The sequence below is a fragment of the Nocardioides scoriae genome (genome assembly GCF_900104965.1).
Classification (GTDB): Bacteria; Actinomycetota; Actinomycetes; order Propionibacteriales; family Nocardioidaceae; genus Marmoricola; species Marmoricola scoriae.
In genome coordinates this window covers 3,347,678-3,458,963 of sequence record NZ_LT629757.1, presented here as the reverse complement: position 1 = coordinate 3,458,963, position 111,286 = coordinate 3,347,678, and the positions used below count along the sequence as shown (strand labels likewise).

Sequence of the window (111,286 nt, the reverse complement as noted above, 5' to 3'; positions counted from 1 at the left end):
GCCGCGGCCTGCGCGTCGTACGCCGCGTCGAGGTCGGCACGCCACGCGTGCAGCACCGGCGAGAGCCGCAGCGACCGCAGCCCGTTGACCAGGATGGCCGTGTGGCGGGTGATGAGCACGGTGCTGTCGGCGAGGCGGTTCTGCGCTTCCCCGAGCCCACGGCTGGCCCGGCCGTAGGCGTACGCGATCGCGATGCCGAAGACGGCGCTCACGGCGGCGGCCGGCACCGAGACCACGAAGGCCGCGACGAACACCACCGCGGCGGACGCCAGCGACGCGACGCTGCGGACGTAGGTGACGGTGGCCGTGGCGACCTGCGGTGACTCCGCGAGCAGGGCGCTCTGGAGCTCGTGCCCGGGCTGGTCGACGAAGTCCTGCCAGTCCGACCCCAGCACCGCGCCCGACAGCCGGTGGCGCAGCTGCCTCTCCAGGTGGATCTGGGTCGAGGCCAGGGCACGCTCGCCCGCGGCCCGGACGACCGCCGAGAGGGCCAGCGACGCACCGATGCCGGCCGCGACCAGCACCAGGCCCGTGTCCGTCATCGAGGTGCGGGTCGCGGCGAAGCCGAGGATCGCCAGTCCGAGCGCCTCCGCGACCGCCGCCCCCACGGTGAGCGCACCGCCCTGCCACAACCGGCGACGCTCGAGCTGCACGAACGGCCGGTAGGCCCTCCTCCACGGGGGGACGCGGGGGCCGGCCACGTCAGGCCCTCCCCTGCAGCTGCGGGACCTGGGCGTCACCGGTGGCGGCCCCGGGAGGCGACTCGGCCGGAGCCCGACGACCTGCGACCCCGGCGGCGATGGCGACCAGGCACGGGATCAGCCCGAACTCGGGTGAGAACAGGCGGACCGGGTTCTCGAAGCTGAAGGTGAGGAGCACGCCGAACACGAGGGCCACCCAGACGTCGGTCCCCCTCGCCCCGGTGCGGGAGCGGACCAGCAGCACCATCGCGCCGCACACGAGCAGCACACCGAGCAGGCCGGTCTCGGTGGCGGTCTGCAGGACCTGGTTGTGGGCGTAGAACCCGGCGCTGTCGACCGGCCCGACCACCGGGAACACGCCGGACCCGAGGGCCGGGGAGCGGGCGATCAGCGCGAAGGCGTCGTCCCAGGTGACCTCCCGGCCGTTGACGACCGCCGACCTCGCCAGACCGCTCAGCGGGAGCGCGACGGCCAGTCCCACCGCAGCCGTCCCGGCGACCGAGCGCCACGCCCCGCTGGCGTGCCGGAACACGGCCATCGCCACGACACCCAGGAGCAGGACGACCGCGCCCCGCGACCCGCTCAGGTAGACCAGGTAGGCGCTGCCCGCCGCGAGCGCCCAGCAGACCAGGGGGCGCTCCCGCCGGGTCCACAGCGCCAGGACCAGCACGCAGGCGAACACCTGACCGGTCACGTTGGGCTGGGGCAGCGTGCCCTGGAACCGCGGGCCGGCGAGGAACCCGCCGCTCCACGCGTCGGTGAACGCCCACGCCGACCCGGCGTGGAGCACGTACAGGTTGCCGACGACCAGCACGGCGCCCAGCGAGAGCAGCACGACGTCGGCGTGACGGGTGGTGATCCCCGTGGCGAGGAGGGCGACGGCGACGAAGCACGCAGCCGCGGCCGCGAAGGCGAGCCACGTCGAGGACGCGACGGAGTCCGTGACGACCACCGTGACCACGACCGTGAGGCCCGCCCAGGCCAGCAGCAGGAGCGCTGCCGGGGTGGTGGCGGCGCGCAGGAACAGGGCGTACGCGGCGGCCAGCAGCCCGCCGGCCAGCACGAGGACCATCAGGCGGTCGCCGTACACGGGGGCGAGCAGCTGGCCCACCACGGGGACGCCGAGGAAGGGCGAGGCGCCGGTCGGTCGGCGCTCCACGGCCCCGACGAGCACCTGCAGCAGGAGCAGACCGAGCATGATCCACCAGGTGAGGGGGCCGTCGGCGCTCGCGAAGGACCGGAAGAACCGGCGGGACGGAGCGCTCACCAGGACGAGGCCGACCACGGCGAGCACGGCCAGTACGGGCAGCAGGGACCACGCGAGCCGCGCCAGGCTGAGGCCCAGGTCCACCACGAACTCCCATGCTCGTCCCGCTCGGCGCCCGCCACCGGTCCCGGTCGTGCACCGAGCGGCACGGCGGTGGCCTGGCCATCCAGATCGCCACCGGAGTCTAGGTCACCGCCACCGGTGGGGAGGGGGACACGACCGGGGTCGCGCGGTCCCGTGGGTCCCACGCCACGCCGCCGCGCCGTGAGAGGTTGGGCCCGCGCGAGGGCGTCCCACCGGCGCCCCTGCGCTCCTCGGGCACGACGGGAGGACCGGTGGACTCGATCACGTTCCGGCCCTCCGGCCGGTCGGGCAACCAGCTGCAGCTGTGGGCGTGCGCGCGGACGCTGTCGCTGCGCTACGGCTGGGACTACCTGCACGTGCCGGTGGACCACTTCCCCATGGACTACTCCCGGGTGCGCACCCGGCTCGGCGACCTGGGGGCCGCGGCGTCCGGGCGCTACCGACGCCTCGCGGGGCACGACTGGGACACCAGCTTCAACGTCACGGGCCACCTGGCACCGGAGACGGGCACGCACCGCAGCCGCTACCGCGTCCTGGACTGGTCGGGCGTGTTCACCCGGGTCGACGAGTTCCGGGACCAGCTGCTCACCGAGCTCCTGGGGTCCGAGCGCGACCGGCCCGCCCGGGTCGACGGGGTCGGGGTGCACGTGCGTCAGGACGACGCGGGGTACCCCCTGCCCCTCGACTTCTACGACGCTGCGCTCGACCGGTTGCTCCCCGCCGGGGACCACCGGCCCCTCACCGTCTTCACCGACGGCGACGTGGACGCACTCGTCGCGCACTTCGGGCGACGCTTCCCCGGCCGCGACGTGCGGCCGGCCCGAGGAACGGTCCGCCAGGACCTGCTGCACCTGGCCGCCCACGACCAGGTCGTGATGTCGTTCTCGTGGTTCAGCTACTGGGCGGCCTTCCTGTCCGAGGCCGACCGCGTGCTGTGCCCCGCCGACTTCTGCTACTACCCGCGATGGGAGCCGGTCTGAGGTAGAGCAGGGCCGCTCCCACGAGTGGGAGCGGCCCTGCGACGGTGCTGGTGGTCGGGTCAGACGCTGACCGCGACCTCCGCGATCGAGCCACGGCGGGCCGTCACCGAGGTGTCGACCGGGTCGACCTTGGGCGCGAGCGTGCGCAGCGTCCAGTCGCCGGGACCGGCGAAGAAGCGGAAGTGCCCGGTCGCCGAGGTCGGGACCTCGGCGGTGAACTCACCGGTGCGGTCCAGCAGGCGCACGTAGGCGTTGCCGACCGGGTCGGAGCCCTTGGTGACCTGGCCCTGGATGATGGCCTCCTTGGCCACGTCGATGCCGTCGAGGGACAGACCGCCCTCGGTCGCGCCGCACATCAGGCGTCACCGGGCTCGTCGCCGAGCGCGATCGGGACGCCCACGAGGGAGCCGTACTCGGTCCACGAGCCGTCGTAGTTCTTGACGCTCGAGTGGCCGAGCAGCTCCTTGAGCACGAACCAGGTCAGCGAGGAGCGCTCGCCGATGCGGCACAGGGCGATGGTGTCCTTCGAGTCGTCGATCCCGACCTCGGCGTAGATCGCCTTGAGGTCCTCGTCGGACTTGAAGGTGCCGTCGTCGTTGCAGTTCTTGCTCCACGGCACGTTGAGCGACGTCGGGACGTGGCCGGCGCGCTGGGCCTGCTCCTGCGGGAGGTGGGCCGGGGCGAGGAGGCGGCCGGCGTACTCGTCGGGGCTGCGGACGTCGATGAGGTTCTGGACGCCGATGGCGGCCACCGCGTCGTCGCGGAAGGCGCGGATCGAGGTGTCCTGGTCCTGCGCGGTGTAGGAGGTCTTCTCGCGGGTGGGGACCTCGTCGGTGAGCTCACGGCTGTCGAGCTCCCACTTCTTGCGGCCGCCGTCCATCAGCTTGACGTCCTGGTGGCCGTAGAGCTTGAAGTACCAGTAGGCGTAGGCGGCGAACCAGTTGTTGTTGCCGCCGTAGAGCACGACGGTGCTGTCGTTGGCGACACCGCGGCTCGAGAGCAGCGCCTCGAACTGCTCCTTGTTGACGAAGTCGCGACGGACCTGGTCCTGCAGGTCGGTCGTCCAGTCGAGCTTGATCGCGTTGCGGATGTGGCCCTTGTCGTAGGCCGTGGTGTCCTCGTCGACCTCGACCAGCACGACCTGCGGGTCGTCGAGGTGCTCCTCGACCCACTCGGCGGTGACCAGTGCGTTCTCGCGGCTCATGTCTGCCTCTTCTTCCTAGGGGGTTCTTCTTAGACGTTCGTGTGGACGGGGGTGGCGCCGGGTCCGGCGGTGCTGCGACCGGTGGCCCGACGGACCAGCAGGTAGAGCTCGCAGCCCAGGCAGAAGCCGAAGACCGCGTTGAGCAGGGCGGCGACCAGGGCGAACCCGGTCGCGACGATCCCGAGCAGGGGGGCGCCCAGCGCGTAGCCGACCAGGCCCACGAGCGCGAAGGCGAGACCGACCGTCTGCGCGAAGCGCGGCGGCTGCGGGTCCTCCAGGTGGTCCGGGGCCGAGAGCCGCGGCCGCACCAGGGTGCGGAACAGCCAGGCGGCCGGCGTGCGCTGCACGCCGAGCAGGGCTCCCACCGCGAAGAGCGCGCCCTGGACCGCCAGCAGCACGACCGCCACGGCAGCAGGCGCCGTGACCAGGCTCAGCGCCAGCACGAGGCTGGTGAGGGCCGCGTTGAACTGCGGACCACGCGGGTCGATCTGGCTCATGGCTCTCCTGGGGTGTGCCGGGGGGACGTCCTGGGGCGCGCGACGGCGCGGACACGAGCTGCGGCTCGGGCACTGACCTGGACGACTCAGGTCGGGTCAGGGCGCGACGGGGTGCAGCAGCTCAGGACGGTCGACACAGCGACGAGCGGACGCGGCAGTGGTCGACTGCGCGTCGGCGGGTCAGCAGTGTGGTGGGCACGAGGACGAGACTAGGCAACGCGGAGTCGCGACCGCCTCTTGCGTCCCAGGATGTGGACTCCATGCTCATATGCTGGACACCTCAGACCGAGACGGCCGCGTCGAGGGCCGACAGGACCTGCTGCCTGCTGGGCGCCCCAGAGGCGCGGGTGACCTCGCGACCGGCGCGGTCGAGCACGATCGTGGTGGGCGTGCGCAGGACGCCCAGGCGTCGTACGACGTCCAGGTGCTCCTCGGCGTCGACCTCGACGTGGGCGACGCCGGGCGTCACGGCCACGACCTCGCCCAGGGTCCGGCGGGTGGCCCGACAGGGAGCGCAGAACGCCGAGCTGAACTGCAGCAGGGTCGCCCGCTGGCCCAGCTCGGACACCCACGGGGTGCCCTCGAGCAGCGACGGCTCCGCCGGCTCCGGCGGGACCGCCGTCCCCTGCGACCCCGACGGCGCGGCGTCGGGTGCCGCGCGACCGTCGCGCGTGGCGGGCACGGCGCGCGCGCCCCGGAAGCGGCCGTCGGTCAGCGCGCGGTAGCCACCGAAGGCCAGCGCGACCACGACGGCCACCACGAGGACCCAGGTTCCTGTGCTCATGGAGTGCTCAACGACCGCGTGGGTCGAGGCATTCCGGCCCCCGCTAGGACCGGGGGACCAGCCGCACGATGTCGTCCCGCACCTCGAAGGCGTAGCCGTTGTCCGCCGCGACCTCACGCAGGGCGTCGATGGCGGGATACCCCTCGGCCGACCCGAACTCCCGGGCGTCGTCGACGAGCACGACGTGCCCCAGGCCCGCCCCGGTGGCCTCGCGCACCTCGTCGACGACGGGGTGGCCGCCTCGTCCGCCCGTGCCCTCGCCGGAGAAGTGCGCGTCGAGCCAGAACAGGGCCGGCCGGTCGAGCTCCGCGACCACGCGTCCGAGCAGCCGCGCGCTGTCGCCGAGGTGGAGGCGGGCGTTGCCCTGGCCTCGACACCGGGCCACGGCTGCCCGGTGGAGGGACTCGTCGATCTCGATCGAGTGGATCTCGTCGAAGTCGCGCCGCAGGGCGCGCACCGTGTCCGCCTTGTAGGTGCCGGTCTCGACCAGCACCCGCAGGCCGTGCCGTCGTGCGTGCTCGAGCAGCACCTGCCGCTTGGCCGCCGACGGGGCCGGCACCGGACGGCCGGACCGCTCCCAGCGACGGCGCTGCCACGTCGCGTAGGCGGGTTCGAGCGCGTCGTACGCACCCACACGACGAGCCAGGTCCCCGAGGTCCACGGGGCGAGGCTAGCGCTACCCGGAGCAGCGCGGCAGTGTCAGCCGCCGGCGAAGGGCGGCAGGAACTCGACGGTCGCGCCGGGCGGCACCAGCACCTCAGCGGGGTCGTCGGTGGTGACGGGGCGGTCGCCCACCATGACCGAGCAGCAGGACAGGACGTCACTGAAGCGACGGCTGTCGTGGTTGCGCCGCGCCTGGGTCAGGAGGTCGGACAACGTTGTCGGACCGGCCACGTCCACGACGTCCGCGTCGGTGCCCGCAGCGTGCCGCGCCGCTGCCCAGTAGCGGAGCGTGACCCGCCCCGCGGTGGACTGGTGGTCCTCGGCAACGGTCACAGTGGGTATCCTGGCCTCTCTGTCGGGATGGTCACATCAGCGTAGATGGCGGCCCAGCTTGCCCGGGATCACTCGGGAACTCACCCAGGAGGTGCCGTGGGCACCGTGCTGCTGCTGACCAAGGCCCTGCAGCCCTCCGCCGAGGTCCTGCCGGGACTGGCGCTGCTGAGCCACCAGGTCAAGATCCTCCCCGCCGAGGGGAGCGCGCTGCTCGAGGCCCCCGACCACGACCTGCTCCTGGTCGACGGCCGTCGCGAGCTGGCCCAGGCCCGCGACCTGTGCCGCCTGATCCGCACGACCGGTTCCGACCAGCCCGTGCTGCTCATCGTGACCGAGGGCGGGCTCGCCGTCGTGGCCCACGACTGGGGCATGGACGACGTGGTCCTCGACAGCGCCGGACCCGCCGAGATCGACGCCCGCATCCGGCTCGGGATCGCCCGGCTCGCGGCCCGCTCCGACGACGGCGACAACGACTCCCACGTCATCCGGTCCGGCGAGGTGGTCGTCGACGAGGCGACCTACACCGCGAAGCTCGGCGGGCGCGTGCTCGACCTGACCTTCAAGGAGTTCGAGCTGCTGAAGTACCTAGTGCAGCACCCCGGCCGCGTCTTCACCCGCGACCAGCTGCTGCAGGAGGTGTGGGGCTACGACTACTTCGGCGGCACCCGCACCGTCGACGTCCACGTGCGACGCCTGCGCGCCAAGCTCGGCACCGACCACGAGGCCCTCATCGGGACCGTGCGCAACGTCGGCTACCGCTTCGTGCTGCCGCCCCGCGAGCCCGCGCGTGACCTGCAGGACTCTCCCTCGCGCTGACGCCCTCGTTAGGGTGCGGCCATGGTGGACATCGAGCACGTCGACGCGGCCCGGTTCGACTGGCTCTCCGAGGACGGTCCGGCCGCCGGCGTGCGTCGCGTGGCCCGCGCCGCCACCGCCCACGACGGCTCCACCACGCTCAACGAGCAGGCGCTGCTGCAGCTGAAGAACCGCGGCCTGCGCGACGCCGAGCTGCTGCTGGCCCACCACGACGGCGAGGTCGTCGGCTTCGCCCTGCGCCACAGCGAGCACTTCCTCGACCTCGCCGTCCACCCGGGCTCCCGTCGCCACGGCGTCGGCCTGGCCCTGGCCAGCGCGGCGCTGCCCGAGGGTCGCCGCGTCGAGGCCTGGTCGCACGCCGACCACCCCGCCGCGGAGCGGCTGGCGCTGCACTTCGGCCTCCCCCGCGAGCGCGAGCTGCGGGTGATGCGGCGGCCGCTGCACGACCTGCCGGCGTACGCCGTGCCCGACGGCGTCGTGGTCCGCGGGTTCCGCCCCGAGGACGAGCCGGCGCTGCTGGAGGTCAACCGGACCGCCTTCGCCCACCACCCCGAGCAGGGCCACATGAGCCACGAGGACTTCCTCGAGCGCACCGGCGAGTCGTGGTTCGACCCCGCCGGCCTGCTGGTCGCGGTGCCCGCCGACGACGCCACCGGCCTGCCGCCGCTGCTCGGCTTCCACTGGACCAAGGAGCACCGCGACGAGGACCCGGCGTACGGCGAGGTCTACGTCGTCGCGGTCAACCCCAAGGCTGCCGGTCGCGGCCTCGGCACCGTGCTGACCGCCGCCGGGCTCGAGCACCTGGCGTCAAGAGGCCTCGGCTCGGTGGTGCTCTACGTCGACGGCGACAACGCCCCGGCGATCGCCGTCTACACCAACCAGGGGTTCACCACCGACCGCGTCGAGGTGCAGTACCGCGGGGTCGTCGCGATCGGCTGAGGCCCGAAGGACGGGTCGCGGTGGCGGCTGCCCTCAGGAGCTCGCCGCGTCCTGCTCCCGGGTGAAGGTGTAGTTGCGACCCTCCACCCGGCGGCAGACGTAGCCCGCCGCTCGCAGGCGACGGAGCCGACCCCAGGTCCGGTGGGGCGCCTCGGGCGCGTCGAGCTCCACGCACAGCACGCGCGGCAGGGGCCCGTGGGCCAGCAGGTCCTCGAGCACCGGCACCTCGGCCCCCTCGATGTCGAGCTTCAGCAGGTCGAGGCGCACGTGGCCCCGGTCGGCCATGACCGACCGGACGGTCCGGCACTCCGCCTCGAAGGACACGGCGGTGCGCTGCATGTTGGTCGCCGAGTGCGAGACGTGGGTGGGGTCGGCGGGGGCGTGGAACCCCAGCGTGGTGTCGCTGCCCCACAGCCCGATGGGCAGCAGGTGGAAGCGCGGCTCGGTGATCGTGGCGACGTGCTCGATCGCCCGTGGCGTGGGGTCGATGGCCCACACCTCGCACCCGAAGCGGTCCACGAGGGCGAGGTCGAAGGTCACGTCCTCCCCCACGCCGGCGAGGTAGCAGGTCGAGTCGCGACCGATCAGGTCGGCAGGCACCCACCAACCGCCGTACTCGCTGCCCAGGCGCACCAGGTCGCCCCGCGGGGTGGTCCGCGTCGACCACCGCACGACCGACCGGCTGGCCTTGACCCCTGCTCGCCGCAGCAGGGCGGCCGCTGTGCTCATGGAGCCAGACCCTAGCCGCGACCGGGCGACCTCAGGCGTGGACGAGGGGCCTCGCCGCGAGGCTCTCGCCGGCTGCGTGACGGGCGCGCTCGAGCACGACGGCCATCCGGGTCGCGAGGGCGTCGAGCGCCTGCGCCTGCCGCAGGTCCAGCTCGCGGGGGCGCACGTCGAAGACGCAGAGGGTCCCGAGGACGACACCGGTGGGGTCCACGATCGGGTGCGAGCCGTAGAACCGGACGCGGGCGCGACGGCCGTCGACGTAGGGGTTGCGCGCCCACCGCTCGTCGAGGGAGGCGTCCGGCACGTGCACGCGGCGCCCCTGGTCGACGACCGCGCCGCACAGCGCGTCGCGACGGGCGATCAGGTTGGTCTCGGCCCCCACGCCGGCGACCGTGTGCTGGGTGGTGGAGGTCATCAGGCCGACGATCACGACCGGCACCTCGGCCACGTGGGCCGCCTCCTCCGCCAGCCGCTGCAGCGAGGAGGTGCGACGGGCGGCGGCGACGTACGACGCGACCAGGGCGTCGCGCTGCGCACGGTCGGTCCCACCCCACGACGTGGTCGGGCTCGGCTCCACTCTCGTCACTGCAGCACCCCCCTCGACGGACAGGCCGCCGGACCTGGCCGGCGGAGTACCGCGAGGCTAGGGCCGCGACCGGCGTTCCGGAAAGGAGCTCGCGACAAAATGGTCAATTAGTACTACTCGGACACCCCTCGGGCGGGGTCAGCGCAGTGCGGCGCCGAGGCGCTCCCCGATCTCGCGCACGTACGCCGGGCACTCGTGGCCGACGCCGACGAAGTGCACGAACCCGTGGACCATCGAGGCGTAGCGGGTGAGGTCGACCTCGACGCCCTGCTTCTCCAGCAGCTCGGCGTACGCCTCTCCCTCGTCGCGCAGCGGGTCGAACCCGGCGGTGACGACCTGCGCCGGCGCCAGCCCCTCGGGGAAGTCGACGCGGCGCAGCGCCGAGGCGTCGGGGTGGTGGGGGTCGGGGTCGGGGCCGAAGAAGTTCTCGCGCGCGCCGTCGAGGAACGCCTGGGTGAGCACCAGCCCCTCGGGACCGAAGAGCTCGCGACTGCGGCTGACCTCGACCCAGTCGGTGCCGGGGTAGATCAGCAGCTGCAGCTTCATCGGCAGCCCCTGCTCGGCGGCGTGCACGGCGGTCGAGGCGGCGAGGGCGCCGCCGGCCGAGTCACCGGCCACGGCGAGCCGCGCGGTGTCGGCGCCGACCTCCTCGGCGTGCTCGACCAGCCAGCGGTACGCCGCCTTGCAGTCGTCGCTCGCGGCGGGGAAGCGGTCCTCGGGGGTGCGGCGGTACTCCACCGACAGCACCTGCACGCCCCCGCTCTCGGCCAGCACCCGGCAGGCCGCGTCGTGGGTGTCGAGGTCGCCGTACATCCAGCCGCCGCCGTGCAGGAACAGCACCGTCGGCGACGCGGCCTCCCCCACGCATGCCGTGGGCGTGTAGAGCCGGGCACGCACCGGTCCGGTGGCCCCCTGCACCCTCAGGTCGCGGTACGCCGCCACCGGCGGCCGACCGCCGACCATCAGCGTCAGCCGGCGGTAGCTCTCACGCGCCTCCTCGAGGGGCAGCGTCGACATGTCCGGGATCCGCCCCAGCTTCTGCACGGCCAGCATCAGCTGCAGCTCGGGGGCCAGCTCGAGGCCGTCGAGGCGGCGGGGACGTCCCCGCAGCCGGCGCTGCACGGCGGGCGGCAGCCCCATCACGGTGCGGAGGAGGAGCTGCTCGGCGCGGAATCGGAGGTCGGTCACAGCGGCAAACTACGACACCCGTCGTTCACCTGGCGGTGGAAGGATGGGGTGCATGTCCACCGACAGCCTCCACCCCGCCACCGGCACCGACGCCGCCGAGGGCCCCCAGGACCCCAACCTGCGGGTCGTGCCCGCCGACAGCTTCGACGTGGACCCTCCGTACGTCCCCGACGAGGTGGGCTTCGACCCCAGCGAGTTCGAGGACCGGTTCCTCGACCGCGAGCTGTCCTGGCTGCGGTTCAACCAGCGCGTCCTGGAGCTGTCGGAGGACCCCGAGCTGCCGCTGCTGGAGCGCGCCCGCTTCCTGGCCATCGTGGCCAGCAACCTCGACGAGTTCTTCATGGTCCGCGTGGCCGGCCTCAAGCGCCGCATCGCCGCGGGCGTGGCCGTCAAGGCCGCCTCGGGCCTGATGCCGCGCGAGGTGCTCGACCAGATCTGGCAGGTCACCGGGCAGCTGGCCGTGCGCCACGCCTCGTGCTTCCGCGACCAGATCGTGCCGGCGCTCGCCGAGCAGGGCATCGAGCTGGTCCGCTGGGACGACCTCGACCGCGACGAGCAGCGCCACTGCAAGAGGCTGTTCAAGGACCGCGTCTTCCCCGTGCTGACGCCGCTGGCCGTCGACCCGGCGCACCCGTTCCCCTACATCTCCGGCCTCTCGCTGAACCTGGCCGTGCTGGTGCGCAACCCCAAGACCGACAAGGAGCACTTCGCGCGGGTCAAGGTGCCGCCGATCTTCAGCCGCTTCGTGCCGCTGGGCAACCAGCGCTTCGTGCCGCTCGAGGACGTCATCGCCGAGCACCTCAAGCGGCTCTTCCCCGGCATGGAGATCCTGGCCGTCAACACCTTCCGGGTCACGCGCAACGAGGACCTCGAGGTCGAGGAGGACGACGCCGAGAACCTCCTCAAGGCGCTCGAGAAGGAGCTGCTGCGCCGCCGCTTCGGCCCGCCCGTGCGCCTCGAGGTCGAGGAGAACATCGACCAGCACGTGCTCGACCTGCTCATCAGCGAGCTCGGCGTCAGCGAGGCCGAGGTCTTCCGGCTCCCCGGCCCGCTGGACCTGCGCGGCCTGCACGGCATCGCCGACCTCGACCGCGAGGACCTGAAGTACCCCAACTTCCTGCCCGCCACCCACGCCCTGCTGGCGCCCGTCGAGTCGGCCTCCCCGGTCGACGTCTTCAAGGCGCTGCAGCGCTCCGACGTGCTGCTGCACCACCCCTACGACTCGTTCTCCACCTCGGTGCAGCGCTTCATCGAGCAGGCCGCCGCCGACCCGCAGGTGCTCGCGATCAAGCAGACGCTCTACCGCACCTCCGGCGACTCCCCGATCATCGACGCCCTCGTCGACGCCGCCGAGTCGGGCAAGCAGGTGCTGGTGATCGTCGAGATCAAGGCCCGCTTCGACGAGTCGGCCAACATCCGCTGGGCCCGCAAGCTCGAGCACGCCGGCTGCCACGTCGTCTACGGCCTGGTCGGCCTCAAGACCCACTGCAAGCTGGCCATGGTGGTGCGCGACGAGCCCGAGGGGATCCGCCGCTACACCCACATCGGCACGGGCAACTACAACCCGAAGACCGCCCGGATGTACGAGGACTTCGGCCTCCTCACCACCGACGAGACCATCGGCGAGGACGTCGCCCACCTGTTCAACAACCTGTCCGGCTACAGCCGCAACGCGTCGTACGCCGAGCTCATGGTGGCCCCCGACTCGGTCCGCAGCGGCCTGGTCGAGCTCATCGAGACCGAGACCGAGCACCACCGCGCCGGCCGCCCGGCCCGGATCCGCATCAAGGCCAACTCGATCGTCGACGAGGCCGTCATCGACGCGCTCTACGTCGCCTCCCGCGCGGGCGTCCCCGTCGAGCTGCTGATCCGCGGGATCTGCGCCGTGCGCCCCGGCGTCCCCGGCCTCTCGGAGACCATCCGGGTCCGCTCGATCCTCGGCCGCTACCTCGAGCACAGCCGGATCATGTGGTTCGAGAACGGCGGCGAGCCCACGACGTACATCGGCTCCGCCGACCTGATGCACCGCAACCTCGACCGCCGCGTCGAGGTGCTCGTGCGGCTCCCCTCGTCGAAGGAGGTCGAGGAGGTCACCGCCCTGCTCGACCTCGCCTTCGACGACCACACCGCCGGCTGGGAGCTCGGCCCCGACGGTGAGTGGACCAAGGTCACCTCCCCCGACGACCAGCCGCTCCGCAACCTCCAGGAGCACCTCATCTCCCTGCACCGGAAGAAGCGCCGGGCGGCGAAGGGGTAGGGGCAGCGGGGGCCGCTGATTACCCGGACGTCCGGGTAATCAGCTACTGGACGTCTGTTGCAACAGCGGTGAAGTAGCTGGAAAGGACGTCCAGTGGGGCATCGCAGTGGTGGGCTGCCCGCGCATCCGGACGTCCCCCCAAGACGGCCGCCCGCACCTCGTGGCCCAGCGGCGGCCGTCGCGTCCGGCGCACGACGCGCGTCCGCGTCGGCCGCCGCCGCTGCGCCCATCCGACAAACCGGGCGCGCTGGTCGGCCAAAACTGCCCGTCTGTGCCCGTTCTGCACCTTTCAGAGGGCAGTTTCCCCGGCCGACCGGGGAAACTGCCCGCCCCTCAGCACGTCGCGAACAACACCGGCCCGTCGTAGAGCGCGGACAGCACGAAGGCGTCGTCCCGCTTGGGGGCGAGGTCGAGGAGCACGTCGGAGCCGACGGCGGTGGAGCGGGTGAGGTCGAAGTCGTCGGAGAAGCGGCCGCTGCGGCCGACGGCCTCGCCGACGGCGAGGCGGGCGCGGGGGCGGAGGTTCGCGCGGGCCTGGTCGGAGCTCTCAAAGTGGGACACGACGTGCAGGGTGCGGTCGGCGGTCATGCCCATGGCGAAGCCGGCGAGCGGGGTGACGCCGCCGGCCTGGCGCACGAGGTCGTCGGCCTGGGCCTGGTCGTCGTCGTCGGCCTGCGACATCGCGAGGTCCTCGCAGGCGAAGTCACCCGGCCAGACCAGGGCGTTGTCGACCGTGCCGAGCCGCCCGGCGAGGTCGTCGACGCCTGCCTTCGCCGTGAGCCCGTCGGCGTCGCCCGAGGCGACCGCGACCGAGGACGCGAGGTACTCCTCGGTGTCGCTGGTGACCACCAGGCCCTGGCCGGGCAGCAGGGCGACGTACTGCAGCTCCGGGGTCAGCGTCGGGTCCAGCCGCGAGACCAGGTCGATGCCGCCCACCCACACGCCGCCGTCGGTCCTCCGCTTCGCGGGGGCGTCGTACCCGGCCGAGCGCAGGTTGTCGGCCAGCACGTCGTAGTCGGTGCCGTCCGGTGGTGCCAGCACCATCACCGCGCCGTCGCGCGACTGGGCGTAGGCCTCCCACCGAGCCGTCGCCGGCCCGAAGCCGTAGAGCTGCTGCAGCGCGCCGGCCGCCTCGTCGACGCTGGAGGCGGCGCTGAGGTCGGCGTCGTACGCCTTCGCCGCGAACGCCTCGACCGCGTCTCGGGACGGGGTGTCGCCCAGGTCGGCCCCCAGCGTGCGACGCACGCCGGACCAGTCGGTGAACGCGACCCGCACGGAGGACGCCGGCACGACGGCCAGCGCCTGCTCCAGCGAGGTGCGGTGGGCCCGCTGCCACGCGAGGGTCCCGACCACGACGGCCCCGGCGACCAGGGCCAGCACCAGCACGCCGACGAGCAGGGTGCGACGACCGGGGCGGGGGGCGTCGGGCACGCGGCGAGGGTAGCGCCGGGGCGTGTGAGGATGGCGCCATGGCCTCGCCGTCACGCCCCGAAGCGGTCGGTCCCGACGTCGTCGCCGCGGGCGCCGTCGTGGTCCGCAAGTCCCCCGGCACACCCCCCGGCACGACCGCCGGCACCTCCCCCGGGTCGTCCGGGTCACCGGGCAAGAAGGACGGCACCGGGCGCGAGGTGCTCCTGGTCCACCGCCCCAAGTACGACGACTGGTCCTTCCCCAAGGGCAAGCAGGACCCCGGCGAGCACGTCACCCGCACGGCGGTCCGCGAGGTCCTCGAGGAGACCGGCGTCGAGATCCGGCTCGGCCGCCCCCTCCTGCCCCAGCTGTACGCCGTGTCCGGCGGCCGCGCGAAGAAGGTCCACTACTGGGTCGGCCACGTGGTCGGCGACGACGACGTGTCGGCGTACGCCCCCAACGACGAGGTCGACCAGCTCGGCTGGTTCTCGCTGGACGCGGCAGCCGAGCGGCTCACCTACCTCGACGACCTCTACCTGCTCGACCAGCTGCGCGAGCACGTCCGGCCGACGTCGGCGCTGGTCGTGGTGCGCCACGCCAAGGCGCTCAAGCGCCGCAAGTGGGACGGCGACGACCAGCGTCGCCCCCTGATCCACGCCGGGGACCACCAGGCGGTGGAGCTGGGGCCGGTGCTGGCGGCGTACGGCGTGGTCCGGGTGCTGACCTCGGCGGCCACCCGGTGCGTCGAGACCGTCAGGCCGTACGCCGAGGAGCACGTCCTCGTCGTCGAGCACCTCGCCGAGCTGACCGAGGAGGGCTTCGACCGGCGCTCCGCGGCCCGGGTCCTCGACGAGCTGATGACCTCGCCCGTCCCCAGCGTGCTGTGCAGCCACCGACCCGTCCTGCCCGAGCTGTTCGAGCTGCTCGGGGTGGAGGAGGAGCCGCTGTCGCCCTCGGAGCTGGTGGTCTGCCACCACCGCCGCGGACGTCTCGTCTCGGCCGAGCGGCACCTGCCCTCGGCGATTCGGCCACTCGCCCCACAAATAGGACAAACGACGCGCTGACCTGCAGCGTTCACGTGATCTGCGTCATGCGAGAGGGCGTCCGACGCGTGTCGTGCGGGCACCGTTCACCCTCCGTTCACCTGCGTCGAGGTGCTGAGTCACCTGCTCTCCCTACGTTCTGCTCGTCCACCCACGTGAACCTCCAGGAGAAGCTGTGAAGCGCTCTGCCCTCCGTCGTGTCGTCGCCCCCGGCGTCGCGGCCCTCACCCTCACCATGGCCATGTCGGCCTGCGGCGCCGCGAACGAGACCGGCTCCAGCAGCGACAGCGGCTCTGGCTCCTCCAGCGACAGCGGCTCGCTGTCCGGCCAGCTGGCCGGCGCCGGCGCGTCCTCGCAGGAGAAGGCCCAGGAGGCGTGGTCCACCGCGTTCCAGGGCAACAACCCCGACGTGACGATCACCTACGACCCCGCCGGTTCCGGTGACGGTCGCACCCAGTTCATCGCCGGCGGCGTGGACTACGCCGGGTCGGACGCCTACCTCACCGACGACGAGGGCGAGCTGACCAAGGCCAAGGAGCGCTGCGGCACGGACGCCATCGAGATCCCGGCGTACGTCTCCCCGATCGCGGTCATCTACAACCTCGACGGCGTCGACGACCTGCAGCTCGACGCGAAGACCACCGCCGAGATCTTCTCCGGCAAGATCACCACGTGGGACGACCCGGCCATCGCGGACCAGAACCCCGACGCCGACCTCCCCAGCAGCAACATCACCGCCGTGCACCGCTCGGACGACTCGGGCACCACCGAGAACTTCACCGACTGGATGAACCAGGCAGGCGACGGCGCCTGGTCGGCCGACGCCGACGGCACCTGGCCCCTCAAGGGCGGCGAGGCGGCCGAGGGCACCTCGGGCGTCGTCTCCGCGGTCACCAACGGCAAGGGCACCATCGGCTACGCCGACGAGAGCCAGGCCGGTGACCTCGGCATCGCGAAGATCAAGGTCGGCGAGGACTACGTCGAGGCCAGCCCCGAGGCTGCCGCCAAGACCGTCGAGGAGTCCGAGCCCGTCTCGGGTCGCCCCGACGTCGACATGGCCATCGAGGTCAACCGCACCTCGACGACCGCGGGCACCTACCCCGTCATCCTGGTGTCCTACCTGATCGCGTGCCAGACCTACGACGACGCGGCCAAGGCCGACGCCGTCAAGGCCTACCTGTCCTACATCGTGTCCGAGGAGGGCCAGCAGGCTGCCGCCGACAACGCCGGCTCCGCTCCCCTCTCGTCCACGGTCGCCGACCAGGCCACGGGCATCGTCGAGAAGATCTCCGCGAAGAACTGATCGGTAACACGCACGATGGCGTGCGGGGGGTGAAGAACTCCCCGCACGCCGTCTGCACGAACAGCCTGATCCACCCTCCCGGCCATCCAGAGGACCACTCGTGACCACGACGCCCGTCGCAGAGCGCACCACCAGCACCCCACGACGCCAGGGCGACCGCATCTTCTCGGGGCTCTCGCGCGGTGCCGGCCTGTTCATCCTCGTCGCCCTCCTGGGCGTCTTCGTCTTCCTCGCCATCGAGGGCATCCCCGGCCTCACCCAGCCGGCCTCCTTCTACGCGCCCAACGCGACCACCTTCCTGGGGTACGTCGGCCCGCTGCTGTTCGGCACGATCCTCGCCGCGGTCATCGCGGTCGTGGTCGCCGCGCCGCTGGCCTTCGGCATCGCCCTGGTGATCAGCCACTACGCGCCGAAGTCGATCGCGGTGCCCGCGGCGTACGTCATCGACCTGCTGGCCGCCGTCCCCAGCGTGGTCTTCGGCCTGTGGGGCATCAACGTGCTCGCGCTCAAGCTGGCGCCGATCTACGGCTGGCTGGCCGAGCACGCGAGCTGGATCCCCTTCTTCGCCGGACCCGCGTCGGTCACCGGCCGCACCATCCTCACCGCCGGCATCGTGCTGGCGATCATGATCCTGCCGATCATCACCGCGATCTCGCGCGAGATCTTCGCCCAGACCCCGCGGCTGCACCAGGAGGCCGCCCTGGCCCTGGGCGCCACCCGCTGGGAGATGATCCGGCTGACGGTCTTCCCCTACGCCCGCTCCGGCATGGTCTCCGCGACCATGCTCGGCCTGGGCCGCGCGCTCGGCGAGACCATGGCCGTGGCGATGGTGCTCTCGGTCGGCGGCGGGGTCACCTTCAACCTGATCTCGTCGTCCAACCCGGCGAGCATCGCCTCCAACATCGCGTCGAACTACAAGGAGGGCACGCCCGGCAAGGTCGCGGTCCTCATCGCCACCGGCCTGGTGCTGTTCCTCGTGACGTTCCTGGTCAACTTCGGCGCCCGCTGGCTGGTGGGTCGCTCCGAGCGGAAGATGAACCGATGAGCGCCACCGTCACCCCCTCGGCCCCCACCCCGGTCAAGGCGCCCGACCTCAAGCGGCCCCGGCTGCCCCGGTGGGCCCCGCTGCTGGTCGCCGCCGGCGCGCTGGCGCTGGGCGCGCTGCTGGGCCTCGCGCTCGGCTGGGGCCCGGTCCCGATGGTGCTCGTCGCCGGGGTGGCGTACGTCGTGCTGCTGCCGCTGTGGTCCCTCGTCGTGGAGAACCGCCGCGCGGCGGTCGACCGGCTGATGACCTCGCTGGTCTGGTCGGCCTTCGCGATCGCGCTGGTCCCGCTCGTCTCGCTCATCTACACCGTCATCGTCAAGGGCGCCCCGCAGGTCTCGGGCACCTTCTTGACCTACTCGATGTTCCGCACCAGCCTCGACCAGCCGGTCGGCATCTACCACGCGCTCATGGGCACGGTCATCATCACCCTGGGCGCCGCGGTCATCTCGGTCCCGATCGGCATCTTCGCCGCGATCTACATCGTCGAGTACGGCGGCAAGGGCAAGCTCGCCCGTGCCATCACCTTCCTCGTCGACGTGATGACCGGCATCCCCTCGATCGTGGCCGGCCTGTTCGCCTTCGCGCTGTGGATCCTGCTCTTCGGTCCGGCCGCCCGCGCCGGCTTCGGCGGCTCGATCGCGCTGTCGCTGCTGATGATCCCGATCGTGGTCCGGGCCACCGAGGAGATGCTCCGGCTGGTGCCCAACGACCTGCGCGAGGCGTCGTACGCCCTGGGGGTGCCGAAGTGGCGCACCATCGCCAAGGTGGTGCTCCCGACCGCCCTGGGTGGCATCGTCACGGGCGTGACCCTCTCGATCGCCCGCGTCGTCGGCGAGACCGCGCCGCTGCTGCTGATCGCGGGGCTCACGACCCGGACCAACCTCAACCCGTTCGACGGCCGCATGACGACCCTGCCGGTGCTGATCTTCACGCAGAACGCCAACCCCGGCATCCCGCCGGCCGGCGGCGGCGACCCGCCCGGCGTGCTCGTCGCGTGGGGCGGCGCGTTCGTGCTGATCGTGATCGTGATGGTGCTCAACCTGGCGGCTCGCCTCATCGGCAAGTACTTCGCTCCCAAGACCGGCCACTGAGCCGGCCGACAAGGAAGACTGACAACCATGGCCAAGAGCATCGACGTCTCTGACCTCGACATCTACTACGGCGACTTCCTCGCGGTCGAGGGGGTGACCATCACCATCCCCGCCCGCTCGGTGACGGCCCTCATCGGGCCCTCGGGCTGCGGCAAGTCGACCTTCCTGCGCTCGCTCAACCGGATGCACGAGGCCATCCCCGGCGCCCACGTCGACGGCAAGATCGTCGTCGACGGCCAGTCCCTCTACGACCCCTCGGTCGACCCGGTGGAGGTGCGCCGGATGATCGGGATGGTCTTCCAGCGGCCCAACCCGTTCCCCACGATGTCGATCTACGACAACGTCCTCGCCGGCCTGCGGCTGAACAACAAGAAGCTCAAGAAGGCCGCCGCCGACGACGTCGTCGAGAAGTCGCTCAAGGGCGCCAACCTGTGGAACGAGGTCAAGGACCGCCTCGGCAAGCCCGGCATGGGCCTCTCCGGCGGTCAGCAGCAGCGACTGTGCATCGCCCGCGCCATCGCGGTCGAGCCCCAGGTCCTGCTCATGGACGAGCCCTGCTCGGCCCTCGACCCGATCTCGACCTCGGCCATCGAGGACCTCATCCACGAGCTCAAGACCGAGTACACGATCGTCATCGTCACCCACAACATGCAGCAGGCCGCCCGCGTCTCCGAGGACACGGCGTTCTTCAACATCGCCGGCGCCGGCAAGCCCGGCAAGCTGATCGAGATGAACCCCACCAAGAAGATCTTCAGCGTCCCCGACGAGCAGGCCACCGAGGCCTACATCTCCGGCCGCTTCGGCTGAGGGGTCCGGGGGTGCTCCGGCTCCGCGACGCCGGGTAGTCCGAGACGTTCGACAGGTCGGATCGGACATCTCGCCTGCCGAACGTCTCGGAGTACGCCGCCCCCGCGCGCGCCCGCCCCACCGCTCCCCCGCAGCCTGTGGACGGACGTTCGCGCCGACGGTCGCCGGGCGCCATCCTCGCCGCGTGGACGAGGACGACCTGGCTGACGCCCGGCGGCGCGCGGTGCGACCGGTGCGCCGCGACCCGACGGGCCGCCTCGGCCCCACCCGCGGCACGACCGCGGGCCCGTCGTGGCGGCGTACGAGCCGAGGGCTGTACGTGCCCGCCTCCGTGGACGCTGCGCCTCCCGAGCAGCGCATCGTCGAGGCTGCCGCCGTCCTCCCGGAGATCGGCGGGGTGACGGGGTGGGCCGGACTGCGCTGGGCGGGCGGTGCCTGGTTCTCCGGGCGGGACGCCTCCGGCTCGCCGGCCGAGGTCGAGCTCGCGACCTGCTACGAGGACGTGCGGTCGCAGCCGGGCTTCGTCGTCCGGCAGGAACGGCTCCCGCCCGCGGAGCTCGTCGACCACGACGGCCTCCGCATGACGCTGCCGGTGCGCTCGCTGTTCTTCTGCCTGCGCCACGCCCGCACCCTCGCCGAGGCCGTCACGATGGCCGACCTGGCGGCGTTCTCGGACCTCGTCTCGACGGCCGAGGCGTGGGAGTACGCCCTCGCCCACCCCGGCTGGACCGGCGTCCCCCAGGCCCGGGCGGCGCTGCTGCTCTCGGACGAGAACTCCTGGTCGCCGCCCGAGACGAGCCTGCGGCTGCTCTGGACACTCGGGGCGGGGCTCCTCGGGCCACTGACCAACTGCCCGGTCTTCGACCTCCACGGACGCCACATCGGCACGCCCGACGTCCTCGACCCGGAGTCGGGGACCGCCGGGGAGTACGACGGCAAGCTGCACCTGCACGGACGCCAGCGCGCCCAGGACGAGCGCCGCGCCGACCGGTTCCGCGACCACGGCCTGGAGCCGGTCGTCGTCACCGCCGCCGACCTGGCCCAGCCCGACCTCGTCGTACGCCGGATCCTCGCGGCCCGGAGCCGTGCCCTCGCCCGCGGGTCGTCGGCACGGTCGTGGACGGTCGAGGCTCCGTCGTGGTGGCGCCCGACCCGGACGGTCGAGCAGCGCCGGCGGCTGGTCCTCGAGGGCGGCGGCCACCTCCTCCGGCACCGCCGTCGTGCGGCCTGACCGACGGCGGGCGGGTCCCTGGGGGGCCTCCAGCCTCGAGGGAGGCGGGTAGTCCGAGACGTTCGGCAGGTCGAGACCGACACATCGGCTGTCGAACGTCTCGGACTACCCGGCACCCGGCATCCGCCACCCGGCACCCGGCACCCGCCATCCACACCCGAGCACCCGACCCCCACCCGGCCGCTCAGGGCAGCTGGAAGGCGTACCGGAGCAGCAGGTAGACCAGCGCGGCGACGGAGCCGGCGGCGGGGAAGGTGAGGACCCAGGCGGTGAGGATGGAGCGGGCGACACCCCAGCGCACGGCGGACAGGCGCTTGGTGGCGCCCACGCCCATGACCGCGCTGGTGATGGTGTGGGTGGTGGAGATCGGGGCCTCGAAGACGTACGCCGTGGTGTAGAGCACGCTGGCCGAGATCGACTCGGCGGCGAAGCCCTGGGGCGGGTCGAGGTGGATGATGCGGCGGCCGAGGGTGCGCATGATGCGCCAGCCGCCGGAGTAGGTGCCGAGCGAGATGGCGCTGGCGGCGGCGATGATGACCCAGACCGGGAGCGGGTCACCGGCCGAGACGTACCCGCCGGCCAGCAGGGCCAGGAAGATGACGCCCATCGTCTTCTGGGCGTCCTGGAGGCCGTGGCCCAGGGCCATCGCGGCGGCCGAGATGGTCTGGGCGAGCCGGAAGCCGGAGCCGACCTTGCGCGGGGAGGCGTTCCGGAAGACCCACATGATCAGCAGCATGAAGGCGAAGCCGAGGGAGAAGGCCACCAGCGGCGAGAGCACCATCGGGATGACGACCTTGTCGACCACCGTCGCCCAGTTGACGAACACCCCGGCCGTCAGCGCCGAGCCCACCAGGCCGCCGATGAGGGCGTGGGAGGAGGACGAGGGCAGGCCGAAGTACCAGGTCACGAGGTTCCAGGTGATCGCGCCGACCAGGCCCGCCATCACGATGACCAGCCCGTGGCTGCCGGTGCCGGGCCGGATCACGTCGCTGACGGTGGTGGCGACCTTCTGGCCCAGGAAGGCGCCCACGAAGTTCATGATCGCGGCCATCACCAGGGCGACCCGCGGGGTCAGCGCCCGCGTCGAGACCGAGGTCGCGATCGCGTTCGCGGCGTCGTGGAAGCCGTTGGTGTAGTCGAAGACCAGCGCGACCAGGACGACCGCGACGATGATCGCGAGCTCCACGCTCAGGACTCCTTGGCGTGGATCTGCTCCACCGTGTGGGCGACCTTCTCGAAGGCGTCGACGGCGCTCTCGAGGGCCTCGACGATGTCCTTGAGCTTGAGCACCTCGAGGGCGTCGTACGCCCCGCCGAACAGCAGCGCGAGGATCCGCCGGAAGCTCTGGTCGCCGGCGTTCTCGAGGCGGTTGATCTCGATCCAGTACTCCTCGAGGCCCTTCATCGAGCGCAGCTTGGGCATCGTCTCCGCCGTCAGCTCGGCGCAGCGCTGCAGCACCTCGACCTGCTCGGCGATCTCCGCCGGCAGCGTGCCGACCTCGTAGAGGACGGTCAGGTCGACCGCCTCCTCCATGAAGTCCATGACGTCGTCGAGGCCCGAGGCGAGGGCGTAGATGTCCTCGCGGTCGAAGGGCGTCACGAAGGTGTTGTTGACCCGCGACGCGATCTCGTGGGTGGTCTCGTCGGCGCGATGCTCCGCGTCGCGCATCCGCGAGGCGATCTCCGAGCGGTCGGCGCCCTCCGCGAGCATCTCGGCGAGGATGTCGGCTCCCTGGACCAGGTGGCCGGCCGCCGTCTGGAACAGGACGTAGAACTCGTTGTCGACTGGCTTGAAGCGCAGCGCCACTGGTGAACTCCAGGTGAGCGGGATCAGAACGCACACATGCTAGGCGGTGTCGGCTCCGTCGCTGCAACTCGGTGGCTTGAAGTACCCCCAGGGGGTATGTAGGGTGGTCGCATGTCCGAGCACCCCGGCTACCACGACCACAGGGACGACTACCTCAAGCGACTGCGCCGCATCGAGGGCCAGGTCCGTGGCCTGCAGCGCATGGTGACCGACGACGTCTACTGCATCGACATCCTCACCCAGGTCTCGGCCGTCAAGAGCGCCCTGCAGAGCGTCTCCGTCGGTCTGGTCCAGGACCACCTCGGCCACTGCGTCCAGGACGCCGTGACCGGGGCGGCCGAGGGCGACGAGGCAGGTCGGGCCCGGGCCGAGGCCAAGGTCGCCGAGGCCAGCGCCGCCATCACCCGGCTCCTCAAGAGCTGAACCCACCCACCACCACCACGAGAGGCACCCCCATGAGCACGACGTACGACGTCAGCGGCATGACCTGCGGCCACTGCGCCCAGGCCGTCACCACCGAGGTCTCGGGCATCACCGGCGTCACCGGCGTCCAGGTCGACGTCGAGACCGGCAAGGTCACCGTCGAGGGCGAGGGCTTCACCGACGCCCAGGTCGCCGAGGCGGTCGACGAGGCCGGCTACGCGCTGGCCTGATCCACCCCCACCACCAGGAGCACCCCATGACCCTCACCCCGGCGTACGACGCCCCGCGCAGCGACCAGCCCGACAGCGAGCAGCAGTCGGTCGACCTGCTCGTGGGCGGGATGACCTGCGCCTCGTGCGTGGGCCGGGTGGAGAAGAAGCTCAACCGGCTCGACGGGGTGACGGCGACGGTCAACCTCGCCACGGCCTCGGCGCACGTCGAGTTCGACCCGGCCCTGGCCGACACCGACCTGCTGGTGGCCACCGTCGAGCGCACCGGCTACAGCGCCTCGCTGCCCGGCCCCGACGACGACCCCGCGGCCGAGGAGGACGCCCACGCCCGGGTGCTGCTCCGCCGGCTGCTCGTGGCGGCCCCGCTGACCCTGGTCGTCGTGGTGCTGGCGATGGCGCCGGGCGGGCCCCGGTTGCCGTGGGTGCAGCTGCTGCTCGCCCTGCCCGTCGTGGCGTACGCCGGCTGGCCGTTCCACCGCGCGGCCGCTGTCAACGCCCGTCACCTGGCCTCCACGATGGACACGCTGGTCTCGATCGGCACGCTCACCGCCACGGCGTGGTCGGTGGTGGAGCTGCTGCGGGGCGAGCGGCACCTCTACCTCGAGGTGGCCGCCACCGTGACCACCTTCCTGCTGCTCGGCCGGTGGCTCGAGGCCCGGGCCAAGTCGCGGGCCGGGTCGGCGCTGCACGCGCTCCTCGAGCTCGGCGCCACCCGTGCGGTGCTCCTGGAGGAGGACCCGTCGGGGAGCAGCGGCGAGCGCGAGGTCGACGTCGCGGTGCTGCGCCCCGGCATGCGGGTGCTGGTCCGGCCCGGCGCCCAGGTGCCGACCGACGGCCGCGTCAGCGAGGGCCGCAGCGCGGTCGACGAGTCGATGGTGACCGGCGAGAGCCTGCCCGTGGAGAAGACGGTCGGCGACGAGGTCGTCGGAGGCACCCTCAACACCGAGGGCCGGCTGGTCGTCGAGGTGACCCGGATCGGGCGCGACACCCTGCTGGCCCGCATCCGCCAGTCGGTGGTCGACGCCCAGACCGGCAAGGCCCCGATCCAGCGGCTCGCCGACCGCGTCTCGGCGGTCTTCGTGCCCGTCGTGCTGGCCGTGGCGGTCGTGACCGCCGCCGCCTGGCTGCTGGCCGGCCAGGGCGCCGACGCCGCGGTCACCGCCGCCGTCGCCGTGCTGGTGATCGCGTGCCCGTGCGCGCTCGGCCTGGCCACGCCCACCGCGATCCTGGTCGGCACGGGCCGCGCGGCCCAGCTCGGCGTGGTGATCCGCAGCGCCGAGACCCTGGAGCGGTCGCGCACGGTCACCACCGTGGTCCTCGACAAGACCGGCACCCTGACCACGGGCCGGATGCAGGTCCACGCCGCGGTGGGCGATCCCGAGGCGCTGGTCCTGGCCGCCGCGCTGGAGCGGCTCAGCGAGCACCCCGTCGCGCGCGCCGTCGTGGAGCACGTCACCGCGACCACGCCCGAGCTGCCGCGGGCGACCGACTTCACCAACCGCCCCGGGCTGGGCGTGCACGGCACCGTGGCCGGCCACGAGGTCCGGGTCGGCGCCGCCCCCGAGCCCGCGACGCTGCCGGGCGAGCTCGCCGAGGCCGTCACCACCGCCCGCACCCAGGGCCGCACCACGATCCTCGTCACCGTCGACGACCAGCCGGCTGCCGTGCTCGCGGTCGGCGACACCGTCAAGCCGGAGAGCCGCGAGGCCGTCGAGGCGATGCACCGGCTCGGGCTGCGCACCGTGCTGCTCACGGGCGACCACGAGACCGCGGCCCGTCACGTGGCGGCCGAGCTCGGCATCCAGACCGTCGTGGCCGGCGTGCGCCCCGAGGACAAGCTGGGCGAGGTCGAGCGGCTGCAGCAGGCCGGCGAGACCGTCGCGATGGTCGGCGACGGGGTCAACGACGCGGCGGCGCTGGTGCAGGCCGACCTCGGCATCGCCATCGGTACCGGCACCGACGCGGCCATCGAGGCGGGCGACCTGACGCTGGTCAGCGGCGACCCCCGCCTGGTGGTCACCTCGCTGCTGCTCTCCCGCGCCACCCTGCGCACGATCCGGCAGAACCTGTTCTGGGCGTTCGCCTACAACGTGGTCGGGATCCCGGTGGCGGCGGCGGGCCTGCTCAACCCGATGGTCGCCGGGGCGGCCATGGCGGCCTCGAGCGTGTGCGTGGTGGGCAACTCGCTGCGGCTCCGGCGCTTCGCGCCTGCCGGCGGCCGCGGCGGGCGGGGAGCTCGCTAGCTCCCGGCCGACTCGCGGCGCGGCCTCGGCACGACGCCGAGGACCTGGTCGATCTCGTGGGGACTGAGCTGCTGCTCGGACTGGTTGGCGGCCACGATCAGGTTGGCCGTCAGCTCGACCTCGGCCAGCAGCTCGTCGTCCTCGAGCCGGACGTCGTACGGATCCATCGGACGTTCCCCCTACATATCCCCCGGAGGTGATTCTCTACCCGATCGGTGTGGGCGAGAAACAAACCTTCGGTATGTGTCCGAGATGCCCGTCGGACATCTCCCCGGACAGCACGAAGGGCCCCGACCTTGCGGTCGGAGCCCTTCGCTGCGTCAGTCGATCAGACCGCGCGGACGTTCTCCGCCTGGGGACCCTTGGGGCCCTGCGTGACGTCGAACTCGACCTTCTGGTTCTCGTCGAGGGACTTGTAGCCCTGCGACTGGATCGCGGAGTAGTGGACGAACACGTCGTCACCACCGTTCTCCTGAGCGATGAAGCCGAAACCCTTTTCGGCGTTGAACCACTTGACGGTGCCCTGAGCCATGCTGGTGTTCTCCTGTTACTGAGGCCTGAGACCGCCACTTCAGCGGCCTCTGCAAGGTGCGGGTGATACGCCGTCCCACCTCGCAAGCCTTGTAGCAAAGAGAAGAAACGCCGTTGGATCACAAACTCCAACGAGCGTTGTCGTAACCGCTGGAACTTGCACCCTGCACTCACGACAGTAGCAACTCCACCGAGGGCTTGTCGCATGGGTCCGCCACCGGGGCGTCGCGAGCCCCCGCCACGACCCCGCCAGGACCCTGCCGTGAGCCCGGCGCGAGCCTGCCGGGGCGCCCGGCGCGGCCCGCCGGCAGGACGCAGGTCACACGTCCGGGACCGAGGGTGACCGGCTCGCGGTCACCCGGTCGACCCGGCGGCGGCGGTGCGCGATGCTCTCCTCGGCGGCCCCGTGCCCGGCGGCCGCCAGGGCCGTCACCGCGCGCGGTGACCGAGTGGGAGGAACCCGATGACCGACACCGAGGACCGCACGGGATCCGGGGGCGCCTCGGGGGTCAGGCGGCTGCTCGGCCGGTGGCGCCGCGACGAGGGCCACCCCCCGACCCACGCCGCCGACAAGCACCACCCCGCGCCCGGCGCGCCCGGGGCGTCCGGGGCGTCCGGCACGGCCGGCGACGCGGCCACGCCGACCGAGGAGCGCTGGGTCTTCCACCGCGCCGAGGACGGGCTCGGCCACACCGGGTGGCTCTACCACTACGCCGACGGCACCTTCGCGACCGAGGACGGCACCGTCTACGAGTACGACGACCCGGCCCCCGCGCCCTCCCCTGCACCCCACCCCGAGCCCGCTGCTGCCGAGCCGAAGCCCGAGCCGGAGCCCGAGCCGGAGCCCGAGCCGGAGCCCGAGCCGGAGCCCGAGCCCGAGCCCGAGCCGGAGCCCGAGCCCGAGCCCGAGCCGGAGCCGGAGCCCGAGCCCGAGCCGGAGCCGGAGCCGGAGCCCGAGCCGGAGCCGGAGCCCACGCCGGAACCGGAGCCGGAGCCCGAACCGGCCGCGAAGCACGAACCCGAGCCCACCCCACCCCCGACCCCGGAGCGCGACGCCAGCCCGGTGCCGGCGTTCGTGCAGTGGACGCCGAACCAGCTGACGCCGTACGTCCTGGGCGCCCTGCTGCTCGTGGGCGGGGTGGCGTCGGTGTTCGCGGCCATCCACGCGATCGAGGTGCAGACCTCCGCGAGCGTGCTGCTGCTGGTGCTGTGCGTGGCCGTGCTGGCGGCGGCGTCGTGGCTGCTGCAGCGCTCCGACGGCACCGTGGTGACCGTGCGGGACGGCGTCGTCGAGCTCGAGGGCCGCGGCGGGACCGAGCGCTACGACCTGGGCTCCGACGACGTGCGCGCCGAGGTCGACCAGGGCGGCTCCCGCGGCTGGCAGGCCCGGCTGCACGAGGGCGACCGGTCCAGCGTGGTGCGCCGCCACCACGTCGACCCGAAGCTCTTCACCCGGATCGTCGAGCACCACCAGGGCGGCCGCTCGGCCTCCTAGCCCGCCTCGCCCCCTGACGCGTCACCACCCCCAGGACCCCGGTCTAGTCGGCCGGGGTCCTGCCACGTCCGGACGCTGACATGACCTTTACGTGACTGTCAGGTCATCGTTACCCTCACGTCAAGGTGAGGTTGCTCGGAGCGCACCGACCTCCCGGACCACGAGCAGGACCGCGACGACACCGGGAGCGCCACGACATGACCGCCACGGCCCGGACCAGCCCGCCGGACCCCGCCGCGCGCCCGACGCTGGCGTCGACCTTCGACCCGCGCGCCAACAGCCTGGCGGTGCTGCGGCTGCTCCTGGCCACGACGGTGGCGCTCGTCCACGCGACCGAGCTGGCGCGCGGCTGGCGCCCGGAGATCGCCTCCACCGAGATCGGAGCGGTCGCGGTCGACGGCTTCTTCGTGGTGAGCGGCTTCCTGGTGACCGCGAGCTTCGTGCGCCTGGGGTCCCTGCGCCGCTACGCCTGGCACCGGGCGCTGCGGATCCTGCCCGCCTTCTACGTGTGCCTGGTGCTCACGACCTTCGTCCTCGCACCGGCGATCTCGGCGCTCCAGGGAGCAGGACCGCTCGCGGTCTACCGCGGCGAGGGCTCCGCGCTGGACTACCTGGTCCACAACGCGGGGCTGATGATCCGCCAGTTCACGATCGACACCCTGCCGCCCACCACCCCGGGCGGCGGCAACGTCAACGGCGCGCTGTGGACGCTGTTCTACGAGGCGCTCTGCTACGGCCTGGTCGCCGTGCTCGGCCTGCTCGCCGTGCTGCGCCGGCGGCGGTGGCTCGTCCTGGCGGCGCTCGCGGTCCTGCAGGCGGCCCTGCTCGCCCAGGAGCTGGGCCTCTTTACCCTGCCCGTGGAGAACCTGCCCCGCCTCGTCTTCGTCTTCCTGCTCGGAGCGGCCGCCCACCTCTGGGCCGACCGCATCCGGATCAGCCGGCCGCTGCTCCTGCTCGCGCTCGCGACGTTCGTGGCGAGCGTGCTGCTGCTCGAGGACTACCGGGCCGTAGGCGGGGTCGCCTTCGGCTACGTCGTGGTCCACGCGGTGGTGCGGCTGCCGCTGCGCCAGGAGCCGGCGTACGACCTGTCCTACGGCACCTACATCTTCCACTGGCCGCTCAGCGTGCTCGCCCTGTCGGCCGGGGTCGGGGTGCTGCCGCTGCCGCTCGTGCTCCTGGTCTGCCTCGGCACGACCGGGGTGGCGGCGCTGCTGTCGTGGCGACTCGTCGAGGCGCCGGCACTGCGCCTGAAGTCGGCGACCTGGGTCACCCGGCCGCTGCCCGGGCGCGAGCGCCAGCGCGCCTGAGGCCCCGATCGGGAGGGCTCGACGGCCGAGATCCCACCCCCGCGGGCGCGGCGGCCCGGGTCCGCGTCGGGTTAGGGTGCGCGGATGAGCTCGCCGGACGCCGCCTCGTCCCCCGACGTCGCGTCGGCGGACCGCGACGAGCCGACCCTCAAGGTCGGCGAGGTCGCCGAGCGGGTCCGGCTCTCGCACCGCACCGTGCGCTACTACGACGACGAGGGCCTGCTGACGGCCGCCCGCAGCGCCGGCAACTACCGGCTCTACGCCGAGCGCGACGTGGAGCGGCTGCTCCTCATCCGCGTCCTCAAGCCGCTGGGCTACACGCTCGAGGAGATGCGCGAGCTGCTCCACCTCGTCGCCAGCCTCGAGGACCCCGACCACCGGCCCACCGACCGGGAGCGCGAGGAGCTCGAGACCTTCACCGTGGACGTCAAGCGCCGCCGCGACCGCCTGGCCGAGCAGCTCGCCGCCGCCGACGACTTCTACGCCTCGCTCGAGGGTCGCCTCGGCTGATTGGCCCCGGGCCGGCCGCCAGCAGCTCCAGGCGCCGGCGGCTCTCGGCCGACAGGTCCGGCCGGCTGCTCGCGTAGTAGTCGAGCCCGGCCAGCGCCGGCGCCAGCACCCACCCCGCGGCGCGCGACCAGGTCGGCGCGTCGTACCCCACCCCGAGGCGGTACGCCGCCCGCGCCCGCGCCCCGGGCAGCGTCCAGGCCGGCGCCAGGTCGGCCGCCGGGTCGCCCACTCCGAGACCTCCCCAGTCGATGACGGCGGCGAGCCGGCCGTCGCGGACCAGCAGGTTGCCGGCCTGCAGGTCGCCGTGGAGCCACACCGGCGCGGCCTCCCATGCGGGAGCCGTGACCGCGCGCTCCCACACCTCGCGCAGGGCGGTGACGTCGAGGCCCGGAAGCGGCCCCGCCAGCCGGGCGCGCACCTCGGCGTCGAGGACCCCGAGCGGCCCTCCCCGCTCGCCCGGACCGCGCGCCGGTCCGTCGGCCGGCGCGATCCGCTGGAGCGCGACCACGAGCTCGGCGAGGTCGCGGCCCAGCAGGTCGTCGTCGTCGTGCGCCGTCGGGACGACCCCCTCGATCCACGGCACCACCGACCACGGGTGGGCGTACCCCTCCCCCGGCGCGCCCAGCGCCACCGGCGCCGGGACCTCGCAGCCCCGGTCCCCCGGCAGCCGCTCGCGCAGCCCCTGCCCGAGCACCGGCAGCCAGCGGGCGTCGCGCGCCGCCTGGCCGGCCGCCCACCCGATGACGGGCAGCCGCACCAGCAGGTCGTGGCCGAGTCGGTAGAGGTCGTGGTCGGTCCCCGCCTCGACCACCGGCTCGACCGGCAGGTCGGCCCAGCGGGGGTGCTGGGCGGCCAGCAGGCGCCGCACGAGGTCGACCGAGGTGTCGACCTGGTCGGGGTGCATCCGTCGGCGCGTCATCGCGAGCATCCTGGTGGGCGGCCCCCCGGGTCTCAACCGGTTTCCCGCGCCCGGCCGTGCGGGGAGGGATCCGCCCCTGCGGCATGATGGCCCCCGTCCCGGGCCGGCGCCGGCCCGGCGCACACGGGCCTCTAGCTCAACTGGCAGAGCAGCGGACTTTTAATCCGCGGGTTGTGGGTTCGATCCCCACGGGGCCCACCCGGGCACTGGTGAGCAGGTCGGGTAGTCGGGGTAGTCGGGGTAGTCGGGTAGTCCGCGACGTTCGGCAGCTCGTCGGGGCCTCCTGGCCTGCCGAACGTCTCGGACTACCGACTCTCGGCGGCGCCATCCACCGTCGGCTCGGTGGCGGCCAGGAGGCGCTCGCCGGTGGCGCGGGCGCAGTGGAGGAGCTCGGGCCCGCCGAGGATGCGGTACGCCGCGGGCAGGACCACCAGCTGCTCGGCGTACCACCACGGGTTGGAGGTGCTGCCGACCAGCCGGGTGGTGTGCTCGTCGACGGCCTCGAGCCGGCCGAGGCCGGGGCGCAGCCGGCGGGCGACGGTCTCGAGCGGGGCGTCCACGACCACCTCCGCGGCGTACTCCCAGCCGGAGGCGAGGTGCTGCTCCAGCAGGGCGACGGGGTCGAGTTCGGGCGGCGGCACGAAGCTGCCCTCACGCGGCTCGACGGCCTCGATCCGGTCGACGCGGTAGGCACGGACGGCGTCGCGGGAGGGCGAGCGGCACAGCAGGTACCACCGCGCGTGGCGCACCACGACCGCCCACGGCTCGACCTCGGCGGTCCAGCGGTTGCCGGCCTCGGAGCAGTAGTCCAGCGCGACCACCCGGCGCTGCGCGGCCGCGGCCACCAGGGCCGCCGCGGTCGCCGGGTCGGGGCGGGCGGCCGCGCGGTCGGGGGCGGCCGAGGCGCCGCGGCGCAGCACGTCGGCCTGCGCGGCGACCGGCTGCGGCAGCGCCCGCAGCAGCTTGCCGAGCGCGCTGCCGACCGGGTCGGTGGGGTCGTCGGGGTCGTGGTGGCCGTCGAGCACCGCCATCACCAGCCCCAGCGCCTCGGCCGGGTCGAACAGCAGCGGCGGCAGGCGTACGCCGCGTCCCAGGCGGTAGCCGCCGTACGGCCCGCGCGCGGACTCGACCGGCACCCCGGCCTCGCGCAGCACCGCGACGTAGCGCCGCGCCGCCCGCTCCGACACCTCGAGCCCCGCCGCGAGCCGGGAGGCCGAGATCCCCGGCTGCTCCTGGAGCAGGGCCAGGCACCGCAGCGCCCGGGCCGTCGGGTTGGTGTCGTCCACCCGCCCAGGATCGCAGCAGATCCGGACGCGATCCGTCCGCAACCGGTCTTACGGTGCGGTCATGACCACCTCCCACGACACCAGCACCGACTCCCCCGAGCCTGCCGAGAGCGCCACCAGCGCCGCCCTCGCCTCCGTCGAACCACCCCTGGCCGGCACCGAGGTCGAGCACCTCGTCGCCTCCCTGGAGCGGCTGCGCGCGACCTTCCGCTGGAAGGCCGGGGGCCTCGACGCCGACGGCCTGGCGCTGCGGATCGGGGCCTCGTCGCTGACGCTGGGCAACCTGCTCAAGCACCTCGCACTGGTCGAGGACGTCAGCTTCGCCTGGAAGCTCGCGGGCCGCTCGCCGGGCACCGGTCCGGGCGAGGCGTGGGCCGAGGCCGACTTCGAGGCGGGCGACTGGGAGTTCACCTCGGCCGCGCAGGACACGCCCGAGCAGCTCTACGCCCTGTGGGACGGCGCCGTGCGCCGCTCCCGCGAGCGCTTGCGGGACGCGCTGGCCCAGGGCGGGCTCGACCTGCCCACCCACCAGCAGGACGGGGACGGCCACCACCCGAGCCTGCGGCGGCTGCTGTTCGACCTGCTCGAGGAGTACGGCCGCCACACCGGCCACGCCGACCTGCTCCGCGAGGCGGTCGACGGCGTGGTCGGCGAGGACCCGCCGCAGGGCTGAGCGGCCTCAGCCGAGCACGCGGACCCGCACCTGGTCGGTCGGGTAGCGGACGTCGGCGGCGTAGTAGCGGTGGAACCGGCGGGTCAGCGCGGCCAGGTCACCCGGCGCCATCTTGATGCAGCCGGCGGAGCGGTAGTCGTTCCACCGCGGCACCTCCCAGCGGCAGCGCTGGTCACCGGGGAGGTCGGCGCACTGGCCGTTGTCCACGGTCTGCTCGGAGTGGATGAAGAGCATCTCGCGCAGGGTGCCGTCGCGGCACGGCTTGGCGGCCAGCTCGAAGACCCGGCCGTCGATGTAGGTGCCGTCGCGGCGGTCGTGCTGCACGAACGAGTAGACGCCGTTCGGCAGCCAGCCCTCGCCCTTGGCGCAGGAGTCCTTGGCCCGGGGACCGGTGCCCGAGCCCGCCCGCCAGGCGGCCTCCTCGGTCAGCTTCCACGGCGACCCGGCACCCGACCGCTTCCAGGAGCGCCACACCACGCGCGAGCGGAACGGGCTGCCGTCGACGTTCTTCTCGAACCGGATGGTCGCCTTGCGGCGCAGCACGGGGGCCGCCCGCAGCAGCTGTCCGGACACGACGGGCACGCCGTGCGGCGCGGCCGCGGCGACTCCGGTCGTGGACGGCGCGGTCGCGCCCGACGGGGAGGGGACGGCGACGCCGGTGCCGGCGAGCACGAGGGCGGCCAGGAGCACCACGGTGCGCCGGGCCGCTCGGGGGAAGGAGCTCATCGGGGCAGTCAAGCCCAGGTGGGCGCCTCGCCGCGGGTGCTGCCCCGGCGCGGCGCGGACCGGTGTGTCGGCCGAGCCGTCAGCTGGCGCGACCCCGGGCGCCGGCGTCGGTGAGCCGGGACTCCTCCTCGGCCTGGGCCTCGAGCTGGGCGCGACGGTCCTCGGCCGCGAAGGTGCCGGGCTCGCTGACCAGCTCGGTGGCGCCCTTGGGCAGCCGGCTCAGCGCCGTGCGGGCGAAGATCTGCTGCTCGGTCGCCGTGCGCTGGGAGCGGTCGTTGGACAGGAAGGTCACCGTCCAGTGGATCAGCGCGGTGAACTGGTTCTTGAACCCGGTCAGGTAGATCAGGTGCACGCCCAGCCACATCAGCCACGCGAGCAGCCCGCTCAGCTTGACCTTGCCGATGAGCGCGACGGCGTCGAAGCGCGAGATGGTCGCCATCGAGCCCTTGTCGAAGTACTTGAAGGGCTCCTGGGCGGGCTTGTCCTCGAGCCGGCCCTTGATCTCCTTGGCGGCGTACTTCGCCCCCTGGATGGCCACCTGCGCCACGCCCGGGAGGTTGTTGAGGGCGATCATGTCGCCGACCACGAACACCTCCGGGTGCCCGGGCAGGGTCAGGTCGGGGTTGACGCCGATCCGGCCGGCGCGGTCGAGCGAGGCGCCCGACTGCTCCGCGAGCATCGCGCCCAGGGGGCTGGCCTGCACGCCCGCGGCCCAGATCTTGGTGACGGCCTCGATGCGGCGGCGCTCGCCGCTCTTGTCCTGCACCTCGAGGCCGCGCTCGTCGACGTCGGTCACCATCGCGCCGAGCTGGACCTCGACGCCGAGGTCCTCGAGCGCCTTCTTGCTCTTGGCGCCGAGGTGGGCACCGAAGGGCGGCAGCACCTGCGAGGCGGCGTCGAGGAGGATGACGCGGGCCTCCTTGGTGTTGATGGCCCGGAAGTCGCGCTTGAGGGTCTTGCGGGACAGCTCGGCGATCTGGCCGGCCATCTCGACGCCCGTGGGCCCGGCGCCGACGACCACGAAGGTCAGCAGGTGGTCGACGGGTTCGCCCTTGGAGGCCATGTTCTCGGCCAGCTCGAAGGCACCGAAGATGCGGCCGCGCAGCTCGAGCGCGTCGTCGACGCTCTTCATGCCGGGCGCGAACTCCGCGAAGTGGTCGTTGCCGAAGTAGGACTGCCCCGCACCGGCGGCGACCAGCAGGGTGTCGTACGACGTGACGGTGCGCCGCCCCAGCACCTGGTGGGTGACGGTGCGCGCCTCGAGGTCGACGTCGACGACCTCGCCGAGCAGCACGGTGGCGTTGTCCTGCTTGGCCAGGACCTCGCGGGTCGCGGGGGCGATCTCGCCCTCGGAGAGGATGCCGGTGGCCACCTGGTAGAGCAGCGGCTGGAACAGGTGGTGGGTGGTCTTCGCGATCATCGTGACGTCGACGTCGGCGCGCTTGAGCGCCTTGGTGCCGAAGAGCCCGCCGAAGCCGGAGCCGATGACGACGACCTGGTGCCGATCGGTGTTGCGCTTGTTCACGTCAGCCATAACTCTCATGTTCCCCGTTGTCGTCCCGGGGTGCCAATCCTGCGCGGTTGTCTCCGTCACAGGCCGGCCCACCCCCGCTGGGTCCCTCGGGCACGATGGCGGGGTGACCCACTACGACCTCGCCGTGATCGGCACGGGATCCGGCAACTCCATCGTCGACGAGCGGTTCGCCGGGCGGCGCGTGGCCATCTTCGAGGAGAACCGCTTCGGCGGCACCTGCCTCAACGTCGGGTGCATCCCGACCAAGATGTTCGTCTACCCCGCCGACGTCGCCCGGTCGGCCCGCGAGAGCGACCACCTCGGCCTCGACACGTCGTACGCCGGGGCGCGCTGGCCCGAGATCCGCGACCGGGTCTTCGGCCGGGTCGACGCCATCGAGCGCGGGGGCCGCGACTACCGCAAGGGCCTCGACGGGGTGGACGTCTTCGAGTCGCACGTGAGCTTCGTCGACGACCACACGCTGGTCACCTCGACCGAGGACGGCGGGACCGGCGAGCAGGTGACGGCCGACCAGGTCGTGATCGCCGCGGGCAGCCGGGTGCTGGTCGCCGACATCCCCGGCCTCGAGGACGTCCCCTTCCACACCAGCGACACCGTGATGCGGCTCGAGGAGCTGCCCCGGCGGATGGTGGTCGTGGGCGGCGGCTACGTCGCGGCGGAGTTCGCCCACGTCTTCAGCTCGCTCGGCACCCACGTCACCCAGGTGCAGCGCGGGCCCCGGCTGCTGATGGCCCACGACCAGGACGTGTCCCGCGCCTTCACCGAGGCCGCGACCCGGCAGTGGGACGTGCGCCTCGACGCCACCACCACGGGCGTCGCCCGGCGCGGCGACGGCGTCGTCGTCACCCTCTCCGACGGCACCGAGGTCGCCGCCGACGTGCTGCTCGTGGCCACCGGCCGGGTGCCCAACGCCGACCGGCTCGGGCTGGAGCACACGGGCATCGAGGTGCGCGACGGGATCGTCGTGGTCGACGAGCACCAGCGCACCACCGTCGAGGGCGTCTGGGCCCTCGGTGACGTCAGCAACACCCACCAGCTCAAGCACGTCGCCAACCACGAGGCGCGGATCGTGCAGCACAACCTGCTGCACCCCGACGACCTGCGCGCCAACACCCTCGGACCGGTGCCGAGCGCGGTCTTCACCCACCCGCAGATCGCCAGCGTCGGGCTGCGCGAGGAGGACGCCGTCGACCAGGGCCTCGCGCACCGCGTGGTGCGCCAGGACTACGGCGACGTCGCCTACGGCTGGGCCATGGACAGCCAGCCCGGCGAGGCCTTCCTCAAGCTCGTGGTCTCGGCCGACGGGCAGACCATCCTCGGGGCCCACGCCCTCGGTGCCCAGGCGAGCATCCTGCTCCAGCCGCTGGTGCAGGCGATGAGCCTGGGGCTGTCCCCCGAGCAGGTCGCGCGGGGGCAGTACTGGATCCACCCGTCGCTCGCCGAGGTGGTCGAGAACGCGCTGCTGGGCGTCGTGTCGTGATTCGAGACGCGGCGGTCCGACTTCCCCTACTCTGAGGCAATCGTGCAGGGAGCCGCGGTTCCACGTGCGTGTCGTGTCCGCACACAGGAGCGAGGACGGGTTGCCGCTGACCAAGCGTTCCCTGGTGCTTCCCGCGAGCCCGCCGTCGGTCAAGCTGGCGCGCTCGTGGGTCTCGCGCGTGCTCACCGAGATCGGTCGTCACGACCTCGTGGACTCCGCGGCGCTGGGGGTCTCCGAGCTGGTCACCAACGCCCTCATCCACTCCCAGCCGCCGCTGTCGATCCGCATCCGCGGGACCGTCGACCACCCCCGCATCGAGGTGGTCGACTCCTCCCCCGTGCCGCCCCAGCGCGCGCCCATCGCGCCGGACCCCGAGGACGTCGACGACTTCAACGTGACCACCTTCGGGCGCGGGCTCGACCTGGTCGCCATGATGTCGGCGCGGTGGGGCTCCGACCTCGCCCACGACGGCCGCGGCAAGTCGGTCTGGTTCGAGCCCGGCGGCCCCGACCGCGAGGACCAGCCCAGCGGCGAGATCTTCGCCTTCGACCCCGACCTCGAGCAGGACCCCGGCCTCGACGAGGTGGAGCGCATCGGCATCCGGCTGCTCGGCGTGCCCCCGCGGCTGTTCGAGATGATGCGCCGCTTCCACTTCGAGACCCGGCGCGAGCTGCGGCTGCTGGCGATGACCGCGCCCGAGGACTACCCGATCGCCTCCGAGATCACCGAGGTCTTCACCCAGGCCGACCGCGAGCGCCGCGCGGCGCTCGGGGTCGAGGCGCTCGACCGCGCCATCGAGGACCGGCTCACCAGCATCGACCTCGAGTACGTCGTGCCGGCCACGGCCCCGACCACGATGGCGCGCGTCCGCGACCTGCTGCAGGAGGTCTACCGGGCCTTCTCCCAGGAGCACCTGCTGGCGCTGCGCCCGCCCGAGGTCATCGTGCGGCTCCAGGACTGGTACTTCACCGAGTTCGAGCGGCAGGGCGACGAGGAGGCCCCCACCCGCTGGGACGGCCCCACCACCATGCCGCCTGCGTGAGCGTCACCGCAGGCGCGCGCCCCGCCCCCTCCCCGCGCCCGCCCCTCGCCGGCCTGGTCGCAGCCTCGGCCGGTGGCGCGATCGGGGCCCTGGCCCGGTGGCTGCTGACCCTGGCCGCGCCCACCCCGACCGGCCACTTCCCGACCACCGTGCTGCTGGTCAACGTCGTGGGCGCCGGTCTGCTGGCCGCCGTGCCGCTCGTCCCGGCCGCCCGACACCGACCCTGGGTCGCGGTCTTCCTCGGCACCGGCGTGCTCGGTGGCTTCACCACGATGTCGACCGCCTCGACCGACACGCTGGTGCTCCTCGACGGCGGTCACCCGGGCCTCGCCGCGGCGTACTGCCTCGGGACGCTGGGCGGCGCGCTGCTCGCGGTGCTCGCGGTGCGCCGCCTGGTCACGGCGGCCGACGACGCCCGGGCGCGCGACGAGGGCGGCGACCCGTGACGCCCGCGCTCGCGCTGCTGGTCGCGCTGGGCGCCGCCGTCGGCGCCCCCGTCAGGTACGCCGTCGGCCACCGCCTCGACCGCGACCTGCCCCACCGGCTGCCGTGGGGCACCCTGCTGGTCAACCTGGTCGGCTCGCTGGTCCTCGGCACCCTCGTCGGGGCGGCCGTCGACGGCCACGCGATGGCGCTGCTGGGCGTCGGGTTCTGCGGCGGGCTGACCACCTACTCGTCGTTCGCGGTCCAGGCGGTGGCGGCCGGGGGCCGTCGCGGGGCGGCGTACGCCGTGCTGTCGGTGGGGGGCTGCCTGCTCTGCGCGACCCTGGGGCTCAGCCTCGTCCGCGCCCTGTCCTAGCGTGGTCCCCGTGCCCGCGACCCAGCCCGACCTCGTCCTGCGCCGGACCCGGCTGGTGCCGATCGGGCCGGGCGCCGCCGCCCCGTCCGGTCCCGTCGACGTCCGCCTCTCCGGGGGCCGCGTGGCCGAGGTCGGCGAGCACCTGGACCGCCCCCGGGGCACCGAGGAGCTCGACGCCGACGGCCGCTGGCTGACCCCCGGCCTGTGGGACCAGCACGTCCACCTGGGCCAGTGGGCGCTCGCCTCCCAGCGGCTCGACCTGACCCTGACCCGGTCGCGCCAGCAGGTGCTCGACCAGGTCACCCAGCACCTCCACGACATCGACGAGCTGCCGATCGTCGGGTGGGGCCACCGGCCCGCGACCTGGAGCGAGCCGCCGACGACCGAGGTCCTCGACGAGCTGGCCGGCGACCGGCCGGTCGTGCTGATCGCCGGCGACGGCCACCACGCCTGGCTCAACCGGGCCGCGATGCGGGCGCTGTCGCTGCCCGAGCGCGAGGGCATGGTGAGCGAGAGCGAGTGGTTCGCGACGTACCCCCGCCTGGTCGACCTCGTCGGCACCGACGGCACCGCGCCCGAGGCCTACGTGCACGTGATGCACGAGGCGGCCAAGCGCGGCGTCACCGGCCTGGTCGACCTGGAGTTCGACCAGGCGTTCAGCGCCTGGCCCGGGCGCGTCTCGAGCGGCGCGGGGCTGCTGCGGGTGCGGGTGGGGGCCTACGTCGACACGCTCGACGAGTTCGCCGCCGCCGGCATGCGCACCGGCCAGCTGCTGCCCGACTGCGGTGACCTGGTGACGATGGGGCCGCTGAAGATCATCTCCGACGGGTCGCTCAACACCCGCACGGCCTGGTGCTGCTCGGCGTACGCCGGGGGCGGTCACGGGGCCGCCAACATCTCGGCCGAGGGCCTGCGCGCCGCGCTCGACCACGCGCGTCGCAGCGAGCTCGAGGTCGCGGTCCACGCCATCGGCGACGCGGCGGTCGGTCAGGCGCTGGACGCCTTCGCCGCGACCGGCGTCCGCGGCTCGGTCGAGCACGCCCAGCTGGTCCGCCGCGAGGACTCGCGCCGGATGGCGGCGCTCGGCGTGCGCGCCAGCGTGCAGCCCGCCCACCTGCTCGACGACCGCGCGCTCACCGAGGTGCTGTGGCCCGACCGCACCGAGCGCTGCTTCGCGCTGCGCTGGTTCGTCGACGACGGCGTGGAGGTCGTGCTCGGCAGCGACGCCCCCGTGGCCCCGCTCGACCCGTGGCTGGCGATCGCGGCCGCGGTGCACCGCGGCGCCGGCGACGACGACCCCTGGCACCCCGAGCAGTCGCTCACCGCGGCCGAGGCGCTGGCGGCCAGCACCGACGGCCGCGGCACGGTCGCGGTCGGCGACCTCGCCGACCTCGCCCTGCTCGACACCGACCCGCTGCCCAGCGGCACCCCGCGGGACCAGGCTGCGCAGCTGACCGGCATCCGCTCCGACGCCACCTGGGTCGCGGGCCGGCTGGTGCACGGCTCGCTCTAGCCGGCCGTGCCCGCCTCGGGGGCCGCGTCGTCGTCGGTCGCCCGGCCCGCGACGTCGAGGGTGCCGAGCGCCACCGTCAGCTCGAGCACCGCGCGCGGGTCGTCGAGCCGCTCCCCGTAGGCCTCGCGCAGCTGCGACATCCGGTAGCGCACGGTCTGGGGGTGGACGAACAGGTCGGCGGCCACGGCGTCGCGGCGGCCGTGGTGCAGCAGCCACGAGCGCAGCGTCTCGACGAGCTTCTCGGTGCTGCTGGCGCCCCGGTCGGCGAGCGGCGCCAGGGCCTGCGCGCGCAGGTCGGCCAGGGCGTCGGGGTCGGCCCCCAGCACCAGCTCGGTCAGGTGGGCCTCGGTGTCGGGGCCGAGCTCCAGCGCGCGCACGCGCAGCGCCCGCTCCAGCGAGGCGCGCACGGCGGTGGTCGGGCGCGCCGGGCCCACCACGGCCGCCCGGTGCTCGAGCGCCCGCAGCAGCGAGGTGCGGCGGTGGCCGTGCACGTCGGGCACCAGCAGCGCCGCCAGGTCGCTCTCGCCGCCCGCGGACAGCGGCTCGCCCGAGTGGACCGTCTCGGCGGGCAGCGACGGCAGCACCGCCCGGACCTGCGACTCGGGCACCAGCACCACCGTCAGCGTCTCGGGCCACGGCCAGTCGGCCTGGGCGGCGGTCGCCGCCACCACCTCGTCGTCGGCGCCGGAGAGCAGCTGGGCGGCGAGCCGCTCCAGGAGCCGCTGCCGCACCCGACCGGTGGTCTCGAGCTCGTCGTTGTGGCCCGCCACGCTCGCCGCCGACAGCTCGTCGATGTAGGCGAAGACCAGCTCGGCGAAGCGCCCCACGGTCTCGGCGTCGACGCCCGAGCGGACCGCCGCCGTCGACAGCTCGCGCCACGAGACCCGCGCCCCGATCCGGTAGGCCTGCAGCAGCGCGTCGACCGAGCGGCCGCTGCGGGCCTCGCCCCGGCCGAGCTGGTAGGCCCCGTCGACCGCCGTGGCCGTCGGCGACTGCTCCGCGCCGCGCGAGCGCTCGGCCAGCGAGAGGAAGCCGCCCAGCGCGAGCTCGACCGCGGTGCTGATGGTCTGCCCCATCGACCCGGTGAGAGCATCGGAGTAGCTCGGCACCTCCTCCGTGATCGCGGCGATGGTGCGCTCCGCGACGTCGGGCAGCGTCCTGCGCAGCTCGGTGACGGTGCGCTTGCCGAGGTGCAACGAGGCTTTTCGGGCCATCTTTTGTTCCTCACGAACAAGACAGGGCCTGGGATTCACGCCCGCTGGTCATGACTTTAGCCCCCCGATGGCGAACAGTAGAAGCATGGCCACCACGACCTCCTCCCCTCGACCCACCGGGTCGGCACGCGGGACCAGCCGTGACTGGACGCGCACGCTGCGACGTGGCGCGCTCCGCGTCGCCGAGCTGGCAGCGACCCCGCTGGTGCCCGACGACTACCTCGACGTCTTCAACCCGCTGCGCGCGGGCGCGGCCCTGCGCGGCCGGGTCGAGGAGGTCCACCCCGAGACCGCCGACGCCGCCACCATCGTCATCAGGCCCGGCGCCGACTGGGCCGGCCACGTGCCGGGCCAGTACGTCCGCATCGGCATCGACGTCGACGGCGTCCGCCAGTGGCGCGCCTACTCCCTGACCCACGGCCCCCGCGCCGACGGCCGCATCTCGATCACCGTCAAGGCGGTGCCGGACGGCAAGGTCAGCCACCACCTCGTCCACCGCGCCCCCGTCGGCGCGCTGGTCCACCTCGAGCAGGCCACCGGCGACTTCGTGCTGCCGACCGAGGGCGGCAAGCTGCTGTTCGTCACCGCCGGCTCGGGCATCACCCCGGTCATCGGGATGCTGCGCAACCTCTTCCCCGTGACCGACTCCGGCGCCCTGGAGCTCGAGCGCAGCGCGGCGTACGACATCACGGTCGTGCACGTCGCGCCGACCGAGCCCGACTCGATCTTCCTCGACCAGCTGCGCGTGCTCGACCGCGCCGGCCTGATCCACCTCGTGGCCCGCTACGACGACGAGCACGGCGTCCTCGACGTGGGCGACCTGGCCACGCTGGTCCCCGACCTCGACGCCCGCACCACGCTGGCCTGCGGCCCCGCCGGCCTGCTGGCCGCGCTCGAGGAGCACCACACCGCCCGCGGGCTCGAGCTGCTCACCGAGCAGTTCCGCGCCACCACGCTGGTCACCGGCGAGGGCGGCACCGTCGACTTCACCGAGAGCGGCATCTCGCTCGAGGCCAGCGGCGACCGCCCGATCCTGGACCAGGCCGAGGAGGCCGGGGTGCTGATGCCCAGCGGCTGCCGCATGGGCGTCTGCTTCGGGTGCGTGCTCCCGCTGCGCGAAGGGGTCGTCCGCGACCTGCGCAGCGGCGACATCACCTCCGCCGTCGAGGGCGACGGCGTCAACATCCAGACCTGCATCTCCGCCGCCGCCGGCCCCTGCCGCATCGGCCACTGAGCTCACCGACCACCTGCCCGATCCACGCTCGACCTGATCACCCGACACGAAGGAGATCACCATGACCGTCCTGCAGAAGCAGACCGAGAACCCCATCGCCCACCTCACCGCCGAGGACATCGAGCAGATCGGGCGCGAGCTCGACGCCATCCGCGCCGAGGTCGTCGCCCAGCGCGGCGAGAGCGACGCGGCGTACATCCGCAAGGTGATCGACGTGCAGCGCAAGCTCGAGCTCGGCTCGCGCGCCGTGCTGCTCTTCTCGCTGTTCCCGCCGGCCTGGGTCGCGGGCACCGCCGGCCTCACCGTGGCGAAGATCCTCGAGAACATGGAGATCGGCCACAACGTCATGCACGGCCAGTGGGACTGGATGCGCGACCCGAAGATCCACTCGACCACCTGGGAGTGGGACAACGCCTCCCCGGCCGAGCAGTGGAAGCACTCCCACAACGAGCTGCACCACACCTACACGAACGTCGTCGGCAAGGACAACGACCTCGGCTACGGCATCATGCGCGTCGACGAGGACCAGCGCTGGCACCCCTTCTACCTCGCGCAGCCGCTGTGGAACTTCATCAACGCCTGCTTCTTCGAGTACGGCATCGCGGCCTACGACCTCGAGCTCGGCAAGAACATCAAGAAGAAGCGCACCAAGAGCCCCGAGTTCAAGGCCAAGCTGAAGCAGACCCTCGGCAAGATCAAGAAGCAGGCCACCAAGGACTACGTGGTGCACCCGCTGCTGTCGGGCCCCTCGGCGCTCAACACGCTGGCCGCCAACTTCGTGGCGAACCTGGGCCGCAACCTGTGGACCCACTCGGTCATCATGTGCGGCCACTTCCCCGAGGGCGTGTCCACCTTCGAGAAGAAGTCGATCGAGGGCGAGACCAAGGGCGAGTGGTACGTCCGCCAGATGCTCGGCTCGGCCAACATCACCGGCTCGCGCGCCATGCACATCGCCACCGGCAACCTGAGCTACCAGATCGAGCACCACCTCTTCCCCGACCTCCCCAGCAACCGCTACCAGGAGATCGCCCCCAAGGTGGAGGCGCTGTTCGAGCGCTACGGCCTGACCTACACGACCGGCTCGCTGCCCAAGCAGGTCGCCTCCGCGTGGCACAAGGTCATCCGGCTCTCGCTGCCCAACGACTTCATGGCCCGCAAGGTCAACCCCACCCCCATTGCCCCCCGCCGCGAGGCCGAGGAGCGCGTGGCCGCCTGACCGCCCCGCACGTCGTACGCCGTGCCGACGCCCCACTGGTGCTCCAGCGGGGCGTCGGTGCGTCCGGGGGGGTGCGGTGGCTCCTCCGACCGTTGGGGGGATAGTCCGAGACGTTCGGCAGCACGATTCGGGCACAACGGGTGCCGAACGTCTCGGACTATCCCGCTCGGTCGGCCCCACGGTCGGTCCCCACGGGTACGCCGCACGACCGACCGCCACCACCCGGCTCCTACCGTGAGCACATGGAGATCGGCGAGCAGGAGTTCGAGGGGCTGGTGTCCGAGGCGCTCGACGGGGTGCCGGCGGAGCTGGCCGCGCTGATGGACAACGTCGTGGTGCTGGTGGAGGACGAGCCGCCGGCCGAGGAGCCGGACCTGCTGGGGCTCTACGAGGGCATCCCGCTGACCCAGCGCGACTCGGCGTACACCTTCGCCCAGCCCGACCGGATCCTCGTCTTCCGGGGGCCGCTGACGCGGATGTGCGAGACGCCCGAGGAGCTGGTCGAGGAGGTCCGGATCACGGTCGTGCACGAGATCGCGCACCACTTCGGCATCGGCGACCACGCGCTCCACGACCTCGGCTACGCCTGAGCGGCACCTCGCCGGGGCGTCCCCTAGACTGCTGCGCGTCGTCCTCCGGGGCGGCGGGCCCCCATCGTCTAGTGGCCCAGGACCCCGCCCTTTCACGGCGGTAGCACGGGTTCGAATCCCGTTGGGGGTGCCGATTTCAGAGTCGGAGCAGGTGTGAGTTAGAGTTCCGTCGCTTCGCAAAACACCGCGAAGCCCCAGCACGACCAGCACCACACGCAGCACCATCGAGGCCCCGTAGCGCAGTTGGTTAGCGCGCCGCCCTGTCACGGCGGAGGCCGCGGGTTCGAGTCCCGTCGGGGTCGCCACCACGAGGGCGAGGTCACCATGACCTCGCCCTCGTCGCACGTCCGGGGTCGGACGGCACGCCCGTGTGACGTACGCCGCCCGGGCCGCCCGGGGGTGTGCTCCGCGCTCGTCGGGTACAGGTCGGCCATGGCAGTCGTCGAACGTCTCGTCCAGTCCCCCTCCGACACGATCTGGGAGGTCCTCGGCGACGGCTGGCTCTACCCCGTCTGGGTCGTCGGCGCCTCGCGGATGCGCGAGGTCGACGACTCCTGGCCCGCGGTGGGTGCCGAGCTGCACCACTCCGTCGGCGCCTGGCCCGCGCTGCTCGACGACACCACCCAGGTGCTCGAGTGCGAGCCGGGCACGCACCTGCTGCTCACCGCGAGGGGGTGGCCCATGGGGGAGGCGCGGGTCGACATCCGGCTCGCCCCCGAGGGCACCGCGACCCGGGTGAGGCTGGAGGAGGACGCCGTGTCGGGGCCGGGCGCGCTGGTGCCCCGTCCGCTGCGCTCGCCGGGCATCGCCTGGCGCAACACCGAGACCCTGCGGCGGCTGGCCTTCCTCGCCGAGCGACGCCGATGAGCGGCACCGGTCCGCTGCACGGCGTCGGGGAGAGCGTCGACGCGGTCGTCGTCGGCGCCGGACCCAACGGCCTGGTCGCGGCCAACCTGCTCGTCGACGCCGGCTGGTCGGTCGTCGTGCTCGAGGCCCAGGACACGCTCGGCGGTGCGGTGCGAAGCGACCGCGAGCTGCACCCCGACTACGTCCAGGACACCTTCTCGGCGTTCTACCCCCTGGCTGCGGCTTCCGGGGCGATCCGCTCGCTCCACCTCGAGGACCACGGGCTCGCGTGGTCCCACGCCCCGGCGGTCCTCGGCCACGCGTTCGCCGACGGCGGCTGGGCGCTGCAGGACCGCGACCGCGAGCTCACCGCCCGCTGGATGGAGGACGAGCAGCCCGGCGACGGCGAGGCCTGGCTGCGGCTGTGCGAGCAGTGGGACCGCGTCGGCGGCTCGGTCGTGGACGCGCTGCTGAGCCCGTTCCCCCCGGTGCGCGCCGGCCTGCGCGGGCTGACCCAGCTGCCGTCGGCCGGCCCCGGCCTGGTGGCCGACCTGCTGCGCTCGGTGATCGGCCTGGGCGACCACCGCTTCCGCGGGCGGGCGCCGAAGGTCCTGCTCGCCGGCAACGCCGGGCACGCCGACCTGCCGCTCGACGGCATCGGCTCGGGCGTCTTCGCGCTGATGCTCACCATGACCGGCCAGCAGCACGGCTTCCCGGTGCCGGTCGGCGGCGCGGGCGAGCTGACGCAGGCGCTCGCGCGGCGCTTCGAGGCGGCCGGCGGCGAGATCCGCCTGGGCACCCCCGTCGTCGGCCTGGACCTCCGCGACGGCCGGGTGCGCACCGTGCGCACCGCCGGCGGCCCGACGTACGACGCCCGCCGCGCGGTCGTGGCCTCCGTCGTCGCCACCGAGCTGTACGGCGACCTCGTCCAGCAGGGCGACCTGCCCGCCCGGGTGCGGTGGGGCATGAAGCGGTTCCGCCTCGACCCGAGCACCGTCAAGGTCGACTGGGCGCTCTCGGGGCCGGTGCCGTGGGCCAGCCGTCCCGCCAAGGCCCCGGGGACCGTGCACGTCGCCGACGACCGCGACCAGCTCGTCGAGGCCACCGCTCAGGTCGCCGCCGGGATGGTCCCCGACAAGCCCTTCCTGCTGACCGGCCAGATGACCACCAGCGACCCCACCCGCTCGCCCGCGGGCACGGAGTCGCTGTGGGCCTACACCCACGTGCCGCAGCCGGCCGAGCACCGCGGTGACGTCGCGGGCGAGCTCACCGGCCGCTGGGACCACGACGACCTCGAGCGGTTCGGCGACCGGGTGCAGCAGCGCCTGGAGCGGCTCGCGCCGGGCTTCGGCAGCCGCGTCGTGGCCCGCCGCGTGCTCGGCCCCCACCAGCTGGAGGAGCGCGACGCCAACCTGGTCGGTGGCGCCATCAACGGCGGCACCTCTCGGATCGGCCAGGAGCTGGTGCTGCGCCCGGTGCCGGGACTGGGCCGGGCCGAGAGCGGCGTGCCCGGCCTCTACCTCGCCTCCGCGTCGGCCCACCCGGGCGGGGGCGTCCACGGCGCGCCCGGCGCCAACGCCGCCAGGGCGGCGCTGGCGCACCACCGGGTGCGGCGCGCGGTGCCCTGGATCAGCTGAAGACCATGCCGCCGTCGACCAGCACGGACTGCCCGGTCATGTAGTCGGAGTCGGGGCCGGCGAGGAAGCTGACCAGCTTGGCCACGTCCTCGCCGGTCGAGACCCGGCCGAGCGCGATCCCGGCCGCCATCGCCTGCATCGACTCGCCCTTGCCGACGTGGTTGATCTCGCCGAGGTCGTGGTCGATCTCCTCCCACATCGTGGTGTCCACGATGCCGGGGCAGTAGGCGTTGACCGTGATGCCGTGCGAGGCCCACTCCTGGGCGGCGCTCTGGGTCAGCGACCGGACGGCGAACTTGGAGGAGCAGTAGACCCCGAGCAGCGCGAAGCCCTTGTGGGCCGCGATCGAGGCGGCGCCGATGATCTTGCCGCCGCCGCCCTGCGCGATCATCTGGCGGGCGGCCTCGGTGTAGCAGAGGAAGACGCCGCGGCCGTTCACCGCGTGCACCGCGTCGTACTCCTCGGGCGTCACGTCGAGCAGCGCCTTGGTCTGCGCGATGCCGGCGTTGGCGACCATGACGTCGAGCGAGCCGAGCTCGGCCACGGTGTCGGCCACCAGGGCCCGCACCGACCCGGGGTCGGAGACGTCGCCGGTCAGCGCCACCACCCGCGTGGCAGCCCCGTCGGCCAGCTCCCGGGCGGTGGTCTCCAGCTCGTCGCGCATCGACGGCAGGTCCGAGACGGCGACGTCGTGGCCGTCGGCGACCAGGCGCGTGGCGATGGCCTTCCCGATCCCGCGGGCGGCTCCGGTGACGTGGGCGACGGTCATGGGGTCCTCCGAGGGACGGCGACGGGTGGGTGTCGCGCCACCGTAGGAGCGCCCCGCCCGCAGCCCCAGGGTTGCAGCGCGTTGCACGGCCGGTTTCAGTGCGCCCGAGGCGTCCGGTACAGTTTCGCCTCGGTTCCCCCGGGAGCCTGGTGAGGGCAGGTAGCTCAGTTGGTACGAGCGTCCGCCTGAAAAGTGGAAGGTCGGCGGTTCGACCCCGCCCCTGCCCACCACCACAGAGCCGCAAGCCAGCCTCGTGCCGGCTTGCGGCTCTGCCGTTCCCGGTCGGTCCGGGGGCCGCCACGCGGGATAGACCACGTCCGTCGCTGCCGTCGCGGGGGTTGAGCCCACGCGCCGGCAGGAGAAGAGTCGGGTGGGCCATGACCGCCGAGGCGGCGTCACGGCTCCGGGTGCCGGACGGCGCCTCCCCACCGGAGGACCCGCCATGCTCGAGCACGCCACCGTCACCGCCAACATCCCCGCCGCCGACCTCGCCCGGGCCCGCGGCTTCTGGGCCGACAAGCTCGGCCTCACCCCCGTCCAGGAGATCGAGGGCGTGGTGCTCCTCTACCGCACGGGCGGCGGCTCGGTGTTCACCGTCTACCAGACCGAGCACGCCGGCACCTCGGGCCCGACCGTCGCGCAGCTCCACGTCGCCGACGTGGCGGGGACGGCCCGCGAGCTCCGCGACCGCGGCGTGGTGTTCGAGCACTACGACGACATGCCCGGCGTCACCTGGGACGGCGACGTCGCCTCGAGCGAGGGCCTCGGTCAGGCGGCCTGGTTCAAGGACAGCGAGCAGAACGTGCTCTGCCTCGACAGCGGCTTCCCCGCCGAGGTGCTCGGCGGGTGAGGGCTCCGGTCCGTCCGGCGACGCGGCCGACCGGGAGGGGCGCTCAGGGCGTGCGGACGAGGAGCGCGTCGTGCTCGATGACGCGCAGCGTGGGCCGGTCGAAGGAGACGGGGTAGAGCCCGGCCAGCGCCCAGCCCGCGGCGGCGTACTCCGCGAGGTGCTCGTCCATCGGCGGCACGCCGTCGTAGATCGGCAGGCAGGCCACCTCCGAGAGCAGCGCCACGACCGGGCCACCGGCCGCCACCAGGCGACCGGCGCCGCGGAACGCCGCGAGGTCGAAGCCCTGCGTGTCCAGCTTGAGCAGCACCCGGGTCGCGTCGCCGCCGACGGTCTCCCACGCCCCGTCGAGACGGCGCACGTCGACGGTCTCCTCGCGCGTCCGCGTCATCGCGTCCTTCCAGGCCCGCCCGAACTCCGAGCTCTCCCGCAGCGAGCCCAGCTCGGACTCCTCGTCGACCGCGTGCAGCACGGCCGACCCGTCGGCCTCGCCCAGGGCCCACCCGTGGACCTGCCAGGCGGGGTCGGCCGCGGACACCTGCTCCAGCTCGGCCCGGGGCGCCGGGGCGGGCTCGAAGGACACGATGCGCCCGGCGTACCCGCTGGTGCGCAGGCCGGTCCCGAACTGCCCGCGGTTGGCCCCGACGTCGAGCACCAGGTCGACCCCGAGCGCCTCGATCAGCCAGTGCAGGTGGGCGTCGCGGGCCTGCTCGCACAGGCGCCTCTGGTGCACGAGGGGATCCGTCACGCCCCGACCCAACCACGCGGTGGGCGGGCTCGCGACCGACCTCACGGCTCGACCACGAACCCGACCAGGTCGTCGGGGTCGGTGTCGACGACCGCGAGGTGGTGGACCCGCGCGCTGGGCGACCCGCGTCGCAGCCAGGCGAGCATCGACTCCACCGCCTCCTCCTCGCCCTCCACCAAGGCGTGCACGGTGCCGTCGCTGCGGTTGCGCACCCAGCCGGCGACCCCGAGCCGGTCGGCCTCGCGGGCGGCGTACGCGCGGAACGCGACGCCCTGGACCTTGCCGGTCACCAGCACCTCGACGGCTCGCATGCCCCCAGGATGCCCGACCCGCGTGAGGACCCCTCGGCCACACTGGCGCGGTGCCGGAGCTTCCCGAGGTCGAGTCCGCCCGCCAGGTCATCGAGGCCTCCGGGCTGGGCCGACGCATCGTCGAGGTGGACGACCACGACACCTACGAGTGCCGCCCGCACCGTCCCGGCGAGATCCGCGCGGCCCTGCTCGACCGCCACCTCACCGCAGCCCACCGCCGCGGCAAGCTGATGTGGTGCGAGACCTCCGCGCCCGCGTCGGCCGTCGCCTCGCGCGGCGGTCCCGGCCCCCTGCTCGGGCTGCACCTGGGCATGAGCGGCCGGATCCTGGTGGAGGAGCCCGACGAGGACGGCTCGCGCGAGGGCGGTGACGCCCCGGGGCCCTCCGGGGCGACGCGTCCTCGCAAGGAGGAGTGGTACCGCTTCACGCTCACCTTCGACGACGGCGGCCGGCTGCGGCTCCTCGACAAGCGCCGGCTCGGCCGGGTGCGGCTCGACCCCGACCTCGACGCCCTGGGGCCCGACGCCGGCGAGATCGGCCGCGAGGAGTTCCGCGCCCGGGTCGGACGGGGCACCGCCCCGCTCAAGGCCCGGCTGCTCGACCAGGCGACGCTCGCCGGCGTCGGCAACCTGCTCGCCGACGAGGTCCTCTGGCAGGCGCGGCTCTCGCCGCTGCGCCCCGTCGGCGAGCTGGGCACCGACGAGCTCGACGCGCTGCGGCGGGCGCTGCGCCAGGGCATCCGCTCGGCCATCCGCCAGGGCGGGGTGCACACCGGCGAGGTCGTCCCCCACCGGGGACGCGGCCGGCACTGCCCCCGGTGCGGTGCGGAGATGACCCGGGCCACGGTCGGGAGCCGCACCACGTGGTGGTGCCCGGCCGAGCAGCACTGACCCGGCGGTCGCCGGCCGTCCACCGGTCGTGGTCCGGACACGTCGCCGAAACACGACTTCGCTACACAGGGGCCGGCACCGGGCGTGAGGTCGGGCCCTTGGGGTACGAACCCCATCAGGACGACACGCACTTCCCAAACCTTGACATTTGCCCGTTTTGCTGCAAAGCGGACTCGTCGCTCGCCATCATGAGGAGCACACCCCACCCCCGTCCGAGGCAGGTCCCCCCGCACCACGCACCGATCCCCCGAGGAGGCGACATGAACGGCACCGGTCACGACCACGGCAGCGAGCCGCACGCGCCGGCCCTCCCCGCCACCCGGGTCGGCGAGCACCGCAACGTCTTCGTGCTCTCCGGGGGGGCCGCCCGCGGGGCCGTCCAGGTGGGCATGCTCGAGGTCCTGCTCGACGCCGGCATCGTGCCCCACGCGCTGGTGGGGACCTCGGTCGGCGCCCTCAACGCGGCCTTCATGGGCGTGCGCCCCGACCGGGCCCGGGTGCGCGAGCTGCGCGGCAAGTGGCTGCAGATGACGACCCGCGACATCTTCCCGGGCGGCACCCTGACCCGGGTCGGCCACCTGGTGCGGCAGCGGCCCTACCTGTTCTCGTCGGCCGCCCTGGCCCGGCTGATCGACGACTGGAAGCCCGTCGACCGCCTCGAGGACCTGCCCACCCCGGTGCGCGTGGTGACGACCCCGCTGGCCGGCGACTCCGCCGTCTACCACCGCCACGGCGACCTGGCCCGGCTGCTGCTCGCCTCGGCGGCCGTGCCCGCCGTCTTCGCCCCGGTCGACCTGCCCGCCGGCTGCGGCCACCCCGGCCTCCACGTCGACGGCGGCGTCGCCGACAACGTTCCGATCCGGGGCGCGGCCGACCTCGCCCCGACGCGCGTCTTCGTCCTCGACGCCAGCCTGCCGCCCCGGCTCCCGCGCGGCCGCACCCCCATCGACGTGCTCGTGGCCTCGCTGGGCGTCGCGATGCGCTCGGCCCCCGCTCCGGACCTCGGCCCCGGCGTCACCGTCCACCGGATGACCACCCCCGACCTCGGCATCCGGATGACCGACTTCACCCACACCCGCCAGCACATGGACGACGGCCGCGCGGCCGCCGAGCAGGTGCTCGAGGACCTGCGCGAGATGGAGCTCTCGAGCGCGCTGGCCGCCGAGCTGGCCGCCCAGGACGCGGCGGCCCAGGAGCAGGCGAGCCGGGAGCAGGCAGCCCGGGACGACGTCGCCCCGGCCGAGGTGCCCTCCGGCACGCTGCACCATCGCCGGGTGCTGCGGCTGTGGGACCGCCGCTCCCGGGTGGCCTGAGCGTCCGCGGCCCGCCTCCCCCCTTCTCAGGCTCGGCACAGGCACTTCACGGGGCGCCTTCACGGCTGCGACCTACGCTCGGAGCATGGCCGTCGCACCCCCCACCCAGTCCGTCTCCGTGGTCCTCAACGCCGGGTCGCGACGCGGGGTCCAGGCCGTCGCCGACGTGCGCCGCCTGCTCGACGCCGCCGGGCTGGGCCACGCCCGGGTGCACGCCGCACCCGCGGGCGGTGGCCTGCTGGCCGCCCTCGACGGGGCGCTGGCCGAGGCCCCGGACCTGCTGGTCGTCGGGGGCGGCGACGGCAGCCTCTCGGCCGCGGCCGGGATGGTCGCCGGCACCGGGACCGTCCTGGGGGTGCTCCCGCTCGGGACCGCCAACGACTTCGCCCGCACCCTGACCATCCCCACCGACCTGGCCGAGGCCACCCGCACGCTGGCGGTCGGCAAGGTCGTCGACGTCGACCTCGGCCGGGCGCGCGCCTACGGCCCCGGCACGGCGTCGGTCTGCCGGTCCTTCCTCAACGTCGCCTCGACCGGCCTGTCGATCGGCGTCACCGAGCGGCTGCGCCCGGTGCTCAAGCGCCGCCTCGGCCCGCTGGCCTACCCGGTGGCCACGCTCTCGGCGTACCGCCACCACGAGCCGTTCTCGGCACGCCTGGAGTTCCCCGACGGCGACCACGAGACGCTCGAGCTCGAGGACCTGCTGCAGCTGGCGGTGGGCAACGGGCGCCACTACGGCGGCGGCAACGCGGTGTCGCCCACCGCCTCGCTCGACGACCACCGGCTCGACGTCTACGCCATCCGCCGCGGCCGGCTGCGCGACCACGTCTCGATCGCGCGGTTCCTCAAGGACGGCAGCTTCGTCGAGCACGACCAGGTCGACCACCTGCTCACCCGCCGCGTGCGCGTGCACACCGACGCGCCCCGGCCGTTCAACCTCGACGGCGAGCTGGCGCTGGCCACCCCCGTCGACTTCCGCGTCGAGCGCAACGCGCTGCGGGTCGTCGTGCCGCGGGCGGCGACCGCGGCGGCGTACGACGGTCCGGGGCTGGTCGCCGGGGACGCGCCCGCCGCCTGACGCGGGCCCCGGCGACGGGCGTCCCCGCACTACGGTGAGATCGCCGGAACCGGATGGCCCCGCGCGGACTCTCACCTGGTGCAGGCACCGAGCGCCAGGAGGGCCCATGAACCGCACCACCGTCGTCGCCGTCGCGGCGGCCGCAGTCGTGGGCACCGTCGGCGGCTCCCTGGCCGCGACCGTGCGCGGTGACGCCCCGGCCTCCGCCCCGGCCGCAGCACGCAGCGCCGGGTCCACCCCGGACAGCACCCGGTCCGCGGCCCCCGGGTCGCTGCTCTACCTCACCGACGGCGTCATCCACGACGGAGGCACGACGGTCCCCTTCGACCGCCCCGGCGTGCCCGACCAGCTGGCACGCACCGCCAACGGGTGGGTGGTCTCGATGCGGGCCGACCCACCGGCGCGCGGCGCCGGGTCGCTGTGGGTCGTGCTGCGCAGCGGCACCTCCTACCGACTGGGTCAGATGCCGCGCTGGGACCTCGACACCGCCGCCGAGCGCGTCGTGGGGTACGACGTGCAGGCCGACCACCTCTCGGTCTGGGACGTGTCCAACGGCGACGTCACGGCGGGCCTGGCCCAGCCGGACACCTCGCTGCCGCCCACGCCGCAGTTCGTCGGCCCCGACGTGCTGGTGCAGGAGGACGTCGACGGCCAGCCCGCGACCAGCCTCTGGACGCCGGGCGAGAGCCGCAGCCGGCTCGTGGGCGTGGGCATGGCGGACCTGGTAGCCAGCCCCGACGGGCAGTGGCTGGTGGGGTCGGTCGGCCCCGACGGGTCCGCCTCGGCCGAGGGCGGCAACAGCTGCCTGCAGGTGCTGCCGACCCCGCGCCAGCGCGAGGTCGCGGAGAGCGACGACGAGACCTCGTGGTGGCGCACCTGCGACTGGCGCACCGCCCAGCAGCGCGGCGCCTTCAGCCCCGACAGCAGCCGGGTGCTGGCGATCCCGAGCGACAGCGACGGCTACGGGCCCGGCGAGGTGGCGGTCTTCGAGACCGAGTCGCGGCGCCGGATGGTCGCGTCGTTCCTGCTGCCGCAGTTCACCGTCCGCATCGACTGGGCCGACGCGGACCACCTCTACCTCACCGGCACGGCGACCGCCGATCCCGAGTCGAGCCGCTGGTGGGTCAAGCGCTGCGACCTCGCGGGTGAGTGCGAGGACGTGGTCACCTCCACCTCCCGGGTGGTGGTGGGGTCGGGCAGCTGAGCGATCCGCGGGGGGTGCTCAGCTGCCCGACCGGGGCTCAGCGACGGTAGGTCGTCTGCGCCTGCGGGTTCAGCACGCTCATCCGCACCTTGCGGGCCGAGTCGGTGCGCTTGTCACGCAGCTCGAGCACGTCGAGGCCCTTCTGGATGTCGTTGGAGTAGATGAACCCGTTGTAGTAGTACGCCGACCACGAGCCGCCCAGCTGCAGCTCGCGGCTCGACAGCGGACCACGGTCGAACCAGCCGATCTCCTTGGGCTTGGAGGAGGTGGTGAAGTCGTAGACCGAGATGCCGCCCTGGTACCACGCCTGGACCATCACGTCCTTGCCCTTGACGGGGATCAGCGAGCCGTTGTGGGCCACGCAGTTCTCGGTGTCGGACTGGGTGCGCGGCATCTTGTAGTAGCTCTTGAACTGCAGCTTGCCGGCGACGATGTCGTAGATGCCGTTGGCTCCCTTGGTGCTGCCCACCCGCGGGTTGCACGTGGCTGCGCCGCCGCCCCCGAGCTCGTCGGTGAACACGACCTTGGTGCCGCGGTCGTTGAAGGTCGCGGAGTGCCAGAACGCGAAGTTCTCGGTGTCCTGGACCCGCTCGGTCACCACGGGGTTCTCGCGGTCGCTGATGTCGATCAGCACGCCGTCGCCCATGCAGGCGCCGGCCGCGACGTCCTTGCGGGGGTACGTCGTGATGTCGTGGCAGCCGGTCGTGGCGCTGTTGCGCACCCCGTCGCCGCGGACGCCGCCGGCGTAGCCGCCGTCGGGGAACAGCACCGGCTCGTTGACCACGGCCGCGTCGCGCGGGGCCGAGGCCGGGATCTTGACGACGCTGATCTTGTCGTGCGCCGGCTGGCAGTCGGGGAAGTCCGCGCTCGGGGAGTACGACGAGACGTAGACGTAGACGTCCTTGCCGTCCTTGCTGGGGGCCAGCGAGTTGGTGTGCGAGCCGCAGTCGGTCTCGATGGCCTTGACGTACTGCGGGTTGCGCGGGTTGCTGATGTCGAAGATGCGCAGGCCCTCCCACGCGGTCTTCTCGCTCGCCGGCGTCGGGGTGCTGTCGCTGCACGAGCTGCTGCTGCGGCTCGAGTCGACGCTGAAGACCAGGATGTCGCCCGAGACCGAGACGTCGCCCTGGCCGCCGGGGCAGACGTACTGCGTGACCGCCTTGGGCTTGCGCGGCTTGCTGATGTCGTAGACCGTGAAGCCGTAGTAGTTGCCGGCGAAGGCGTACCTGCCCTTGAACGCCAGGTCGCTGTTGTAGGCGCCCGACTCCGCGAAGGCGCCCTGCTTGGGCACGTTGGCCAGCAGCTTCATGTTCTTGCTGGACGCCCGCTGGCCGGCCTCGAGGGCGGCGGCCGACGGCCGGCCCTGGCGGAAGTCCTCGCCCGGCAGGCAGGCGAGCGCGAAGTTGTCGCCGGCCCTCGCGAGCTTCTTCTTCTCGGCCGCCGTGTCGCAGCGGGGGTCGGAGGTGGACTCGCTCGCCTCGCCCTGCGAGGCCACGACCGGCCCGGCGGTGGCCAGGAGACCGAGGCTGGCGAGCGAGGCGGTGACGAGCGCCGCGCGGCGCAGCGGCGTGTGCGCACGCCGTCGTTGGAGGTGCATTCCCGAGACCTTTCGTGACGACCCGGCGGGTTCTCCGCCGGTGTCACCCCCGTCGTACCGTGTGGTGAACTGAGGTGTAAAGGGCGGGACGCACCCCTACCGCTGGGATCGTTCCGGTTTCGTTACCGACGCGAAGGGACCGACCGTGGCTGTCTCGGGGACCACCACCGGCCGACGGGTGCCGACCGCACGCACGCGCGGCGCGTGGCTGCTGGCCGGCGCCGTGCTGCTCACGGGGTGCGCCGGCACCGACGACGAGGCGGGGACTGCGGGCAGGGCGGCGAGCGCTCCGGCCTCCGCGTCGCCCTCGCCCCGGACCTCGGGGGGCGAGGAGGGCCCCCGCGTGGTGCAGGGCGGGGAGCCCGGCGAGGACGCCACCTTGCTGCCGGAGGGCGAGGACGTCGTCGAGCGCGAGTGGAGCCACGACGACGAGATGTTCATGCAGATGATGGTCCCGCACCACGGCCAGGCGCTGGAGATGACCGAGCTCGCCGCCCGCCGCGCCCAGGACCCGCGCGTGCGTCGTCTGGCCGGGCGCATCGAGGCCTCCCAGGGCCCCGAGATCTCGATGATGGCCGCCTGGCTGGCCGAGCGCGGCCTCCCGGTGCCGAGCGCTGCCGACGCGTCGGCGGCCGACCACGGCTCGCACGGCCACCTGGAGATGCAGGGCATGCTGACCCGCCCGCAGCTCGACGCGCTCGCCGAGGCCCGGGGCGCACGCTTCGACCGGCTCTTCCTCACCTCGATGATCGGCCACCACGAGGGCGCGGTCGCGATGGCCCAGGAGACCGCGCTCGGCGGCACCGACGCCCGCGTCGGCGAGCTGCGCGACGACGTCAGCGCCAGCCAGACCGTCGAGATCGGCCGCATGCAGGACCTGCTCGCCGACCTCTGAGGGGTGGGGCCCGGGGATCGGCCGGGAATCGGCCGGCGCTAGGTCGGCTCGGCGGCGGCCAGCAGAGGCCGCAGCGCCGTGCGGGCGTGGTGGATGCGCGACTTGACGGTCCCGAGCGGCAGGTCGAGGACCCGGGCGATCTCGGCGTAGTCGAGCTCGTGCACGTCGCGCAGCACCACCGGCTCGACGAGCTCGGGGCGGGTGCGCCCGAGGGTCTCGAGGGCCTCGAGGAGGTCGAGCCGGCTGCCGGCGATCACGCTGGTGGTGCGCGGGTCGGGCCGCTCGGGCAGCTGGTCGACGGCGTGCTCGGCGCTGCGCCGCTTCAGGGTGCGGTACGTCGAGCGGGCGCTGTTGCCGGCGACCGTGTGCAGCCAGGTGCTGAAGCGGCTGCGGCCCTCGAACCCGGTGATGTGGCGGGCCACGGCGAGCAGCGCGTCCTGGGTCGCCTCCTCGGCGTCCTGGGGGTGCACCAGCATCCGGCCGACCAGGCGGCGCACGCCCGGCTGGACCGCGACGAGCAGGTCCTCCAGGGCCACGGCGTCACCGCCCGCGGCACGGCGGGCGAGCTCCTCCAGCTCCTCGCGGTCGGGCGTGGTGCTCACCGTGGACCTCCGGGTGCTCCCCCGGGTGGTGCTCCGGGTGGTGGGGACGGGTTCGTGCACACTACCGACATGTCACTCCCGCAGCGGCTCGGTCGGCTGCGCCAGGTCGAGCGCCTCGGGGCGGGCGGCTTCGCCACCGTGTGGCGCTACCACGACGAGGAGCTCGACTCCGACGTCGCGGTCAAGGCGCTGGCCGACAACTGGGCCCAGCGGCTCGACGTCCGCGAGCGGTTCCTGGAGGAGGCGCGGATCCTGCGCCGGGCCGACGCCGACCACGTGGTCCGGGTCCACGACAGCGGCGAGACGGAGTCCGGCACGCCGTACTTCGTGATGACGTACGCCGACCGCGGCACCGTCGCGGACCTGCTCGCCCGCCCCGAGCGGCCCGACGTCGCGCACTGCCTCGACCTGGTCCGACAGGCGGGGTTGGGGCTCGCGGTGCTGCACGGCCAGGGGATCCTGCACCGCGACGTGAAGCCGCAGAACCTGCTGCTGCGCTCGCGTCCCGACGGCGGCACGGAGCTGCTGGTGGCCGACCTCGGGGTGGCCAAGGCGACCGCGCACGCGTCGGGGCTGACCCAGGTCGTGGGCACACCGGCCTACATCGCGCCGGAGCAGGCCCGTGGGGGCCGCCTGGACGAGCGGGCCGACGTGCACGCGCTGGGCGCGGTGACCTACGTGCTGCTGACCGGCCGGCTGGTGCGCGAGGACGGCCTGGCCGGGCTCGTCGACCCGCAGCTGCCGCCCGCGCCGTCGACGGTCGCGGACGTGCCGGCCCACCTGGACGCGCCCGTGCTGCGGGCGCTCGCGGTCGACCCCGACGACCGGTGGCCCGACGTGACCAGCTTCACCGCGGCACTGCTGGCCCCACCGGGGTCGGACGTCCCCGCACGGCGCCAGGTGGACGCCCAGGTGGACGCCGGGGGCGCCACGCGTCGGCGGGTGGTGCTCGTGCTCGCCCTGGTGGCGCTGGTGCTCACCTTCGTCGCGTCGTACGCCGTGACGACGCTGGTGCGCTGAGCCCGCGGTCGACCCGCGGGGACGCACGAAGACCCTCCGCTGAGCAGGCAGAGGGTCCAGGTGCGTCAGCCGACCTCCCGTGCCACTGGGCATGGCGCGGGGCGGTCGGGGTGGTGCTGGCGCGCGCCCATGGGCGCGCGGTGGATCAGTCCCGGGCGCTGCGCTGGGTGGGCAGTGCGCCGCCGCCACCGAGGAGCTCGCGCACCTCGGACTCGCGGTAGCGGCGGTGGCCGCCCAGCGTGCGGATGGCGGACAGCCGGCCGGCCTTGGCCCAGCGCGTGACCGTCTTCGGGTCCACGCGGAACATGGCGGCCACCTCAGCGGGCGTGAGGAGGGATTCGGTCTCAGTCGGTCGCGTTACCACGGCGCTCCCCTTTTCTTGCGGTCTCAGAGCTCCTTGCTCTGGATGGGAGTCTGCCACCGAGGCCGATGACCCGAAACCTGAAATGTCCGGATTCTCAGAAGCGGTGGAAAAACGGCCATCAGCGTCTAGACCAGCACAGGCCCACCCTTGCCTGAGCAGTGAATCCGTGCAATCAGCCCACGCTGGGCCAAATCCCCCCAAAGCCTACGTGCTGCAGGCGTAACCCACACAGCCGGCCACCACGCGTCCGACCCCCCGCCCGGGGCAGCCGACAGCATCCGGACCGGTCGCAGGACGACGTGCGACGACCCGCCGTCATCCGCTGACGAGCGCGCGTCGGCACCTCGGGGAGGCTGACCACCGGGGTGGTCAGGGACCCCCGCCGAGGTGGGTCAGTCGCGCTGGGAGGGGCCGCTGTAGTCGGCCCACTTGTCGTACTCGTCGGGCTCCTCGACTCGCTCGGTGCGGTCGACCGGGGCCGACTCACCACCGTGGAGCTCCTGAGCCAGCGATGCGAAGTCCGTCTCGTGAGTGCGGTACTTCAGATCGCGAGCAACCTTGGTCTGCTTCGCCTTTGCACGGCCGCGCCCCATGGGTGGCCCCCTCGCACGTTTGGCCGGCGCTCATCGGCTGCCGGTCGGAGTCAACTGTTCGTGGCACAACCCTAGCCGCCCGCCGGTCATTCCCGCACGTCGGCCCGCAAACTCGCCGGGAGGGGGCGGCGAGGCGTCGCGAAGGGCCAGGTCAGGGACCCCTCAGCGGTGGTCGCCGCGCAGCGTCACCCGGCCGCCCGAGCCGGCCGACACCTCGTCGACGGTGCCGACGACCCACGCGTCGACCTGGTGGCCGGCGAGCAGCGAGATCGCCCGGTCGGCGTCCTCCGGGGCGGTCAGGGAGACCATCCCCACGCCGCAGTTGAGGGTGCGCTCGAGGTCCTCGCGGGCCACCCCGCCGGTGCGGGCGACCAGGTCGAAGACCGGCGGCAGCGACCAGGTGGTGCGGTCCAGCGTGGCGCCGAGCTCGACCGGCATCACCCGCTCGAGGTTGGCGGCCAGCCCACCGCCGGTGATGTGGGACATCGCGTGGGTCTCGGTCTCGCGGGCCAGGTCGAGGCAGGCCTTGGCGTAGATCCGGGTCGGCTCGAGCAGCTCCTCGCCGAGGGTGCGGCCGAGGTCGTCGACGTGCTCCTCGAGGCGGCGACCGCCCTGCTCGAGCAGGACGTGGCGCACCAGGGAGTAGCCGTTGGAGTGCAGCCCGCTGGAGGCCATCGCGATGACCGCGTCACCGGGCCGGACCCGGCCGGGCCCGAGCAGCTGGCCGGCCTCGACCACGCCGGTCGTGGAGCCGGCGACGTCGTACTCGTCGGGGCCGAGCAGCCCGGGGTGCTCCGCCGTCTCGCCGCCGATGAGGGCGCAGCCCGCGGCCACGCAGGCCTCGGCGATGCCCTTGACGATGGCGGCGATGCGCTCGGGCACCACCCGGCCGGTGGCGATGTAGTCGGTGAGGAACAGCGGCTCGGCGCCGCAGACGACGAGGTCGTCGACGAGCATGCCGACGAGGTCGAACCCGATGGTGTCGTGCTTGTCGAGCGCCTGGGCGATGGCGACCTTGGTGCCGACGCCGTCGGCCGAGCTGGCCAGCAGCGGCCGCTCGAAGGCCTTGAGGGCGCTGGCGTCGAAGAGCCCGGCGAAGCCGCCGATGCCACCGATCATCTCGGGGCGGCGGGCCTGCTCGATCCAGACCTTCATCAGCTCGACGGCGCGGTCACCGGCCTCGATGGACACGCCGGCGGACTCGTACGTCGTGCCGACCTGGGTCGGGGTCACGGGGGTGCTCATGGGCGCTCCAGGGCGTCGTGGGCGCCGCCGCCGGCCAGCGAGGCGGTGAGCCCGTCGGCGTCGAGCAACGGGGCCATCTCCAGCAGGTGCTTGCCGAGGTGCTCGGGCTCGGGCAGCTTGACCGGGTAGACCCCGTCGAAGCAGGCGCGGCACAGGTCGTCGGCCGGCACGGTGGTGGCCTCGATGAGCTGGTCGAGGGCGATGTAGCCCAGCGAGTCGGCGCCGATCGAGGAGCAGATCTCGTCGCTGGACAGGCCGTTGGCGATCAGCTCGGCGCGGGTGGCGAAGTCGATGCCGTAGAAGCACGGCCACTTCACCGGCGGGCTGGCGATCCGCACGTGGACCTCGCGGGCACCGGCCTCGCGGAGCATCCGGACCAGGGCGCGCTGGGTGTTGCCGCGCACGATCGAGTCGTCGACCACGACCAGGCGCTTGCCCTCGATGACGTCGCGCAGCGGGTTGAGCTTGAGGCGGATGCCGAGCTGGCGGATGGTCTGGCTGGGCTGGATGAAGGTGCGACCGACGTAGGAGTTCTTCACCAGGCCGGTGCCGTAGGGGATGCCGCTCTCCTCGGCGTACCCGATGGCCGCGGGGGTGCCGGACTCCGGCACGGGGATCACCAGGTCGGCGTCGGTCGGGAAGTCGCGGGCCAGCCGGCGGCCGATCTCGACGCGCACGCTGTGGATGCGCTGGCCGGAGATGAGGGTGTCGGGGCGGGCGAGGTAGACGAACTCGAACAGGCAGCCCTTGGGGGCGGCCTCGGCGAAGCGACGGGTGCGCAGGCCCTGCTCGTCGACGGCGACCATCTCGCCCGGCTCGATCTCGCGGATGTACGACGCCCCGACGATGTCGAGCGCCGCGGTCTCGCTGGCCACGACCCAGCCGCGCTCGAGGCGACCGAGGACCAGCGGGCGGATGCCCTGGGGGTCGCGGGCGGCGTACAGGGTGCCCTCGTCCATCCACACGAAGGAGTAGGCGCCCTTGAGCTTGGGGAGCAGCTCGGCGGCCCGCTCCTCGAGGCTGGTGTCGGGGTGGTGGGCCAGCAGCGCGGTCACCAGCGAGGTGTCGTTGGTGCTGGTCTCGAGGCGGCGCGAGCCGATCTCGAGCTCGCCGCGGTCGCCGGGCAGCTCGGAGACCAGCTGCTGGAGCTCGCGGGTGTTGGTCAGGTTGCCGTTGTGGGCCAGCGCGATGGAGCCGTCCTCGGTGGGGCGGAAGGTCGGCTGTGCGTTGTGCCAGGTGCTGGCGCCGGTCGTGGAGTAGCGCGAGTGGCCGACCGCGAGATGCCCCTTGAGGGCCTCGAGCGTGGACTCGTCGAAGACCTGGGAGACCAGGCCCATGTCCTTGTAGACCAGGATCTGGCGGCTGTTGCTCACCGCGATGCCGGCCGACTCCTGGCCGCGGTGCTGCAGCGCGTAGAGACCGAAATAGGTCAGCTTGGCGACGTCCTCCCCCGGGGCCCACACGCCGAAGACGCCGCACGCGTCCTGCGGTCCGCGGTCCTGGGGGTCGAGGTCGTGAGTCAGGCGGCCGTCACCAGGACGGCTGGGATTGCTGGCCACGTGGCCGAGTGTACGGGCTCGGCCGGGGGTGCTCGCACCCCGCGCGTCAGCGCGGGCGGGGCCAGAGGGGCTCGCACGCCGCGATGGCCCGCTCCAGCGTGGCGGGGTCGGCGGCGACGACCAGGCCCGAGCCCCGGGAGCGCGCGGTGTACGGCGTGCCGTCGCGGTGGGCGACGGCGCCGCCGGCCTCGGTGACCATGAGGGTGCCGGGCAGGTGGTCCCACGGGTTGGTGTGGCCGTAGAGCAGGTAGTCGGCCTCGCCCTCGAGCAGCCGGGGGTAGTCGACCCCGCAGCACACCCACGAACCGCGCAACGGCGGCAGGCCGAGCGGGTCGCGACCGCGGCGCGACCAGATCGAGGTGGCTCCCTGCGGCTGGTCGCCGGCGGGGGCGCGGTGGACCGGCTCGCCGTTGCGGCGCACGCCGGCGCCGCGCTCGGCCACCCAGGCCTGCCGGTGCTCGGGCTGCCAGATCCAGCCGCGGACCGTCTCGCCGTCGACCACCTCGGAGAGCATCACCGCGTGGTCGGGCGAGCCGTGCACGAAGTTCTTGGTGCCGTCCACGGGGTCGACCGTGAACCCGTGGTCGGCGGACCGGAAGCGCTCGATGAGGTCCGGGTCGCCGGCGTACGCCTCCTCGCCCAGGACGACGGCGTCGGGGTAGGCCTCCAGGAGCGCCCGCGTGAGCAGCTCCTCGGCCTCGCGGTCGGCCACGGTGACGAGGTCGCCGGGTCGCTTCTCGTCGATGTCGGACTCCGAGAGGGAGCGGAACCGGGGGGTGACCACCTCGGCGGCCACCTGCTGCACGAGCTCGAGGACGGCATCGGTGGTCAGCGGCACCTCGTCAGGCTATCGGCCCGGGCCGCGGGCACCGGCCGCGACCGGGAGGGAGAAGGTGAACCTGGCCCCCTCGCCCTCGGTGCTCTCCACCCAGACCCGGCCGCCGTGCTGCTGCACGATCGCGCGGGTGATGGTGAGGCCGAGCCCGGTCCCGCCCCGGTCCGTGGCGTCGCCGCCGGTCGCCTGGTGGAAGCGCTCGAAGACGTGCTCGAGCTGGTCGGCGGGCAGGCCCGGCCCCTGGTCGCGCACGCTCACCAGCACCACGTCGGGTGTGGTCTCGACCTCGACGCCCACCACGCCGTCGGGGGGCGAGAACTTCACGGCGTTGCCCACCAGGTTGACCAGCGCCTGCTCGATCCGGTCCGCGTCGCCCCAGACCTCGACGTCGGCGACCGGGCCGAGCTCGATGCGCGCCTGCGCGCCCGTCGCGAGCGGCTCCAGCGCGGTGACGGTCTGGCGCAGCACCTCGCCCAGCGAGATCCGGGAGCGCTGCATCCGGAACTCGCCCGTGGCGAGCTTCTCGGCGTCGATGATGTCGTCGACCAGCCGGCTCAGCCGCTCCACGCCGCGGCTGGCGTTGGCGACCAGCGTGTGGCCCTCGGGGCTCAGCGCGCCCGCGTCGCCGTCGACGAACATCTCGAGCACCCCCCTCACCGAGGTCAGCGGGGTCCGCAGCTCGTGGCTGACCGAGGAGACGAACTGGCGCTTGACCTGCTCGACGGCCAGCCGCGCCGAGACGTCGCGGAAGGCGATGACCACGCCGGGCTCGTCGGACCCCGAGGCGACGTCGAAGGCGTGCGGCGAGGCGTGCAGCTCGACGGGCACCACGGCCCCGTCGCCGCGGCGGAGCTCGGCGTCGACGCCGACGACCTCGACCCCGCGGAGCGCCTCGTCGAAGGGGCAGGCCGCCCCGTGCACGGTGCACAGCGCGTCGCAGGCCTCGCGACCGACCAGCTCCGAGGACGTCCGGCCGAGCAGGCTGCGGGCCGAGGCGTTGGCGAAGGTGATGCGGCCCTGTGCGTCGGTGCTGACGATGCCGTCGCCGACGGTGTCGAGGATGGTGGCGTAGCGCTCGGTCCAGTCGCGCAGGTCGGCGGTGCGGTCGGCCACCTCGTGCTGCAGCCGCCAGTGGAAGCGGCGGGCGTCGGCGCTCACCACGAGGTGGCGCACCACCACGGCCAGCGCGGTGACGGCGGCGAGCACCCGCTGCGGCCAGTGCTCGAGCCCGGTGAGCACGGCCGTGACGGCCGCGACCACGACCACCACCTCGGGGGCGGCCAGCACCACGCGGGAGACCCGCGAGCCGAGCTGCACGCTCTCGGGCCGGCGGCCGACGACGCGGTGCGCCGACAGCGCCAGCAACGTCGTCCCGACCCCGACCGCCCACGAGATCCAGGCCGGTGCCACGAGGGCGTCCGGGGTCAGGGTGTACGCCGCCGCGCCGACCAGCCAGGCGGCGAAGGAGGCCGAGAGCAGGGCCAGCTCGGGGCGGGGCGGGTAGACGTGGCGCCGGCTGAGCTCGTAGGCCAGCCCGACCATGGCCAGCGTGGCCGCCGGGTAGGCGAGCGCGAAGACGCGGACCAGTCCCGTGGAGCCCTCGACGGCCTGCCCGACCAGCGACACCGAGCCCAGCAGCCCCAGGCCGGCGACCAGGACGACGACGTCGAGCCAGGCCCGGGCCGCCTCCCCCCGGCTGAAGCGCGGCCGCGGGAGCACCAGCAGCGTGGCCAGGACCAGCAGCATCGCGGCGCCCTGCAGCGGGTAGATGAACGCGTTGATCCCGCGCCCGGGCAGTCCCACGGACACCACGGTGACCAGGTTGCCGGCGCCCCACAGGCCCGCCGCCCCGGCGAGCATCCACCAGCCGGCCGACCAGCGCGCCCGGGTCACCCGGCCGGCCCGGGCGCAGAGCACGGCCGCCGGGACGCAGAGCGCGACCCCGACCAGCTGGGCCACCACGGCGACCGCGAGGGTGTCGGGGGCGAGCAGGGCCAGGGCGCCGACGAGCACGAACCCCGTCGCGACCACGAGCGCCGTGCGACGTCCGGCCCGGTCCGGGGCCAGCAGCAGGAGCTGCTGCGCGCTGGGTCCACCCGCTCGCACCGCGGCCACCTCCCCCTGCGGACCCGTGCCTCCGGACGTCACGGGCGCCGCGCGGTCACCCTAGTCCGCGGACCGGCCCGGGTCAGCCGTCGGCGAGCAGGTCGAGCAGCAGCGTCTCGGCCAGGCAGACCCGCTCGAACTCGGCGAGGTGCAGGCCCTCGTTGGCGCCGTGGGCCCGGGTGTCGGGGTCCTCGACGCCGGTGACGAGCACGCTGGCGTCGGGGAAGGTGCGCAGGAACTCCGCGATGAACGGGATCGACCCGCCGACGCCCATGTCGATCGGCTCGGTGCCGTCCCAGGCCTCGGTGAAGGCGCGGCGGGCGGCGTCGTACGCCGGTCCGGTGGCGTCGATGCTGGTGGCCTCGCCGGTGTCGACGACGTCGACGCTCAGCTCCGCGCCCCACGCGACGTGCTCCTCGAGGTGGCGCCGCAGGCAGGCCAGGGCGTTGGCGGTGGTGTCGCCGGGGGCGATCCGCAGCGAGAGCTTGGCCCGGGCCACGGCCGTGAGGGTGTTGCTCGCGCCGTCGACCTGCGGGGCGTCGAGCCCGGTGACCGTCAGGGCGGGCTTGGTCCACAGCCGCTCCACGGCGGTGCCGGTGCCGATGAGGTCGACGCCGGGCGCGATGCCCGACTCCGCACGCAGGCGGTCCTCCGGGTAGTCGACGTCGGCGGCCGGACCCGCGTGCAGGCCCGCGACCGTCACGTCGCCGGCGTCGTCGTGCAGCGTCGCGACCAGCCGCGCCAGGGTCATCAGCGCGTCGGGCACCAGGCCGCCCCACATGCCGGAGTGGACGGCGTGGGTCAGGGTGCGCACGGTGACGTCGACGCGGACCAGGCCGCGCAGGCTGGTCGTCAGCGCGGGCACGCCGATGTCCCAGTTGCTGCTGTCGGCGATCACGATGACGTCGGCGCGCAGGAACTCGGCGTGCTGCTCGAGCAGGGCCGGGAGGGTGTCGCTGCCGACCTCCTCCTCGCCCTCGACGAACATCGTCACGCCGACCCCGAGGTCGTCGCCCAGCGCCCGGACGGCGGCGAGGTGGGCGGCGATGCCGGCCTTGTCGTCGGCTGCGCCACGGGCGTGCAGGCGGCCGTCGCGCTCGGTGGGCTCGAAGGGCGGGGAGTCCCACTCGGCGTGGTCGTTCTCGGGCTGCACGTCGTGGTGGGCGTAGAGCAGCACCGTCGGGCGACCCTCCGGCGCCGGCTTGCGCGCCAGCACGGCGGGTGCGCCGCCGTCCTCGCGGGCGCTCACCACCGCGACGTCCTCGAAGGCCTCGGCGCGGAACAGCTCGGCCACCGCCTCGGCGCTGCGCCGCACCTCCGCCGCGCGGGCCGGGTCGGCGCTGACCGACTCGATCCGGACCAGGTCCTCGAGGTCCTGGCGCACGCGGGGCAGCTCGGCGGTGACGCGGGTCCTCAGCTCGTCGACGTCCATGCGCCGAGCCTAGGAGGTCGTCGGTGCGTCCCCGAGCGGGAGGTGGGGCGAGAGGTCCGCCCGCTCCCCCGACGCCCGGACCCGGCCCTCGGCCATGGCCTGCGACCACGCCAGCCGACCGGTGGCCAGGTCGATCCAGGTCGTGGCGTCGAGCTCGACGACGGCCGGCGGGGTGCCGCGGGTGTGGCGCACGCCCGGGATCACCTGCGCCGCGGCGTACGGCGGGACGCGGACCTCGACCGAGGCGCCCGGCGCCCGCTCCGAGAGCACCGCCAGGAAGTGCTTGACCAGCAGCTTCAGCTCCGCGCGCGAGCGGTCGTCGTGGGCGAGGGCGGCCGCGACGGCGGCGGGGTCGGCTGGCTGGAGTCGGGCGGGCACCGCGCCACGCTAGCCCGCGGCACCCGCGGGTCGCGCCCGGCCAGGTGGTCCCGCCTAGGGTCGGCAGGTGAGAGTTCTCGTGACCGGAGCGACCGGCTACATCGGATCCCGACTCGTCCCCGAGCTGGTGGCTCGCGGACACGACGTGGTGGCCGCCGTGCGCCGCGACGGCGCGGCCGACCCCTATCCCTGGGCTGACGACGTCACCACCCGGCACTTCGACATCACCGACCCCGAGCTCGTCCGGAGCGCGGTCGAGGGCGTGGACGCCGTGGTCTACCTCGTGCACTCGATGGAGTCCGAGGACTTCGTCAGCAAGGACCGCGAGGCCGCGGAGACCACCGCGCGGGCCTGCGCGGACGCCGGCGTCTCCCGCCTCGTCTACCTCTCGGGCCTGGTGCCCGACGAGGACGAGCTCTCCGACCACCTGCGCTCGCGCCTGGAGGTGGAGCAGGTCTTCCTCGACGGCCCGGTGCCGGCGACGGTGCTGCGCGCCGCCATGGTGGTGGGGTCGGGCTCGACCTCGTTCGAGATCGTGCGCCGGCTCACCCGACGGGTCCCGATCGCCCCGATCCCGGCCTGGATGCGCAGCAGCCTGCAGCCCGTCGCCGTCGAGGACGTGGTGCGGCTGGTCGGCGGGGCCCTGGAGGGCGAGCCGCGCAACCGCCACTACGACCTCGGGGGCAGCGACGTCGTCACCTACCCCGAGCTGCTGCACGTCGTCGCCGGGCTGATGGACCTCCGGCGGCCCCAGGTGGTGCTGCCGTGGGCGCCCAAGGGCCTCGCCGGCCGCATCGTGGCGCTGGTGACCCGGATGGACCGTCCGACGGTGGTCTCGCTGGTCGACAGCCTCAGCTACGACATGGTCTGCCACGACGACGACGTCTGGCGCGACCTGGCCCGGCCGGGCCACCGGCCGATGGGCCTGCGGGAGGCGTTCGCCCGCTCCCTCGACGACGTGGGCCAGCAGGGCACCCGCGCGCGGGACGACGTTCAGGCCGGCGCGGACACCGACCCGGCCTGAGCCAGCCGCCGGGCCGCGTCGCGGTCCGAGGCCGGCGGCGCCGCCGCCGGCAGCGTGAAGCGGAAGGTCGACCCGGCCCCGAGCACGCTGGTGAGCCAGATCTTGCCCCCGTGGCGCTGCACGATCGACTTGGTGATGGTCAGGCCGAGGCCGGTGCCGCCGAGGTCGCGGCTCTCCGGCACGTGCACCTGGTGGAAGCGGTCGAAAACCCGGTCGAGGTCCTCCTCCGGGATGCCGCGTCCCTCGTCGCGCACGGTCACCATCACCTCGGCGCCGCGGGTCTCGGCGCTGACGTGCACGGCGGCGCCGGGCGGGGTGAACTTCACCGCGTTGCCGACCAGGTTGACCAGCGCCTGCACCACCCGGTCGGCGTCGCACAGGGCGTCGCCCGCGACCTCGCCGACCTCGATGCGCACACCGTGCTGCTCGGCCAGGGGACGCATCGTGGCGACGGTGCTGCGCAGCAGCGGCTCCAGCGGCTCGGGCCGGGCGACCACGTCGAACTCGCCCGTCGAGAGCCGCTCCACGTCGATGATGTCGTCGACCAGGCGACCCAGCCGCTGCGCGCCGCGCTCGCCCATGCTGACCAGCTCCAGGGCCGGGGGCGGGAGCGCACCGGCGTCGCCGTCGGCCAGCATCTCCAGCGATCCGCGGATCGCCGACAGCGGCGTGCGGAGCTCGTGGCTCACGGCGCTGATGAAGTGACGCTTCATCTCCTCGACCAGGGCCCGCTCGGCCACGTCGCGGAAGCAGACGACCGCGCCCTGGCCGCCGTCGCCCACCAGCGGGGTGGCGGTGATCTCGACGGGCAGCAGCGCGCCGTCGGCGCGGCGGTAGACGGTCTCGGTCCGGGGCAGCGCGCGACCCTGCCCCAGCACGGCGTCGAGCAGGCAGTCGTCGTGGTCCTCGGCGCAGACGCGCTCGCAGGCCGGGCGGCCGAGCAGCACGGTCGAGCGCCAGCCGAGGAGTCGCTCCGCGGCCGCGTTGACGAAGGTGATGCGCCCGGCGCCGTCGACGCCGAAGATGCCCTCCACCACGGAGCCGAGGATCTGCTGGTGACGGTCGGCGAGCTCCTGGAGCTCACCGGTCCGCGCGGCGACCCGCTCCTCGAGCGTGGAGCGCAGCTCGTGGCCGTCGACGGCGAGCAGCACCTGGCGCACGACCGCGAGGCCGGCGCCGAGGCCGACCAGGGTCCACTCGTGCCAGGTCTCGGGCTGGCGGACCAGGGCGACCAGGCCGGCGACCAGGACGACGATCTCCGGCAGCGGGGCCAGCACCCGGGACGCGGCGTGCCGCGCCATGGCGCCACCGGTCGCGTCGGTGTCCCGGTCGCGCAGCGCGCAGAGGGCGGCGAGGGCCAGCAGCAGCGGCGCGACGACGTACCCCACGCCCACCGGGGTGACGAAGTAGTCGGCCCGCGCGACGGTGACCCGGGCGAAGGCCAGGTCGGTCACCGTCCAGACCAGGAAGGCGGCGGCGAGCAGCAGCAGGTCCGCCCGCGGCGGGCCGTGGCGACGACGGCCCAGGGTGAGGGCGAGGCTGACCACCACGAGGTCGGTCACCGGGTAGAGGACCGCGACGACGTCGCCGCCCCCGGGCGAGGACGGCAGCAGGTCGCGCAGCACCAGGGCATCGGCCACCAGGACGCCGGCGGTGGCCAGGACGAGCGCGTCGAGCGCCAGCCGGACGCGGGCACCGCGCTCCCAGCGACCCACCGGGACGACCAGGACGCCGACCACGCAGGGCAGCGCGCCGAGGAGGTAGAGCACCCGGGCGGCGTCGCCCAGCCCGGCGCCGGCGACCCACTGCTGGTCCACGCTCCAGAGCAGGTCGGCGAGCAGCCAGGTCAAGGCGGTGGCCGCGAAGCAGGACCAGGTCAGCGCCGTGCGGCCCGAGGTCCCCCGGGCCGCCGCCAGGCAGGCCACCACGGCGACCAGGCTGGCGAGGTTGCCCAGGTGGTCGACCGCCCGGAGCCCGGCGGGGCCGGCCGGCACCAGCGCCAGGGCCAGCACGGTCAGGCCCGCGGCCAGCACGGCCACCCGGCGGGTCAGCTGGGCGGCTCGCGGGCACCGGCGCACGGTCCCCGGGTCGTGGTCCGGACCCCCACGGGGGACGGTCGGCCTCGCTGACGACATCGCGCGCCTCCGTGACCTCGTGAGCTCGTGGCCGGGCGTTCCGGCTGGCCACAGAATCTCACAAAAGGGACAACACGGCGCGGTTTTCGGGGCGTCCCGGACCTCTCGCGTGCCGGGTGACCTAGGAGCCGAACGTCTCCTTCAGGTAGTCCGCCACGGGCGTGCCGAGGGACTTGTCGCCCTTCACCGCGATGTCGCTGGCGCCCTGGGGCACCAGGCTGGAGACGACCTCGCCGCCCTTGCAGGCACCGTCGAGCAGCACCACGCCCGACGCCTCACCGGCGCCGGTGAAGGTGAGGGCGATGTCCTGCTTGCTGTCCTGGATGCAGATGGACTTGGTCTTCGCGTCGAAGATCCCGACCGAGACGCCGGCGGGGAACTTCGCCTGGCGGTTGAAGTCCTTGGCCGACGTGGCGTTCTGCACCGTGCCCTGCTGGTCGAACAGGGTCGTGATGAGGGTGCGGTAGCGCAGGCCGGCCGCCGACCCGGAGGCCTCGGCCGAGGGCGAGGCGGAGGCCGACGGGGACGCGGACCCGCTGGGCGACGCCGACGCCGAGGCGCTGGTCGACTCGCTGGCCGAGCTGGACGCGTCGCCGGAGGCCGAGCCGTCGCCGCCACCGCAGGCGGTGAGGGTCAGGGCCAGTGCGGCGGCGGGCAGGAGGGCTGCGGTGCGGAGGGCGGGACGGGGTGCGGGGCGCTTCACAGGACTGCTCCAGACGGTCGGGGAACGACGGGTCGCGCCCCAGCCTGTCAGGCCAGGGCCAGCGGGAGGGTGGCCACCCACGCGCGGTGCAGCTCGTCGAGGGGCACGTCGAGCCCGTCGGCCAGCGCCAGCGACGCGCCCCCGGTCTCCCCGAGCGTGGTCACCGGGACGCCGTGGTCGGCGGCCAGCTGCACCAGCCGGTCCTCGTCGCCCGCGGCGACGGTGACGACCACCCGCGCGGTCGACTCGCTGAACAGCGCCACGAACGGGTCGGCGTGGACCCCGTCGAGCGCGACGGTCGCACCGACGTGGTGGCGCAGGCCCGACTCGACGAGCGTCTGGGCCAGCCCGCCGTCGGAGACGTCGTGGGCCGAGGTGAGCAGGCCGACGGACGCGACCAGCAGCTCGCTCAGCGACCGCTCCGCGGCCAGGTCGACGCGCGGCGGCAGGCCGCCGAGGTGGTCGTGGACGACCGAGGCCCACTCCGAGCCCGACAGCTCCTCGCGGGTCTCGCCCAGCAGGAGCACTCGCTCGCCGGCCCGCTGGAAGCCCGTGGGTGTGCGCCGGGTGACGTCCTCGATGACCCCGAGCACCGCCACCACGGGAGTGGGCAGGATCGCGGTCTCGCCGGTCTGGTTGTAGAGGCTGACGTTGCCGCCGGTCACGGGGACGCCCAGCTCGAGGCAGGCGTCCTTCAGACCGCGGCAGGCCTCGGCGAACTGCCACATCACGGCCGGGTCCTCGGGCGACCCGAAGTTGAGGCAGTCGGAGATCGCGACCGGCACGGCACCGCCCGTCGAGACGTTGCGGTAGCTCTCGGCGAGCGCCAGCTGGGCACCGGCGTACGGGTCGAGGCGGGTGTAGCGGCCGTTGGCGTCGGTCGAGATCGCGACCCCGAGGTTGGTCTCGTCGTCGACCCGGACCATGCCGCTGTCGCTGGGCTGCGCCAGGACGGTGTTGCCCTGGACGTAGCGGTCGTACTGGTCGGTGATCCACGACTTGTCGCACAGGTTGGGGCTGGCCACCAGGCGCAGCAGCGTCTCGCGCAGCTCGTCGGGCGTGCCGGGGCGGGGCAGCGCCTCCGCGGTGTCGGCCTGGAGGGCGTCCTGGGAGTCGGGCCGGGCGAACGGGCGGTGGTACGTCGGTCCGTCGTGGGCCACCGAGCGCGGCGGCACGTCGACGACCCGCTCGCCGTGCCAGTCGATCTGCAGCCGGGTGCCGTCGGTGACCTCGCCGACGACCGTGGCCTCGACGTCCCACCGGGCGCAGATCTCCAGGAAGCGCTCGACGTCGGCGGGCTCGACGACCGCCATCATCCGCTCCTGGCTCTCGCTCATGAGGATCTCCTCCGGGGCCAGCGAGGAGTCGCGCAGCGGGACCCGGTCGAGCTCGACGTGCATGCCGCCGTCGCCGGCGCTGGCGAGCTCGCTCCACGCGCAGGACAGCCCGGCGCCGCCGAGGTCCTGGATGCCGGCGACCACGCCGGCGTGGAAGAGCTCGAGGGTGCACTCGATGAGCAGCTTCTCCTGGAACGGGTCGCCCACCTGGACGCTGGGCCGCTTGGCCGGGCCGGTGCTCTCGAAGGTCTCGCTGGCCAGGACGCTGACGCCGCCGATGCCGTCGCCGCCGGTGCGGGCGCCGTACAGCACCACCTGGTTGCCGGCGCCGCTCGCCTTGGCGAGGTGGAGGTCCTCGTGGCGCAGCACGCCGACGCACAGCGCGTTGACCAGCGGGTTGCCCAGGTAGGTGGCGTCGAAGACGGCCTCGCCGCCGATGTTGGGCAGGCCCAGGCAGTTGCCGTAGCCACCCACGCCCGCGACGATCCCCGGCAGCACCCGGTGGGTGTCGGGCTCGTGCAGCGGGCCGAAGCGCAGCGGGTCCATCACGGCGACCGGCCGGGCGCCCATGGCGAGGATGTCGCGCACGATGCCGCCGACGCCGGTGGCCGCACCCTGGTAGGGCTCGACGTAGGACGGGTGGTTGTGGCTCTCGACCTTGAAGGTCACGGCGTAGCCCTGGCCGATGTCGATGACGCCGGCGTTCTCGCCGATGCCGGCGAGCATCGCGCCGGCGCGGGTCTCCTGCGGGATCTCGGAGAATTGCTGGAGGTGCACCTTGGAGGACTTGTAGGAGCAGTGCTCGCTCCACATCACGCTGTACATCGCCAGCTCCGAGCTCGTCGGCCGGCGGCCCAGGATCTCGCGGATGCGGGCGTACTCGTCGGGCTTGAGCCCGAGCTCGGCCCACGGCTGCTCCCGCTGCGGGTCCCCGGACGCCACCGCCACGGTGTCGAGGCCGGTCACGGTCGGGCTGCTGGAGGGCTGGCTGGACTGGGGCTCGGTCGTCTCGGGCACGGGGTCAATCTACCGGCGCCCGGACCCCCTCCCGCCCACGCCCGGCGACAGCAGGACTCCCCGACCAGGACCTCCGGCCCTTCGAGACACGACTCCGTCGCTCCTCGGGGACCGAGCGGGAGCGGCCGGGGCGGTCAGGCGGCGGGTGGGGGCTGGTCGGGCGGGGGCTGGGCCTCGGCGAGGCGCTCGTGGAGGCGGTCGCGGACCTGCTCCGGGGACATCTGGGCCCGCTGGCGCTGGTCGCGCGCGATGATGGCGCCCGTCGCGGCCACCCCACCGACGCCGGCCACGCCGAGCACCTTCCACCACGACAGCTTCACGAGAGGACCTCCTGCGATGACCGGCCAGAACGCCCTCAGTCTGGACGACGCGGTCGACCTCACCCGCACCGGCGACCTGTGGCTCTTCCGGGGACGGTCGCCGGCGGACCAGGCGATCCGGGTGCTGACCAACGCACCGGTCAACCACGTGGGCATGGCGGTGGTGCTCGACGACATGCCGCCGCTGATGTGGCACGCCGAGCTCGGCAAGGGGCTGCGCGACGTCTGGACGAACAGCCACCACCGGGGCGTGCAGCTGCACGACCTGCGGGAGGCGGTGGCGCGGTGGTGCGGGCGCTACGAGCAGCGGGCGTGGCTGCGCCAGCTCGACGCCCCGGTCACGCGGCAGCAGGAGGACGCCGTGCTGGCGACGATCGCGCAGCTCGACGGCACGCCGTTCCCGGCCACGGCGGCGCTGGCGGCGCGGTGGGCGCGGGGCCGGTTCCACCACGACGCCGGGGTCGAGACGACGTACTGCGCGGAGGTGGTGGCCCGCACCTACACCGCCATGGGGCTGCTCGACCCCGACCGGCCGACGAACTACTACGACCCGGGCAACTTCTGGTCGGGCGACGGGCTGGAGCTGCTCGACGGCGCGCGGCTGGGCGAGGAGATCGCGGTGTCCCCGCCCGTCTGAGGCCCTCGAATTACAAGATTGTCATTACAAAGACTCATGTGGCGGCTGTGAAGAGTGGGGTTAGGGTGACGGCCAAATCCCACGATTTCGGAGTATTCACATGCGCTTCTCTGCCCGGAGGCTGCTCGCCCCCCTGGCCGCCGGGCTGCTGACCGCCGGGCTCCTCGGCGGCGTCCCCGCGACGTCGTACGCCGCGACCAACCCGGTGACGCCCGGCACCTTCACCGGCCTCGGCTTCGACCAGTGCGAGGCGCCCTCCGGGTCGGCGATGCGCACCTGGATGGACCGCTCGCCCTTCCGCGCGGCGGGCATCTACATCTCCGGGGCCTCGCGGGCCTGCCAGCGCCAGGCGAACCTCACCGCCACGTGGGTCAGCGACCAGCTCGCCGACGGCTGGCACCTGATGCCGATCACCCTCGGCCCGCAGGCGTCGTGCTCGAGCCGCTACCCGCGCTACGGCCGCACCATCGACCCGACCATCGACGCCACCACCACCAACGGGTACGCCGCCGCGCGCGCCCAGGGGGCCGCCGAGGCCCGCAGCGCCGTGGCCCGCGCGACCGCGCTGGGCATCGTCCGGGGCAGCACGATCTTCTACGACCTCGAGGCCTTCGACACCTCCCGGTCGCAGGCCTGCACCTCCTCGGCGCTGTGGTTCCTCGACGCCTGGACAGACGAGCTGCACCGGCTGCGCTACGCGTCCGGCTTCTACTCCAGCGCCGCGTCGGGCATCAAGCTGATCGACGACCAGCGGGTGAAGGTGGGCAACCCGATCTCCATGCCCGACCAGATCTGGATCGCCGACTGGGACGGCAGGGCGAACACCTCCTCGACGTACGTCCGCAGCGACGGGTGGCAGTCGGGCGGCCGCGCCAAGCAGTTCCAGGGCGGGCACGACGAGACCTGGGGCGGCGTGCGGATCAACATCGACCGCAACTACCTCTCGCTGCGCACGCCCGTCCTGCCCGCGGTCCCCACGCCCACGCCCACCCCGACACCGGTTCCCGCACCGGCCCCGACCCCGGCTCCCGCCCCCGCGACCGGCAACCCGGCGTACACCGGCAGCAACCTGAGCGACCCGCGGTGCTCGCCCTCGACCATCAACCAGCCGACCTACCGCCGCACCGGGTCGATCCGCACCGCGGGCCTGGTGCCGCTGCAGTGCCTGCTCAAGCAGCAGCGCCTCTACCCGTACGCCGTGACGGGGTCGTGGAACCCGGCCACCGAGAAGGCCCTCGCCGCGTTCCAGAAGCGCGCCGGCCACCCGGTCCGCACCTACGCCACCCGCAACGACTGGATCAGCCTGGTCGTCACCGGCAACGGCCGCACCACCCTGCGGGCCGGCACCAGCGGGTCCGACGTGACCCGGGTGCAGCGTGCCCTGAACGCCGCCACCGACGCGCAGCTGAGCGTCACCGGTCGCTGGAACAGCGCCACGGCCGACGCGGTCGGCGACTATCAGCGCGGCGTCAGCCTGAAGGCGACCGAGGTCGTGGGCCGCCTCACCTGGGGCGCGCTCGAGAAGGGCCGGTTCTAGTCCTCAGCGCACCAGCGCGGCGGTCAGCACACTGGTGAAGAACGGCAGGCCGTCGGTGCCGGGTCCGCACAGCGCCTCGACGGCGTGCTCGGGGTGCGGCATCAGGCCCACGACGTTGCCCGCCTCGTTGGTGACGCCGGCGATCGAGCGCTGCGAGCCGTTGGGGTTCTCCCCGACGTAGCGCGCGACGACGCGGCCCTCATCCTCGAGCTGGTCCAGGGTGCGCTCGTCGGCGACGAAGGAGCCCTCGCCGTTCTTGAGCACGATCGTCACCTCCTGGCCGTCCTCGTAGTCGCTGGTCCAGGCGGTGCGGGCGTTCTCGACCACGATGCGCTGGTCGAGGCAGCCGAACTTGCGGTGGTCGTTGCGGATCAGCGCACCCGGCAGCAGGTGGGACTCGCACAGGATCTGGAAGCCGTTGCAGATGCCGAGCACCGGCATGCCGCCCCGGGCCGCGTCCACGAGCTCGGTCATGACCGGCGCGAACCGGGCGATGGCCCCGGCGCGCAGGTAGTCGCCGTAGGAGAACCCGCCCGGCAGCACCACGGCGTCGACGCCGCGCAGGTCGTGGTCGCCGTGCCACAGCGTGACCGGCTCGGCGCCCGCGATCCGCAGGGCGCGACGGGCGTCGACGTCGTCGAGCGAGCCCGGGAAGGTGACGACCCCGACCCTCACGAGACGACCCGCACGGCGTAGTCCTCGATCACCGGGTTCGACAGCAGCAGCTCGGCCATCTGGTGGACCTCGGCGAGGACCTCCTCGGTGGCCTCGCCCTCCACCTCGAGCTCGAAGCGCTTGCCCTGGCGGACGTCGACCACGCCGGAGAAGCCGAGGCGCGGCAGGGCTCCCTGCACGGCCTTGCCCTGGGGGTCGAGGATCTCGGGCTTGGGCATGACGTCGACGACGACTCGGGCCACGGGGCGGTCCTTTGCGGTGGGTGGTGCGGGACGGACGCGCAGGAGTCTATCGGCGTGCGCGGGCGACCAGCGGCCGGAGCACCAGCGCGAGGGCCGCGAGACCGCCGCCGCCGATGAGCCACCACAGCACCTCGCGGCGCGCCGGGTCCAGCGGGTCCGTCGTGGCCCGCATCGGACGGGCGCCGGTCGGGCGGCTGGCCACGGCCTGCGCCTGGTCGGCGTCGGGCGCGGCCGGCCCGGCACGACGCTCGTCCAGGGTGGTGCTGAGCGCCTCGAAGGGCCGGATCAGCCCCCAGCCCTGGTCGTCGTCGCGCTGCCCCGCCACGGGCCGCTCGGCCGTCGAGGTGATCCGGTAGGCGATCTGCTCGGCCGACTCCTTCGGATAGCGCTCGCGGAGCTGGGCGGCCAGCCCGGCGACGTACGGCGCGGCCCAGCTCGTCAGCGGCGTCTCGCCGGTGAGGCAGTCGCCGTTGCCGTGGAAGGTGACCAGCACCGCCGCCCCGGGGGCGGAGACGTCGACCGACTCCCCGTGCACGGAGTAGTCGTCGACGACGCCCTCGGCGTTGGTCGCCGCGACGCCGATCACGCCGCGGCCGGCGGCCGGGTAGCGCTTCTCGGTCGTGTCCTGGCCGGTGGTGTCGCCCGACGAGGCCACGACCACCACGTCGCGGCGCTGGGCCAGCGCCAGCGCCGACTCGATCTCGGGCACCGCGGTGTTGGTCGTGGGCGCGCTGAGCGAGACGTTGATGACGTCGGCGCCGTTCTCCACCGCCCAGCGGATGCCCTGCGCGATGCTGCTGCCGCTCAGCACGAGGTCGCCGGGCTGGGCCTCCTCGGCGGTGCGGCTGAAGACGCGGACCGGCAGGATCCTGGCCTCGGGCGCGACGCCGATCATCCCCGAGCCCTGCAGGCCGCGGGCGGCGATGATGCCCGCGACGGCCGTGCCGTGGCCGGTGACGTCGGTGCGGCCGGCGGTGGTGTCGCCGGGCACGAACGACGTGCCGTCGAGGACCACCCCGTCGGGGAAGTGGGCGTTGTCGGTGTTCACGCCGGAGTCGACGACCGCGACCGTGACGCCGCGGCCCTTGGCCAGGGTCCACGCCTGGGGCACCCCGAGCTGGACCAGGGTGGGCGAGACGTCGGGGTAGTACTGCGTGGTGCCGACCTGGCACTGCGCGGCAGCGGCAGGGGTGGCGGTGGCGAGGACCGCCGCCGGGGCGGCGACCAGGAGCGCGGCCACGGCGGCCGCGGCGCGCCGGGAGCCGGGGCGGGTCACGACTCGTCCGCGGCGACCGGCTGCTTCGACGCAGCGCTGTCGCTCAGCTGCGGGCCGGGCGAGAACAGGTCCATCCACGCGGCGGGCACGGGCCGCGGCGTGTAGTCGGAGTAGCCGAGCAGGCCCAGGCCGGTGCCGTCGGACTTGCTGCCCACGGCGTACTTCGTGCCGGTGCCGTCGACGAGGAAGACCGGGCCGACGTCGAGGATGCCGCCGGTGGTGGCCCGCACGACCGCGCCACCGCGCAGGGCGACCTCGCGGGTCAGGCCGCTGCTCGTGGGCTGGGCGGAGTCGTCGGCGACGGTCGCCAGCTGGACGACGGGCGCCTCGCCGTCGGCGGTGTCCATCCGCACGCACGGAGAGGTGGGCTGCTCGTACGCCGTGACGGCGTCCGCGGGCCAGTCGCGCGGGTAGCCGAGCGCGCCCTGGGCGGTGTCGAGCTGCTGGATCTCGGTCAGCGTCTTCTCGACCGGCTGGCGCTCGGAGCGGTAGACCAGGTCGGCGAACTCCGAGGTGTCGAGCAGCCGCCCGTCGGCGCTCAGCACGAAGTGGCGACCGTCGACGTCCACCGGCGTGCCGGCCTCGTCGAGCCCGGGGATCCCCGTGCGGACCGGCTTGCCGATGCCCGGCAGCACGTCGGTGCTCAGCCGCTCGCCCTCGGGGACGAGGTCCAGCCACAGGCCCGAGACCTCGACCGGCTCGACCCCGTCGAGGCCGAGGGCGCGGAGCACGTTCTGCCCGGCCCGGTCGCCCGCGACCGGGTAGCGGTGGTCGCCCGCGACCAGGTAGCGCTTGCCGTCGGCCTGCACGAGCAGGGCGGCGTCGGTGGCCGGCGTGGAGACGGGCTCGGAGGCGAGGGTGGCCTTGATGTCGCCGGCGCTGTTGGTGCAGGCGGTCCAGCCCTGCTCGACGAGGCTGCCCTTGCTGGGCAGCACCTCGGGCGCGCCGGCGATCCCGATGGTCGGGCCCGGCTTCTTGCCCGCGATGACGTCGTCGGCGATGGAGACCGGCTTGGTCCCCTCCTCGAGGAGCAGCCGCGCCGAGGTGATGTTGATGATCGGGTAGAGCGTGCCCTGGAAGGCGTAGAAGCGCGAGCCGCTGTCCTTGCCGATGACCAGGCCCGCCTGGTCCCAGTCCTTGGGCGGCGGCTTCTGGAGGAAGCCGCTCACCGCGGCGCCGGCCACGATCATCAGGGCCAGGACGATGCCGCCGATGATGGTGCGGCCGTAGCGCACGGGCTCGACCTCGCGACCGCCCGGGGCACCGCTGACGAAGGCGGTGACGAGGCGTCGTCGGTTGTAGCCGTGTGCCTCCACGAGGTCACGCTTGCTGGACACGGAGCTCCCGCCCTCCCCTCGGTGCTGGTCGTGCTGCCGGTGCTGCTCGGTGGTGCCGGGACCTGGGTCCCGGCACCACCGGGTGGTGCTGGGTCAGGCGCTCACGAGGCGGTGACGACCGCCGCGACGCCGGGGCCGGGACACGTACGCGCCAGCGGCCAGCAGGCCGAGACCGAGGACCAGCAGGCCCTGGGCGTCGGCCGGGGCGCCCGTGTCGGGCAGCCCGTCCGTCGAGGACGTGGTGGTCGCCGCGGCCGGGGCCGACTGGCAGATCACGGTGTCGGCGCAGGCCGAGACCGGGGCTGCCGCCTCGCCGCCGGGGACGGTGCCCTCGGGGGTCGCCGACACGGTGCCGAGGCCGCCGCCGGAGCTCGGGGAGCCGGTCGTGCCGCCCCCGGTCGAGCCGCCACCCGTCGAGCCGCCACCCGTGCCGCCACCGGTCGAACCGCCACCGGTGCCACCGCCCGTGCCGCCGCCGCCCGTGCCGCCGCCGGTGCCGCCGCCGCCCGTGCCACCGCCGCCGGTGCCACCGCCCGTGCCACCGCCGCCGGTGCCACCGCCGTTGTCGGGGGCCTGGCCGCAGCCGTCCTGGGTCGGGCCGTTGTAGTCGACGCCGCTCGTGCAGGGCACGACCGTGGGAGGCGTCGGGTCCGTGCCGCCCCCGTTGTCGGGGGCCTCGCCGCAGCCGTCCTGGTCCGCGCCGTTGTAGTCGACCCCGTCGGTGCAGGGCTCGACCACGTCGGGGCAGTTGGTCGCGTTGGGGTTGTCGCAGGGCAGCGGCTGGCAGCCGTCGATGCCCGGCTCCTTGTCGACGCCGAGGTCGAGGATGGTGCAGGGGTCGTCGAGGCCACCACCGCCGCCACCGCCGCCACCGCCCGGGTCACCCGGGTCGCCCGGGGTGTCGGCGGGCGGGTCGGCGACCGGGTCGGCGAGCGTCGACACCTGGTCGACGGCGTCGCCCTCGGCCGCGAGCGCCGGGACCGCGAAGGCCCCGGCCACCAGGCCGAGGACCATCAGCGTGACGGCGACGCCCTGGCGGACGCGGTGGGCGGCCGCGCGGGGCGGCCGGACGGCCGCCTGCGGCCGTCCCCTGGTCAGTGGCTTCATCTCGAGATCTCCCCCAGATCATGTGGTGCGTGCGGATCCAAAACGTGACAGAGCGTAGGGACGGGTCGCGGGCCCGTCGAGCGAGCCGCCCTCGATGTGGGACGGCGGCCCGGGCGGGTCACGAGGTGACCGCCGCGACGACGCCCACGGCGACGACCGCGAGCGGCACCATGGCCACGAGCGCGGTCAGCTCGGCGACGTCGCCGAGCCGGCCCCAGCGCACGGAGGCGGGGCGGGGCACCAGCGTGGTGACCAGCAGCACGACGGCCGTCACGGCGAGCACCACGGCCAGCACCGGGAGCCACTCGCGCTGGAGCAGCACGATGCCGACGCACAGCGAGGCGAAGCTGGCGACCGCGCAGCCGAGGCCGGTCACGACCTCGGGACCGACGCGGTACTGGCGGGTGCGGAGCAGCAGCACCAGGCACGCGCACACGGCGACCAGGGCGCCGGTGAGGCCGAGGGAGACCGCCATGGGAGCGACCAGGACGAGCAGCAGGCCGACCGTCGCGGTGACCGCGAGCAGGACCTCGTGGCCGATGCGCGCGTCGCGGCGCACCGCCCCGGCGTCCACGGGTGCGGCCTCGGCGGTGAGCTGGGCGTGGTCCTGCGCCTGGGGGACCCGGGTCGTGGTGGCCGAGAGCGCCACCCACGGCAGCGCGCTGCCGGCGAGCACGACCACGACGAGCAGCACGGTGTGCACCGCCTGCGGGTCGAGCGAGGTGGCGGCGACGATGCCGTTGGCGACCCCGAGGCCCGCGCCGACGGCCGCGGCGGGCACCAGCGCCGCGCGGTGCTCGGCGAGGCCGAAGACGGCCACGAGCCCGACGGCGAGGGCACCACCCGCGCCGATCGCCGCGGGGAGCCCGAGGACGGCACCAGCGGGGGCGGCGGTGACGCCGGCGACCGCCGCGAACACGACACCGGCCCACGAGAGCGTCACGGCCGTCTCGTGCTCGGCGCGGGTGCGCGAGAGCACCACCCCGGCGACCACGAGGACCAGGGCCGAGACCCCGGCGGCCGCACCGGCGACGACGTCGGGACGCTGCAGCCCGAGCGCGAGCGCGCCCAGCGCCAGGACCAGCCCGGCGGCTGCCAGCGCCGTGCGGCGTCCGGTCGCCGGGTCCCACGCCGCCAGGTCGGACTCGACCGCGTCGGCCATGGCCTCGACGACGTCGTCGTAGACCCGGGGCGAGGGCTGGTCGACACCGGCGGCCAGGGTCAGCACGGACCCGGGGTCGACGCCCTGGGCCACCAGCCCGAGGTCGCCGTCGAGGCGTCGCCCGTCGGAGGCGACCAGCGTGTAGCCGGCGTACACCGTCTCGGCGTCGAGGAGGTTGAGGGTGCGGGCGAGCTCGGGCACGAGCTCGGCCACCGGGAGCTGGCCCGGGAGGGCGAGGTCGTGGCGACGGTCGCCGACGACGACGGTGACGCGCAGCAGGCCACCGGCCTCGCTGCCTGCTTCGGGCGCAGCGACCTGCGTCATGGAGCTCCCCCGGATCGGTGTGGACCAGCGGGACGGCGAGCCGGCGGCTGGTGCAGGACGTGTCGACGATATCGGTACAAACGTGCTCGCTCGCCCGGAAGGCGGAAACTCCCGCAACCCGTGACGGAGACCCGCCGTCGTCGGCGGCGGGCCCCCTCGGTGGGCCTACTGGAGCACGTCGGGCGCGACGTCGTCGTCGTCGAGCCAGTCCTCGGCCATCACCATCGCCTGGCGCTGGTCGGGCTTCTCGTCACGACCCCGCTGGGCGCCGCGCGCGCCCTGACCGGACTGCCCGGTGGAGCCCGGCGTGGCGCCGCGCCCGCCACCGGCGGCCGCCTTCTGGCCGGCCGCGCTCCCGGACGAGCCCCGGGCCGAGCTGCCGGACGCCCCGGACGCCCCGGGCCGCCCCGACGCGCTGCTACCCGGCGCGGCCTTCGCGGCACCGCCGGAGGAGCCCGTCGACGTGCTGCGGCCCCCGGCCTGCATCCCGGACCCGCCGGGACGACCGCCGCCGGTGGCGGAGCGACCCGTCGCCCCGCCGGAGCGGGCCGCCTGGCCGGACTGGCCGCCCGTCGTGGCACCGCGGGCGGTCGTGCCGCGCGCTGCCGTGCCGCTCTGGGCGGCACCGGACTGTCCCGCCGCCCCGGAGCTGCGGCCCCCGAGCACGCCCTGGGCGGGGCTGCCGGCCCGACCGCCGATCGCGCCGGCGCGTCCCGCCGCGGCGCTCCCGGCCGCCCGGCCCGACGCCGGGGCCGTGGAGGCCTTGGCTGCGGCGGCCCCACCGGCCGTGCCGGCCCGGGCCGCGCCCGCACCGGCGCTGCCGACCTTGCCGAGCAGTCCCTTGCCCCCGCCGAGGATGGCAGCCGCGCCGCCGGCGCCCATGGCCGTCCCGGTGCCGCCGCCGAGGGCCCCGCTGCCGCCGAGGACCGAGCCGCTGGCGCCACCGGACGCCCCGCTGCTGCCGGCACCTCCCTCGGGCACCGACCCGCTCAGCACGCCGTCGGCGGTCGCGCCGGTGTCGCCGGTGCCGTCGGTGCTGCCCGAGGTGCCGCCGGAGGTGCCGCCCGGGTGGCGGATCGTGCCGCCGAGGACCGGCCCGCGCCCGCCGATGGCCACCGCCCCGACGGAGCCGGCGAAGGTGCCCGACGTGCTGGTCGAGTAGCCGCCGTTGCTGCTCGAGGAGGGGCTCGAGTAGGAGCCGCCACCGTTGCCGGAGTACCCCTGGCTCCTCGGCCCCGTCTCACCGCCGGTGACGCCGGAGTCGAAGGGCGCCGCCTCCTTCATCTGCCCCTGCGCCTGGTCGAAACCGCGGTTCATCTGCTGGAGGTACTCCCCCGCCTGGCGCTCGCGCTCGGCCTGGCCGGCGTCGCGGGCGGCGTCGGCGTGCTCGACCTGGCGGGGCGTGGCCCCGTCGCCGAGCGCGGCGCTGCCGGCCGGGGGCTCGGGCAGGGCGTTGTAGTGGGTGCGGGCGTCGCTGACCGCCTCGGCGGCGGTCCGGTAGGACTGCGCGCCCTCATCGAGCCGCGCCGCCTGGCTGTCGACGTGGGCGGCGAGCGCCTCGAAGGCGGCCGTGGCGGCCTCGCCGTCCTCTCCGGAGGGCCAGGCGTCCTTGAGCTGGGCCTGCTTGGCGCGCAGCCGCTCCGACACCGTGCGGAGGTCGGTCGCGGCCTGCTCCCAGGCCGTGGCCTGCCGGCGCATCGCGCCGGGCTCGGCCTCGAGCGCCTTCTTCAGCGCGGCTTCGTTGGGTCCCATGTCAGCTCCCCCTCGGTGCTGTGCGGTCGTACGTCGTGCCGGTCGGGCCGGTCGGGCCGGTGGTCGTCATGCGCTGCCTCCCGCTGAGCGGCGTCGCAGCAGCAGGGCGCCGCCGCCGAGTGCCGCGAGCACGACGACGCCGAGGCCCACGGCCCACACGGGGACCGACGATCCGTCGTCGGCGGTCGAGACGGGCTCCTGGTCGGCGGCCGCACCGGCGTCCGCGGCGGTCCCGTCGCCGGAGTCCTCGCCCGCCTGGTCGCCCGACTGGTCGCCCGACTGGTCGCCCGGGGCCTCGTAGCTGCTGGCGGGGTAGGCCTCGGCGGCCTCGCTCGGCGTCTTGAGCAGCGGGTTCTCGTCGGGGTAGCCCGTCGGGTCGACCTCGAGGGTGCCCTTGAGGCTGAGGATGCCGTAGCCGGAGCGCTTGTCGAAGACGAGCCCGCCGGTGTCGTTGCGCCCGGTGTGGTGGATGACGGCCTGGATCAGCTGGTTGCCCGTGGCCTCGGGCCAGCGCGACTTGAGCACCGCGAAGGCGCCGGCCGTGATCGCGGTCGCTCCCGAGGTGCCGGTGCGGGTCGCGCCCGACGTCCATCCCCGGCCCTCGGGGAAGCCGCCGATCTGGGTCTCCACGCCCGGAGCGGCGACGGTGAGGTACTGGTCGGCGAAGTCGGCGGACTCGGGGTTCTGGCTCCACACGCGGGCGCTCGAGTCGGCGGCGGCCACGGCGACCACGCCCGGCATCGCCGCGGGGTTCTCGAAGGAGACCTCCCCCCGCTTCTCGCCCTCGCCCACGGCTCCGCTGGCCGCGACCACGACGGCGCCGGCGTCCCAGGCCCTCCTGATCGAGTCCTCGAGCCCGCCGCCGGTGCCGATGGACATGCTGATGACGTCGGCGCCCCACGCGACGGCCTTGTCGACCTGCTTGGCGATGAGGACGGCGTCGCACTCGACCAGCGACTGGTCGGGGTCGGTGTCGAAGGAGAAGAAGCGCAGCTGGGCGTCGGGGGCGACGCCGACGACGCCGGTGCCCCCGGCGGCGTTGCCCGTGCCCTGGCCCACGATGGCGGTCGTCATCGCGGTGCCGTGGTCGGCGACGTCGCCGCTCAGGTAGGGAGTGGCGGCCCCGCGGCACCCGGTGCCCTTGCTGATCTGCGCACCGCGCAGGTCGGGCACCTCGGGGTCGAGGTAGCCGTCGATCACGGCGACCTTGACGCCCTTGCCCGTAGCCACGTCGTGCACGTCGTCGAGGGACATCGCGTCGTACCACCACACGCCGGGCATGGAGGTGCGCGCCTCGGCGCGGGGCGTCGCGGCGACGCCGGGCGTGCTGGCGGCAGCCGCCCCCGACCCGACAAGCAGCAGCGCGCCCACGGTCGCGGCGGCGGCGTGCGCGGCGCGGGAGCGCCTCATCCGCTGTACGCGCCGTCGGGCGTGTCGTCCCCGGTCGGTGCGGCGGGTGCGGACGGGGTCTCGGGAGCGCCGGCGCCCGAGTCGGTGGTCGCACCACCGGCGTCCTGCTCGACCTCGACGTCGAGCGCCTCGTTGTCCTGGCGCTCCTCGTCGTAGGCCTGCTCGGCCTGGTAGCTGTCGTCGCCGGAGGCGGGGTACTGCTCGTTGACCTGGGCCATCGCGGCGGCGGCGGCCTGCTCGTCGGCCTGGCGGGCCTCCATCGCGGTCAGCGTGTCGGCGTTGGACTCGTCGACGGCGCGGTGGCTGGCGGCGTTGGCGGCCAGCGTCTCGCCGAACTGCTCGAGGTCGGCAACGACGCCGTTGATGGTCTCGACGAACACCTGGTGGGCGGCCTGCTGCTGGGCGTGGAACTCCAGGCCCGGCGGGATGCCGGCGAAGGCGTCGGCGCCGAGCGTCGCGTTGGCGAAGGTGGTGGCACCCTGCTCGGCATCGGTGCGGATGTAGCCCCGCGTCTGCTGCGCGATGGCCTCGATCTCCTCGATGAGGACGTTGATCTCGCCGCTCATGCCCCTGCTCCTGACGTCACGTGCTGCTGGCTCATCGCGCCCGGCCCCCTGGTCTGCGTGTCTGGAACTCACCGGGTGGGCCGGGCGACGTGCGCCCGACCCACCCAGGTGGTGCTGCTGCTGCGGCTCAGCCCCAGCGAGAGGCGTTGGCGCTCTCGGTGGACTGGTAGTCGCTGTTGGACTGCGTGACCGCGTTGCCGATGTCGGCCAGCAGCTGCTTCATGTCGGCCATGCCGGAGTCCCACTTGGCCTTGGCGGCCTGGTAGGACTCGGACGCCGCGCCGGTCCAGTCGGCGCGCAGCGGCGCCAGCTCGGACTCGAGGGTGTCGAGACGACCCTCGATCTGGTTGGCGGACCCCATGATGTCGGCGGCGGCCGTGTCGAGGCCGCCGAAGTTGACCTTGAGCTCTCCTGCGTTCATGTCTCTGCTCCTGTGATCGTGTCTGGGTCAGCCGAGACGGCCGGACAGGTTGCTGAAGGTGGACGACTGCTGCTCGTCGCTGGCGTTGTACGTCTGCTCCGACGACTTCAGGTTGGCCTCGAACTCGTCGAGCGCCGAGGTGATCTTGCGGGCGCTCTCGTCCCAGCGCTGCATCGTCTGCTGGAAGGCGGACGACCCTGATCCACGCCACTGGGCGCCGATCCCCGACAGCTTGCCGCGCAGGGCGGTGAGCTGCTGGTCGAGGTCGCCCTTGGCCGAGGCCACCATCTGGGCCCCGCGGTTGAGCGACTGATCCTGCTTGGTTACCTCGCCGGCCATGTCAGCCAGCCCCCTTTCGTTCGTCCCTCCGGGTTTCCGAGCCCTTCCCGGCCCCGAATGCTGCGCACCCCCCGATGGAGCACGGTGGGACGGATCACAGCGAAGATATCCCCCAGCGGTGGTGGTCAAACCGGATTCAGGCAATCAGTCTCACCGTTGGCGGACATCCGACTTGTCCGGATACGCCCGGCCGTCGAGCGCGGCCGGGCGGGGTCAGCCGACGCTGGTGCGGACCAGGTCGAACAGCCCGCACGCGAGCGGCACCAGGGCCACCACGAGCACGCCCGTCGTGGTCTCCAGGACCTCGCCGACGCGGGCCCACCAGACCGAGCGCCAGCCGCCTCCGAGCCGCACGGCGGAGACCACGACCAGCGGGGCGACCAGGACCGCGGCCGCGAAGGAGTACCACAGCGCGTCGTGCCCGAGCCGGCCGGCGACCGCGGTCCCGGTGAGCGCGACCAGCCACAGCGCGGTCACCCCGAGCAGCGTCCGCAGCACGGGCGAGCGGAAGCTGCGCGAGACCAGCGCCAGGGACGAGGCGCCCAGGACGACCAGCGCGAACCCGCCCCAGCGGGCCCAGGTCGTGGGATCGCCCCCGAGGCCCAGGACGACGAACAGACCGGTGACCGAGGCCGTCACGGCGCTCACGACCACGCCGGTGCCGACGGTGCGCTGGCTGCGACGGGCGACCTCGTGCACGAGGCGGGGCCGCACCTGGTGCCGGCGGCGACCGCCGCGCGGCTGCTCGCGCGCCGACCACGCGGTGACGGCCAGCCGGTCGAGGTCGAGCAGCACGTCGTCGTCCACGTCGACGGCGAAGGCGGGCAGCACCCGGGTGGCGACCACCGCGGCGGCGAACCCCACCGCGGCGAGCGCGAGCGGGCTGGCGCCGAGCAGCAGCCACGCCACGGCGAGGACGCACACGAGGCCCCCGGTGACCAGCCACATCCGGGCGAGGTGCTCGTCGGCACCCTCCAGGCCGGTGCGGGCGAGGGCCGCGACGACCAGGGCCGCCAGGCCGCCGACCGCGAGGGCGAGCAGCAGGCCGCCGGCGTCGGGGGACGCCGCGAGCGTGAAGCCGGCGGCACCGGCCAGACCGGGGCCGGCCAGGAAGGACCAGTCGTCCCCGGCGGTCGGGGCGGCGTCGGGCTCCTCGCCGTCGGGTCGGGGCGCCGCGACGAGCAGCGCGCCGAGCAGCAGCACGGCCGCCGCGACGGGGCGCACCCACACGGGCGCGTCGTCGGCGAAGGACAGCCCGGCCCCCACGGCGGCGGCGGCGAAGCCGGCAACGCCCGCGAGGACCAGCAGGGCGGCGGCGGCCCGGCCCGTGACCCGGCCCGTGACCCGGCGCGGGCCGCGGGCGGCCGCGGCAGCCGGCTCCGACGGGTCGGCGGTGCGTCCGGTCGCGGCGACGACCACGAGGTCGCCCTGCTCGAGCACCTGCTCCAGCGTGGCGTCCGGCGGCAGCGCCCGACCACCGGCGCGGGCGAGCGCGGGGGCGGCGGACAGGCCGACGAGGTCGGCGTACTCCCGGGCGAGGCTGGCGACGTCGAGGCCCATCGGGACGGCGAGGTCGACCCGGCCCGAGGCGCCCAGCACCGTCAGGCGGAGCGCGGTCTCGGCGCCGTGGGTGGGCCGCACGGAGGCCGGCGAGGGCTCGTCGGTCCCCGGCCCTGCCTGCTGCGTCGTCGTCATCGCGCCCCCCCCGTGGCCGAGTCCTCTGGTGGTCCTGGGATCCCCGTCCCGGCGCGGTGGCGCGTGTCCGCCAGAGGGGTTCCCACCATGGTCGTTCTGGCCCGTCACGCCGGAGAGGGCCCCTATCATCATGCCGCACGGGGGCCGTCACGTACGTCGAACGACGTCACCCCCGCTCGCACCACTTCTCGACGCGGAGGGCAGCTGTGACCGCCACCTTGGGCTCCGACCGCACGCTCGACGTGCCCCAGATGCCCCAGGGGCAGCTGCACCTCGAGCCCCCGCCGGAGCTCGAGCCCCACGAGGGCGCGAGCGGCGCGCTCATGATGGCGCTGCCGATGCTCGGCAGCGTCGGCGCGATCGTGTTCGTGGCCGCCGGCCAGGGCGGGCCGACCCGCTACATCGCGGCGGCGATGTTCCTCGTCGCCACGCTGGGCTTCGTCTTCGTCCAGGTCGACCGGCAGCGCAAGCAGCGCAGCTCCAAGGTCGCGGGAGGACGCCGGGAGTACCTGCGCTACCTCGCCGGCGTCCGCGCCCAGGTCCGCGAGGCGGCCGACCAGCAGCGGCGCAGCCTCGCCTGGCGCTTCCCCGAGCCCACCGCCCTGCCGGCCCTGGCCGAGGAGCGGTCGCGGCTGTGGGAGCGCGGCAAGGACGACGAGGAGTTCCTCCAGGTCCGCTTCGGCGTGACCTCGCAGGCGCTGGCGCTGGAGCTGGTGGCCCCGGAGTCGGCCCCGATCGACCAGCTCGACCCCGTCTCGGCCTCCGCCCTGCACCGGCTGATCGCGGTCCACCGGGTGCAGCCCGACCTGCCCGCCGCGCTGCGGCTCGGCGCCTTCAGCCGGGTCGAGCTGACGGGCGAGGCCGAGCAGTCGCGGGCCCTGGCCCGGGCCCTGGTGACCTCGGCGACCGCCGCCCACGCGCCGCAGGACCTGCTCGTGGCCGTGCTGGCCTCGCAGGACAACCTCGCCGCCTGGGACTGGGTCAAGTGGCTGCCCCACGCCCACAGCCCCGAGCAGAACGACGCACTCGGCCGCAGCCGGATGGTGAGCGACTCCCTCGAGGACGTCTTCTCGATGCTCCCGCCCGAGCTGCGCGACCGGCCCCGCTTCACCGGCGAGGGCCAGGAGGCGCGTCCGCACCTGCTGCTCGTGGTGGACGGCGGCGCGCTGCCCCCCGGCAACAGCCTGCTGCCCGAGGAGGGCCTGGAGGGGATCACCGTCCTCGACCTGCCCGCCTCGTGGGGCGACCTGGAGGACCCCAGCCGGCTGCGCCTGCACCTCGAGCCCGCGGCCCTGCCCGACGGTCGCGTGCCGCTGACGGCGCTGCGGCTGCGCGAGGCGCCGACGAAGGCCGCCGGCGACCAGATGGCCCTGGCCACCGCCGAGGCGTTCGCCCGCCGCCTGGCGCCCCTGGAGATGCAGGACGGCCCGGTGCGGGAGGACCCCAGCGCCGCCACCCCCGAGCTGCTCGACCTGCTCGGCCTGGGCGACGTGCACGACCTCGACCTCACCAAGGCCTGGAGCAAGCGCCCCGCCCGCGACCGGCTCCGGGTGCCCATCGGCACCGGCGAGGCCGGCTCGCCGATCCACCTCGACATCAAGGAGTCCGCCCAGCAGGGCATGGGCCCGCACGGCCTGGTCATCGGCGCCACCGGCTCGGGCAAGTCGGAGTTCCTGCGCACCCTGGTGCTCGGCCTGCTCGCCACCCACTCCAGCGAGACGCTCAACATGGTGCTCGTCGACTTCAAGGGCGGCGCGACCTTCGCCGGTCTCGCGGACGCGCCCCACGTGTCCGCGGTGATCACCAACCTCGAGGGCGAGCTCACCCTGGTCGACCGCATGCAGGACGCGCTGTCGGGCGAGATGGTCCGGCGCCAGGAGCTGCTCCGCGCGGCCGGCAACTACGCCTCGGTCCGCGACTACGAGAAGGCCCGCGCCGAGGGCGCCGACCTCGAGCCGCTGCCCAGCCTGTTCATCTGCGTCGACGAGTTCTCCGAGATGCTCTCGGCCAAGCCCGACTTCATCGAGCTCTTCGTCGCCATCGGCCGCCTCGGCCGCTCGCTCGGCCTGCACCTGCTGCTCGCCTCGCAGCGCCTGGAGGAGGGCCGCCTGCGCGGCCTCGAGAGCCACCTGTCCTACCGCGTCGGCCTGCGGACCTTCTCGGGCGCCGAGTCGCGGGCCGTCCTCGGCGTGCCGGACGCCTACGAGCTGCCGCCCGTGCCGGGCCTGGGCTACCTCAAGCCCGACCAGTCCACGCTGCTGCGCTTCAAGGCGTCGTACGTCTCCGGACCACCGCCCCGCCGCAGCCGTCGCGGGCGCGCCGCCGGCAGCACGACCACCACGATCCTGCCCTTCACCACCGCCCACGTGCTGCCCCCGCGGGTCGACTCCGACGAGCACCAGGAGGTCGCGCCCGTCGCCGCGGCTCCCGCCGACTCGCGCTCGGTCCTCGACATCGCCGTCGACCTGATGGTCGGCCAGGGCCCCGAGGCCCACCAGGTCTGGCTGCCCCCGCTGGAGCTGCCCGACAGCCTCGACCAGCTGATGGGCGACCTGGCCGAGACCCCCGAGCACGGCCTGCACTCCCCCGGGTGGCGCTCGCGCGGCGGCCTGGTCGTCCCCCTCGGCATCGTCGACCGGCCGCGCGAGCAGCGCCGCGACGTCCTCGAGGCCGACCTGTCGGGCGCTGGTGGCCACGTCGCCGTCGTCGGCGGACCCCGGTCGGGCAAGAGCACGCTGCTGCGCACCATCGTGGCCAGCGTCGCGCTGACCACGACCCCCCAGGAGTCGCAGTTCTACGTCCTCGACTTCGGCGGCGGCACCTTCGCGCCCATGGTCGCCTCGCCCCACGTCGCCGGCGTGGCCACGCGCTCGGAGCCCGACGTCGTGCGCCGCACCTTCGCCGAGGTCACCGGCATCGTCGACCGGCGCGAGAAGTACTTCCGCAGCCAGGGCATCGACTCCATCGAGACCTACCGCCAGCGCCGCGCGGCCGGCACCGCCGACGACGGCTACGGCGACGTCTTCCTCGTCGTCGACGGCTGGGGCACGCTGCGCTCGGACTTCGACGACCTCGAGATGCAGATCCAGGTGCTGGCCCAGCGCGGCCTCACCTTCGGCCTGCACGTGATCACCGCCGCCAGCCGGTGGGCCGACTACCGCGCAGCGATCCGCGACCTGTTCGGCAACCGCTTCGAGCTGCGGCTCGGCGACCCGCTCGACTCCGAGATCGACCGCAAGGTCGCCCAGCTGGTGCCGTCGGGTCGTCCCGGTCGCGGCATCGTGCAGCGGTGGGGCAGCAAGCTGCACTTCCTCGCGGCGCTGCCCCGGGTCGACGACAGCTCCGACCCGCGCACGGTCGGCCAGGGCGTCGAGGACTTCGTCGAGCGCAGCCGCAAGGCGTGGACCGGCCCGCAGGGCCCCAAGCTCCGGCTGCTGCCCGAGCGCGTGGACCTCACCGACGTGCTGGCCCAGGCCGAGCGTCGCCACGGGCTGACCGACGGGCTGGTCTACCTCGCGATCGACGAGCGCGACCTCGCGCCGGTCGGCCTCGACGTCGACCGCGAGCCCCACCTGCTGGTCTTCGGCGACTCCCGCTCGGGCAAGAGCGCGCTGCTGCGCACCTACCTGCGGGAGGTCATGCGCACGCGCACGACGGCCCAGGCCCAGGTGTTCACCGTCGACTACCGGCGCTCGCTGCTCGGCGAGGTGCCCGAGGACTACCAGGTCGAGTACCTCACCAACGCCTCGCAGGCGGACCCGGTGATCAAGGAGCTCGCGGCGTACCTGCAGACCCGGCTCCCGGGCGGCGACGTCACGCCGCAGCAGCTGCGCGACCGCTCCTGGTGGACCGGCGCGGAGGTGTTCGTCGTGGTCGACGACTACGACCTCGTCGTCACCGGCTCCAGCTCGCCGCTGGCCCCGCTCGTGCCGCTGCTCGGCCAGGCCCGCGACGTCGGCCTGCACCTGGTGGTAGCGCGGCGCTCCGGTGGCGCGGCCCGGGCGATGTACGAGCCCGTCATCCAGTCGCTGCGCGAGCTCGCCATGCCGGGCCTGCTGCTCTCGGGCGACCCGCAGGAGGGCCAGCTCGTCGGCACCACCAAGCCGCGCAAGTCCGTGGCCGGCCGTGGCCAGCTCGTCACCCGCGACCGCGGGGTCGACGTGGTGCAGGTGGCCTGGCGCGACCCGGAGCTCTGAGCCCCGGGCCGGTCCGGTGGGGTCGGGCCGGGCCTGGTCCGGTGCCTACTGCCTACTGCCTACTGCCGGGGGCCGCGCAGGGCGACCAGGCCCAGCGCCACCCCGAAGCCCGCGACGACCGGGCCGATCAGCGACCACAGCCGCACGCCCGACATGAAGCTGCCCTGCACGTAGCCCAGGCCCTGGAGCGTCCACAGCAGCCCGACCAGGACCATCAGGCCGGACAGCGTCATCAGCACGACGCGCCTCACGGGTGGTGCCTCTCGGAGAGGATCCGACCGGCCGTGGCGAGGTCGGCCCGCACGGCGGGCAGGCCGACCGTGGTGGCGGCGACGCCGATCGCCGACCAGGCCCCGCGGCCGTGGACGGAGAACTCCGCGTGGACACGGCAGCCGGAGCCGTGCGGCTCGAAGCGCAGCGTCAGGTCGGCGGCGATGCCGCGCCAGGTGCCGGTCTCGGACCACTCCGTGGCGGGGGCGTACGCCGTGGTGCGCATCGCCGCGACCAGCCCGACGGCCGTGTGGTCGAGCCACCGCTGGCCGTCGTGGGCCGGGCCGGGGTCGAGCACCTCGACGCGGCGCAGCGAGGACTGCCACTCCGGCCGGTGGGTCGGGTCGCTGAGGTAGTCGAAGGCCACCTCGGCGGGGACGTCGTAGAGCAGCGTGGTGGAGCGTCGCATCAGAACCGCTCCCCCGTCAGGCGCTCGTAGGCCTCGACGTAGCGCGAGCGGGTGCGCTCGACCACCTCGTCGGGCAGCGGCGGCGGGGGCTGGCCGGTGCTGCGGTCCCAGCCGCTCTCGCCGGTGAGCCAGTTGCGCACGACCTGCTTGTCGAAGGAGCTCTGCACGCGGCCGGGCTCCCAGTCGTCGGCGGGCCAGTAGCGGCTGGAGTCGGGGGTGAGCACCTCGTCGCCCAGCACGATGGTGCCGACCTCGCCGCGCGACGCGTCGCGGCGCGTGCCGAACTCGAGCTTGGTGTCGGCCAGCAGGATGCCGCGCTCGCGGGCGACCTGCTCGGCCCGGGCGTAGACGGCCAGGGTCAGGTCGCGCAGCTCGGCGGCGGGCCCGGCGCCGATGTCGCCGGCGACCGCCTCGAAGGAGACGTTCTCGTCGTGGTCGCCGAGCGCCGCCTTGGTCGCGGGCGTGAAGATCGGTTCGGGGAGCCGGCTCGCCTCGGTCAGGCCGCCGGGCAGGCGTACGCCGCACACCTCGCCCGTCGCTTGGTAGTCGAGCAGGCCCGAGCCGGTCAGGTAGCCGCGGGCCACGCACTCGACGGGGTACATCGCGAGCTCCTCGCACACGACGGCCCGGCCGCGCACGGGCTCGGGGACCTCGGTGGAGACGACGTGGTGCGGCACCAGGTCGGCCAGCTGGTCGAACCACCACAGCGACATCCGGGTGAGGATCTCGCCCTTGTCGGGGATGGGGGTGTCGAGCACGTAGTCGTAGGCCGAGATCCGGTCGCTGGCCACCATCAGCAGCCGACCGTCGTCGAGGCGGTAGAGGTCGCGGACCTTGCCGGAGTGGAGGTGCGCGGCACCCGCGATCACGGGGGCGGGCGGGATGTTGTGCACGCGCGCAGCCTACGGGGAGGCCGGATCCGGCCGTCCCGACCCCGGACGCGACGAAGGGACGCACCGGGTGTCCGGTGCGTCCCTAAGTCGGTCTCGGGCGTTCGTGACTCGGGTCAGAGGATCGCCTTGAGGATCGCCTTGTTGGGGGCCTTGGGAGCGGCGTCCGCTGCGCCACCGGCGGCCGGCACGGCCGACACGGCGATCGCGACGGTGACGGCGAGAAGCGCTCCACGGATCCCGCGGCTCTTCATGTTCATGGTGGTGTCCCCTCCGTAGTGCTGGGCCCCGGCGGCCCGAGTCATGCACTCATCCTAGGGATGACGGAGGGTCGCGGGGGCAAAACGGACATTCAGGTGAGAAAAAACTTTCACGACACGCGGCGACGGTGCTGGCGGAGCCGCTCCGGGAGGGAGCGGCCCCGCCTCACGCGTCCTGGTCGGCCCCCCGTGGGGGGCCCGGCCGGGCCTTAGCGCAGGGCGCCGTGACCCTGCACGCGGGCGCCCGCGGCCCGGGCGGACCGGGACTTGAACTGCCCCTGGCTGGTGAGCGACTTGCCGCTCCTGGCCAGCGTGTAGACCGAGTGGGCGACGGCGTCGGACATCTGGTCGAGCGCCTGGCGGTTGATGTTGTCGCGGTCGTCGCAGGCCTGGTGGTAGCAGGCGTCGTACGCCTCGCCGGCGGTGCCGCCGTAGATCCGGGCCTGGCGCGCGGTCTTGACCTCCTCGGCGCCGGTGAACAGCCCACCGGCGGCGATGCCGTTCTCGATGAACGGGCCGTAGTCGCTGCGGCCGTCGAAGGCGGTCGGCTCGGTGGCGAGCTTCTGGGACCTGAAGTAGTTCACGAACAGGTCCTCGATCTGGGCCGAGCCCTCCGGACCGTCGACGCCGGTGCCGAGCGAGTTGTCGCCGTCGTAGACGAAGCGCACGAAGTTGGGCGAGCCGACCATGTCGAAGTTGAGGTAGGCCTCGATGTCCTCCAGCGCACCGGGGTTGTCGGCCTTGAGGCCGTCGACGTAGTCGTAGGAGCCGAGCAGGCCGAGCTCCTCGGCGCCCCACCAGGCGAAGCGGACCTTCTTCTTGAGGGTCTTCTGCTTGGCCAGCTGCTCGGCGACCTCGAGGATCGTGGCCGAGCCGGAGCCGTTGTCGTTGATGCCGGGGCCCTCGGGGACGCTGTCGAGGTGGGCGCCGGCCATGACGACCCGGCCCGGGTCGCCCTTGGCGGTCTCGGCCACGACGTTGTAGGTCTTGCGGACCTCGCTGGTGGTCTCGGTGACGACGCGGGCGGTGGTGCCCTGGGCGCCGAGCTCGACGCCGGCGTCGTAGCTGATGCCGAGCACCGGGATGGTGATGCCCGGCTCGCCGAGCGTGCCGGCGACGGGGCCGGTCTCGTCGGTGGTGCCGCGGTTGAGCACGAGCACCGCGCTGGCGCCGGCCTCGCTGGCGTTGAGCGCCTTGTCGTAGAAGCTGCAGGTGCCACGCTGGATGAGGGCGATGCTGCCCGCGGTGAAGCCGGCGAAGTCGGAGTCCTCGCAGCCGCTCGTCGAGGTCTCGGTGCGCTCGAAGGTGGTGTCGACGACCTGGACCGCGGCCGTGACGTCGCCGCTCCCGGAGTAGGTCATCGTGGCGAAGTCGGCGGGCTCGGCGTACGTCTTGGCGCTGGGCGAGACCCGCGCGAGCTGGGCGGCGCCGTCCTCGGAGAAGAACGGGAAGTCGAAGGACTGGACCTGGGGCTTGTAGCCCGCGGCACGCAGCTTCTTCACGACGTAGTCGCGCGAGGCGGCGTAGCCGGGGGTGCCGCTGGCGCGGGTGCCGTCGTGGTCGTCGGCGATGCCCTGGAAGGCGTCCAGGTGCTGCTCGATGCCCTTCACGGTGACGGCCTTGCGGAACTGCTTCGACGCCTGGCTGACGGTCGGCTTCTTGGCCGGCTTGGCCTCGGCGACGCCGCCGCTGGTGGCGACGAGCGCGGCGGTGGTGACGGCGGCGGTCGCCGTCAGCAGGCCGCGCCGGGTGCGGGACAGGTTCATGTTGCTCCTCGAGACGAGCCTCGCCCCGTGGATCTCACGGAGGCGGGTCAGAACCCGTCGAACCTATGCGGCCCCCGCCGACGACCGCCAGGGTCGCCGACCGGTCCGTGACCGCTTCGTGACCTGCGTGTCCGCGGCCGCCGCGCCGCTGCGCGCGAGGGTCAGAGGATGGCGCCGGGGGCGTATGCCGCGCCCTCCGGGTCGGCGTCGACGACCTCGGCGACCCGCCGCACGACCGCCTGGACCTGGTCGCGCGCGGCCCCGGTGAACTCGATGGGCTCGGCCACGAGGGTGTCGATCTGGGCGCGCGTGAGCCCCAGCCGCTCGTCGCCGGCGAGCCGGGCGAACAGGTCGTTCTCGGCCAGCCCCTGGCGCATCTCCAGCGCCACCCCGACCGCGTGCTCCTTGACGACCTCGTGGGCCTGCTCGCGGCCCACGCCGTTGCGCACCGCCGCCATCAGCACCTTGGTGGTGGTGAGGAACGGCAGGTAGCGATCGAGCTCGCGCTGCACGACGGCCGGGAACACGCCGAACTCGTCGAGCACGGTGAGGAAGGTCTGGAACAGACCGTCGAGGGCGAAGAACGCGTCGGGCAGGGCCACCCGGCGCACGACGGAGCACGAGACGTCGCCCTCGTTCCACTGGTCGCCCGCCAGCTCGCCGACCATCGAGAGGTGCCCGCGGAGCACCACGGCGAGGCCGTTGACCCGCTCGCAGGAGCGGGTGTTCATCTTGTGGGGCATCGCCGACGAGCCGACCTGGCCCTCCTTGAAGCCCTCGGTCACCAGCTCGATGCCGGCCATCAGCCGGATCGTGGTGGCGAGGTTGGAGGGGCCGGCGCTCAGCTGCACGAGCGCGGAGACCACGTCGAAGTCGAGGGAGCGCGGGTAGACCTGGCCGACGCTGGTCAGCACGCGGGCGAACCCGAGGTGGTCGGCGACGCGCTGCTCGAGGTCGGCGAGGCCGGCGGTCGAGCCGTCGAGCAGGTCGAGCATGTCCTGGGAGGTGCCCATCGGACCCTTGATGCCGCGCAGCGGGTAGCGGCCCACCAGGTCGTCGAGGCGCTCGAGGCCGACCAGCACCTCGTCGGCGACGGTGGCGAAGCGCTTGCCCAGGGTGGTGGCCTGGGCGGCGACGTTGTGGGAGCGGCCCGCCATCACGAGGCTCTCGTGCTCGGTGGCCAGGCGGGCCAGCCGGGCGAGCGTGGCGACCACCCGCTGGCGCACCAGCCGCAGGCTCGAGAGCACCTGGAGCTGCTCGACGTTCTCGGTCAGGTCGCGCGAGGTCATGCCCTTGTGGACGTGCTCGTGGCCGGCCAGCGCGCAGAACTCCTCGATGCGCGCCTTGACGTCGTGGCGGGTGACCCGCTCGCGGGCCGCGATGCTGGCCAGGTCGACCTGGTCGACGACGGCCTCGTAGTCCTCGACGACGCCGTCGGGGACGTCGACGCCCAGGTCGCGCTGGGCGCGGAGCACGGCGATCCACAGCTGCCGCTCGAGCACGATCTTGTGCTCGGGCGACCAGATCGCGGCGAGGTCGGCCGCGGCGTACCGGGTGGCGAGGACGTTGGGGACGCTCATGCGGACTCCTCCTGGGCCGCCTTCGCGGCGATGTCGGTGCGCCACTGGGCGCCCGTGAAGCTGATCTCGGCGACGCCGCGGTAGGCGCGGTCGCGGGCGTCGGCGACGTCGTCGCCGACCGCGGTGACGGCCAGGACGCGCCCCCCTGCGGTCACCAGGTCGCCGTCGCGCAGGGCCGTGCCGGCGTGGACGACGTCGGCGTGGGCCTGCGCCTGCTCGGTGCCGGTGATGACGTCGCCGGAGCTCGAGCCCTCGGGGTAGCCGCGGCTGGCCATGACGACGGCGACCGCCGCGCCGCTGCGCCACCGCGGCGGGTCGACCTCGTGGAGGGCGGCGTCGGCGCTGGCCTTGAGCAGCACGCCCAGCGGGGAGTCGAGCAGCGCGAGCAGCGGCTGCGTCTCCGGGTCGCCGAAGCGGGCGTTGAACTCCACCACCCGGGTGCCGCGCGAGGTGAGCGCGAGGCCGGCGTACAGCAGGCCGGCGAAGGGGGTGTCGCGGCGGGCCAGCTCGTCGACGGTCGGCTGCAGCACCGAGTCGAGCACCTCGGCGACCAGGCCGGGCGGCGCCCACGGCAGCGGCGTGTAGGCGCCCATGCCGCCGGTGTTGGGGCCGGCGTCGCCGTCGCCGATGCGCTTGAAGTCCTGGGCGGGCTGCAGCGGGTAGACGGTGTAGCCGTCGGTCAGCGCGAACAGCGAGACCTCGGGGCCGTCGAGGAACTCCTCGACCAGCACCTGCTCGCAGGCCAGCGCGTGCGCCAGCGCGACCTCGCGGTCCTCGGTGACGACCACGCCCTTGCCGGCGGCGAGGCCGTCCTCCTTGACGACGTACGGCGGGCCGAACGCGTCGAGCGCCTCCTCGGCCTGCTCGGGCGTGGTGCACACCCGGGCCATGGCCGTCGGCACCCCGGCCGAGGCCATGACGTCCTTGGCGAAGGCCTTGGAGCCCTCCAGGCGGGCCGCCTCCTGCGAGGGCCCGAAGCAGCTGATCCCGCGGGCGCGCACCGCGTCGGCCACCCCCGCGACCAGCGGCGCCTCGGGCCCGACCACGACCAGGTCGATGCCGAGCGCGACGGCGAGGTCGCCGACCGCGCGGCCGTCCAGCGGGTCGACGTCGTGGAGGGTGGCGACGGCGGCGATGCCCGGGTTGCCCGGGGCCGCGTGGACCTCGCTGACGCCCGGGTCGCGGGACAGGGCGAGCGCGAGGGCGTGCTCGCGGCCGCCGGTGCCGATGACGAGGGTCTTCACGGGCGGTGATCCTATCGGCGCCGCGCTCAGGCCCACGGGTCGGTGATCTCGCGCAGCTTCTCCAGCGCCGAGCGCAGCTGCGCGGCGGCCCGCGGACCGAGGTGGGCCTCCCACTCCTCGCGCACCTCCTCCTCGGCGCGACGCGCGACCGCGCACGCCTCGGTCCCCCGCGGGGCGAAGCGGACCAGCCGGGCCCGCTGGTCGGCCGGGTCGGCCACGCGCTCGACGTAGGCCCGGCGCTCGAGCTGGTCGACGAGCGCCGTGGCGGTCTGCTTGGTCACCTGGGCCTGCTCGGCGAGGTCGCCCACGCGGGTGCCCTCGGGCCCGAGGCGGGCGAAGACGCGGGCCTGGGTGACGGTCAGGTCGTCGTACCCCGCCGCGTGCAGCCGCTCCATCACCCGGGTCTCCGCCGCCCGGTGCGCGATCAGGCACAGCACCCCGAGGTGGAGCTCGGGGTCTTGACCTCGGTCAGACGATCGAACCATCATGGTTCGACCATCGTACTAGTTGTTCGGAGGTCGGCATGGACGTCGACACGATCTGGGCCCACGTCGACCAGCAGCGCCTCGAGGTGGCCGACCTGCTCGACGACCTCGATGCGCAGGAGTGGGAGCACCCGTCGCTGTGCACCGACTGGCGGGTGCGCGACGTCGCGGCCCACCTGGCGCTGGCCCACACCGGGGCGGCGCAGGCCCTGGTCGACGTGGTGCGCTCCGGCGGCCGCTTCGACGTCATGATCCGCGACACCGCCCGGCGCCAGGCGCGGCGCCCCGTCGGCGAGCACGCCGCACGGCTGCGCGCGATGGTGGGGTCGCGCCGGCGCGCCCCGCTGGTCTCGCCGCTGGAGCCGCTGATCGACGTGCTCGTCCACGCCCAGGACGTCGTGCGACCGCTGGGCCGCACCCGCGCCGTCCCGCCCGACGCCGCCGCGGCGGCCGCCGAGCGCGCCTGGTCGATGGGCTTCCCGTTCCGGGCCCAGCGGCGGCTGGGTCCGGTGCGCCTGGTCGCGACCGACCACGCCTGGACGGCCGGCGAGGGCGAGGAGGTGCGAGCCCCGGTGGGCGACCTGCTGCTCCTGGTCACCGGGCGCGACGTGGTGCTGCCCGACCTCGGGGGACCGGGCGCCGACCGGCTGCGGACGCGGCTCCTCAGCCGTTGACGACGATGGTCTGCTCGCGGCCCGGGCCCACGCCGACGGCCCAGAACTTCGCGCCCGACATCTCCTCCAGCGCCTGCACGTAGCGCTGGGCGTTCTTCGGCAGGTCCTCGAAGCTGCGGCAGCCCGAGAGGTCCTCGGCCCAGCCGTCGAGGTGCTCGTAGATCGGCTTCGCGCGGTGGAACTCGCTCTGGGTCAGCGGCATCTCGTCGTGGCGGACCCCGTCGACGTCGTACGCCACGCAGACCGGGACCTTCTCCCAGCTCGACAGCACGTCGAGCTTGGTCATGAACAGCTCGGTGAGGCCGTTGACGCGGGTGGCGTAGCGGGCCACGACGGCGTCGTACCAGCCGCAGCGCCGGTCGCGACCGGTCGAGACGCCGACCTCGCCGCCGACGCGCCACAGCTTCTCGCCGTCGGCGTCGAACAGCTCGGTCGGGAACGGGCCCGAGCCGACGCGGGTGGTGTAGGCCTTGATGACGCCGATAACGCGGTCGATCCGGGTGGGCCCGACGCCCGAGCCGGTCGAGACGCCGCCGGCGACGGGGCTGCTGCTCGTCACGAACGGGTAGGTGCCGTGGTCGACGTCGAGCATGGTGGCCTGGGCGCCCTCGAAGAGCACGGTGCGGCCGTCGTCGAGCGCGCGGTTGAGCAGCAGCGAGGTGTCCTCGACCATCGGCTGCAGGCGGTCGGCGTAGGACCGGAGGTCCTCGACGACCTCCTCGACCGTGATGGCGCGACGGTTGTAGACCTTCGTCAGCAGGTGGTTCTTGACCTCGAGGGCCGCCTCGACCTTCTGCTCGAGGATGTCCTCGTCGAACAGGTCGGCGACCCGGATGCCGACGCGGTTGATCTTGTCGGCGTACGCCGGTCCGATGCCGCGGCCGGTCGTGCCGATCTTGTTCTTGCCGAGGAAGCGCTCGGTGACCTTGTCGATCGTCGAGTGGTAGGACGCGATCACGTGGGCGTTGGAGCTGACCACCAGCCGGCCGAGCTCGACGTCGCGCTCCAGCAGGGCGTCGAGCTCGCGGAACAGGGCCTCGGGCGAGATCACCACGCCGTTGGCGATCACCGAGGTGCACCCGGGGGTGAGGATGCCGCTGGGCAGCAGGTGGGTGGCGAACTTCTGGCCGTCCACGACGATGGTGTGGCCGGCGTTGTGGCCACCGCTGGTGCGGACGCAGAAGTCGATGGCGTCCTCGGTGGTGAGCAGGTCGGTGGCCTTGCCCTTGCCCTCGTCACCCCACTGGGCTCCGAGCACGACGATCGCAGGCATGTGCACCCCTCCATCAGGGTGTCGAACCGGCCCCTCGAGGGGCCCTGGACACAGCACGAGCCCGGTGGGCACCGGGCTCAGTGCGGCCTCACGCTACCACCGGGACGGCCTGCGCCGGATTCGTCCGCGTCCGGGGTGGGACCACTACCCTGACCCGGTGGACCCCTTTCTCGTCATCGCCAACGCCGAGGCGGGCGGTGGCGAGCGCGACGACCTCGACGCCGCCCTGAAGGTGCTGCGGGAGCGCGCCGACGTGGAGGTGGCCCGCACGAGCAACCCCGGGGAGCTCGACGGGGTCCTGCAGCGGGCCGGCTGCCGCACCCTGGTGGTCGCTGGTGGCGACGGCAGCCTGCACGCGGTCGTGGCGGCGCTCCACAAGCGCCACGAGCTCGGCAAGCACACCCTGGGGCTGCTGCCCCTCGGCACCGGCAACGACTTCGCCCGCACCCTCGGGATCCCGCTCGACCCCGCCGAGGCCGCCACCGCCCTGCTCGAGGGCAGCCCCCACCCGATGGACCTCGTCGTCGACGAGACCGGCGAGGTGGTGGTCAACAACGTGCACGTCGGCGCCAGCGCGCAGGCCAGCCGTCGCGGCGCCCGCTGGAAGAAGCGCCTGGGGCCCTTCGGCATCGGGATCCTGGGCTACCCGATCGGCGCCGTGCTGGCGGCCTTCCAGCCGCCGTACGTCCGGCTGCGGATCGAGGCCGACGGCGAGATCCTCGTCGACGTCGACCGTCCCGTCCTGATGGTGGCGATCGGCAACGGCGCCAGCGTCGGCGGCGGCACCGAGCTGACGCCCGACGCCGACCCCGAGGACGGCCGCCTCGACGTGATGGTCTCGCTGGCCACCGGGCCGCTGCAGCGCTTCACCTACGTCGCGGAGCTGGTGCGCGGCAAGCACGAGGAGCGCGACGACGTGCTCAGCCACCGGGCGAAGGCCGTCACCATCAGCGGGGAGGACTTCTACCTCTCCGCCGACGGCGAGATCAGCGGCCCCGAGCGCCGCCGCTCCTGGCACGTCGAGCACGGCGCCTACACGATGATCGTGCCGGGCGCGTAGCTCCGGGGCTGCCGTCGGGCGGCTCCCGTGGGCCAGCCCGTCAGAGCAGCTGCTCGGCTGCCTCCGGGCTCGAGTCGCGCAGGAAGTCGGCGCAGCGCTGCTGCTCGTGGTCCTCGCCGATGCGTCCCGCCGCGGTGGTGAGCGCGGCCAGCGCCCGCAGGAACCCGCGGTTCGGCACGTGCGACCACGGCACCGGCCCGTGGCCCTTCCACCCGTTGCGGCGCAGCGAGTCGAGGCTGCGGTGGTACCCCACCCGCGCGTAGGCGTACGCCGTCACGTCGTCGACCGCGTCGTCCCCCAGCGCGAGCTCGGCCAGCGTCGCCCACGCCAGCGGCGACTCCGGGTGGCGCCGCACGACCTCGGCGGGCACGTCACCGGCCTCCAGCTCCGCCCCCGCCGGGTCCACCGGCAGCTGCGTGGGGGGCGGCCCCGCGATCAGGTCACGTCCGAGCATCGAGTCACTCATGTCCCGATGCTCCCACGGGGGTGGCGGGCCGGGTGGGTGGGGCGGGCAGGGCAGGGCCGGCGACCGGCCCGCATGTAACGCTCCGTTCCTGTGCGTGAGTGCCCCTGGCGACGGATGTACGCCGCTGGTAACGGAGCGTTACATGCGACGGGCGGGCCGCCGACGCGCCCCGCTGTCACGACCGGCGGCGGGGGTGGTGCCGCCGGAGGTACGCCGCCCGCTCGGCCAGGTGGGTCGGCAGCTCGGACCCGTGGCGCTGCTCGGTGAGGCGGATGTCGCGGGTGAGCCAGTCGCGGGTGTGCTCGCGGGCGCGGCCGAAGAGGTCGTCCCAGCCGACGTACGACAGGCCGAGGCCCGCGGCGCGGATGAGCCGCCCGCGCTCCTCCCGGGCGCGGAGGAGCTCACGGGTGGACCTCGTCGCGAGGCCACCGTCACCCACCGGCACCAGCTTGGCCACGCCCTCGACCTCGATCACGTGGCAGCCGACCCGCAGGTCGGCCCAGAAGACGGTGCCGCGGCACTCGACCGGGAACTGGGTCTCGACCGGCCCGACCCCGAGCGACCCGACGAACAGCCGGGCCAGGCTCTCGGCCGGCGACTCGGCGCCGGGGTCCGCGAGCGCAAGCGCCTCGCGCGCCGTCCTGACCTGCGGCCACGACCACATCACCGCCAGCTCGGCCTCGACCTCGCGCCTCGCGGTGCCGGAGGCCAGCACGTGGTCGAGGGCGACCACGCCGGCGGCGAGGCCGTGCTCGCGAGCGAGGTCGAGCGCTGTCCTCGCGGGTCCGGTGACGACCAGGCCGTCGACGTCGCGGAGCCCCGCGAGCTCGATGCGGGTCAGGTGGTGCTTGACCCCGGCCTTCGTGCGCGAGCCGCCCACCCCCGGCCGGGTGACGTGCACCAGCGGCGCCCGGGGTCGCAGCATCGGGACGGCCAGCGCCCGCGCAGCCGAGTCGTGGCTCATCACGTGCGCGGTCTCCATGACGAGGTCGGCGGCCCGGTCACGCAGCAGCACCCGCTCCCACGGGTCGGTGACGGCCTCCCACCGCTCACGCGGGAGGTACGCGCCCCGACGCACCACTGCCCACGGACCACCAGGACGCAGCATCGCCCGCAGGTCCTCGTCGGTCATGCCGACCGCGTAGCACTGCCGACGCGCGACCAGCCCGCCCTGGCGAGCGGCGAGCAGGGCGAGAGCAGGCAGCACGACGCCACCCTGAGCCGCGCCGAGGCTCCGTGCGGTCCGTGGACCGTGGCCTGTGGACGACCAGCACCGACGGCGGCCTTGTGGACGACGATCGAGCGGCTCGGCCCGGCCCGGCTCGGCCGGCTCGGCCGGCTCGGCTCGGCTCGGCGCATGTAACGCTCCGTTACGGGCGACGTACACCCGTTGCAGGGGGCACTCACGCACAGGAACGGAGCGTTACATGCCCGCCCGCTCGTACGCCGCCGCCGCCCGCTGCCCGCCGCGCCACCTACCCCAGGGAGCGACCGGAGGCGCGGAGGTGCTCGCAGGCCTCGACGACCCGGGCGGCCATGCCGGCCTCGCCGGCCTTGCCCCAGGCGCGGGGGTCGTAGAGCTTCTTGCTGCCGACCTCGCCGTCGATCTTGAGGACGCCGTCGTAGTTGGCCAGCATGTGCCCGGCGACGGGGCGGGTGAAGGCGTACTGGGTGTCGGTGTCGATGTTCATCTTGACCACGCCGTAGGACACCGCCTCGGCGATCTCCTCCGCGCTCGAGCCGGAGCCGCCGTGGAAGACGAGGTGGAAGGGCTTGGACCCGGCCTCGAGGCCGAACTCCCGCACCACCGCCTCCTGGGCGTCCTTGAGGACCGAGGGGCGCAGCTTGACGTTGCCGGGCTTGTAGACGCCGTGCACGTTGCCGAAGGTGAGCGCGGTCATGAAGTAGCCGTCGTCGCCGTGGCCGAGGGCCTTGGCGGTCGCGATGGCGTCCTCGGGGGTGGAGTAGAGCTTGTCGTTGATCTCGTTGTCGACGCCGTCCTCCTCGCCACCGACGACGCCGACCTCGATCTCCAGCACGATCTTGGCGGCCTGGCAGGCGGCGTGGAGCTCGCGCGCGATCTCGAGGTTCTCCTCCAGCGGCACCGCGGAGCCGTCCCACATGTGGCTCTGGAACAGCGGCTCCTCGCCGTTCCTGACCCGCTCGGCGGACAGCGCGAGCAGCGGCCGGACGAAGCCGTCGAGCTTGTCCTGGGGGCAGTGGTCGGTGTGGAGCGCGACGTTGACGGGGTACTTCTTCGCCACCTCGCGGGCGTACGCCGCGAACGCCACCGAGCCGGTCACCATGTCCTTGACGGTCGGGCCCGAGAGGTACTCCGCGCCGCCGGTCGAGATCTGGATGATGCCGTCGGACCCCGCCTCGGCGAAGCCGGCCAGCGCCGCGTTGAGCGTCTGCGAGGACGACACGTTGATCGCCGGGAAGGCGAACTCCTGCGCCTTCGCGGTGTCGAGCATCTCGGCGTACTTCTCGGGCGTGGCGATGGGCATCGGCGGGCTCCTCGGCAGCGTTGGCAAGCAGGGTGACGACTGTTTTTCCACCCTAGTGGACGGGCCCGTGCCCCGACCGGCCGTAGGGTCGCGGCCATGCCGCCGCTCAGCCGGGAGTCCCGCGCCCTCGTCGCCTTCGTGCTCGCCGTCGCCCTGGTGCTCAGCGGGTTGTCGAACCTCGGGATCGCGGTCTACCGCGCGCTGGAGTCGCTGCTGCCGTCGTTCGGCTCGCCCGACCTGCTCGCCGCGCTCATCGGCCTGGCGCTGTCGGTGCTGGTGCTGCTCGTCGGCCGCGGCGCCGCCCGCGGCCCGGCCCGAGACGTGTGGCACCACCTCGCGGTGGCCGCCGCGTGGCTCGGGCTGCTGCTGGTGATCATGGGCGTGCTGACGCTGGTCGCCGCCGTGCTGACCTGACCGGTCGCGTCGGGCCGTCTCAGCCGTGGAGCCGCACCGGCGGCACGACCTCGCCGCGGCGGACCCGGCGGTCGTAGACGCGCTGCATCCGGGCCTCGCGGCGGCGCCGGGAGGCCCGGCCCCGCCGGCTGTCGACGTACGCCGAGAGCGGCCGGCGACGCGTCGGCCACCAGCTCTCCTGGGCGCCGATGACCTGGCGCATCAGCCACCGCACGACCGCCCCGGAGACCCGGCCGGGCTCACTGGTGCGGTGCACCTCGCGGACCCGTGGAGGCATCAGCAGCAGCGCCTGGGCGCGGGCGAACCAGTGCATCGGCGGCGGGAAGAACCGGTCGGCGTACTGCTGGACCATGCCGGCCACCAGCTCGCGGCCCTCGTCGGTGGCCGGCCAGGGCCGCGCCTCGAAGTCCTCGGCGAAGCGGCGCATGCCGGCGAGGTCCTCGGGGAAACCGGTGACCGGGCCGTGCTCGCCGCGGAAGAGCCCGGCCAGGTCGCGCAGGAAGTGGTGCCAGGCGACGTCGAGGGTGGGGCTCTGCGGCGGCAGCCCGAGGGTCTCGCGCATCCGGGGCACGAAGCTGCCGATGGCGCACAGCGTGTAGAGGTACTCGTCGTTGTCGCCGAAGGCGCCGGGGAAGCTGCGGGCCAGGCCGAGGTGGTAGCGGTTGAGCCGCTCCACCGAGGCGCGGGTCTCGGGGCTGCGGGCGCCGTGGCGGAACCACGTGACGAGGTAGCCGCTGCCGTCGGCGAAGCGCTGCTCGCCGCGGTGCAGCAGCTTGCCGGTGCCGACCAGCGTCGCCGACGCCGACGGCGGCAGCGCCGTCTGGGCGGTGGTGACGAGCAGGGTGAGGTTGATGATCGGCAGGTTGAGCTGGTGCTCGGCCAGCAGCCGCATCACCTCGTCGCTGTCGGTCTCGGGGTCGAGCGCCTCGATGCGCCGCCCCAGCCAGGTCCACCGAGCCGCCACCGTCGCTCAGCCCCGCCAGGCCACGTCGAGGTCGGCGTGCCGGACCACCCAGGCGTGCATCGCGATCGCGGCGGCGGCCGAGGCGTTGATCGAGCGGGTCGAGCCGAACTGCGCGATCGAGAAGGTGCCGTCGCAGGCCTTCCGCGCGGCCTCCGACAGCCCGGGTCCCTCCTGGCCGAACAGGAAGCACACCCGCCGCGGCAGCTCCCACGTCTCGAGGTGGGCCGAGCCCGGCAGGTTGTCGACCCCCACGAGGGCGACGTCCTGGTCGGCGAGGTGGCGGGCCAGGTCGGCTGGCGTCTCGTGGTGGCGCACGTGCTGGTAGCGGTCGGTCACCATCGCGCCGCGACGGTTCCACCGCTTCCTGCCGACGATGTGGACCTCGGCGGCCAGGAACGCGTTGGCGGTGCGCACGACGGTGCCGATGTTGAAGTCGTGCTGCCAGTTCTCGATGGCCACGTGGAAGTCGTGCCGGTGCTCGTCGAGGTCGGCCACGATCGCCTCGAGCGTCCAGTAGCGGTAGCGGTCGACGACGTTGCGCCGGTCGCCCTGCGCCAGCAGCTCGGGGTCCCACTGCGGCCCGGTCGGCCACTCGCCCTGCCAGGGCCCCAGCCCGACCTCGTCGGGGCCGTGCGGCATCGGGTCGTACGGCGCCCGCTGCTCCTGGCGCGGGTCGTTCACGCCGTCGGGCCGCCCGCGCGCTTCTCGGCCCGGATGCCGCGCACGCGCGTCACCACGAAGAAGCCGATCGCGGCGACCACCAGCGCGATCACGACGTTCTGGAAGGTGCCGACGTAGGGGCCGACGGTGTCCCACTGCTCGCCCAGGCCGTAGCCCGCGAGCACGAAGACGCTGTTCCAGATCAGGCTGCCGGCGACGGTGTAGAGGGTGAACAGGCCGAACGACATCCGCTCCAGGCCGGCCGGCACCGAGATCAGGCTGCGGAAGATCGGGACCATCCGGCCCAGGAAGACCGCCTTCCCGCCGTGGCGGGCGAACCACGCCTCCGTCTTCTCCAGGTCCTCGGTCTTGACCAGCGGGACGCGCGCCCACACGGCGTACATCCGACGGCGGCCGAGGCCCGCGCCGATGCCGTACATCGCCCAGGCGCCGACCAGCGAGCCCAGCGTCGTCCAGAAGATGGCGCCGACGAGGGTGAAGTCGCCGCGGCTGGCCGCGAAGCCGGCGAAGGGCAGGATCACCTCGCTGGGGATCGGCGGGAAGAGGTTCTCCAGCGCGACGGCGAGGCCCGCGCCGGGCCCGCCGAGCTTCTCCATCAGGTCGACCGCGAAGCCGGCCAGGCCGCCGAGGTCCTCCGAGCCCGACGTCGCCAGCGGGAGCAGCGCGGTCGCGGCGCTCACGCGTGGACCGCGTCGAGCTGGGCCTTGGTCAGCACCGGGCGGACCTCGAGGCCGACGTCGGCCAGGGGGTTCTCGCCCTCGGGGCTGCGGTCGATCGCGCACACGACCGTCTCGACGACCGCGCCCGCCTCCCGCAGCGCACGCGTCGCGTCGCGCACGGCGCCGCCCGTGGTGATGACGTCCTCGACCAGGGTCACGCGGCGACCGGCCACGTCGGGTCCCTCGGCCAGCTTGCAGGTGCCGTACTCCTTGGCCTGCTTGCGCACGAACAGCGCCGGCAGCAGGGTGCGGGCGGAGAGCACGGTGGCGATCGGGACGCCGCCGAGCTCGAGGCCGCCGAGCAGCTCGGTGTCGGCGGGCAGCAGCGGCCGCATCTGCTCGACCACACGGGCCAGCAGGGCGGGCTCGGCCTCGAAGAGGTACTTGTCGAAGTACTCGCTCGCCACCTGCCCCGAGCGCAGCGTGAACTCGCCGGTCAGGCGGCAGATGGCGTCGACGTCCCGGGCGAGGTCGGGGTCGGGCACGGCGTCGTCGTGGGGCGCTGGCATGGGGCGAAGGCTACCGGGGCCCGCCGGCGCGACCCGCGAGCCGGCCTCAGGCGCCGGTCTTGGGCTCGGTCCGGACCAGGTGGCCGAACGCGATCATCCGGTCGTCGGTGTGGAACAGCTCGGAGCAGGTGGTGAGCGTGATCAGCTTCTGGCCGGCCCGCTGCGCCGGCTGCACGCCGCCGGCCTGGGGGTTCTTCGGCACCCGGTCGAGCACCCAGACCCCCGTGAAGGGGATCACCAGCGCGTTGGGGTCGGTGTCGAGGCGGTAGGTGTAGGTCGCGTCGACCGTCTCCACCACCACCTGGTCCCCCGGCCGCAGCTCGGGCATCCGCCGCAGCGGCTCGCCGTGGGTGACGCGGTGCGCCGCGAGGGCGTAGTTGCCGACCTCGCCGGGGTCGGCCGTGTCGGCGAAGTGGCCGTAGCCCTTGGCCAGCACCTCGTCGGTGGTGCCCTCGAGCACCGGCACCACGTAGTCGTCGCCGAAGCGCGGGATCCGGATCAGCGCCGAGGCCTTGCCCTGGGGGACGTACGCCGGCCGCAGGTTCTGGCCGGGCTGCTCCCACTGCTGCTTCAGGCTGGTCCGCACCTGCTCCTGCGCTCGCTGGGAGGTCCAGTTGGTGCCCCAGAACTGCCAGCCGACGTACCCCAGCAGCACGACGCCGGTGAGCATCATCGCCACGCCCAGCCAGGTCGTGAGGCGACGCACCAGGCTCGGTCGCCCGACCCGGCGGCCCGGGGCAGGCGGCGGGTCCGTGGGGTCGGCGCGGCGTCGACGCAGAGGCATGCGGCCATTGTGACCGGTCGGGACCCGTGCGTCCGACGGAACCGCCAGGCGGCGGCCCGCGGCGCTAGGTTCGGGTCGTGACCAGCTCGCCGACCGTCCCGTCCCGCCCCTCCCGCGGATCGCGGCCGTCGCGCACCGCCCGCCGGCTCGAGGGGGTCGGGTCAACGATCTTCGCGGAGATGTCGGCGCTCGCCGTGCGCACCGGGTCGGTCAACCTCGGCCAGGGGTTCCCCGACCTGTCCGGACCGGCCAGCGTGGTGGAGGCGGCGTACGACGCGATGCGGGCGGGCCGCAACCAGTACCCGCCCGGCCACGGCTCCCCCGAGCTGGTCGCCGCGGTCGTCTCGCACCAGCGGCGCCACTACGGGCTGGAGCTGACCCCCGACCAGGTCGTGGTCACCACGGGCGCCACCGAGGCCGTCGCCGCGGCGGTCCTGGGACTGGTGGACCCGGGCGACGAGGTCGTGGTGCTGGAGCCGTACTACGACAGCTACCGCGCGATGGTGCAGTTCGCGGGCGGCGTGCGGCGCCCGGTGACGCTGCGCGCGCCCGACTACCGCCTCGACGTCGCCGAGCTCGAGGCGGCGGTGACGCCGCGCACCAAGCTGGTGCTGCTCAACACGCCGCACAACCCGACCGGCCACGTGCTCTCCCGGGCCGAGCTCGAAGGGGTGGCCGACGTCGCCCGGCGCCACGACCTGGTCGTGGTGACCGACGAGGTCTACGAGCACCTCGTCTTCGATGACCACCGCCACGTGCCGCTGGCCACCCTGCCCGGCATGTTCGAGCGCACGGTGACGATCTCGAGCTCGGGCAAGACCTTCTCCTTCACCGGCTGGAAGATCGGCTGGGCCAGCGGTCCCGCCGAGCTCGTCGCCGCGGTCGAGGGCGCCAAGAACTGGCTGTCCTACTCCTCGGGGGCGCCCTTCCAGCCGGCCGTGGCGCACGCGCTGGAGCACGAGGACGCCTTCCACGAGGCCCTGCGCGACGACCTGCTCGCCAAGCGCGACCACCTCTGCGCGGGCCTGGCCGAGCTCGGCCTGGAGGTGCACGTGCCGCAGGGCACCTACTTCGTCACCACCGACGTCTCATCCCTCGGCTGGGAGGACTCCATGGCGTTCTGCCTCGGCCTCGCCGAGCGCGCGCGGGTGGTGGCGATCCCCTCGCAGGTCTTCTACGAGGACGGCTCCGAGGAGGGCCGCCACCTGGTGCGGTGGGCGTTCTGCAAGGAGCGAGAGGTCATCGACGAGGGCCTGCGCCGGCTGCGGGGCGCGCGGCTGACCGCCTGAGCCCGAGCCTCACCCGGGCTCACCAGGGGCTCACAGGGGCTCACCAGGGGCCGCGGTGACCGCCCTGCTGCGGCGGCGGGGGGCCTTGCTGGCCGTGCTCTCCGTGCTGCCCGTCGTGCGGCGGGGCGTGGGGCGGGGCGGGCGGGCCGGAGGGGGGACCTGAGGGCGGCGGCGGCAGCGTCGGCCGGTGGGCGAACCAGGCGCGGGTCTCGGCGTGGAAGAGCAGGCCGATCGTCACCGCGGCCGCGAGCTGCACGACCAGCCCGACCGGGAAGGCCGCCAGCGCGAACAGGAAGGTGACCCCCGCGCTGACGATGAGCAGGATCCGGGCCCAGTCGTGGCGCCGCCGGGTGAACCACGCGAGCAGGCAGGCGCCCAGCGCCCAACCGCCGCCGATCACGCAGCTGGCGACCAGGGCCGGCACGAGCAGGTCCTCGGACAGGCCGGCCTGCTGGGTCGCCTCCTGCCACTGCGGGGAGCTGCGCAGCGCCTCGGTCACCGAGTCGGGCGCGACCAGCAGCGCCACCACCGAGATGGCGTAGAGCACGGCCGCGCCGCCGGCGAAGACCCAGGTCAGCAGACACGCGACCGTGACCGGGCGGGGCACCCCGAGGCGCGCCGGAGCAGCACCCTGGCCACCGGGAGCGCCGGGGGCGCCCGGCGCGACCTCGCCGCGGGGAGCACCCCAGCCCGGGGTGGCGCCGGGGGCGTCGGAGGTGGTGGCGGTGGAGATCCGCGGCGCCTCCGCCTCGGGCCGCAGGGCCGGCGAGGCGCCGGGGGCGCTGGGGGGCGTGCCGCCGACCGACCCCCGGGAGTCGTCGGGCCCGGTGGAGCGGCGGGCGGGCCAGGCGGGGGTCTCGCGCACCGGCCGTCCGGCGTACCAGTCCCGGGCGGGGCCGCTCCACATCAGACCGATCGAGGCGGCCACCACGGCACCGAAGATGCCGCCGGTGAGCGGGGCGGTCAGCAGCAGCGGGACCGCCACCACCGACAGCGCGATCCGGGCCCCGCGGTGGCGCTGCAGCACGAAGCCGCCCGCGGCCAGGGCGACGGCCGCGCAGACCGCCGCCACCGTCAGGCCGACCCGCATCAGGCCCAGCACCGTCGAGACGTCGGCGCCCAGGCCCTCCCCGGCCGGCGAGGCCAGCCACTCCGACACCGCGTCACGGGTGTCGACCGAGCTGAGCCGCCCCACGGTGTCGAAGATCTGCAGCAGCAGGAACAGCGAGCCGCCGATCACGAAGCCCACCGCCAGCGTCAGCTGGCGGGGTCGGTCCTTGGCGGGGGTGTCGCTCATGGGGTCATCCTGCCAAGGAGGCGGGCAGCGCGCGGCGGCGCGGGCAGGGGCGGGGCCGCCGCGGGGCCGGCACGGGGCCGGCACGGGGCCGGCGCGACGGCGGCACGGCGGCGGCGCGGGGCCGGCACGGCGGCGGCGCGGCGCATGTAACGCTCCGTTACCCGCGGCGTACACCCGTCGCCGGGGGCACTCAGATGCAGTAACGGAGCGTTACATGGGTCCGGCCCGGCCCGGCCCGGCTCGGCCCGGACCCCCGGCTCAGACGACCGTGAGGGTGAGGTCCTCGGCGCCCTCGGGGTGGTCGACCTCGACGTGCTGGCCGTCCACGACCTGGCCGCCGATGAGCAGCCGCGCGAGCGGGTCGCCGATCGCGGTCTGCACGAGGCGGCGCAGCGGGCGGGCGCCGTACGCCGGGTCGTAGCCGTGGTCGGTGAGCCAGGTGCGGGCGGCCGCGGTCACGCCGACCGAGATCCGGCGCGGCGCCAGCCGCGAGTCGAAGGCCGCCAGCTGCAGGTCGACGATGTGGGCCAGCTCG

111 protein-coding genes and 4 tRNA genes (2 of these 115 cut by a window edge) are annotated in these 111,286 nt (G+C 74.0%); 46 read left to right on the top strand and 69 right to left on the bottom strand.

Features of this window, described 5'->3' with window-relative positions; genetic code table 11:
* Together BLU55_RS16400 and BLU55_RS16395 are read right to left on the bottom strand one after the other, a co-directional pair.
* A protein-coding gene (locus tag BLU55_RS16400; protein WP_091731905.1) for an ATP-binding cassette domain-containing protein crosses the window boundary here: on the bottom strand, window positions 1-653 show its 5' portion. It extends 988 nt beyond the left edge of the window; the window shows 653 of its 1,641 coding nt (coding positions 1-653); the start codon lies at window positions 651-653; its stop codon lies off the left edge, out of view.
* A 49-nt stretch (window positions 654-702) separates the two neighbouring features.
* The gene (locus tag BLU55_RS16395; RefSeq protein ID WP_091731902.1) at window positions 703-2,052 is read right to left on the bottom strand and encodes an O-antigen ligase family protein; all 1,350 of its coding nucleotides are present in this window, start codon (window positions 2,050-2,052) and stop codon (window positions 703-705) included.
* A gap of 251 nt (window positions 2,053-2,303) precedes the next feature.
* Between BLU55_RS16395 and BLU55_RS16390 the strand changes: the two genes are divergently transcribed.
* Window positions 2,304-3,032, top strand: a complete 729-nt coding sequence (locus BLU55_RS16390) for an O-fucosyltransferase family protein (protein ID WP_091731900.1) — start codon at window positions 2,304-2,306, stop codon at window positions 3,030-3,032.
* Between the two features lie 59 nt (window positions 3,033-3,091).
* Here the strand turns inward: BLU55_RS16390 and BLU55_RS16385 are convergent, their stop codons facing one another.
* The 6 genes from BLU55_RS16385 to BLU55_RS16360 form a co-directional block, all read right to left on the bottom strand.
* Window positions 3,092-3,388, bottom strand: coding sequence for a DUF1416 domain-containing protein (locus tag BLU55_RS16385; RefSeq protein WP_091731897.1), 297 nt, complete (start codon window positions 3,386-3,388; stop codon window positions 3,092-3,094).
* Window positions 3,388-4,236, bottom strand: coding sequence for a sulfurtransferase (locus BLU55_RS16380; protein WP_091731894.1), 849 nt, complete (start codon window positions 4,234-4,236; stop codon window positions 3,388-3,390). The genes BLU55_RS16385 and BLU55_RS16380 overlap by 1 nt, the downstream gene beginning before the upstream one ends.
* A 29-nt stretch (window positions 4,237-4,265) precedes the next feature.
* On the bottom strand, window positions 4,266-4,733 hold the full coding sequence (locus BLU55_RS16375) for a DUF4395 domain-containing protein (protein ID WP_091731892.1): 468 nt from the start codon (window positions 4,731-4,733) through the stop codon (window positions 4,266-4,268).
* 280 nt (window positions 4,734-5,013) lie between these two features.
* Window positions 5,014-5,517, bottom strand: a complete 504-nt coding sequence (locus BLU55_RS16370; protein WP_091731889.1) for a TlpA family protein disulfide reductase — start codon at window positions 5,515-5,517, stop codon at window positions 5,014-5,016.
* A gap of 43 nt (window positions 5,518-5,560) precedes the next feature.
* Complete coding sequence (locus BLU55_RS16365; RefSeq protein ID WP_157682912.1) at window positions 5,561-6,178, bottom strand: hypothetical protein; 618 nt, start codon at window positions 6,176-6,178, stop codon at window positions 5,561-5,563.
* A 38-nt stretch (window positions 6,179-6,216) separates the two neighbouring features.
* Window positions 6,217-6,513 carry a MoaD/ThiS family protein gene (locus tag BLU55_RS16360; RefSeq protein WP_091731882.1) on the bottom strand — a complete coding sequence of 99 codons (297 nt, stop codon included), beginning with the start codon at window positions 6,511-6,513 and terminating at the stop codon, window positions 6,217-6,219.
* Between the two features lie 96 nt (window positions 6,514-6,609).
* On the opposite strand from BLU55_RS16360, the gene BLU55_RS16355 reads away from it, so the two are divergent.
* Both BLU55_RS16355 and mshD read left to right on the top strand, forming a co-directional pair.
* Window positions 6,610-7,329, top strand: a complete 720-nt coding sequence (locus tag BLU55_RS16355) for a response regulator transcription factor (protein ID WP_091731879.1) — start codon at window positions 6,610-6,612, stop codon at window positions 7,327-7,329.
* 21 nt (window positions 7,330-7,350) lie between these two features.
* Window positions 7,351-8,268, top strand: a complete 918-nt coding sequence (mshD, locus tag BLU55_RS16350; protein ID WP_091731876.1) for a mycothiol synthase — start codon at window positions 7,351-7,353, stop codon at window positions 8,266-8,268.
* Window positions 8,269-8,301: 33 nt separating this feature from the next.
* On the opposite strand, the gene BLU55_RS16345 is transcribed toward mshD, so the two are convergent.
* From BLU55_RS16345 to BLU55_RS16335, 3 genes are all read right to left on the bottom strand, one after another.
* Entirely contained in the window at window positions 8,302-8,997 is a 696-nt protein-coding gene (locus BLU55_RS16345) for an FkbM family methyltransferase (RefSeq protein WP_091731874.1), read from the bottom strand.
* Window positions 8,998-9,028: 31 nt separating this feature from the next.
* Window positions 9,029-9,574, bottom strand: coding sequence for a GAF domain-containing protein (locus BLU55_RS16340; protein ID WP_157682911.1), 546 nt, complete (start codon window positions 9,572-9,574; stop codon window positions 9,029-9,031).
* A 147-nt stretch (window positions 9,575-9,721) separates the two neighbouring features.
* Window positions 9,722-10,771, bottom strand: coding sequence for an alpha/beta hydrolase (locus BLU55_RS16335; protein WP_231916920.1), 1,050 nt, complete (start codon window positions 10,769-10,771; stop codon window positions 9,722-9,724).
* A gap of 52 nt (window positions 10,772-10,823) precedes the next feature.
* On the opposite strand from BLU55_RS16335, the gene BLU55_RS16330 reads away from it, so the two are divergent.
* On the top strand, window positions 10,824-13,028 hold the full coding sequence (locus tag BLU55_RS16330) for an RNA degradosome polyphosphate kinase (protein ID WP_172833926.1): 2,205 nt from the start codon (window positions 10,824-10,826) through the stop codon (window positions 13,026-13,028).
* A 333-nt stretch (window positions 13,029-13,361) separates the two neighbouring features.
* Here BLU55_RS16330 and BLU55_RS16325 read toward each other — a convergent pair whose 3' ends face one another.
* Window positions 13,362-14,459: a hypothetical protein gene (locus BLU55_RS16325; protein WP_091731865.1), complete on the bottom strand. Its 1,098-nt coding sequence runs from the start codon at window positions 14,457-14,459 to the stop codon at window positions 13,362-13,364.
* Window positions 14,460-14,497: 38 nt separating this feature from the next.
* Between BLU55_RS16325 and BLU55_RS16320 the strand changes: the two genes are divergently transcribed.
* From BLU55_RS16320 to BLU55_RS16295, 6 genes are all read left to right on the top strand, one after another.
* The gene (locus tag BLU55_RS16320) at window positions 14,498-15,502 is read left to right on the top strand and encodes an NUDIX hydrolase (protein ID WP_091731861.1); all 1,005 of its coding nucleotides are present in this window, start codon (window positions 14,498-14,500) and stop codon (window positions 15,500-15,502) included.
* Window positions 15,503-15,656: 154 nt separating this feature from the next.
* Window positions 15,657-16,784 (top strand): phosphate ABC transporter substrate-binding protein PstS, encoded by a 1,128-nt coding sequence (pstS, locus tag BLU55_RS16315; RefSeq protein ID WP_091731858.1) that lies wholly within the window; start codon window positions 15,657-15,659, stop codon window positions 16,782-16,784.
* 100 nt (window positions 16,785-16,884) lie between these two features.
* On the top strand, window positions 16,885-17,829 hold the full coding sequence (gene pstC, locus BLU55_RS16310) for a phosphate ABC transporter permease subunit PstC (protein ID WP_091731855.1): 945 nt from the start codon (window positions 16,885-16,887) through the stop codon (window positions 17,827-17,829).
* Window positions 17,826-18,920 (top strand): phosphate ABC transporter permease PstA, encoded by a 1,095-nt coding sequence (gene pstA, locus BLU55_RS16305; RefSeq protein WP_091731853.1) that lies wholly within the window; start codon window positions 17,826-17,828, stop codon window positions 18,918-18,920. Before pstC ends, pstA begins: the two co-directional genes overlap by 4 nt.
* A gap of 27 nt (window positions 18,921-18,947) precedes the next feature.
* Window positions 18,948-19,727, top strand: a complete 780-nt coding sequence (gene pstB / locus BLU55_RS16300; protein ID WP_091731850.1) for a phosphate ABC transporter ATP-binding protein PstB — start codon at window positions 18,948-18,950, stop codon at window positions 19,725-19,727.
* Window positions 19,728-19,911: 184 nt separating this feature from the next.
* A complete protein-coding gene (locus BLU55_RS16295; RefSeq protein ID WP_091731848.1) occupies window positions 19,912-20,958 on the top strand; it encodes a hypothetical protein in 1,047 nt (348 codons plus the stop codon).
* A gap of 184 nt (window positions 20,959-21,142) precedes the next feature.
* On the opposite strand, the gene BLU55_RS16290 is transcribed toward BLU55_RS16295, so the two are convergent.
* A complete protein-coding gene (locus BLU55_RS16290; protein ID WP_091731845.1) occupies window positions 21,143-22,144 on the bottom strand; it encodes an inorganic phosphate transporter in 1,002 nt (333 codons plus the stop codon).
* 2 nt (window positions 22,145-22,146) lie between these two features.
* Complete coding sequence (locus BLU55_RS16285; protein WP_091731843.1) at window positions 22,147-22,764, bottom strand: DUF47 domain-containing protein; 618 nt, start codon at window positions 22,762-22,764, stop codon at window positions 22,147-22,149.
* Between the two features lie 111 nt (window positions 22,765-22,875).
* Between BLU55_RS16285 and BLU55_RS16280 the strand changes: the two genes are divergently transcribed.
* From BLU55_RS16280 to BLU55_RS16270, 3 genes are read left to right on the top strand one after another with little or no spacing between them, the layout of a single operon-like run.
* On the top strand, window positions 22,876-23,187 hold the full coding sequence (locus BLU55_RS16280) for a metal-sensitive transcriptional regulator (protein ID WP_091731841.1): 312 nt from the start codon (window positions 22,876-22,878) through the stop codon (window positions 23,185-23,187).
* A gap of 32 nt (window positions 23,188-23,219) precedes the next feature.
* Window positions 23,220-23,417, top strand: coding sequence for a heavy-metal-associated domain-containing protein (locus BLU55_RS16275; RefSeq protein ID WP_091731839.1), 198 nt, complete (start codon window positions 23,220-23,222; stop codon window positions 23,415-23,417).
* A 26-nt stretch (window positions 23,418-23,443) separates the two neighbouring features.
* On the top strand, window positions 23,444-25,660 hold the full coding sequence (locus BLU55_RS16270; RefSeq protein WP_091731836.1) for a heavy metal translocating P-type ATPase: 2,217 nt from the start codon (window positions 23,444-23,446) through the stop codon (window positions 25,658-25,660).
* Here BLU55_RS16270 and BLU55_RS19660 read toward each other — a convergent pair.
* On the bottom strand, window positions 25,657-25,827 hold the full coding sequence (locus tag BLU55_RS19660) for a hypothetical protein (protein ID WP_172833925.1): 171 nt from the start codon (window positions 25,825-25,827) through the stop codon (window positions 25,657-25,659). The two genes, BLU55_RS16270 and BLU55_RS19660, sit on opposite strands and share 4 nt — an antisense overlap.
* A 161-nt stretch (window positions 25,828-25,988) precedes the next feature.
* Window positions 25,989-26,192, bottom strand: coding sequence for a cold-shock protein (locus BLU55_RS16265; RefSeq protein WP_091731833.1), 204 nt, complete (start codon window positions 26,190-26,192; stop codon window positions 25,989-25,991).
* A gap of 462 nt (window positions 26,193-26,654) precedes the next feature.
* On the opposite strand from BLU55_RS16265, the gene BLU55_RS19805 reads away from it, so the two are divergent.
* From BLU55_RS19805 to BLU55_RS16250, 3 genes are all read left to right on the top strand, one after another.
* The gene (locus tag BLU55_RS19805) at window positions 26,655-27,686 is read left to right on the top strand and encodes a hypothetical protein (RefSeq protein ID WP_197681022.1); all 1,032 of its coding nucleotides are present in this window, start codon (window positions 26,655-26,657) and stop codon (window positions 27,684-27,686) included.
* Window positions 27,687-27,883: 197 nt separating this feature from the next.
* Window positions 27,884-28,993 carry an acyltransferase family protein gene (locus tag BLU55_RS16255; RefSeq protein WP_091731829.1) on the top strand — a complete coding sequence of 370 codons (1,110 nt, stop codon included), beginning with the start codon at window positions 27,884-27,886 and terminating at the stop codon, window positions 28,991-28,993.
* A gap of 84 nt (window positions 28,994-29,077) precedes the next feature.
* Window positions 29,078-29,503: a MerR family transcriptional regulator gene (locus BLU55_RS16250; RefSeq protein WP_091731827.1), complete on the top strand. Its 426-nt coding sequence runs from the start codon at window positions 29,078-29,080 to the stop codon at window positions 29,501-29,503.
* Here the strand turns inward: BLU55_RS16250 and BLU55_RS16245 are convergent.
* Window positions 29,421-30,422 carry an aminoglycoside phosphotransferase family protein gene (locus BLU55_RS16245; protein WP_091731824.1) on the bottom strand — a complete coding sequence of 334 codons (1,002 nt, stop codon included), beginning with the start codon at window positions 30,420-30,422 and terminating at the stop codon, window positions 29,421-29,423. The genes BLU55_RS16250 and BLU55_RS16245 overlap by 83 nt on opposite strands.
* Window positions 30,423-30,547: 125 nt before the next feature.
* On the opposite strand from BLU55_RS16245, the gene BLU55_RS16240 reads away from it, so the two are divergent.
* A tRNA-Lys gene (locus tag BLU55_RS16240) sits at window positions 30,548-30,620 on the top strand.
* 107 nt (window positions 30,621-30,727) lie between these two features.
* Here the strand turns inward: BLU55_RS16240 and BLU55_RS16235 are convergent.
* Entirely contained in the window at window positions 30,728-31,708 is a 981-nt protein-coding gene (locus BLU55_RS16235; protein WP_091731822.1) for a helix-turn-helix transcriptional regulator, read from the bottom strand.
* A gap of 61 nt (window positions 31,709-31,769) precedes the next feature.
* On the opposite strand from BLU55_RS16235, the gene BLU55_RS16230 reads away from it, so the two are divergent.
* A complete protein-coding gene (locus BLU55_RS16230) occupies window positions 31,770-32,381 on the top strand; it encodes a mycothiol transferase (RefSeq protein ID WP_091731819.1) in 612 nt (203 codons plus the stop codon).
* A 6-nt stretch (window positions 32,382-32,387) separates the two neighbouring features.
* Here BLU55_RS16230 and BLU55_RS16225 read toward each other — a convergent pair whose 3' ends face one another.
* Window positions 32,388-33,107: a hypothetical protein gene (locus BLU55_RS16225; protein ID WP_091731816.1), complete on the bottom strand. Its 720-nt coding sequence runs from the start codon at window positions 33,105-33,107 to the stop codon at window positions 32,388-32,390.
* Window positions 33,108-33,186: 79 nt separating this feature from the next.
* Window positions 33,187-34,641, bottom strand: coding sequence for an NAD(P)/FAD-dependent oxidoreductase (locus BLU55_RS16220; protein ID WP_091731813.1), 1,455 nt, complete (start codon window positions 34,639-34,641; stop codon window positions 33,187-33,189).
* Between the two features lie 103 nt (window positions 34,642-34,744).
* Here BLU55_RS16220 and BLU55_RS16215 point away from each other — a divergent pair, with 103 nt between their 5' ends.
* The 5 genes from BLU55_RS16215 to BLU55_RS16195 all read left to right on the top strand — a co-directional run bounded on the left by BLU55_RS16215 (window position 34,745) and on the right by BLU55_RS16195 (window position 39,475).
* A complete protein-coding gene (locus BLU55_RS16215; RefSeq protein ID WP_091731811.1) occupies window positions 34,745-36,121 on the top strand; it encodes a mycothione reductase in 1,377 nt (458 codons plus the stop codon).
* A gap of 73 nt (window positions 36,122-36,194) precedes the next feature.
* The gene (locus BLU55_RS19555) at window positions 36,195-37,163 is read left to right on the top strand and encodes an ATP-binding protein (RefSeq protein ID WP_197681021.1); all 969 of its coding nucleotides are present in this window, start codon (window positions 36,195-36,197) and stop codon (window positions 37,161-37,163) included.
* Window positions 37,160-37,609: a FluC/FEX family fluoride channel gene (locus BLU55_RS16205; RefSeq protein ID WP_197681020.1), complete on the top strand. Its 450-nt coding sequence runs from the start codon at window positions 37,160-37,162 to the stop codon at window positions 37,607-37,609. The genes BLU55_RS19555 and BLU55_RS16205 overlap by 4 nt, the downstream gene beginning before the upstream one ends.
* Window positions 37,606-37,962, top strand: coding sequence for a fluoride efflux transporter FluC (locus tag BLU55_RS16200; protein WP_091731809.1), 357 nt, complete (start codon window positions 37,606-37,608; stop codon window positions 37,960-37,962). The genes BLU55_RS16205 and BLU55_RS16200 overlap by 4 nt, the downstream gene beginning before the upstream one ends.
* Window positions 37,963-37,972: 10 nt before the next feature.
* On the top strand, window positions 37,973-39,475 hold the full coding sequence (locus BLU55_RS16195) for an amidohydrolase (RefSeq protein WP_091734109.1): 1,503 nt from the start codon (window positions 37,973-37,975) through the stop codon (window positions 39,473-39,475).
* Here the strand turns inward: BLU55_RS16195 and BLU55_RS16190 are convergent.
* A complete protein-coding gene (locus tag BLU55_RS16190; protein WP_091731806.1) occupies window positions 39,472-40,689 on the bottom strand; it encodes a PucR family transcriptional regulator in 1,218 nt (405 codons plus the stop codon). The two genes, BLU55_RS16195 and BLU55_RS16190, sit on opposite strands and share 4 nt — an antisense overlap.
* Before the next feature lie 85 nt (window positions 40,690-40,774).
* Between BLU55_RS16190 and BLU55_RS16185 the strand changes: the two genes are divergently transcribed.
* From BLU55_RS16185 to BLU55_RS16155, 7 genes are all read left to right on the top strand, one after another.
* Window positions 40,775-41,923, top strand: a complete 1,149-nt coding sequence (locus BLU55_RS16185) for a ferredoxin reductase (protein ID WP_231916919.1) — start codon at window positions 40,775-40,777, stop codon at window positions 41,921-41,923.
* A 61-nt stretch (window positions 41,924-41,984) separates the two neighbouring features.
* Window positions 41,985-43,139: a fatty acid desaturase family protein gene (locus BLU55_RS16180; protein ID WP_091731801.1), complete on the top strand. Its 1,155-nt coding sequence runs from the start codon at window positions 41,985-41,987 to the stop codon at window positions 43,137-43,139.
* A 242-nt stretch (window positions 43,140-43,381) separates the two neighbouring features.
* A complete protein-coding gene (locus BLU55_RS16175) occupies window positions 43,382-43,729 on the top strand; it encodes a metallopeptidase family protein (protein WP_091731798.1) in 348 nt (115 codons plus the stop codon).
* A 57-nt stretch (window positions 43,730-43,786) separates the two neighbouring features.
* A tRNA-Glu gene (locus BLU55_RS16170) sits at window positions 43,787-43,859 on the top strand.
* A 98-nt stretch (window positions 43,860-43,957) separates the two neighbouring features.
* Window positions 43,958-44,034: transfer RNA gene (locus tag BLU55_RS16165), tRNA-Asp, on the top strand.
* A gap of 127 nt (window positions 44,035-44,161) precedes the next feature.
* Window positions 44,162-44,596 carry an SRPBCC family protein gene (locus tag BLU55_RS16160; RefSeq protein ID WP_091731795.1) on the top strand — a complete coding sequence of 145 codons (435 nt, stop codon included), beginning with the start codon at window positions 44,162-44,164 and terminating at the stop codon, window positions 44,594-44,596.
* Complete coding sequence (locus BLU55_RS16155; RefSeq protein ID WP_091731793.1) at window positions 44,593-46,212, top strand: phytoene desaturase family protein; 1,620 nt, start codon at window positions 44,593-44,595, stop codon at window positions 46,210-46,212. The genes BLU55_RS16160 and BLU55_RS16155 overlap by 4 nt, the downstream gene beginning before the upstream one ends.
* Here the strand turns inward: BLU55_RS16155 and BLU55_RS16150 are convergent.
* A complete protein-coding gene (locus BLU55_RS16150) occupies window positions 46,205-46,981 on the bottom strand; it encodes an SDR family oxidoreductase (protein WP_091731789.1) in 777 nt (258 codons plus the stop codon). The genes BLU55_RS16155 and BLU55_RS16150 overlap by 8 nt on opposite strands.
* A 153-nt stretch (window positions 46,982-47,134) precedes the next feature.
* On the opposite strand from BLU55_RS16150, the gene BLU55_RS16145 reads away from it, so the two are divergent.
* Both BLU55_RS16145 and BLU55_RS16140 read left to right on the top strand, forming a co-directional pair.
* Window positions 47,135-47,211: transfer RNA gene (locus tag BLU55_RS16145), tRNA-Phe, on the top strand.
* 212 nt (window positions 47,212-47,423) lie between these two features.
* Window positions 47,424-47,831 (top strand): VOC family protein, encoded by a 408-nt coding sequence (locus tag BLU55_RS16140; protein ID WP_091731786.1) that lies wholly within the window; start codon window positions 47,424-47,426, stop codon window positions 47,829-47,831.
* A gap of 43 nt (window positions 47,832-47,874) precedes the next feature.
* Here BLU55_RS16140 and BLU55_RS16135 read toward each other — a convergent pair whose 3' ends face one another.
* Both BLU55_RS16135 and BLU55_RS16130 read right to left on the bottom strand, forming a co-directional pair.
* Window positions 47,875-48,561, bottom strand: a complete 687-nt coding sequence (locus BLU55_RS16135) for an FkbM family methyltransferase (RefSeq protein ID WP_157682910.1) — start codon at window positions 48,559-48,561, stop codon at window positions 47,875-47,877.
* A 56-nt stretch (window positions 48,562-48,617) separates the two neighbouring features.
* Entirely contained in the window at window positions 48,618-48,887 is a 270-nt protein-coding gene (locus BLU55_RS16130; RefSeq protein WP_091731783.1) for an acylphosphatase, read from the bottom strand.
* A gap of 50 nt (window positions 48,888-48,937) precedes the next feature.
* Here BLU55_RS16130 and BLU55_RS16125 point away from each other — a divergent pair, with 50 nt between their 5' ends.
* From BLU55_RS16125 to BLU55_RS16110, 4 genes are all read left to right on the top strand, one after another.
* Window positions 48,938-49,777 (top strand): DNA-formamidopyrimidine glycosylase family protein, encoded by an 840-nt coding sequence (locus BLU55_RS16125; protein ID WP_091731781.1) that lies wholly within the window; start codon window positions 48,938-48,940, stop codon window positions 49,775-49,777.
* A 260-nt stretch (window positions 49,778-50,037) separates the two neighbouring features.
* Complete coding sequence (locus tag BLU55_RS16120; RefSeq protein WP_157682909.1) at window positions 50,038-51,090, top strand: patatin-like phospholipase family protein; 1,053 nt, start codon at window positions 50,038-50,040, stop codon at window positions 51,088-51,090.
* An 85-nt stretch (window positions 51,091-51,175) separates the two neighbouring features.
* A complete protein-coding gene (locus BLU55_RS16115) occupies window positions 51,176-52,168 on the top strand; it encodes a YegS/Rv2252/BmrU family lipid kinase (RefSeq protein ID WP_091731777.1) in 993 nt (330 codons plus the stop codon).
* A 106-nt stretch (window positions 52,169-52,274) separates the two neighbouring features.
* Window positions 52,275-53,372: a hypothetical protein gene (locus BLU55_RS16110; RefSeq protein ID WP_091731774.1), complete on the top strand. Its 1,098-nt coding sequence runs from the start codon at window positions 52,275-52,277 to the stop codon at window positions 53,370-53,372.
* 37 nt (window positions 53,373-53,409) lie between these two features.
* On the opposite strand, the gene BLU55_RS16105 is transcribed toward BLU55_RS16110, so the two are convergent.
* Window positions 53,410-54,969 (bottom strand): LVIVD repeat-containing protein, encoded by a 1,560-nt coding sequence (locus BLU55_RS16105; RefSeq protein ID WP_091731771.1) that lies wholly within the window; start codon window positions 54,967-54,969, stop codon window positions 53,410-53,412.
* A gap of 145 nt (window positions 54,970-55,114) precedes the next feature.
* On the opposite strand from BLU55_RS16105, the gene BLU55_RS16100 reads away from it, so the two are divergent.
* Window positions 55,115-55,864 carry a DUF305 domain-containing protein gene (locus BLU55_RS16100; RefSeq protein ID WP_197681019.1) on the top strand — a complete coding sequence of 250 codons (750 nt, stop codon included), beginning with the start codon at window positions 55,115-55,117 and terminating at the stop codon, window positions 55,862-55,864.
* 38 nt (window positions 55,865-55,902) lie between these two features.
* Here BLU55_RS16100 and BLU55_RS16095 read toward each other — a convergent pair whose 3' ends face one another.
* Window positions 55,903-56,466 (bottom strand): RNA polymerase sigma factor, encoded by a 564-nt coding sequence (locus tag BLU55_RS16095; protein ID WP_091731765.1) that lies wholly within the window; start codon window positions 56,464-56,466, stop codon window positions 55,903-55,905.
* A gap of 69 nt (window positions 56,467-56,535) precedes the next feature.
* On the opposite strand from BLU55_RS16095, the gene BLU55_RS16090 reads away from it, so the two are divergent.
* A complete protein-coding gene (locus BLU55_RS16090; RefSeq protein WP_091731763.1) occupies window positions 56,536-57,486 on the top strand; it encodes a serine/threonine-protein kinase in 951 nt (316 codons plus the stop codon).
* 145 nt (window positions 57,487-57,631) lie between these two features.
* On the opposite strand, the gene BLU55_RS16085 is transcribed toward BLU55_RS16090, so the two are convergent.
* The 8 genes from BLU55_RS16085 to BLU55_RS16050 form a co-directional block, all read right to left on the bottom strand.
* Complete coding sequence (locus tag BLU55_RS16085; RefSeq protein ID WP_091731760.1) at window positions 57,632-57,850, bottom strand: BldC family transcriptional regulator; 219 nt, start codon at window positions 57,848-57,850, stop codon at window positions 57,632-57,634.
* Between the two features lie 392 nt (window positions 57,851-58,242).
* Entirely contained in the window at window positions 58,243-58,443 is a 201-nt protein-coding gene (locus BLU55_RS16080; protein WP_091731758.1) for a DUF3073 domain-containing protein, read from the bottom strand.
* Between the two features lie 162 nt (window positions 58,444-58,605).
* Entirely contained in the window at window positions 58,606-59,688 is a 1,083-nt protein-coding gene (gene purM, locus BLU55_RS16075; protein WP_091731756.1) for a phosphoribosylformylglycinamidine cyclo-ligase, read from the bottom strand.
* Window positions 59,685-61,247: an amidophosphoribosyltransferase gene (gene purF, locus BLU55_RS16070; protein ID WP_091731753.1), complete on the bottom strand. Its 1,563-nt coding sequence runs from the start codon at window positions 61,245-61,247 to the stop codon at window positions 59,685-59,687. Before purF ends, purM begins: the two co-directional genes overlap by 4 nt.
* A gap of 46 nt (window positions 61,248-61,293) precedes the next feature.
* Window positions 61,294-62,085, bottom strand: coding sequence for an inositol monophosphatase family protein (locus BLU55_RS16065; RefSeq protein WP_197681018.1), 792 nt, complete (start codon window positions 62,083-62,085; stop codon window positions 61,294-61,296).
* Between the two features lie 9 nt (window positions 62,086-62,094).
* Complete coding sequence (locus tag BLU55_RS16060) at window positions 62,095-64,188, bottom strand: ATP-binding protein (RefSeq protein ID WP_091731750.1); 2,094 nt, start codon at window positions 64,186-64,188, stop codon at window positions 62,095-62,097.
* Window positions 64,189-64,270: 82 nt separating this feature from the next.
* The gene (locus tag BLU55_RS16055; RefSeq protein ID WP_091731747.1) at window positions 64,271-65,620 is read right to left on the bottom strand and encodes a dipeptidase; all 1,350 of its coding nucleotides are present in this window, start codon (window positions 65,618-65,620) and stop codon (window positions 64,271-64,273) included.
* 9 nt (window positions 65,621-65,629) lie between these two features.
* A complete protein-coding gene (locus tag BLU55_RS16050) occupies window positions 65,630-65,998 on the bottom strand; it encodes a sterol carrier family protein (RefSeq protein ID WP_091731744.1) in 369 nt (122 codons plus the stop codon).
* A 67-nt stretch (window positions 65,999-66,065) separates the two neighbouring features.
* Between BLU55_RS16050 and BLU55_RS16045 the strand changes: the two genes are divergently transcribed.
* On the top strand, window positions 66,066-67,022 hold the full coding sequence (locus BLU55_RS16045) for an NAD(P)H-binding protein (RefSeq protein ID WP_091731742.1): 957 nt from the start codon (window positions 66,066-66,068) through the stop codon (window positions 67,020-67,022).
* Here the strand turns inward: BLU55_RS16045 and BLU55_RS16040 are convergent.
* From BLU55_RS16040 to BLU55_RS16025, 4 genes are all read right to left on the bottom strand, one after another.
* Window positions 66,992-69,100: a sensor histidine kinase gene (locus tag BLU55_RS16040; protein WP_091731739.1), complete on the bottom strand. Its 2,109-nt coding sequence runs from the start codon at window positions 69,098-69,100 to the stop codon at window positions 66,992-66,994. The genes BLU55_RS16045 and BLU55_RS16040 overlap by 31 nt on opposite strands.
* A 178-nt stretch (window positions 69,101-69,278) precedes the next feature.
* Window positions 69,279-69,860, bottom strand: coding sequence for a hypothetical protein (locus BLU55_RS16035; protein WP_091731738.1), 582 nt, complete (start codon window positions 69,858-69,860; stop codon window positions 69,279-69,281).
* A gap of 47 nt (window positions 69,861-69,907) precedes the next feature.
* Window positions 69,908-72,214 (bottom strand): phosphoribosylformylglycinamidine synthase subunit PurL, encoded by a 2,307-nt coding sequence (gene purL / locus BLU55_RS16030; RefSeq protein WP_407938390.1) that lies wholly within the window; start codon window positions 72,212-72,214, stop codon window positions 69,908-69,910.
* Between the two features lie 134 nt (window positions 72,215-72,348).
* Window positions 72,349-72,534 carry a hypothetical protein gene (locus tag BLU55_RS16025; RefSeq protein WP_231916918.1) on the bottom strand — a complete coding sequence of 62 codons (186 nt, stop codon included), beginning with the start codon at window positions 72,532-72,534 and terminating at the stop codon, window positions 72,349-72,351.
* A gap of 16 nt (window positions 72,535-72,550) precedes the next feature.
* Between BLU55_RS16025 and BLU55_RS16020 the strand changes: the two genes are divergently transcribed.
* Both BLU55_RS16020 and BLU55_RS16015 read left to right on the top strand, forming a co-directional pair.
* A complete protein-coding gene (locus tag BLU55_RS16020; RefSeq protein ID WP_091731735.1) occupies window positions 72,551-73,171 on the top strand; it encodes a C40 family peptidase in 621 nt (206 codons plus the stop codon).
* Between the two features lie 100 nt (window positions 73,172-73,271).
* A complete protein-coding gene (locus BLU55_RS16015; protein ID WP_091731732.1) occupies window positions 73,272-74,708 on the top strand; it encodes a glycoside hydrolase domain-containing protein in 1,437 nt (478 codons plus the stop codon).
* 3 nt (window positions 74,709-74,711) lie between these two features.
* On the opposite strand, the gene purQ is transcribed toward BLU55_RS16015, so the two are convergent.
* The 12 genes from purQ to BLU55_RS15955 all read right to left on the bottom strand — a co-directional run bounded on the left by purQ (window position 74,712) and on the right by BLU55_RS15955 (window position 87,014).
* The gene (purQ, locus tag BLU55_RS16010; RefSeq protein WP_091731729.1) at window positions 74,712-75,383 is read right to left on the bottom strand and encodes a phosphoribosylformylglycinamidine synthase subunit PurQ; all 672 of its coding nucleotides are present in this window, start codon (window positions 75,381-75,383) and stop codon (window positions 74,712-74,714) included.
* On the bottom strand, window positions 75,380-75,625 hold the full coding sequence (gene purS / locus BLU55_RS16005; RefSeq protein ID WP_091731725.1) for a phosphoribosylformylglycinamidine synthase subunit PurS: 246 nt from the start codon (window positions 75,623-75,625) through the stop codon (window positions 75,380-75,382). Before purS ends, purQ begins: the two co-directional genes overlap by 4 nt.
* Before the next feature lie 46 nt (window positions 75,626-75,671).
* The gene (locus BLU55_RS16000; protein ID WP_157682908.1) at window positions 75,672-76,901 is read right to left on the bottom strand and encodes a S8 family serine peptidase; all 1,230 of its coding nucleotides are present in this window, start codon (window positions 76,899-76,901) and stop codon (window positions 75,672-75,674) included.
* Window positions 76,898-78,238: a type VII secretion protein EccB gene (gene eccB, locus BLU55_RS15995; RefSeq protein ID WP_091731719.1), complete on the bottom strand. Its 1,341-nt coding sequence runs from the start codon at window positions 78,236-78,238 to the stop codon at window positions 76,898-76,900. Before eccB ends, BLU55_RS16000 begins: the two co-directional genes overlap by 4 nt.
* Before the next feature lie 93 nt (window positions 78,239-78,331).
* Window positions 78,332-79,345 (bottom strand): hypothetical protein, encoded by a 1,014-nt coding sequence (locus BLU55_RS19550; RefSeq protein ID WP_157682907.1) that lies wholly within the window; start codon window positions 79,343-79,345, stop codon window positions 78,332-78,334.
* A gap of 118 nt (window positions 79,346-79,463) precedes the next feature.
* A complete protein-coding gene (gene eccD, locus BLU55_RS15985; protein ID WP_091731716.1) occupies window positions 79,464-80,831 on the bottom strand; it encodes a type VII secretion integral membrane protein EccD in 1,368 nt (455 codons plus the stop codon).
* Window positions 80,832-80,996: 165 nt separating this feature from the next.
* Window positions 80,997-82,583, bottom strand: coding sequence for a hypothetical protein (locus tag BLU55_RS15980; protein ID WP_091731714.1), 1,587 nt, complete (start codon window positions 82,581-82,583; stop codon window positions 80,997-80,999).
* Between the two features lie 66 nt (window positions 82,584-82,649).
* Window positions 82,650-83,993 carry a S8 family serine peptidase gene (locus BLU55_RS15975; protein ID WP_091731711.1) on the bottom strand — a complete coding sequence of 448 codons (1,344 nt, stop codon included), beginning with the start codon at window positions 83,991-83,993 and terminating at the stop codon, window positions 82,650-82,652.
* Window positions 83,990-84,559 (bottom strand): hypothetical protein, encoded by a 570-nt coding sequence (locus BLU55_RS15970; protein WP_091731707.1) that lies wholly within the window; start codon window positions 84,557-84,559, stop codon window positions 83,990-83,992. Before BLU55_RS15970 ends, BLU55_RS15975 begins: the two co-directional genes overlap by 4 nt.
* Window positions 84,560-84,686: 127 nt before the next feature.
* A complete protein-coding gene (locus BLU55_RS15965; RefSeq protein ID WP_091731704.1) occupies window positions 84,687-84,980 on the bottom strand; it encodes a WXG100 family type VII secretion target in 294 nt (97 codons plus the stop codon).
* Between the two features lie 27 nt (window positions 84,981-85,007).
* A complete protein-coding gene (locus BLU55_RS15960) occupies window positions 85,008-85,319 on the bottom strand; it encodes a WXG100 family type VII secretion target (protein ID WP_091731701.1) in 312 nt (103 codons plus the stop codon).
* 213 nt (window positions 85,320-85,532) lie between these two features.
* Window positions 85,533-87,014 carry a ubiquitin family protein gene (locus tag BLU55_RS15955; protein ID WP_091731698.1) on the bottom strand — a complete coding sequence of 494 codons (1,482 nt, stop codon included), beginning with the start codon at window positions 87,012-87,014 and terminating at the stop codon, window positions 85,533-85,535.
* 206 nt (window positions 87,015-87,220) lie between these two features.
* On the opposite strand from BLU55_RS15955, the gene eccCa reads away from it, so the two are divergent.
* A complete protein-coding gene (gene eccCa, locus BLU55_RS15950) occupies window positions 87,221-91,210 on the top strand; it encodes a type VII secretion protein EccCa (protein WP_231916917.1) in 3,990 nt (1,329 codons plus the stop codon).
* Between the two features lie 59 nt (window positions 91,211-91,269).
* Here eccCa and BLU55_RS15945 read toward each other — a convergent pair whose 3' ends face one another.
* From BLU55_RS15945 to BLU55_RS15910, 8 genes are all read right to left on the bottom strand, one after another.
* Entirely contained in the window at window positions 91,270-91,461 is a 192-nt protein-coding gene (locus BLU55_RS15945) for a hypothetical protein (RefSeq protein WP_157682906.1), read from the bottom strand.
* A complete protein-coding gene (locus BLU55_RS15940; protein ID WP_091731693.1) occupies window positions 91,458-91,889 on the bottom strand; it encodes an SRPBCC family protein in 432 nt (143 codons plus the stop codon). Before BLU55_RS15940 ends, BLU55_RS15945 begins: the two co-directional genes overlap by 4 nt.
* A complete protein-coding gene (locus BLU55_RS15935) occupies window positions 91,889-92,773 on the bottom strand; it encodes a phosphoribosylaminoimidazolesuccinocarboxamide synthase (protein ID WP_456237711.1) in 885 nt (294 codons plus the stop codon). Before BLU55_RS15935 ends, BLU55_RS15940 begins: the two co-directional genes overlap by 1 nt.
* Before the next feature lie 122 nt (window positions 92,774-92,895).
* Window positions 92,896-93,084, bottom strand: coding sequence for a hypothetical protein (locus BLU55_RS15930; RefSeq protein WP_091731690.1), 189 nt, complete (start codon window positions 93,082-93,084; stop codon window positions 92,896-92,898).
* Window positions 93,085-93,248: 164 nt separating this feature from the next.
* Complete coding sequence (locus BLU55_RS15925; protein ID WP_091731688.1) at window positions 93,249-94,805, bottom strand: M28 family metallopeptidase; 1,557 nt, start codon at window positions 94,803-94,805, stop codon at window positions 93,249-93,251.
* Window positions 94,806-94,966: 161 nt separating this feature from the next.
* Entirely contained in the window at window positions 94,967-96,385 is a 1,419-nt protein-coding gene (gene purB / locus BLU55_RS15920; protein ID WP_091731685.1) for an adenylosuccinate lyase, read from the bottom strand.
* Window positions 96,382-97,629: a phosphoribosylamine--glycine ligase gene (gene purD / locus BLU55_RS15915; RefSeq protein WP_091731683.1), complete on the bottom strand. Its 1,248-nt coding sequence runs from the start codon at window positions 97,627-97,629 to the stop codon at window positions 96,382-96,384. Before purD ends, purB begins: the two co-directional genes overlap by 4 nt.
* A gap of 26 nt (window positions 97,630-97,655) precedes the next feature.
* Window positions 97,656-98,117: a MarR family winged helix-turn-helix transcriptional regulator gene (locus tag BLU55_RS15910; RefSeq protein WP_231916915.1), complete on the bottom strand. Its 462-nt coding sequence runs from the start codon at window positions 98,115-98,117 to the stop codon at window positions 97,656-97,658.
* A gap of 35 nt (window positions 98,118-98,152) precedes the next feature.
* Here BLU55_RS15910 and BLU55_RS15905 point away from each other — a divergent pair, with 35 nt between their 5' ends.
* On the top strand, window positions 98,153-98,788 hold the full coding sequence (locus BLU55_RS15905; RefSeq protein ID WP_091731680.1) for a maleylpyruvate isomerase family mycothiol-dependent enzyme: 636 nt from the start codon (window positions 98,153-98,155) through the stop codon (window positions 98,786-98,788).
* Here BLU55_RS15905 and BLU55_RS15900 read toward each other — a convergent pair.
* Entirely contained in the window at window positions 98,778-100,061 is a 1,284-nt protein-coding gene (locus BLU55_RS15900) for an adenylosuccinate synthase (RefSeq protein ID WP_091731677.1), read from the bottom strand. The two genes, BLU55_RS15905 and BLU55_RS15900, sit on opposite strands and share 11 nt — an antisense overlap.
* A 157-nt stretch (window positions 100,062-100,218) precedes the next feature.
* Between BLU55_RS15900 and BLU55_RS15895 the strand changes: the two genes are divergently transcribed.
* Window positions 100,219-101,121, top strand: coding sequence for a diacylglycerol/lipid kinase family protein (locus BLU55_RS15895; protein WP_231916914.1), 903 nt, complete (start codon window positions 100,219-100,221; stop codon window positions 101,119-101,121).
* A gap of 40 nt (window positions 101,122-101,161) precedes the next feature.
* On the opposite strand, the gene BLU55_RS15890 is transcribed toward BLU55_RS15895, so the two are convergent.
* The 3 genes from BLU55_RS15890 to fbaA form a co-directional block, all read right to left on the bottom strand.
* Window positions 101,162-101,587 (bottom strand): DUF3151 domain-containing protein, encoded by a 426-nt coding sequence (locus tag BLU55_RS15890; protein ID WP_091731672.1) that lies wholly within the window; start codon window positions 101,585-101,587, stop codon window positions 101,162-101,164.
* Between the two features lie 175 nt (window positions 101,588-101,762).
* On the bottom strand, window positions 101,763-102,794 hold the full coding sequence (locus BLU55_RS15885) for a hypothetical protein (RefSeq protein ID WP_091731669.1): 1,032 nt from the start codon (window positions 102,792-102,794) through the stop codon (window positions 101,763-101,765).
* A 268-nt stretch (window positions 102,795-103,062) separates the two neighbouring features.
* Entirely contained in the window at window positions 103,063-104,094 is a 1,032-nt protein-coding gene (gene fbaA / locus BLU55_RS15880; RefSeq protein WP_091731666.1) for a class II fructose-bisphosphate aldolase, read from the bottom strand.
* Between the two features lie 96 nt (window positions 104,095-104,190).
* On the opposite strand from fbaA, the gene BLU55_RS15875 reads away from it, so the two are divergent.
* Window positions 104,191-104,508, top strand: coding sequence for a hypothetical protein (locus BLU55_RS15875; RefSeq protein WP_091731664.1), 318 nt, complete (start codon window positions 104,191-104,193; stop codon window positions 104,506-104,508).
* Window positions 104,509-104,527: 19 nt separating this feature from the next.
* On the opposite strand, the gene BLU55_RS15870 is transcribed toward BLU55_RS15875, so the two are convergent.
* From BLU55_RS15870 to BLU55_RS15850, 5 genes are read right to left on the bottom strand one after another with little or no spacing between them, the layout of a single operon-like run.
* On the bottom strand, window positions 104,528-105,472 hold the full coding sequence (locus tag BLU55_RS15870) for a hypothetical protein (protein WP_091731661.1): 945 nt from the start codon (window positions 105,470-105,472) through the stop codon (window positions 104,528-104,530).
* Window positions 105,473-105,478: 6 nt separating this feature from the next.
* Window positions 105,479-106,111, bottom strand: coding sequence for a TrmH family RNA methyltransferase (locus BLU55_RS15865; protein ID WP_091734092.1), 633 nt, complete (start codon window positions 106,109-106,111; stop codon window positions 105,479-105,481).
* Between the two features lie 38 nt (window positions 106,112-106,149).
* Window positions 106,150-106,833: a DedA family protein gene (locus tag BLU55_RS15860; RefSeq protein WP_231916913.1), complete on the bottom strand. Its 684-nt coding sequence runs from the start codon at window positions 106,831-106,833 to the stop codon at window positions 106,150-106,152.
* Window positions 106,830-107,381 (bottom strand): orotate phosphoribosyltransferase, encoded by a 552-nt coding sequence (gene pyrE / locus BLU55_RS15855; protein WP_091731658.1) that lies wholly within the window; start codon window positions 107,379-107,381, stop codon window positions 106,830-106,832. The genes BLU55_RS15860 and pyrE overlap by 4 nt, the downstream gene beginning before the upstream one ends.
* A 46-nt stretch (window positions 107,382-107,427) precedes the next feature.
* Window positions 107,428-108,165 carry a class E sortase gene (locus tag BLU55_RS15850; RefSeq protein ID WP_091731656.1) on the bottom strand — a complete coding sequence of 246 codons (738 nt, stop codon included), beginning with the start codon at window positions 108,163-108,165 and terminating at the stop codon, window positions 107,428-107,430.
* Window positions 108,166-108,242: 77 nt separating this feature from the next.
* On the opposite strand from BLU55_RS15850, the gene BLU55_RS15845 reads away from it, so the two are divergent.
* The gene (locus tag BLU55_RS15845; protein WP_091731654.1) at window positions 108,243-109,454 is read left to right on the top strand and encodes a pyridoxal phosphate-dependent aminotransferase; all 1,212 of its coding nucleotides are present in this window, start codon (window positions 108,243-108,245) and stop codon (window positions 109,452-109,454) included.
* 40 nt (window positions 109,455-109,494) lie between these two features.
* Here BLU55_RS15845 and BLU55_RS15840 read toward each other — a convergent pair whose 3' ends face one another.
* Together BLU55_RS15840 and clpB are read right to left on the bottom strand one after the other, a co-directional pair.
* On the bottom strand, window positions 109,495-110,751 hold the full coding sequence (locus BLU55_RS15840) for a hypothetical protein (RefSeq protein WP_091731652.1): 1,257 nt from the start codon (window positions 110,749-110,751) through the stop codon (window positions 109,495-109,497).
* Window positions 110,752-111,009: 258 nt separating this feature from the next.
* On the bottom strand, window positions 111,010-111,286 hold the final stretch of the coding sequence (gene clpB, locus BLU55_RS15835) for an ATP-dependent chaperone ClpB (RefSeq protein WP_091731649.1). It continues 2,309 nt past the right edge of the window; 277 of the gene's 2,586 nt are visible here — the last part of the coding sequence; its start codon lies beyond the right edge, outside the window — the gene reads right to left on this strand; its stop codon occupies window positions 111,010-111,012.

Bases quoted from the DNA above. Each gene is read 5' to 3' on its own strand.
- BLU55_RS16385 (WP_091731897.1), bottom strand. From the start codon at position 3,388: ATGTGCGGCGCGACCGAGGGCGGTCTGTCCCTCGACGGCATCGACGTG.
- BLU55_RS16380 (WP_091731894.1), bottom strand. From the start codon at position 4,236: ATGAGCCGCGAGAACGCACTGGTCACCGCCGAGTGGGTCGAGGAGCAC.
- BLU55_RS16375 (WP_091731892.1), bottom strand. From the start codon at position 4,733: ATGAGCCAGATCGACCCGCGTGGTCCGCAGTTCAACGCGGCCCTCACC.
- BLU55_RS16370 (WP_091731889.1), bottom strand. From the start codon at position 5,517: ATGAGCACAGGAACCTGGGTCCTCGTGGTGGCCGTCGTGGTCGCGCTG.
- mshD (WP_091731876.1), top strand. From the start codon at position 7,351: ATGGTGGACATCGAGCACGTCGACGCGGCCCGGTTCGACTGGCTCTCC.
- BLU55_RS16345 (WP_091731874.1), bottom strand. From the start codon at position 8,997: ATGAGCACAGCGGCCGCCCTGCTGCGGCGAGCAGGGGTCAAGGCCAGC.
- BLU55_RS16330 (WP_172833926.1), top strand. From the start codon at position 10,824: ATGTCCACCGACAGCCTCCACCCCGCCACCGGCACCGACGCCGCCGAG.
- BLU55_RS16320 (WP_091731861.1), top strand. From the start codon at position 14,498: ATGGCCTCGCCGTCACGCCCCGAAGCGGTCGGTCCCGACGTCGTCGCC.
- pstA (WP_091731853.1), top strand. From the start codon at position 17,826: ATGAGCGCCACCGTCACCCCCTCGGCCCCCACCCCGGTCAAGGCGCCC.
- pstB (WP_091731850.1), top strand. From the start codon at position 18,948: ATGGCCAAGAGCATCGACGTCTCTGACCTCGACATCTACTACGGCGAC.
- BLU55_RS16280 (WP_091731841.1), top strand. From the start codon at position 22,876: ATGTCCGAGCACCCCGGCTACCACGACCACAGGGACGACTACCTCAAG.
- BLU55_RS16275 (WP_091731839.1), top strand. From the start codon at position 23,220: ATGAGCACGACGTACGACGTCAGCGGCATGACCTGCGGCCACTGCGCC.
- BLU55_RS16270 (WP_091731836.1), top strand. From the start codon at position 23,444: ATGACCCTCACCCCGGCGTACGACGCCCCGCGCAGCGACCAGCCCGAC.
- BLU55_RS19660 (WP_172833925.1), bottom strand. From the start codon at position 25,827: ATGGATCCGTACGACGTCCGGCTCGAGGACGACGAGCTGCTGGCCGAG.
- BLU55_RS16265 (WP_091731833.1), bottom strand. From the start codon at position 26,192: ATGGCTCAGGGCACCGTCAAGTGGTTCAACGCCGAAAAGGGTTTCGGC.
- BLU55_RS19805 (WP_197681022.1), top strand. From the start codon at position 26,655: ATGACCGACACCGAGGACCGCACGGGATCCGGGGGCGCCTCGGGGGTC.
- BLU55_RS16255 (WP_091731829.1), top strand. From the start codon at position 27,884: ATGACCGCCACGGCCCGGACCAGCCCGCCGGACCCCGCCGCGCGCCCG.
- BLU55_RS16250 (WP_091731827.1), top strand. From the start codon at position 29,078: ATGAGCTCGCCGGACGCCGCCTCGTCCCCCGACGTCGCGTCGGCGGAC.
- BLU55_RS16245 (WP_091731824.1), bottom strand. From the start codon at position 30,422: ATGACGCGCCGACGGATGCACCCCGACCAGGTCGACACCTCGGTCGAC.
- BLU55_RS16230 (WP_091731819.1), top strand. From the start codon at position 31,770: ATGACCACCTCCCACGACACCAGCACCGACTCCCCCGAGCCTGCCGAG.
- BLU55_RS16225 (WP_091731816.1), bottom strand. From the start codon at position 33,107: ATGAGCTCCTTCCCCCGAGCGGCCCGGCGCACCGTGGTGCTCCTGGCC.
- BLU55_RS16220 (WP_091731813.1), bottom strand. From the start codon at position 34,641: ATGGCTGACGTGAACAAGCGCAACACCGATCGGCACCAGGTCGTCGTC.
- BLU55_RS16190 (WP_091731806.1), bottom strand. From the start codon at position 40,689: ATGGCCCGAAAAGCCTCGTTGCACCTCGGCAAGCGCACCGTCACCGAG.
- BLU55_RS16185 (WP_231916919.1), top strand. From the start codon at position 40,775: ATGGCCACCACGACCTCCTCCCCTCGACCCACCGGGTCGGCACGCGGG.
- BLU55_RS16180 (WP_091731801.1), top strand. From the start codon at position 41,985: ATGACCGTCCTGCAGAAGCAGACCGAGAACCCCATCGCCCACCTCACC.
- BLU55_RS16175 (WP_091731798.1), top strand. From the start codon at position 43,382: ATGGAGATCGGCGAGCAGGAGTTCGAGGGGCTGGTGTCCGAGGCGCTC.
- BLU55_RS16160 (WP_091731795.1), top strand. From the start codon at position 44,162: ATGGCAGTCGTCGAACGTCTCGTCCAGTCCCCCTCCGACACGATCTGG.
- BLU55_RS16155 (WP_091731793.1), top strand. From the start codon at position 44,593: ATGAGCGGCACCGGTCCGCTGCACGGCGTCGGGGAGAGCGTCGACGCG.
- BLU55_RS16150 (WP_091731789.1), bottom strand. From the start codon at position 46,981: ATGACCGTCGCCCACGTCACCGGAGCCGCCCGCGGGATCGGGAAGGCC.
- BLU55_RS16140 (WP_091731786.1), top strand. From the start codon at position 47,424: ATGCTCGAGCACGCCACCGTCACCGCCAACATCCCCGCCGCCGACCTC.
- BLU55_RS16130 (WP_091731783.1), bottom strand. From the start codon at position 48,887: ATGCGAGCCGTCGAGGTGCTGGTGACCGGCAAGGTCCAGGGCGTCGCG.
- BLU55_RS16120 (WP_157682909.1), top strand. From the start codon at position 50,038: ATGAACGGCACCGGTCACGACCACGGCAGCGAGCCGCACGCGCCGGCC.
- BLU55_RS16115 (WP_091731777.1), top strand. From the start codon at position 51,176: ATGGCCGTCGCACCCCCCACCCAGTCCGTCTCCGTGGTCCTCAACGCC.
- BLU55_RS16110 (WP_091731774.1), top strand. From the start codon at position 52,275: ATGAACCGCACCACCGTCGTCGCCGTCGCGGCGGCCGCAGTCGTGGGC.
- BLU55_RS16105 (WP_091731771.1), bottom strand. From the start codon at position 54,969: ATGCACCTCCAACGACGGCGTGCGCACACGCCGCTGCGCCGCGCGGCG.
- BLU55_RS16090 (WP_091731763.1), top strand. From the start codon at position 56,536: ATGTCACTCCCGCAGCGGCTCGGTCGGCTGCGCCAGGTCGAGCGCCTC.
- BLU55_RS16080 (WP_091731758.1), bottom strand. From the start codon at position 58,443: ATGGGGCGCGGCCGTGCAAAGGCGAAGCAGACCAAGGTTGCTCGCGAT.
- purM (WP_091731756.1), bottom strand. From the start codon at position 59,688: ATGAGCACCCCCGTGACCCCGACCCAGGTCGGCACGACGTACGAGTCC.
- BLU55_RS16055 (WP_091731747.1), bottom strand. From the start codon at position 65,620: ATGGACGTCGACGAGCTGAGGACCCGCGTCACCGCCGAGCTGCCCCGC.
- BLU55_RS16020 (WP_091731735.1), top strand. From the start codon at position 72,551: ATGACCGGCCAGAACGCCCTCAGTCTGGACGACGCGGTCGACCTCACC.
- BLU55_RS16015 (WP_091731732.1), top strand. From the start codon at position 73,272: ATGCGCTTCTCTGCCCGGAGGCTGCTCGCCCCCCTGGCCGCCGGGCTG.
- BLU55_RS19550 (WP_157682907.1), bottom strand. From the start codon at position 79,345: ATGAAGCCACTGACCAGGGGACGGCCGCAGGCGGCCGTCCGGCCGCCC.
- eccD (WP_091731716.1), bottom strand. From the start codon at position 80,831: ATGACGCAGGTCGCTGCGCCCGAAGCAGGCAGCGAGGCCGGTGGCCTG.
- BLU55_RS15980 (WP_091731714.1), bottom strand. From the start codon at position 82,583: ATGGGACCCAACGAAGCCGCGCTGAAGAAGGCGCTCGAGGCCGAGCCC.
- BLU55_RS15975 (WP_091731711.1), bottom strand. From the start codon at position 83,993: ATGAGGCGCTCCCGCGCCGCGCACGCCGCCGCCGCGACCGTGGGCGCG.
- BLU55_RS15970 (WP_091731707.1), bottom strand. From the start codon at position 84,559: ATGAGCGGCGAGATCAACGTCCTCATCGAGGAGATCGAGGCCATCGCG.
- BLU55_RS15965 (WP_091731704.1), bottom strand. From the start codon at position 84,980: ATGAACGCAGGAGAGCTCAAGGTCAACTTCGGCGGCCTCGACACGGCC.
- BLU55_RS15960 (WP_091731701.1), bottom strand. From the start codon at position 85,319: ATGGCCGGCGAGGTAACCAAGCAGGATCAGTCGCTCAACCGCGGGGCC.
- BLU55_RS15955 (WP_091731698.1), bottom strand. From the start codon at position 87,014: ATGACGACGACGCAGCAGGCAGGGCCGGGGACCGACGAGCCCTCGCCG.
- BLU55_RS15940 (WP_091731693.1), bottom strand. From the start codon at position 91,889: ATGCGACGCTCCACCACGCTGCTCTACGACGTCCCCGCCGAGGTGGCC.
- BLU55_RS15930 (WP_091731690.1), bottom strand. From the start codon at position 93,084: ATGACTCGGGCCGCCGGGGCCCAGCACTACGGAGGGGACACCACCATG.
- BLU55_RS15925 (WP_091731688.1), bottom strand. From the start codon at position 94,805: ATGAACCTGTCCCGCACCCGGCGCGGCCTGCTGACGGCGACCGCCGCC.
- purB (WP_091731685.1), bottom strand. From the start codon at position 96,385: ATGAGCGTCCCCAACGTCCTCGCCACCCGGTACGCCGCGGCCGACCTC.
- BLU55_RS15910 (WP_231916915.1), bottom strand. From the start codon at position 98,117: ATGATGGTTCGATCGTCTGACCGAGGTCAAGACCCCGAGCTCCACCTC.
- BLU55_RS15905 (WP_091731680.1), top strand. From the start codon at position 98,153: ATGGACGTCGACACGATCTGGGCCCACGTCGACCAGCAGCGCCTCGAG.
- BLU55_RS15900 (WP_091731677.1), bottom strand. From the start codon at position 100,061: ATGCCTGCGATCGTCGTGCTCGGAGCCCAGTGGGGTGACGAGGGCAAG.
- BLU55_RS15890 (WP_091731672.1), bottom strand. From the start codon at position 101,587: ATGAGTGACTCGATGCTCGGACGTGACCTGATCGCGGGGCCGCCCCCC.
- fbaA (WP_091731666.1), bottom strand. From the start codon at position 104,094: ATGCCCATCGCCACGCCCGAGAAGTACGCCGAGATGCTCGACACCGCG.
- BLU55_RS15875 (WP_091731664.1), top strand. From the start codon at position 104,191: ATGCCGCCGCTCAGCCGGGAGTCCCGCGCCCTCGTCGCCTTCGTGCTC.
- BLU55_RS15865 (WP_091734092.1), bottom strand. From the start codon at position 106,111: ATGCCGCACGGCCCCGACGAGGTCGGGCTGGGGCCCTGGCAGGGCGAG.
- pyrE (WP_091731658.1), bottom strand. From the start codon at position 107,381: ATGCCAGCGCCCCACGACGACGCCGTGCCCGACCCCGACCTCGCCCGG.
- BLU55_RS15850 (WP_091731656.1), bottom strand. From the start codon at position 108,165: ATGCCTCTGCGTCGACGCCGCGCCGACCCCACGGACCCGCCGCCTGCC.
- BLU55_RS15840 (WP_091731652.1), bottom strand. From the start codon at position 110,751: ATGAGCGACACCCCCGCCAAGGACCGACCCCGCCAGCTGACGCTGGCG.